Below are 84,878 nucleotides of genomic sequence, written 5' to 3' on the forward strand. Positions count from 1 at the left end.
TGCCCAGCGGGTTGACGCCGTGCTCGCGCTGGAGCTTCTGCATCTCCTGCGCCTGGCGCTGCCGGTCGTTCGCGTACTTCTTCTGGATCTTCTTCATCTCCGGCGCGAAGTCCTGCATCTTCTTCATCGACCGGACCTGGTTCACGAACGGCTTGAACATGATGCCGCGCACGGTGAACGTCAGGAAGATGATGCCGAGGATCCAGGAGACCGCCGAGGCTTCCCCGAAGATCAGCCCGAAGACCTTGTGCCAACACCAGAGGATGAAGGACACGGGGTAGTAGATGAAATCGAGCACTGCTGCTACTCCTCGATCGGTGTTTCAGGTCTGCGGTGGCGCCACGAGAACGTCTCGGGCACGGGATCGCGGCCGGGTGGCGTCCAGGGGCCGCAGCGCAGCAGGCGGCGCAGCGCGAGGTAGGAGCCGCGGCCGGCACCGTGCCGGGTGAGGGCTTCGACTGCGTACGCGCTGCAGCTCGGATAGAACCGGCAAGCCGGCGGGAGGAAGGGCGAGATCGCCTTGCGGTAGAGCTTGACGGGGAGCAGCAGGACCCAGGCGACGGGACCGGGCCGCGGGGGCTCGACGTCGTGGTCGTGGTCCTGCTCGGGGGTGGCTTGCATGCCGGTCACACCGCTGATCCGTGGTCGGGGGTCGCGTCCGCGGGACGCGTCGGGCGGGGGACATCCCCGGCCGGACGGCGCGACGACAGAAGCCCCAGCCGACGCAGCGCGGCGTCGAGATCGGCTCCGAGCTCGGCGCTGGACGCGGTCGACGACGGCGGCAATGCCCGTACGACCAACGCAGTGCCGGCGGGCAGTGTTCCGAGCCTTGCCGAAACGAGATGACGCAACCGCCGGGTGACGCGGTGGCGGACCACCGAGTTCCCGACGGCCTTGCTCACCACAAAACCCGCCCTGGCCGCCGACGGATCGGCGGCCCCGGACGGGTCCGTGGTGAGCGCGTGGACGACGAGGCGGCGCCTGCCTGCCCGGGACCCGCGACGGAGAACCACGCGGAAGTCCTCGCTCCGCCGCAGACGTGCGGCAGCCGGCAGCACGGCGCGCCTCGACCGCGGGCGATCAGGCGGAGAGCGCGGCGCGGCCCTTGCGACGGCGGGCCGCCAGGATGGCCCGGCCGGCGCGGGTGCGCATGCGCAGGCGGAACCCGTGGGTCTTCGCGCGGCGGCGGTTGTTCGGCTGGAAGGTGCGCTTACCCTTGCTCACTGCTTCTCCTGTGTCTCGCGTCGGGCGGAAAGAAAGTTCTCCCCGCCTGGCGTGTCGTGCGGGCGCACGGCAGTCTCTGGTGTCTCCTACCAACGTGTGGCCTCGTCACGGCGAGCGACGACAACGTGGGCACGCGAAACGCACCCGTCGCATACGGGAGACCTTACGAGGGTACGCACCCCGCTCGGGCGGCCGGTAACCACCCCCTCCGCCACGGTACGCGACCGGCTCGCCGGGCCGGTCACCGTCGACGCCGCGGCACCGAATGGCAACGCGCCGTACACCGTGAAATGCTTGCGGCCCAGGATGTCTTGTGGCCGCGAGCGGGGCTTGTTAGCGTGCCCCTCTCGGGTCACCGGTCGAGGTGCACGAGTATCCGGGTGGTGGAGTGCCCACCGGCGTACGACGAGCCCGCAGGTGGCGACGCCGCGGGTCGCCGTACATTAGTGCACAGCTGTGGACAACTATGTGGATATTCGCTGTGCCAGTGAGCGGGCAGGTTCTCCTGTGATCGCCGGGTGGAGTGACCGGGGCGTCCCGGGGCCGGCTCGGCCGTCCACGCCGACGAGGGGAGGGGAGCCAGACAGGTGTCGGAGCACCAGCACAATCTGGGTGTCATCTGGGAACAGGTGGTACGCGAACTGTCCGACGGGACCCTGTCCCCCCAGCAGCGCGCCTGGATGCGCGTGACCCGCCCGATCGGCCTGCTCGACGGCACCGCTCTCCTGGCGGCCCCCAGCGACTTCGCGAAGGAAGCGATCGAACGCGGGCTGCGCGGCGCGATCACCGACGCGCTCTCCCGGCGGCTCGGCCGCGCCATCTCGCTCGCGGTGAAGGTCGACAGCGCCGAAGCCGTCGCCCCGGCGGCCGCGCCCCGCTATGCGCCGTCACCCGGCCGGGTGGAAAACGGCGCGAGTCCCGAACCCGTCGCGCCGCTGCCGTCCAACGGCGCGCCGATGATGCCGCCGCCGCGTCCCGAGCCCGCCCCGCCCATGCCGCCGCCGATGCCACAGCACCAGGCCGTCGCGGCGAAGGCGGACGACGGCGACGACACCGACGAGGAAGTGGACGAAGAGGGCGAGGCGCTCGCCGCCGTCCACGAGATCTGGCCGACCTTCTCCGGCCAGCCGATCGCCGGCCAGCCGTACACCGCGCCCGCGCAGCCGCAGACGTCGAAGACGAAGCTGAACGAGAAGTACACCTTCGACACGTTCGTCATCGGCGCGTCCAACCGCTTCGCGCACGCGGCCGCGGTCGCCGTCGCCGAAGCACCGGCCCGCGCGTACAACCCGCTCTTCATCTGGGGCGAGTCCGGGCTCGGCAAGACGCACCTGCTGCACGCGGTCGGCCACTACGCGCAACGGCTGTTCCCCGGCATGCGCGTCCGGTACGTCTCGACCGAAGAGTTCACGAACGACTTCATCAACTCGCTGCGCGACGACCGCAAGGTCGCCTTCCAGCGCCGCTACCGCGACATCGACATCCTGCTCGTCGACGACATCCAGTTCCTGGAGGGCAAGGAAGGGACGCAGGAGGAGTTCTTCCACACCTTCAACACCCTCCACAACGCGAACAAGCAGATCGTCGTCAGCTCCGACCGCCCGCCGAAGCGCCTCGAAACGCTGGAGGACCGGCTGCGGACACGGTTCGAGTGGGGCCTGATCACCGACATCCAGCCGCCGGAGCTGGAGACGCGCATCGCGATCCTCCGGAAGAAGGCGGCGCAGGACCGGCTGGCGGTGCCGGGCGAGGTCCTCGAGTTCATTGCTTCGCGCGTCGAGGCGAACATCCGGGAACTCGAGGGCGCGCTGATCCGCGTCACGGCGTTCGCGTCGCTGAACCAGCAGCCGGTCGACGTCGGCCTCGCCGAGATCGTGCTGCGGGACCTGATCCCGGACTCGCACGCGCCGGAGATCACCGCGCCGACCATCATGGGCGTCACGGCGGAGTTCTTCGACGTGACGCTGGACGACCTGTGCGGCCCCGGCAAGACGAAGGCGCTCGCCACGGCCCGCCAGATCGCGATGTACCTCTGCCGGGAGCTGACCGACATGTCGCTGCCGAAGATCGGGCAGACGTTCGGCGGCCGCGACCACACGACCGTCATGCACGCGGACAAGAAGATCCGCAAGGAGATGGCCGAGCGCCGGCGCATCTACGACCAGGTGCAGGAGCTGACGTCGCGCATCAAGCAGCGCGCCCGCCAGTAGCACATCCCTTATTTCCCAACGACTTCGGGGCGTCCACATACACAGTGGACGCCCCGAAGTCGTTTTTGGACTGTGTACGCCCGCGAAGCAGCGAAGCACGCGAAGCCGCGTACGCGCGCTTCGCAAAGTCGCGAAAATTGTTTGTACACAAGGAAGTTTCCCCAGGGTGTGGGCGGATTGCCCACAGTGCCAACGAATCTCCCACCAGCGACGATGCCGGGACGGTCCACATCCCGTCCCCAGGCCGTCCACAGGAAATCCACACGGTTGTCCACGCGGCTTCCCCAGGTTGCCCACATCTTGTGCACAGGAGGGCCCGGTCACTCGGTAGGGCGATTCGGCCGCCGTCACGCACCCCCAGACCCTGGGGATCGATCACCCCACACCTGGGGACAACCATGGGGACAACTCGGCCGATCTGTGGACGAATCCGGGGGCGCCCGAAACCATCCACGGACGGCCCGATCCGTCCACAGGTCCGCCACCACGGTTCTCCACACGCCGCCGCGCCGTCCGACCTGCGCGAACGAGCTCCATCCACACAATCCACACCGCTTACTACTGCTACTGCCCTTGGATCTTTTGAAAGAGAGAACAAAACAAAAACAGGCGATGGACGAAGTTGGGGACAGCCGCGAGATCGTGTCGTCAAGTCGACAAAGTCAAGGGGAGGCCGAGGTGACGGCGGCGCCCGTGACGGCCTAACGTGGACGCCTGCACCTGGTCCGTGCTCCGGCCGCTCGCGCGGAGGGCGGACCGGCCGGAGGGGGCAGCCGGTCACTGCCCTGCCAGAGTCACTGGCCTGCCGGAAGAGGCCTGGCCCGAGTCCGCGCCGGGCTCGGTCGTCGAAAGGATGCGCGCATGAAGATCCGCGTCGAGCGTGACGGGCTCGCCGACGCCGTCGCGTGGGTGGCCAGAAGCCTCCCCTCCCGGCCGCCGGTGCCGGTACTGGGCGGCGTCCTCCTCGACGCCGGTTCGGACGGCGAAACCGACGCGCTGACGGTTTCGGGCTTCGACTACGAGGTCTCCGCCACGGTCGGGGTCCCGGCGACGATCGCCGACGGCGGCCGCCTGCTGGTGTCCGGGCGCCTGCTCGCCGACATCACCAAGGCGCTGCCCGCGCAGCCGGTCGAGATCTCCGTCGACGGCGCACGCGCCACCATCACGTGCGGCAGCGCGCGGTTCTCCCTGCCGACCATGCCGGTCGAGGACTACCCCCAGCTGCCGTCGCAGCCCGCCTTCGCGGGCGAGCTCGCCGGCGACGCGTTCGGCCAGGCCGTCACCCAGGTCGTCGTCGCCGCGGGCAAGGACGACACGCTGCCGATGCTGACCGGCATGCGGCTCGAGATCTCCGGCAGCTCGCTGACCCTGGTCGCGACCGACCGGTTCCGGCTCGCCATGCGCGAGTTCACCTGGCAGCCCGCCGAGGGGCTGGCCGACGCCGCGGTGCTCGTCCCGGCGCGCACCCTCGCCGAAGCCGCCAAGACGCTCGGCTCGAGCGGCGCCACGATCCGCCTCGCCCTCGCCAGCGGCGAAGGCCTGCTGGGCCTGTCCGGCTCCGGGCGCTACACGACGACCCGGCTGCTCGACGCGGAGTTCCCGCCCTACCGGCAGCTGCTGCCCGCGTCGCACACCTCACGCGCGGTCATCGACGTGTCCGCCCTCACCGAGTCCATCAAGCGCGTTTCGCTGGTGGCCGAGCGGGGGACTCAGGTACGACTGGAGTTCGGGGACAACACGCTGCGGTTGTCCGCGGGCGGCGACGACGAGGGCAGCGCCGAAGAAGAGCTGCAGGTGGAGTACGAAGGTGAGCCGGTGACCATCGCGTTCAACCCGGGTTACCTCGTCGACGGCCTCGGCGCGCTGCACAGCGACCGGGCCGAGCTGACGTTCACCACGCCGAACCGGCCCGCGCTCATCAAGCCCGCCGACGCCGAGGGCAACGTCGTCCCCGGCTACCTGTACCTCCTGATGCCGGTCCGCCTGCCGGGCTGACCAGGTTCGTTAGCACGTAAGGGGATCTCATGGTTCAGCTCGGTCTGATCGGCCTGGGCAAGATGGGCTTCAACATGCGTGAGCGGCTGCGTGCGGCCGGTCACGAGGTGGTCGGCTACGACCGCAACCCGGACGTCAGCGACACGACGTCGCTCGAGGACCTGGTGTCCAAACTGGATGCGCCGCGGATCGTGTGGATCATGGTGCCGGCCGGTGAGCCGACCCGGCAGACCGTGACCGAGCTGGGCAACCTGCTCTCCGCGGGCGACATGGTGATCGACGGCGGCAACTCGAAGTACACCGACGACAAGCTGAACGCCGAGCTGCTGGCGGCGAAGAGCATCGGCTACCTCGACTGCGGCGTGTCCGGTGGTGTGTGGGGCAAGGACAACGGCTACGGCCTGATGGTCGGCGGCGCGGCCGCCGACGTCGAGAAGGCGATGCCGATCTTCGACGCCCTGCGTCCCGAAGGTCCGCGCGAGGAGGGCTTCTCGCACGCGGGCGACGTCGGCGCGGGCCACTACGCGAAGATGATCCACAACGGCATCGAGTACGGCATGATGCAGGCCTTCGCCGAGGGCTTCGAGCTGCTCGAAGCCGCGAAGGTCGTCAAGGACGTGCCCGCGGTGATCAAGGGCTGGCAGCGCGGCACGGTCGTCCGGTCCTGGCTGCTGGACCTGCTGGTGCGTGCCCTCGACGAGGACCCGGAGCTGGACGACCTCGAAGGCTACGTCGAGGACTCCGGCGAAGGCCGCTGGACGCTGGAAGAGGCGATCAACAACGCGGTGCCGGCGCCGGTCATCTCGGCCGCGCTCTTCGCGCGCTTCGCCTCCCGGCAGGAGCACTCGGCCGCGATGCGCGCGGTCGCCGCGCTGCGCAACCAGTTCGGCGGGCACGCCGTGAAGAAGGTCGGCGGGTAAGGAGCAGCGGGTGTATCTGCGGCATCTGCAGGTCACCGACTTCCGCTCCTGGCCACAGGCCGATCTCGCGCTGGAACCGGGGCCGACCGTGCTGGTCGGCCAGAACGGTCGCGGCAAGACCAACCTGCTGGAGGCGATCGGGTACGTCGCGACGCTGGGCTCGCACCGCGTCGCGACGGACGCGCCGCTGATCCGGCACGGCTGCGAGCGCGCGCTGGTGCGGGTCGCGGTGGTCAACGACGACCGCGAGCTGACCGTCGAGCTGGAGATCACCGCGGGCCGGGCGAACCGCGCGCGGGTCAACCGCGGCGCGGTCGGGCGGCCGCGCGACGTGCTCGGGATCCTGCGCACGGTGCTGTTCTCCCCGGAGGACCTGGCGCTCGTGCGGGGTGACCCTGGCGAGCGGCGCCGGTTCCTCGACGAGCTGCTGGTGCTGCGCGCGCCGCGGTACGCGGGGGTCCGTGCCGACTACGAGAAGGTCCTGAAGCAGCGGAACGCCCTGCTCAAGACGGCGGGCAAGCGCCGGACCGGGCGGGAGGACCCGTACGCGCTGTCGACGCTGGAGGTCTGGGACGACCACCTCGCGGTGGCGGGCGCGGAGCTGCTGGCCGCGCGCCTGAACCTGGTCGCCGACCTCGCGCCGTACGCTGCTTCGGCGTACATGGGGGTCGCGCCGGACTCGCGGCCGGCGAAGATCGCCTACCGTTCGTCGCTGGGTGCGGCCCTGTCGGAGGCGTACGGCGTACCGGACGGGGAACGCGCGCAACCCGAGGTCCTCAAGGACGTCCTCCTGAAGGCGCTCGGCGAAGCCCGCAAGGCCGAGCTCGAGCGCGGGATCAGCCTGGTCGGCCCGCACCGGGACGAGCTGGAGCTGATCCTGGGCCAGGCGCCCGCCAAGGGGTACGCGAGCCACGGCGAGTCGTGGTCGTTCGCCCTCGCTCTCCGGCTCGGCAGCTACGAGCTGCTGCGTGCGGAGGCGGGCGAGCCGGTGCTGCTGCTCGACGACGTGTTCGCCGAGCTGGACCGCAAGCGCCGGGCCCGGCTGGCCGAGGTGGCCGCGAGTGCCGAACAGGTGCTGGTGACCGCCGCGGTCGACGAAGACGTGCCGTCGGAGCTGGCCGGACACCGGTTCGTGGTCGCGGATGGGACGATCACCCGTGGCTGAGCAGGGCGAACGGCGTCCGGCAAGATCGAGTCGGGCACCCCGTGTGATCGCCGACACAGCAGTTACCCACCGATCTGGGGACAAACCTGTGGACAGTGTGGATAAACCCGGACGGGCGTCATCGCCGCGCGTCACCAAAACCCCGGATCGGCCGCTTGACATCCCTCGGACCGGGGTTAACCCACGTGGGGAAGACACTCCGGGTACGCAGAGTGAAGACACCGCTGCTCCGAACGGGCCCACCGGGCGCGACCTCGCTCATGCCGCCCTCGAAGCCGCGAAGGCCAAGGCGAAGGAGCGGGGCGTCCCGCCCGGGCGGCGCCGCCCGACGGTCGGCGGCGGCGGGCAGAGCCCCCGGCGCCGCCGCTGGTCGGGGCCGGGTGCGGACCCGCGCGACCCGCAGCCACTCGGCAGGCTGGTCTCCCGGCTGATGTCCGATCGCGGCTGGAACGAGAACGTCACCAGTGCCCGCGTCTTCGCGCAGTGGCCGCGGCTGGTCGGCGAAGACGTCGCCGAGCACGCCCAGCCGGTCGCGCTCAAGGACGGCGAGCTGACCGTCCGCGCCAGCTCCACGGCGTGGGCCACCCAGCTCCGGTTGCTGCAGGGGAAGCTGCTGGCCAAGATCGCGGCGGGCGTCGGCAACGGCGTCGTCAAGCGGATGCGGATCCAGGGTCCGACCGCCCCGAGCTGGCGGAAGGGCCCCCGGCACGTGCCGGGACGCGGCCCGCGTGACACGTACGGCTGACCCGGGTTGCGCGATGCTCGGTTGAATGCCCCGAGAACGCACCCAGACCTCCCGAGATACGTCAAGACTCGGCTCGAACCGATTTCGTCCGTCTGTGACGCGTTCAGGGGTGTCCTTGCCGCATGCCAGCGGGCGCGGCCAAGTACACTGTGAGGGAGCGAGCGTCCGCTCGGGCGAGACGAGGAGAAACAACGCCGGTGACCGAGAACAAGAGCGAGTACAACGCGTCGTCGATCACGGTGCTCGAAGGCCTCGAAGCGGTCCGCAAGCGCCCCGGCATGTACATCGGTTCCACCGGTGAACGCGGGCTGCACCACCTCGTCCAGGAGGTCGTCGACAACTCCGTCGACGAGGCGATGGCGGGGTACGCCACCAAGGTCGAGGTTACCCTCCTCGCCGACGGCGGGGTGCGCGTCGTCGACGACGGCCGCGGCATCCCGGTCGACATGCACCCCAAGGAACAGAAGCCGACCCTCGAGGTCGTGCTCACCGTGCTGCACGCGGGCGGCAAGTTCGACAGCGACTCCTACGCGGTGTCCGGCGGCCTGCACGGCGTCGGCGTCTCCGTGGTGAACGCGCTGTCGACGAAGCTGCTCGCCGAGGTCAAGTACGGCGGCCGCAGCTGGCGCCAGGAGTACACCGACCAGGTGCCCGGCCCGCTCGAGGACCTCGGTCCCGCCTCGGAGACCGGCACCACGATCACCTTCTGGGCCGACCCGGCCATCTTCGAGACCACGACGTACAACTTCGAGACCATCTCGCGCCGGCTCCAGGAGATGGCGTTCCTCAACAAGGGACTGACGCTGTCCCTGCGCGACGAGCGCGTCGCCGACGAAGAGACCGAAGAGGACGCCGAGGGCAAGGTCGCGCGGGTCAAGGAGAAGACCTACTGCTACCCGGGCGGGCTCGAGGACTTCGTCAAGCACATCAACGGCAGCAAGGACCCGATCCACCCGAGTGTCATCTCCTTCGAGGCCAAGGGCACCGGCCTCGAGGTCGAGGTCGCGATGCAGTGGAACACCGGGTTCACGCCGTCGGTCTACACGTTCGCCAACACGATCAACACCCACGAGGGCGGCACCCACGAAGAGGGCTTCCGCGCCGCGCTGACCCGCGTCGTCAACGCGTACGCGCGCGACAAGAAGCTGCTCAAGGAGAAGGACGCCAACCTGACCGGTGACGACGTGCGCGAGGGGCTCGCCGCGATCGTCTCGATCAAGCTGTCCGAGCCGCAGTTCGAGGGCCAGACCAAGACCAAGCTGGGCAACAGCGAGGCCAAGACGTTCGTGCAGCAGACGTCGAACGAGTGGCTGGCGGACTGGTTCGAGCGCAACCCGGCCGAGGCGAAGACGATCATCAACAAGTCGATCTCCTCGGCGCAGGCCCGGATGGCCGCGCGCAAGGCGCGTGACCTGGTCCGCCGCAAGGGCGCGCTGGAGATCGGCGGCCTGCCCGGCAAGCTCAAGGACTGCCGGTCGACCAACCCGGCGGAGTGCGAGCTCTACATCGTCGAGGGTGACTCGGCCGGCGGCTCGGCCAAGGAGGGCCGGGACTCGATGTACCAGGCGATCCTGCCGATCCGCGGCAAGATCATCAACGTCGAGAAGGCCCGCATCGACCGCGTCCTCAAGAACACCGAGGTCCAGTCGCTGATCACCGCGCTGGGCACCGGCATCCACGACGAGTTCGACATCTCCAAGCTGCGCTACCACAAGATCGTGCTGATGGCCGACGCCGACGTCGACGGCCAGCACATCACCACGCTGCTGCTCACCCTGCTGTTCCGGTTCATGACGCCGCTGATCGAGCACGGCCACGTCTTCCTGTCGCGGCCGCCGCTGTACAAGATCAAGTGGCCGCGGTCCGAGCCGGAGTACGCCTACTCCGACCGCGAGCGCGACGCCGTCATCAAGGCGGGTGTCGAGGCAGGCAAGAAGCTGCCGAAGGACGACGCGATCCAGCGCTACAAGGGTCTCGGCGAGATGAACGCCGAGGAGCTGTGGGAGACCACGATGGACCCGGCGAACCGGCTGCTGGGCCGGGTCACGATGGACGACGCCGCACAGGCCGACGACCTGTTCTCGGTCCTGATGGGCGAGGACGTCGAGGCCCGCCGCTCGTTCATCACGCGCAACGCGAAGGACGTGCGCTTCCTGGACGTGTGAGCGTCCCCCGACCTTGTCCCGCCAGGACCCACCCGAGAAGGACCTCATGACGGAAACCCTGCCGCCGGCTCCGGAAAACGACCGGATCGAGCCGGTCGACATCCAGCAGGAGATGCAGCGCTCCTACATCGACTACGCGATGAGCGTGATCGTGTCGCGCGCGCTGCCGGACGTGCGTGACGGCCTCAAGCCGGTCGCCCGCCGCATCCTGTACTCGATGTTCGACTCCGGCTTCCGGCCGGACCGCGGGTACAACAAGTGCTCCCGCGTCGTCGGCGACGTCATGGGCAACTACCACCCGCACGGCGACTCGGCGATCTACGACGCACTGGTCCGGCTCGCCCAGCCGTGGTCGCTGCGCTACCCGCTGATCGACGGCCAGGGCAACTTCGGCTCGCCGGGCAACGACCCCGCGGCCGCCATGCGGTACACCGAGTCCCGGCTCGCACCGCTGGCCATGCAGATGCTGGCCGACATCGAAGAAGACACCGTCGACTTCTCCGACAACTACGACGGCCGCACGCAGGAGCCGGACGTCCTGCCGTCGCGGTTCCCGAACCTGCTGGTCAACGGTGGTTCCGGGATCGCGGTCGGGATGGCGACCAACATCCCGCCGCACAACCTGCGCGAGGTGTCCGAAGGCGTCGTCTGGGCGCTGGAGAACCCCGACGCGACCGACGACGAGCTGCTGGCCGCGCTGCTCGTGCGGATCAAGGGCCCGGACTTCCCGACCAAGGCGATGATCCTCGGCACGGCAGGCATCGAGGACGCCTACCGCACCGGCCGCGGCTCGATCCGGATGCGCGCGGTCGTCGAGGTCGAGGAGGACGCGAAGGGCCGCACGATCCTGGTCGTGTCCGAGCTGCCGTACCAGGTCAACCCGGACAACCTGGTCGAGAACATCGCGAACCTCGTCCGCGACGGCAAGCTCACCGGCATCGCCGACATCGCCGACGAGTCCAACAGCCGGTCCGGCATGCGGATCGTCATCACGATCAAGCGGGACGCGGTCGCGAAGGTCGTGCTGAACAACCTGTTCAAGCACACCCAGCTGCAGCAGAACTTCGGTGTCAACATGCTGGCGCTGGTCGACGGCGTGCCGCGCACGCTGCGGCTCGACCAGATGATCCGCCACTACGTGAAGCACCAGATGGACGTCATCGTCCGGCGGACCCGCTACCGGCTGAAGAAGAAGGAAGAGCGCGCCCACATCCTGCGTGGCCTGGTCAAGGCGCTCGACGCGCTCGACGAGGTCATCGCGCTGATCCGGCGGTCGCCGTCGGCCGACGAGGCCCGCCCGGCCCTGATGGACCTGCTCGAGATCGACGAGATCCAGGCCGTCGCGATCCTCGACATGCAGCTGCGGCGCCTCGCGGCCCTGGAGCGCCAGCGGATCATCGACGAGCTGGCCGAGATCGAGCTGGAGATCGCCGACCTCAAGGACATCCTGGAGAAGCCGGAGCGCCAGCGGATCATCATCCGCGACGAGCTGATGGCGATCGTCGACAAGTACGGCGACGACCGGCGCACGCAGATCGTCGGCTTCGGCGGCGACGTCAGCGACGAAGAGCTCATCGCGGTCGAGGACGTCGTCGTCACCATCACCCGCACGGGGTACGCCAAGCGGACGAAAACGGATCTGTACCGCTCGCAGAAGCGTGGCGGCAAGGGCGTCCAGGGCGCGACGCTCAAGCAGGACGACATCGTCCAGCACTTCTTCGTCTGCTCGACGCACGACTGGATCCTGTTCTTCACGAACAAGGGCCGGGTGTACCGGACGAAGGCGTACGAGCTGCCCGAGGCCAACCGCAACGCGCGCGGCCAGCACGTGGCGAACCTGATGGCGTTCCAGCCGGACGAGCAGATCGCCCAGGTCATCGAGATCAAGAACTACGAGGTCGCGCCGTACCTGGTGCTCGCCACCAAGCGCGGCCTGGTGAAGAAGACCAAGCTCACCGACTTCGACTCCAACCGCTCCGGCGGCCTCATCGCGATCAACCTGCGCGAGGGCGACGAGCTGGTCGGCGCGGTGCTGGCCGGCGCCGAGGACGACCTGCTGCTGGTGTCGGCCGAGGGCCAGTCCATCCGCTTCCACGCCACCGACGAGGCACTGCGGCCGATGGGCCGCCCCACCTCCGGCGTGATGGGCATGCGCTTCAACGACGGCGACGAGCTGCTCGGCATCAGCGTGGTCAAGGAGGGCAAGTTCCTGCTGGTCGCGACCGACGGCGGCTACGCGAAGCGCACGGCGATCGAGGACTACCCGGTCCAGGGCCGCGGCGGCAAGGGCGTGCTCACCATTCAGCACGACCGCAAACGTGGCAGGCTGGTGGGTGCGCTCATCGTCGACGCCGAGGACGAGCTGTACGCGATCACCTCGAGCGGCGGCGTGATCCGCACACCCGCGGGCGACGTCCGCAAGGCAGGACGGCAGACGAAGGGGGTCCGGCTGATGAATCTCGGCGAGGGCACCACTCTTCTCGCGGTCGCACGCAACGCGGACGAGCCCTCGGACGTCGCCAATGGTGACGCTCCCGAAGCACCCGCGGCGGGTGACGAAACGACGGCGCCGCCGGAGCAGTAAGTTCACCTACGGACGGCGACCCCACGGCAACGGGTAAGGACTGACTCTTCGTGACACCATCCGAGAATCCCGAGGCAGCGGGTTCGAACGGCACTTCGGCCAGCCCACCCTGGCAGCGGGTGGACAAGGACGGCGACGCCGAAGCAACGGTCAAGCTGGCCACGGAAGACGTGCCGGCCGCCGAGGCCGAGCGCCCGGTGGTGACGGGGAGCGCAGCCCCCCGCCTCTTCGGCGGCCCCGAAGGAGCCGAGCCGTCCGCGGCGGCGGTCCCCCCGGCCTCGACCCAGCGAGCCCGCCCGAGCGCCCTCCGCCGCCCGGGCCGCGGTCCCCGCCGGGCCTCGCTGCAGGTGAAGCGCTTCGACCCGTGGTCGGTGCTGAAGCTGTCCCTGGTCTTGGGCGTGGCGATGTTCTTCGTCTGGCTGGTGGCGGTCGGCGTGCTGTACACGGTCCTCGACGGAATGGGCGTCTGGGACAAACTGAACGGCACGTACTCGTCCCTGGTGGGCGGCGAAACGGCCAACGCCTCCTCGGAACCCCTGATCAGCGCAGGCCGCGTGTTCGGCATCGCGGCCATCCTCGGCGCGATCAACATCGTCCTGGTCTCGGCACTGGCCACGGTGAGCGCGTTCATCTACAACGTCTCGGCCGACCTGGCAGGAGGCCTGGAGGTGACCCTGTCGGAACGAGAGTGACCCGGTTGCAGGGCCCCTTCGGGGGTCCTGTAAAGTTCTCCTCGTTCAAGGGCCTATAGCTCAGGCGGTTAGAGCGCTTCGCTGATAACGAAGAGGTCCCAGGTTCAAGTCCTGGTAGGCCCACACAGGTCAAAGCCCGGTTCGCGTCTCGCGGACCGGGCTTTTGCCATTCGGTCGCGTCGGGTGCCCTAAATGTCCATCAAGACCGACGGCTGTTCCGCCCTCCCCGGCTTACGGTGAAAGGGACGAAGGGAGCCGACATGGGGTGGATCGTCCTGGGGATCGTGGTCGTCGCGTTGCTGGCCCTCGCGTTGGTCGTCGACCTGCGGGATCGTCGTCGGGGTGGCAAGCCGGTCGCTGGTGGTCTGCGGCAGGCCCGGCAGACCGATGTCGTGCAGCAGCCGCAGGTTGGGGATCAGGGCGTCGCCATGTACCTGCCGTGAGAGGCACGCAGCCCTGCCGGGAAGAGAATGTCCGGCAGGGCCATCGTCTACAACGACGGTGGACGCCGGAGGTATTTCGGGTCCGGTGTGACGTCGGTTACCGCTGAAGCCCTTGGTTCCACGTGGAACCACCGGCGGCCGACAGCCGTCGAGGGGCGTGCAGTAACATCACGGGGTAAGGGAAGCAAGCTGAGAAGGGGGCTTCGGTGAAGAAGCTGCTGGCACTCGCGGTCATCGCGGGCGGCGTCCTGTTCGTCGTGAAGCGCAACAAGGCTGCCAAGGCCGAGGCCGACCTCTGGCGTGAGGCGACCGCGCCGGTTCCTTCCAGCAACGGCACCACTCCCGCCAAGCCGGCGGGCGCGTCCCACAACTGATCTTCCACGGGCGGCGTACGCTGCCCGTGTCCGGGGCTGTAGCTCAATTGGTAGAGCACCGCCTTTGCAAGGCGGGGGTCAGGGGTTCGATTCCCCTCAGCTCCACGTACTGAACGGCCCGTACCCACGAAGGGTGCGGGCCGTTTCGTGTCCGGGCCGTGTCAGGTCGGTGTCAGCCGCTCTCGTGACAGTGGCGTCATGACAGAGCCGGCTATCACGGCTTCCGGGCTCCGGAAGACCTACCAGGACAAAGTGGTGCTCGACGGCATCGATTTCGATGTTCCCGCGGGCACCGTGTTCTCCCTGCTCGGCCCGAACGGGGCCGGCAAGACCACCACCGTCAACGTGCTCACCACGCTCACCCGCGCCGACGGCGGGACCGTGCGGGTTGCCGGGCACGATGTCGGCCGCGAGGCCAAGGCCGTGCGGGCTGCCATCGGGGTCACCGGGCAGTTCGCCGCCGTCGACGAACTGCTGACCGGGCAGGAAAACCTGCAGCTCATGGTCGATCTCGCCGGGGGCGGCAACCGCCTTGTCGGTGAGCTGCTCGACCGCTTCGATCTCACCGAGGCCGCGCGCAAGCCCGCGTCGACCTACTCCGGGGGGATGCGGCGGAAGCTCGACCTTGCCATGACGCTCGTCGGGCGTCCGCGGATCGTCTTCCTCGACGAGCCCACCACCGGGCTGGATCCGCGCAGCCGCCGGACGATGTGGGCGATCGTGCGGGACCTCGTCGCCGACGGCGTCACCATCTTCCTCACCACCCAGTACCTCGAAGAGGCCGACCAGCTCGCCGACCGCATCGCCGTGCTCGACCACGGGCACATCGTCGCCCAGGGCACGCCTGACGAGCTCAAGCGGCGGATTCCCGGCACCCACGTCCGGCTCCGCTTCACCACCGCCGCCGAACTCGGGGCCGCCGCGCGGATCCTGCCCGGCTCCACGCCGGACGAAGACGCCCTGACCCTGCGGGTGCCCGGGGACGGCGGGACGAAATCACTGCGGTCCCTGCTGGACCGGCTCGACGAGTACTCCGTCAACGCCGAAGAACTGTCCGTCCACACCCCCGACCTCGACGACGTTTTCCTCGCCCTCACGGAAGGGGCCGCGAAATGAACTCTCACTCGATCGTGATGCTGCGCCGCAACTTCAAGCACATCGCCCGGAATCCGACGTCGGTGTTCAACGCGGTCCTGATGCCGATCGTCGTCATGCTGATGTTCGTCTACATGTTCGGCGACGCCTTCAATGTCGGGGTCGACTACGTCGACTACGCGACGCCGGGGTTGATGCTGCTGGCCGTCTGCTACGGCCTCGGGGCCACCGCGACCGCGGTGAACTCCGACATGACCAAGGGCATCATCAACCGCTTCAAGGTCATGGACGTCTCGCGCGGCGCGGTGCTGACCGGGCACGTCATCGCCAGCGTGCTCACCAACCTCGTGGCCATCGCGGCCCTCCTCGGCGTCGCGTTTCTCCTGGGATTCCGCCCCGCCGCGGGATTTCTCGGCTGGCTCGGCGCTTTCGGTGTCGTCGTGCTGCTCGGTGTCGCGACCGGCTGGCTGACCGTCGCGCTGGGACTGGCGGCGAAATCGCCGGAAACGGCCGGGCTGGCTTCCGTGCCGCTGGTCATGCTGCCGTTCTTCAGCAGCGCGATCGTGCCCGCCGAAAAAATGGGACCCGGGCTGCGGCAGTTCGCCGAATACCAGCCCTTCACGCCGATCATCGAAACCCTGCGCGGATTGCTCGCCGGGTCGCCGGCCACCGGTGACGTCCTCGCCGCGCTCGCGTGGTCCCTCGGGATCGCCGTCGTCGGGTACGTCTGGGCGTCCTCGACGTTCAAGAAGCGAGCGTGACCGCGGCCAGCTCCGGCCAGTCCGCCGCCGCCCCCTCCCGCGTCGCCTCGGTGAACCGCGTGTCACCGAGGCGACGTCGTGCGGTCTCCTCGATCCTCAGCGCGTCGGGGTGGGACCGGTCCGGCAGTCCGCGGACGACGGCACTGGCCGCCAGCAGCCGGGCCGCCTGCTCGTCTTCTTCGCGGCGCAACGCCAGTTCGGCGACGCCGACGAGGGCCTCGGCGATCGCCGGTGCGTGTCCGGCTTCGGTCGCCGCCGCGAGGGCCGCCGCGCGGTGTTCGCGTGACTCGCCGAGGTCGTCCGCGAGCGCGCCCAACAGGCTCTGCGTGGTCGCGCGGATGATCGGCCGCTCGGCTTCCTCGCCCAGCACGGCCGCCAGGACGCCGAGCTGACGGCGGACCTCTTCGGCGGCACCCGACCACCGGGCGAGCTGGGCTTTCGAGAGGGCCAGCGTGGCCAGCGTGCCCGGCCACGTGACGCCGACCGCGTACCGCCCGGCCTCGGCGATCGCGGCCGTGCTCGCGTCCTTGTCGCCCAGCAGCCAGTACAGCTCCGCCTGGCGCGACCGCATCCGGATGACGTCGTCCGCCGCGCCGATCTCGGTGACGGCCGTGATCGCCTGCTCGTAGTGCTCGCACGCGACGGCGAGGTCGCCGCGCAGGGCGATCAGGTCGGCCAGCTCGGTGAGCGCGAACGAAATCCCGAAGCGCTCGCCGAGCGCCCGGAACTCGGCCAGTGCCGTCGCCAGGTACTCCTCGGCGTCGCGGCCCTGGCCGAACAGGACCCGCATCTTGCCGAGCTGGAGCCGGGCCAGCGCACGGACCCAGGGGTCGTCGTCCCCGAGTGCCGGTTCGAAGGCCGACAACGCCTCCGCCGGGGACTCCAGCAGCCGTTCCATCGCCTCGACGAGCGCGCGCCCGGGGTGCTCGACCCGGACGTTCCGGCTGAGCCGGTACGCCCGGTGGATCCACTCCGCCGACTGACGTTCGTCGCTCGGCCCGGAGTTCACGAACATCGAGATCACGGCGTACACCGTGGCCCGCACGTCGTCGGGTACCTCGCCGGGCAGGGCGGCGGCCGCGGTCATCAGCTCCATGCCCTCGGACTTGTGCCCGCCCAGCCACCAGTACCAGCCCGCGCCTGCCGCGAGCCGCATCGCCTCGGGCGCTTCCCCGGCCGCGAGCGCGCCGCGCATCGCCGCCGTGATGTTGTCGTGCTCGGCCGAAAGCGTGGCGAGCCAGTGCACCTGCTCGGCGCGGCGCAGCAGCGGCTCGGCCGTTTCGGCGAGTTCGGTGAAGTACGCCAGGTGCGCGCGACGCGTCGAGTCCGCTTCTCCCGCTTCGCCGAGGCGTTGCCGGGCGTACTCCCTGATCGTGCCGAGCATCCGGTACCGCGGCTCACCGTCGTCCGTGGTGACGACGAGGGATTTCTCGGTCAGCGCGGTCAGCAGGTCCAGCACGTCGCCGGTGCCACAGACCCGTTCGGCCGCTTCCAGGCCCGCCCCGCCGGAGAACACCGAGAGCCGGCGCAGCACGACGCGTTCGGCGTCGGACAGCAGCTCCCAGCTCCAGTCGATCACCGCGCGCAGCGTCCGGTGCCGCGGCAACGCCGTGCGGCTGCCGCCGGTGAGCAGGCGGAACCGGTCGTCGAGGCGGTCGGCCAGCTGGTCGGGGGACATCGTGCGCAGCCGGGCCGCGGCCAGCTCGATGGCCAGCGGCATCCCGTCCAGCGCCCGGCAGATCCGCGCCATCGTCGCCGACGTCGCGGCGTCGTGGGGGAGGTCCTTGCGCACCGCGCCGGCCCGGTCCCGCAGCAGCCGGACCGACGGCGAGGCCTCGATCTCCTCGGCATCCGCCCGCTCGGCGGGCAGCAGCAGCGGCGCGGCGGGCCACAGCGATTCGCCGGTGATGCCGAGGGGTTCCCGGCTCGTCGCGAGGATCCGCAGGCGGCGGCACTCGCCGAGCACCCGGTGGGCGAACGCCGCCGCGGACTCGATGACGTGCTCGCAGTTGTCCAGGATCAGCAGCGTTTCCCGGTCGCGGAGGGCGCCGATCACGCGGTCGATCGGGCCGCTGTCCGGGCCGTCGCCGAGCAGCCCGTCCCGCAGCCCGAGTGCGGCGAGCGTCGCCTGCGCGACGTCGTCGGCGGCACCGATGGGCGCCAGCTCGACCAGCCAGGCGCCGTCCGGGAAGCCGCCGAGCAGCGTGCGCGCGGTTTCCGTGGCCAGCCGGGTCTTGCCCGAGCCGCCCGGGCCGATCACCGTCGTCAGCCGCTGCGCGCGGACGAGGTCGGCGACCGCGGCGACGTCGGCGTCCTTGCCGACGAAGCTGGTCAGCTCGGCGCGCAGGTTGGTCGGGTGCTTCTCCTCGCGACGGCCCAGCTCGCCCCGCAGCAGCGCGACGTGCAGTTCGGCCAGCTCGGGGGACGGGTCGACGCCCAGCGTGTCGGCCAGCAGCTCCCGCGTGCGCTCGTAGACGAGCAGTGCTTCGGTGTCGCGCCCGGTCGCGACGAGCGCGCGCATCAGCGCGGCGACGAGCCGCTCGCGCAGCGGGTGCGCGGCCACCAGGTCGGTCAGCTCGGTGACCAGCTCGGCGGCCTGGCCGAAGCGGATCTCGGCGTCGAACCGGTCTTCCAGCGCGGCCAGGCGCAGACCCTCCAGCCGCGTGACGGCCGCGTCGAACGCCGCGCTTTCCGGCAGGTCGACGTCCTGCATGGCCGCACCGCGCCACAGCGCGAGTGCTTCGCGCAGCCGCCGCGGGTCGTCGTCCTGGCGGGCCTGGGCGACAAGGCGTTCGAACCGCACGGCGTCGACGTCGTCGGCGGCCACGTCCAGCCGGTAGCCGGTCGGCTGCCCGTCGACCGTCCCGGCCGGAAGTGCCTTGCGCAGCCGGGAAACCAGGCGCTGCAACGCGTTCGCCGCGTCGGCGGGCGGCTGCTCACCCCAGATCCAGTCGACGAGCGTCGTCTTGGGCACGACCCGGCCCGGGTCGAGCGCGAGGGCGACGAGCAACGCGCGCAGCCGTGCGCCCGGGACTTCGGCCACGACGCCGTCGTCCGCACGCACTTCGAAGGGCCCCAGTACGGCGATCTGCACCAGGCAGATCTTGCCACGGACGGCGGTGGCCGAGTCGTGTCAGCTCCGTGTCAGCCCACCCCGCGATCGTCGTCCCAGACCGCCACGAAAGGACCCGAGATGACCACCGAAATCCCGGCCGGACTCCCGATGGAACGCGACGCGGGCCCGTTCGACCCGCCGCGTGCGCTCACGCAGCTGCGCGACGCCCGCCCGGTCAGCCCGCTGCGCTTCCCCGACGGCCACGACGGCTGGCTCGTCACCGGCTACGAAGCGGTGCGGCAGATGATGGCCGACACCCGGTTCAGCTCGCGACTGGACCTCGACGTCGTCCACGTGCCGTACGAGACCGGCATGCCCGCCGCGACCGAGCCGTCCCCGCAGATCCCGGGCATGTTCATCGCCATGGACCCGCCGGAGCACGGCCGGCTGCGCAAGCGGCTCACCGGCGCCTTCACCGTCAAGCGCATGAAGCAGCTGGAGGAGCACATCGGCGACATCGTCGAGCGGCAGCTGGACCACCTGGCGCGGCTGGCCCCGCCGGTCGACCTGGTCCGGGAGTTCGCGCTCCCGGTGCCGTCGCTGGTGATCTGCGAACTGCTCGGCGTCCCGTACGCCGACCGCGACACGTTCCAGGCGAACGCCGCGCAGTTCATGGTCCGCGAGCAGACGCTCGAAGAGAAGATGGGGGCTTACATCGCGCTGAACACCTACCTGTCGGAGCTGGTCACGAACAAGCGTGCCGAGCCCGGCGACGACATCCTGTCCGACCTGGCCCGCCACGACGACCTCACCGTCGAGGAACTGACCGGCGCGGCGTTCCTGCTGCTGCTCGCCGGCCACGAGACGACGGCCAACATGCTGTCACTGGGCACCTTCGCGCTCCTGGAACACCCCGAGCAGCTCGCCGAGCTGCGCGCCGACCCGGAGCTGATGCCCGGCGCCGTCGAGGAGCTGCTGCGTTACCTCTCGGTCGCCGACATCTTCTTCCGCTACGCCACCGAAGACCTCGAACTCGGCGGCGAAACGATCCCCAAGGGCTCGACGGTCGTCGTCTCGCTGCTGGCCGCCAACCGCGACCCGGAGCGCTTCGAGAACCCCGACACCCTCGACCTCCGCCGCAACGCCCGCGGCCTGCTGTCCTTCGGCCACGGCGTCCACCAGTGCCTCGGCCAGCAGCTCGCCCGCATCGAGATGCGCGCCGGGTTCGCCGGGCTGCTGCGCCGGTTCCCCACGCTGGAGCTGGCGGTGCCTGCCGAGGAGGTGAAGCTGCGGACCGACATGAACATCTACGGCGTGCACGAGCTGCCGGTCACGTGGACCGCAGGAAGCTGATCACCGCGTCCCGGCCCGCGTGCCCGCGCTCGCGGTTCTGGATCGAGTGCGACTCGCCGGGCACGATCACCAGCTTGCCGCGCGGGGCCAGCGCCGCCTCCTGCTGCGCCCACTCCAGTGGCGTCGACAGGTCGCGGTCGCCGTTGAGCAGCAGCACCGGGACGTCCGGGAGCCGCGAAGCCGGGTTCGAGGGCGCGGGCTCGGCGGGCCAGTGCAGACACGTCTGGATGAATCCCTGCTGCGTCGCGACCTCCGTCGTGTACGGCCAGGTCGCCGAGGCGGGCAGGAAGCGGGCGGTCAGCGACAGCAGCGGCTGCCGCGCCGGGACCGGCGTCGATGCCGAGCCCCAGGGGAACCGCTGGTCCGCGCACAGCGTCGCCGCGTGGAGGCCGCTGCTGTACACCTCCGGGGCGACGTCTTCGGTCGTGTAGCCCTTGACCAGCCCGTCGAGCCACCCGGCCGAACCGCCGCGGGCCGCGTGCAGGGCGCCGATGACGTCGCCCGAGTCCGGATTGCGGTACGTCGGGTCCTCGAACTCGTAGTTCACGATCGTGTCGAAGATCTTCACCCCGTCGGCGGGGCTGCGGTGGCGGACCACCCAGGCGAGGTCCTCGGCCGGGTCGTAGCCGCACGCCGGGGCCACCTCGCAGGCTGCGCGCAGCATGCGGGCCTGGCCCTGCAGACCGGTCAGGTACAGGGAATCCGCCGCCGTCGCGTGGTGGGGCAGGACCGAGTCGAGGATGACCTTGCTGACGTTGTGCGGGTGCGCGATCGCGTACCGCGCCGCCGTGCGGGAGCCGTAGGAAACGCCGTCGACCACCATCTTCGGCACGCCCAGTGCCTGCCGGAGCCAGTCGAAGTCCGCGACGCTCTGGTCGGTCGAGTACAGCGGGGCCGTGTCACCGAGGATGCGGGCGCACTCGGCGACCGCGTCCGGGGTCGGCGTTGCGATGTCGGAGCTGCCCACCTGCGTCTGCAGGCCGGGGCAGCGCAGCGCGCCGGAGCCGGTGCCCCGCTGGTCGAGCATGACGAACCGGTAGTCCTTGGCCACTTCGGGCAGCCGCAGCCCGGCGATCCGCGAGATGGCCCGGACGCCGCCCTGGCCGGGGGCCGCCGGTGAGGAACAGCAGCACGCCCTTCGGGGCGGTCACGTTGTCCGCGGTGGCCACGGACAGGTCGAGCGTGCCCGGCAGCCGTCCGGAGTGGTCGAGCGGCACGGTCAGCGTCGAGCAGGTGAAGCCCGGCTGGCCCGGGCACGGGTGCGGATCCGTCAGCTCCGGTCGTCCCCCAGGACGCGCGTCGGCCGCGGCCACACCCCCGAGTGCGGCGGTCAGCGCCAGGACCAGCCCGGCGGTCAGCATCTTCGAGCGCATGGGTGCATCATGCGCACACCCGGCCGGACCGCGTATACCCCCGATCAGGGCCAGAGGCGTTCGCGGACCCAGCCGTCGCCGTCCTTGCGGTACCGCAGGCGGACGTGCCGCCGGTCGTGACTGGCCTGCCAGAACTCGACCGTGCCGGGGTCGACGAGGTAGCGCGTCCACGTTTCCGGTGCCGCGTCCGGGTTCTCCTCGACCCAGCGGTGGGCTTCCGCGGCGGCCGCGTCGAGGTCCGCCGGGTCGTGCAGCACCTGCGACTGGTGCCCGATGAACGCCTCGACGCGCGAGGCGGGCGGCCGGGCCAGGAAGTCCGCCGCGGACACCTCGGGCGCGGCGGGGGAGACCGGGCCGCGCAGCCGGACCTGGCGGCCACGCCCTGGCCAGAAGAACGTCAGCGCGGCGCGCGGGTCCTTGCGCAGCTGCAGGCCCTTCGGGCTCTCCGAGCTGGTCGCGACCGCCCAGCCGGCGGGACCGACGTCCTTGAGGATCACCACGCGGGCGTCGGGTGCGCCGTCGGCGTCCACTGTGGACAGTGTGACGGCGTGCGGGGCCAGCACGTGCTCACCCGCTTCGGTCAGCCACTCCACGAACAACGTCTGCGGGTCCGGGGGCGCGGTGTCCGGCGTGAACACCGGGAGTTCTTCGGGGAACGACGGCCAGCCACGCAACTCCACCATGTCAGTAACCGTACGGGCCCTGCTGCGGCTGCGGGCCGGGCGGTGGGTAGACCGGCGGCTGCGGGCCGGTGGGGCCGACGTACGGCGGAGGCGGCATCTGCGGCGCGGGCATCGGTGCCTGCTGCTGCCAGCCCGGCGGCGGCACCGGCTGGCCCGGCGGCAGCTGGGGTTGCTGGGGTTGTTGCTGCTGGGCCTGCTGCCACTGGACCTGCTGGTAGACCTCGGCGGGCTGCGGGAAGCAGTACGTCAGCTTGGCGTTGACCGATCCCTGCACCGCGGCGCCCCAGAGCTTGCCGCCGACGAACGCGTACATCTGCCCGGCCGAGAGGTCGACGGCGACCATCCGCGTCTCCCCGCCGAACTGGTTGCCCGACTTCGCCGACGCGACCTGTGCGGCGTCCGGGTACACCCGGTGGCCGATCAGCCCGGCGATGACGACCGAGGCCGCGGTCCAGCCCATCGTGCCGACCAGGTTCGCGCGGGCGTGCTGGGTGGCGCGTCCGGTGAAGTCGTACAGCGCGGCGGCGGTCACCTCGGGCACGGCCGCGGCGACGACGCAGTAGTTCATCGTCGAGAGCATCACCGACTCGGTGAACAGGCCGACCACGGCCGTCGCGGGCCCGATCTGGACCGAGTTCAGCCGTCCGCCTGCCCGCTGGATGCGCTCGGCCATCGCGCCGAGGTACTGCTCGGGGGTGAGCACGCCGGACCTCCCTCACCGTCGACCGGACTGTGCCGCTTGTGCACCGCGGTCATCCTCGCACGCCGTCGCCGGCCAGCGGTTTTCACACACGCCGCATGGTTGACTGTGCGCGCTATGCGACGACTCGTACTTCTCGCGCCCGCCGTGGCCCTGCTGGCCGGCTGCAGCGCCACCATCGTGTCCGGCACGGCGGCGCCCAGCCCGCCGTCCGCGTCCACCGGCACCGCGGGCGCCGAGCTGCCGCCGGATCCCCAGCCCGGCAGGACGGCGGACTGCCCGTACCTCGGCAGCGAAGTCGTGGCCGAGGCGAACGGCCAGCACGTCTCGAAGGTGCGCGTGTCCGCCGACGAGCCGCACCCCGCGTGCTTCTTCTATCGCCCGGACGGGAAGATCCAGCTCACCGTCCGGGTGTACGTCGGACGGCCCGAAATCGCGACGGCGCTGGTCAACAAGGCCGCGCCGATCGACTCGTCCAACCCGGCGAGTGATCCGGCAGGCTGGAAGGGCGGCTACCTGTCCTCCGACGACGGCGCCGTTTACGCGGTCTCGAAAGGGGCATCAGCGGTTGTGGTGACGACGAACCAGAAGCAGAGCGTCAAAGCACGCACAGTGGCCAAGAAGGCTATCGCTGCCCTGAAGCTCTAGGTAGCGGGCTCCACACGGGTGAGTGATGTTGATCTTGTATTACCCTGTGCGTCACGCGCAGGCTTCGTGGACTCGCGCACCGCAGCCACCGGGGATCCCCACCCGGGGCCGGGCACCAACTCTGCAACGACAAAGGACAAGATTCGTGGCTGACACCCTCAAGGAAATCCTGCTCGACTCCAGCCGTCGCCCGGCGGTCGTTTCCGACTTCGAAACCCTCGTGGACGCCGAGGTCTCCGACAAGGGCGGCGTCTCGGGTGCCGTCGTGAAGACCGGCTTCGCCGCGGTCAAGAAGATCAAGCCGGGCATCATCCCCGCCGCGATCGACACGCTGCTGGACGACTTCTCGAACGCCCTCGAGCCGTTCTACGCCGACTACCGCGCCAAGGGCGGCAACGACTTCGGTGCCTACCTGTCCGGCCGCGCCGACGAGGCCGCCGACGCGCTGCTGAGCGTCACCGACGCCCGCGCGGAGAAGAGCAGCCGCGACAGCATCAAGAAGGTCTACTCGAAGCTGCGCCCGAACGGCAAGAAGAACGTCGAGGAGGCGCTGCCCCGCCTCGGCCAGCTGATCGACAAGCACGCCGCCGCTGCCTGATCGATTTCGAGCACGACCGAAGAGGCCCCCGGTGCACCCGCCGGGGGCCTCTTCGCGTCGTCTTCAGTTCTTCTTTTCGGCCGGCGCCGGCGAGGGCGCCTTTCCGTTGGCCGAGGCCTCCGGCTTGGCCGGGGCGGGCGGGGTGGCCTTCGGCGGCGCCGGCGCGACCGGCGGCTCCTGCTTCGACCGCAGTGCGTAGGCGGCGCCCGCGCCGACCACGACCAGGCCGAGCAGCCACGGCCACTTGCGACGGCTGCGGGTGCCCTTGGCCGCCGACTTCGCCTCGGCCAGCGCGGCGTAGAAGTCCTTCTTCGCCGCCTTGAAGTCCTTCTTGCCGCGGCGCTTCGACTCGCCGGCCGCCTTCGCGGCCTTGATGGCGGCCTTCTTCGCCTTGCGACCCGGCTTGCGCAGCTCGGCCAGGCGGGCGAGCGCCTCTTCGCGAGCGGCCTTCGAGCTCTTCTTGAGCTCCTTGCGGGTCAGTTCCGTCTTCTTCGCGAGCTTCTTCTGCGCGCGCCGCCCCTGCTTGACACCCTCGGTGACGAGTTTGTCGGCGGTCTCGACGGCCTGGGCTGTCGCCCGGGACATGGGCTTCACCTCATCATTCGTTTTGACACTGCTCTGTTACCCGTAACCTATCGTGCCCCTTTTTTCGCGACCGCGCCGCAGATGGCACGATGGCGTGCGTGAAAGCTACGCTGCACACCAACCAGGGTGACATCCACCTGAACCTGTTCCCCGACCACGCGCCGAAGACGGTGGCGAACTTCGTCGGGCTGGCGGAGGGCACCAAGGAGTACACCCAGCCGAACGCGGCGGGCACGAACTCCGGCCCCTTCTACGACGGTTCGATCTTCCACCGGGTCATCGACGGCTTCATGATCCAGGGCGGGGACCCGACCGGCACCGGCCGCGGCGGCCCCGGCTACAAGTTCGGCGACGAATTCCACCCCGAGCTGCAGTTCAGCAAGCCCTACCTGCTGGCGATGGCCAACGCCGGGCCGGGCACGAACGGCTCGCAGTTCTTCATCACCGTCGCGCCGACCTCCCACCTGAACTTCCGGCACACGATCTTCGGCGAGGTCGCGGACCAGGACTCGCGCAACGTCGTCGACGCCATCGCGCGCACGGCGACCGGCCCGGCGGACCGCCCGCTGGCCGACGTCGTGATCGAGAAGGTCACCGTCGAGCACTGACGGCCCCGGCCGGCTGGGTTTCGGTAGGTTGGTGACATCGTGAACCAACCGCCGAACCCCGCCGCCCAGCCGCAAGCCGCGCTTCCCGGGTGCTGGTGGCACCCGAACCGCCCGACCGGGCTGAGCTGCTCCCGGTGCGGGCGTCCGGCGTGCCCGGACTGCCTCCGCGAAGCCCCCGTCGGCTTCCAGTGCACCGACTGCGTCCACTCGGGCGCCCAGCAGCAGCGGCGGCAGCACCGCGGGTACCAGGAGGCCGGGCTCGGCCAGCGCACGGTCTTCGGCGCGCGCCTGTCCCAGTCGGTGGTCGTCACCCAGGCCATCCTCGCGGTCAACGTCCTGGTCTTCCTCCTCACGGTCGTCCAGGCCGGCAGCCTCAACGACAACGAGCAGTCGACGCTGTTCCAGTACGGCGCCCTCTACGGCGACGCGACCATGGGCCACGGCGAGTGGTGGCGGGTCCTGACCAGCGGCTTCCTGCACTACGGGCCGATCCACGTCGCGGTCAACATGTTCTCGCTGTGGATGATGGGCCGGTCGCTGGAGCAGGTGTGCGGCCGCGGCCGCTACCTCGCGCTCTACTTCGTCTCGATGCTCGGCGCCTCGGCGTCGGTGCTGCTGTTCGCCGACCCCGGTGGCTACCCCGGCACGGCGGGCGCGTCCGGCGCGCTGTTCGGCCTGATGGGCGCCTACGCGGTCACCGTGCTGAAGCTGCGGCTCAACCCCACCGGCCTAATCATCACGCTGGCGCTGAACGCGTTCATCACCTTCGGCATCCCGGGCATCTCGATCTGGGCGCACGCCGGTGGCCTGGTGACCGGCGCGCTGGTCACCGTCGCGCTGCTCTACGCCCCGCAGGCGAACCAGGCGCGGTGGCAGGCGATCGGCATCGGGATCATCACCGTCGCGATCCTCGGCCTGATCGTCTACCGGGCCACCCAGTTCGCGCCGGAAATCTGCCAGTTCGTCCAGTTCCCGTTCGGCCGGTACTACTACTGCCGCTAGCTCCGCAGGGTGCTGAGCACGTCGAGGACGTCCCGCGGGTCTTCGCCGAGGTCCAGCCTTCCGAAGACGTACAGCTGGTCGTCGTGCTCGATCTCCAGCGTGACGCCGTCGCGGCCCAGCCGCCGGGTCGTGCGCAGTCGGGTGCGCGTCCGCGCCCACGGCAGCCGGTGCGTGCCGCTCAGTGTCCGGGCGACCAGTCCCTCGGCGTCGGCGGCCAGGCGGGGCCGGACGAGCGTGGCGTGGGCCGCGAACGCGCCGACGGCGACCGTCGCCATGGCGAAGAGCACCAGCCCGCCGCGGTCGCCGCGCAGGGCCCCGGCCACGGCACCGGCCAGCAGGACCGCGGTGACCGCCCACGCCGATACCACAACGGCCTGACGCGGCGCCCAGGAGGTGGGGTAGTTATCCACAGGGGTTATCCACACTGGGGATGAGTCACACCGGTGTAATTCGACGTCAAGCCGCTGAACGGAGTAATTGTCAGCGCCAGCGCATCGTCATGAGCAGGCCCGCGATCATCAGCGCGAACCCGCCGGCGAAGTTCCAGTTGCCCAGGTCGGCCATCCAGGAGATCTTGTCCCCGGCGATGTAGTTCACCAGCAGCCAGATCAGGCCCAGGAGCATGAGCCCGAACATGGGGATCTTCCAGGCGAGGCCGGTGGGACCGGCCGCCCGCACCTTCACCGGCGTGCGCCGGTCGGCAGGCGGGGTGTACGCCGTCTTCTTGCGGACCTTGGACTTGGGCATCGTGTGTTCCTCGCGGTGCTCTTCGGGCTCGTCTGGTGGCGATGTCCCGCTGAGGGTGCGCAACCAGCGCCACGTGCACACGTTAACGTAAACGACCGCAGGAAAGCAGCGGCCAGGAGTGGTCGGATTTCCCGGACCGTGACACCGGTGTCACCCAGGGTTCGACGCGGCTTGAGAGGAGCTTGCGTGGCTACGCGCGAAGGACCGGATGACGACCGGCGCAGACACCCAGGTCAGCGGCCCATGCCTCGCCGTCGTCCCGTCCCGCCCCCGCGCGGCCAGCTGCCGCCCCGGCAGCCCCAGCAGCCCCCGCGCGGCCCGCAGGGCCAGCCGCCCCGGCGTCCGCCGGGTCCGCCGCCCCGCCGCTACACCAGCCCGCCCCCGCCGCCGGGGGCCAACGAAGAGACGGTCGTGATCGCCCCGGTCGGCAAGGGCGGCACCGCGACCAAGGAGAAGCCCGCGCCCCCGCCGCTCGGCAAGGGCGGCGTCGCGATCCGGACCGCCGGCGAAATCCTCATCACGCTGGGCCTGGTCGTCCTGCTGTTCATGGTCTACGAGCTCTACGTGACCGACCTGTTCTCCGCGGGCAAGCAGTCCGAGGCCAGCGACCAGCTCGACGGCGAGTGGGCCCACGACCGGACGCTGCACCCGGAGCTGATCGACGGCAAGGCGTTCGCCCGCATCCACATCCCCAGCTTCGGCGTCGACTACAACTTCACGATCCAGGAGGGCACCGACGAGGCCGCCCTCGAAGTCGGCCCCGGCCACTACAAGGGCACGGCGCTGCCCGGCGAGCCCGGCAACTTCGCGGTGGCCGGCCACCGCGTCGGCAAGGGCGCGCCGTTCAACGACCTGGACAACCTGTCCTCCTGTGACCAGATCGTGATCGAGACCTCGACCGACTTCTACATCTACAAGGTCCTCCCGTACGACGACGAGATCGAGAACTGGGCGGGCGGCAAGGGCGCGGACCCCAAGTGCAAGGGCGTCCCCACGCTGCGCGACCCGAACGCCGAGGACGGCGGCGCGTACAGCGAGACGTTCGGCCGCAAGGTCGTCCTGCCCAGCCAGGGCACCGCGGTGAACCCGGTCCCGTACAAGGCGCCGGACGTGCTGCCGAAGGCCCAGCAGGCGTCGCTGCTCACGCTGACGACGTGCCACCCGCAGTTCTCCGCCAGGGAGCGGCTCATCATCACGTCGGTGCTCACCCAGCAGATACCGAAGAACCAGGTCAAGGACTACGGCGACCTGCTCTCGAAGATCGGGGAGGCCTGATGTACGCCTGGATCTGGCGGAAGCTGCCGGGCCCGTTCGCGGCCAAGCTGACCCTCGCGGTGGTGCTGGTCCTCGGCGTGGTGGCGCTGCTGATGTTCGTGGTGTTCCCGTGGCTGGAGCCGCGCCTGTGGTTCAACGAGGTCGCGGTCAACTGAGGTTCGGCGTCTTCCTGGTCAGCGGCCGCTTCTCCGGCCAGGCGGACGCCGACGTCCTGCGCCGGTCGGTCCGTGCCGCCGAGCTGGCCGAAGCGGCCGGCTTCGACGACGTCTGGTTCGCCGAGCACCACTTCATGCCCTACGGCGTTTGCCCGTCGGCGATCACCCTCGCCGCGCACGTGCTCGGGCGGACGTCGCGGATCGGGGTCGGGACCGCCGTGAGCGTCCTGTCCACCACGCATCCCGTCGCGCTGGCCGAGCAGTGGGCGATGCTCGACGCCGTCTCCGGGGGACGGCTGCGGATCGGTCTCGGGCGCGGCGGCCCGTGGCAGGACCTCGAGGTCTTCGGGACCGGGCTGGACCGCTACGAGACCGGCTTCGAGGAATCCCTCGACGTCTTCCTCCACGCCACGACCGGCCGGGTTGCCGCCGACGGGCGCCACTTCGCGTTCCGGGAAGTGCCCGTGGTGCCCGAGCCGGAACGGCGGCCGGACGTCGTCGTGGCGTGTGGCGGGCCGAAGTCCGACGCCGTGCGGCTGGCCGCCGATCGGGGCCTGCCGATGCTGCTCGGCCTGCACGCCGACGACGACGAGAAAGCCGCGACCGTCGCCGCCTACGGGCAGCCCGCGGACCACGTTTCGACTGTGCTCTGCCAGGTGGGCGACGCCGACGTCGTGCGGAAAGCCCTGCCCGGCTGGCTGAAGGACGGGCTCGGCGCGCACGTCACCGTCGACGGGCGGCCCGGGCCGTCGCGGGATCCGGGGGAGTACACCGAACGGCTCTGCGCCATCCACCCCGTCGGCGATGCCGCGCACTGCGTCCGGACGCTGGAAACGAGCCTCCGGCGCACCGGCGTCTCCCACGTGCTGATGCTCGTGGAAGCGTCGGGTACGCCGGAGGGCACGTTCGAAAACATCGCGCGGATCGGCACCGAGGTGCTGCCCGCGCTGCGGGCTAGCAGTCCCGCAGTTCCGGGCTCTGGTTGAGCAGCTGGCCGCGCGGCGAGACGAACGCGCGGTAGCGGTCACTGTCGATATCGGACTTCTTGAAGACGGCGACCCGGTGGCAGTTCTGGAAGGCCAGCTTGACGCCGAAGTGCCGTTCGAGGCCACCGCGGATCGCGTCCGACGCCAGCGCCCGCAGCAGCTGCCCGCGGGCGGCCTCGCTCGGCGGCGGCGTCTCGTTGTCGGCGAAGCCGTCCGCCGCGCCCTCGGCGTCGGCGATGACGCCGGTGATGACCTCCCACGCGTACGGCAGGGATTCCTTGACGCAGGTGACGAACTCGGCGTCGGTGACCTCCCCGCGCTCGGCCTTCTCCAGCAGCGCGGGTGACACGTCCAGGGACATCGAACCTCCAGTTTGAGCAGGGCCACCCTCTTGGCTACCCGCCGGGTGGTCGCGCCACAAGAGAAAACGATGATCATCACCACTTTGGCGGAAAGCCCGGTCACTCCCAGCGAAAAAGCCGTGCCGCCAGTGCCGTTCCGGTCACCGCGAAGGCGGCGAGCACCACCAGCTGCAGCGGCTGCACGCCGGTGCCGACCCAGGCGTCCTGCAGGGACTGCGACCCCGGCGGCACGTAGTCCCCGATCCGCCGGACGACCTCCGGCAGCAGCGGCCGCGGCAGGTAGACGCCGCCGAAGAACATCGCCGGGACGAACGCGACCATCGCGATCGCGCCCGCCGCCCTTGCCGTGCGGGCGACCGCCGCCGCGACCAGGCCCAGCGCGAACATCGAGACCGTGCCGAGCACGAGCGTCAGCGCGAACGACACCGGGTGCTTCGGCAGCGGGACGTCGTAGACGGCGTCGGCCAGTCCCAGCACCAACCCGATGCCCGCCAGCGCGACGACGACGTGGATCAGCAGCTGCGCGCCGAGGAGGTTCGCCGGGTGGACCGGTGTGGTGGCCAGCCGCCGCAGCACGCCCTGCTCGCGATAGGCCGCCACGGCGGCCGGGATCGACTGCAGCGCGAGCATCGCGAGGCTCATGACGATCAGCGATGGCACCCACGCGTCGATGAACCGGTACCCGCCGGTCACCTCGCTGGGTTTCGTCATGCCCGGGATGGCGCCGATCGCGAGCAGCAGCACGGCAGGCAGCAGGAGCCCGGCCACCGCCATGAACGGCGAGCGGAGGAAGAGTTTCGTTTCGGTGGCGGTGATCTTGGCGAAGGCGGTCATCGGGCACTCCTCGTGAGCGAGACGAACGCGTCGTCCAAAGTGGACGCATTGACTGACTGGCGGAGCCCGCCGGGGGTACCGGTGGCGACCACGCGCCCGGCGTCGAAGATCGCGACGCGGTCGCAGAGCCGCTCGGCCTCGTCCATGAAGTGGGTGACCAGCAGGACCGTGACGCCGGTGGCGCGGATGCCTTCCACGAGTTCCCACGTTTCGCGGCGGGCGTGCGGGTCGAGCCCGGTGGTCAGCTCGTCGAGGATCGCCAGCTCGGGCTGCCCCACGAGGGCCAGCGCGACCGAGACCCGCTGCTTCTGGCCGCCGGAAAGCTTTCCGAAGGAACGGCAGGCGTGCTCGCGCAGGCCGAGCCGGTCGAGCAGGACGTCGACGTCGGCCGGGTCCGGGTAGAAGGAGGCGAACAGTTCGAGCGCCTCGCGCACCCGCAGCTTCGCGGGCAGCCGGCTTTCCTGCAGCTGGACGCCGACGCGGCGGGTCAGCGCGGCGCGGTCGGCCACGGGATCCAGGCCCAGCACGGAAATCGTGCCGCCGTCGGCCCGGCGCAGGCCCTGGAGGCATTCGACGGTGGTGGTCTTCCCGGCGCCGTTCGTGCCGAGGATGCCGAAGATTTCGCCGCGCTCGACGGTGAACGAAACGCCGTGGACCGCGACCCGGGAGCCGTAGCTCTTGCGGAGATCGGTGACTTCGATGAGAGGCATGGCTTCGAAACTACGAACCGGCGGCCTTCCGCGTAATGACGGTGAAACCCCAGCTCAAGTAGGGTTTTGCTGACGCGGGGGTGGGTCTGGCCCCACCCCTATCGTGGGGCTTCGCGCACTGTGACGGCAGCTACCGGCCGGGGAGGATTGCCGGATGACGTACCTGCGTGCACTCGGCCGGGCGGCCGCGCTGGCCGCGTTCGCGGTGCTCAGCTGGGTCGACGTCCTGATCCAGCTGGTCGCGTTCGCGCTGCTGTGCACCGGGCTCGTCTTCTTCTTCGGCCCCGCGGTCGTCTGGGCCCGCGGCCGGTCGGCGACCATGCGCGTGCTGGCCGCGCGCTGGTGTGGCGTCGAGGTCGCGGCGCCGTACCGGCCCGAGCCGCCGGAGCCGGTGCGGGAGCGCGACGGCTGGTACCGCGACGGCAACCAGCTCTACAAGCGGGCGTTCTGGATCCGCTGGCAGCGCCGGCTCACCTGGGCGCTCGAGGACCCGGCGGCGGGCCGTGAATTCGCCTGGCAGCTGGTGAACCCGCTCGTCACGCTGCTGCTGCCGGTCGCCGTCCTCCTCGGCGGCCCGGTGGTGCTGCGCGGCTACGGCCGGTGGACGCGCTGGTGGCTCGGTCCCCGGCCGCCCGCCGAGCCGCGCCTGAAGTGGCTGCACCGGCACGTCGAAGCACTCGGGCACCAGGCCGGGCTGTTCGCGCTTTCCGTGGTGCTGCTGGTCTTCTCGATCCCGCAGCTGCTCCTCATGGCCGGCTTCCTGCCCTTGGCCGTCCCGGTCGTGCTGGCCACCCGGTCCGTCACGGACACGCTGCGCCGCGAAGCCGGGAACTGGACCGGAGTGCAGATCGCGCGGCCGTACCTGCCGCCGCCGGGATTGCCCGTGCCGCGCCCCGACGGGCTGTACCAGGTCGGCAAGCAGCTGTACGAAGAGCCGTTCTGGCCGGTCCAGCACGCGCGCACGCGCTGGGTGCTGCGGGACCGGGCGACCTGGCGCGACCTGGCAGGCGGTGGCCTGATCCCGCTCGTGTCGTTCGTCTGCCTGCTGCCGACGGCCGCGTTGATCAGCCGAGGCGTCGCCGGCCTCGCGGCGCTGTGGATCTGGCGGCCGTTCGTCTCGTCGCCGGTCGGGTGGTGGCCGCTGCCCGAGGTGTCGACGCACGGAGGTGCGCTCGCCCAGACGCCGGTCCTGCTGGCGATGATCGTCGCCGGCCTGGTCCCGGCGCCCTGGCTCGCCCGGCAGCAGGCGCGGTTCGCGCGGGTGTGGCTCGGGCCGACCGAGTCGTCCCGGCTCGCCCGGCGGGTCGAACGGCTCACCCAGACGCGGACCGACGTCACGGTTGCGCAGGCCGCGGAACTGCGGCGCATCGAACGCGACCTGCACGACGGCATCCAGTCGCGGCTGGTGGCGATGGGGATGAAGCTGGGCGCGGTGGAAGCGCTGGTGGACACCGACCCGGCGGCGGCGAAACGGCTCGCGGCGGAGCTGCGCGCGTCGTCGTCGGAGGCGCTCACCGAGCTGCGGGTGCTGATCCGCGGCATCCACCCGCCGGTGCTGTCCGAACGCGGGCTGCTGGACGCCGTCCGCGCGCTCGCGCTGGACAGCCCGCTGAAGACCCAGGTCACCGGCTCGCTGCCGGGACGCGTCGAGGAGCCGGTCGAGGCGTGCGTGTACTTCGCGGTGTCGGAACTGCTGGGCAACGCGGCCAAGCACGGCGCGAAACGCGCGGCGATCGACGTCGGGTTCGCGGACGACCTGCTGACCGTGGTGGTGACCGACGACGGCCCGGGCGGCGCGGACCCGGCGGCGGGCTCCGGGCTCCGCGGAATCGACCGCAGGCTCGGCGGTTTCGACGGTAGGTTGACGCTGACCAGCCCGACCGGCGGGCCGACGAAGGCGTCCCTGGAGATCCCGTGTCAGCTCGGCCGAGAACTGTCATCGCCGAAGACCAATACCTCCTCCGAGACGGCCTGACGCACTTGCTGGCCGCCCACGGCTTCGACGTCGTCGCGGCAGTCGCCAGCGGCCCGGAACTGGCGGCGGCACTGCGGGAGCACCGCCCCGACGTGTCCATTGTGGACGTCCGGATGCCGCCGACGAACACCGACGAGGGCCTGCAGGTCGCGCTGGCGGCCCGCCGCGAGACACCGGGGCTGCCGATCCTGGTGCTGTCCCAGCACGTCGAGCAGCTCTACGCGCGGGAACTCCTGGCCGACGGCACCGGCGCGATCGGCTACCTGCTCAAGGACAGGGTGTTCAACGCGGACCAGTTCGTCGACGCCGTCCGCCGGGTCGCCGCGGGCGGCACCGTGATGGACCCCGAGGTGATCGCGAAACTGGTGGCGGGCAACGCATCCGACCCGCTGGCGGCGCTGACCCCGCGCGAGCGCGAAGTGCTGTCCCTGATGGCGGAAGGCTGCTCCAACGCGGCGATCGCCACCCGCCTGCACTTCAGCGAGGGCGCGGTCGGCAAGCACACGGCGAACATCTTCGCGAAGCTCGGCATCACGGCTTCGGACGACACGAACCGCCGGGTGCTCGCGGTGCTGGCCTACCTCGGCGCCGAAGCCTAGCCGCGCGACACCCGCGTCATCTCCTCGCGCTCCACGACCTTGACGCGCTCGCGGCCCGCCGCCGCGCCCAGTGCCTTCTCGTGCGCGTCCAGCCGTCCCCAGCCTTCCCAGGTGGTGAACGGAATCCCGCGCGCGGCCAGGAAGTCCAGGATCGCGTCGGGGGAGTCGTACTTCGGGGCGGTCAGCGTGTCCGCGTCGGCCAGCAGGCTCGCGATCGTCTCCGCCGCGTCGCCCTTCGTGTGGCCGATCAGGCCGACCGGGCCGCGCTTGATCCAGCCGGTCACGTACACGCCCGGCACCTGGTTCTCGTCCAGGTCCAGCACCCGGCCCGCCTGGTTCGGCACGACACCCGCCACGTGGTCGAACGGCAGCTCCGGCAGGTGCGACGACAGGTAGCCGACCGCGCGGTACACCGCCTGGACGTCCCAGTCGTGGAACTCGCCGGTGCCGCGGACAGTCCCGTCGCCGGTCAGCTCGGTCCGCTCGGTGCGCAGGCCCGTCACGCGGCCGTCCTCGCCGAGGACCTCCGCGGGCGAGTGGAAGAAGTGCAGGTGCAGCCGGCGCGGCCGGGAACCCGGCTCTCGGATCGCCCACTCCTGCAGCGTCTTCACGACCATGTCGATCTGCTTCGACGCCCGCAGTGCCGCGATGCTGCCCTCGTCGAACTCGATGTCCTCCGGGTACACGATGACCTCGACGTTCGGCGAGTGGTCCAGCTCGCGCAGCTCCAGCGGCGTGAACTTCGCCTGCGCCGGGCCGCGGCGGCCGAACACGTGCACGTCGGTGACCGGGCTGGCCTTCAGACCCTGGTAGACGTTGTCCGGGATGTCCGTGGTCAGCAGCTCGTCGGCCGTCTTCGCGAGGATCCGCGCGACGTCCAGCGCGACGTTCCCGACGCCGAGGACCGCGACCGAGGACGCGGTCAGCGGCCAGGTGCGCGGCACGTCCGGGTGACCGTCGTACCAGGACACGAAGTCGGCGGCGCCGTAGCTGCCGTCGAGGTCGATGCCCGGGATGTCGAGCGCGCGGTCGGCCGACGCGCCGGTCGAGAAGATCACCGCGTCGTAGAACTCGCGCAGCTCGTCGAGCTTGATGTCGGTGCCGTAGCCGATGTTGCCCAGCAGCCGGATGTTCGGCTTCGAGAGCACCTTCTCCAGCGCCGTCACGATGCCCTTGATGCGCGGGTGGTCGGGCGCGACGCCGTAGCGGATCAGCCCGAACGGCGCGGGCATGCGCTCGAACAGGTCGATCTGCACGTCGGCGTCGGACTTGTCCAGGATGTCGGCGGCGTAGATCCCGGCGGGACCGGCACCGACCACGGCTACACGAAGAGAACGGCTCACCCGGTCCACGGTAAGTTAGGTTCACCTAACCTAAAATGTGATTTGGCGTACGGTCCATCAGGTGGGAGCCGGTAAGCTCGGCGCCATGCGCGTTCTCGTCGTCGACAACTACGACAGCTTCGTCTACAACCTGGTCCAGTACCTGGCCCAGCTCGGCGCCGACTGCACGGTCTGGCGCAACGACGTCGTGGACCTCGACCGCGTGGCCGAATTCGACGCCGTGCTCGTCTCTCCCGGTCCCGGCACGCCGGAACGCGCAGGTCAGAGCATGGACGTCATCCGCAAGTGCGCCGAGACGCGCACCCCGATGCTCGGCGTCTGCCTCGGCCACCAGGCGCTCGGCGTCGTCTACGGCGCGACCGTCGACCGCGCGCCCGAGCTGCTCCACGGCAAGACCAGCCAGGTGCGCCACACCGGCGCCGGCATCCTCAAGGACCTGCCCGCGGAGTTCACGGCCACCCGGTACCACTCGCTGACCGTGCTGCCGGACACGATTTCCGACGACGTCTTCGAGATCACCGGGCGCACCGAGTCCGGCATCGTGATGGGCATGCGCCACCGCGAGCTGCCGCTGGAAGGCGTCCAGTTCCACCCGGAGTCGGTGCTCACCGAGGGCGGCCACCGGATGCTCGCCACCTGGCTGGCGGCCGCGGGCCACCCCGTCGACCCGGCCCGCGTGGACGAGCTGGAGCGCGCGACCAAGGCACTGCAGAAGGCCGCTGTTGCGTGATCCGGCTCGCGGGGGTCGGCAAGCGGTACGGGCGTGGTGACTTCGTCCTGCGCGACGTCGACCTGACCGTCGAGCCAGGGCACGTCGTCGGCATCCTCGGCAGCAACGGTTCCGGCAAGTCCACGCTGCTGCGGATCATGGCAGGCCTCTCCTGCCCGACCACCGGTTCGGTGACCGGAACCCCGCGCATCGGCTACCTGCCGGACCGCTTCCCGGCGGGCCAGCGCATGGGTGCCCGCGCGTACCTGCGGCACATGGCCCGCATCCGCGGCCTCGGCGACCTCTCGGTGATCGACCCGCTGCTCGACCGGCTCGCCCTGGTCGGCGGCCCGACTGCGCCGCTGCGGACGCTGTCCAAGGGCAACGCGCAGAAGGTCGGGCTCGCGCAGGCGGTCATGGTCCGCCCCGACCTGCTGATCCTCGACGAGCCGTGGTCCGGCCTGGACGTCGCCACGCACGCGGTCCTCGCCGAGCTGGTGGCCGAGACCCGGGCCCGCGGCGCGAGCGTCGTGTTCACCGACCACCGCCCGCAGGTGGTCCACGACCACGCCGACGTCGTCCACCTCATGGACGGCGGCAGGCTCACCGCGGAAAGCACGGAACCGACCACCCGCATCGTGCTGCAGGGCACCGGTCCCGCCTGGACGGACGAACCCGGCGTGCGCCACGCCGTCGCCGAGGGCCGCCAGGTGGTGCTCACCGTCGAGGTCACCCACGTCGACGCGGTGCTGCTGCGGGCACTCAAGGACGGCTGGTCGGTCCGGGAGGTGGCGCCGTGCTCGCCCTGACGCGGTACTACCTGGCGCTGCTCGGCCATTCCCAGCGGTACCTGCCGGCGTTGCTGGCCTACCTCGCGCTCTGCGTGATCCTCTACGCCGACCCGAGCGCACCCCCGCTGCCGCTGTTCGGCGTGAGCGCCGGCGGGCTGCTGGTCGTGTCGTGCTGGCTGACGATCGCGCTGCTCGACATCGAGGACCCGGTCCAGCGCCTGGTGACGCTGAGCCACGCCCGCCGCCGGCCCCGCATGATCACGGCGGCGATCCTGACGGTGCTGGCCTGCGCACTGGTCCTGACGGTGATCACCGAGCTGTGGTCGGCCCTCAAGACGGGGCAGTTCCACCCGCCGGCGCTGGGCATCGGCCTGCTGGCCCACCTGGCATGCTCGCTGACGGGCATCGCGATCGCCCTGCCGTATTCCCGGCTCCTGGTACACCGCCATCGGCTGGACGGTCCTGGCGGCGGTGGTCACGCTCATCGTGGTCCTGCTGGCGAAGATCCCGCTGGTCCACCCCCTCCTGCACGCCCTGACCGACGAGGAGCCCGTGGCGGGCCCGCTGACGTTGGCGCTGGTGACGTCGGTGGCGGTGCTGGCGGCGAGCTTCCTCGCCGTCTCGGCCCTCGTACGCCGACGGTCCTGACTGCAAATTGCAGGATGCAGTTTCCCTCCGGGCTTCCGGTCGGACGGTGAACGCGACTAAGGTTCGGGTCCTCTCCGGTTCCGGGTGAAGGGAGAACGCGTGACGGCTGGGATCGTCGCGATCACCGTGCCGGACGCCGATGGCACGGAACTCGCCGACTGGCTGCGCGGCGAGGACGAACTCCGGGGCCGCGTCCAGGTCTTCGACGCCGTTGTCGTCGGGGTGTCGAGCAACTCCGCCGGTGTCTTCTGCCGCTCGCTCTTCGCGTGGCTGCGGCGGTGCCGCGAAGCCCGCGTCTCCCTGAAGGTCAAACGCTCCGGTGCCGCCGAGGAACTCGAACTCGACTGCGGGGCTAGTAGTGATGCCGAGCAGGTGCTCGGTGCCGTCCGGGGCTTCCTGGACAAAGCCTGACGAACGCGAAAAGGCCCGCACGGCGAACCGTGCGGGCCTTCTGCGTGAGACCTCTCAGCCCCCAGAGGGGGTTGTCGTCGGTCCCGTCGGGAACGGGAAGCCGCTGTTTTCCGAGACGCCCACGGTGATGGTCTGATCCTTGGAGATCTGCGTGCCCGGCGGCACGCTCTGCTTGGTGACCGTGCCCTCGGGCTGCTTGCTGTTCTTGTCAGCCTGCTGCTTCAGGGTGCCCGTCCAGCCCATGCTCGCCAGCTTGTCCTGTGCCTCGTCGACGGTCATTCCGACCAGGCTCGGCATCTGGATCTGGTTGGACGAGGTGTCCGGACCGGTCGACACCGTCAGCGTGATCAGGCTGCCCACCGCCACCGAGCCGCCGTTCGGTTGCTGGGTGATGATGCTGTCCTTCGGCACCGAATCCGATGCCTGGTCGACCCGCTTCGTCGTGAAGCCCAGGGCTTCCAGCGCCGTCTTCGCCTGCGAGTACGGCTTGCCGGTGTAGTCGGGGACCTGCTTCATCTGCTTCGACTTGGCCACCCTGATGTGCACGGTGCTGCCCTGGTCGACCGTCGAACCCGCGGGCGGGGTCTGCGACTGCACCAGACCGGCCTGGCTCGGGTCGTCGACCTCGACCTCCTCGACGCTCGTGTCGAGGACCAGCTTCGCGTCGGTCAGGGCCTGCTGGGCCTGGTCACGCGTCTTGCCCTTGAGGTCCGGCACGTTGGCCTTGCCCGGCGCGACACCGACGGTCAGGGTGATCTTCGTGTCCGTCGCGACCGAGACGCCGACCGCCGGGTCGATCTTGATGACCCGGTTGATGTCGTCCTGGGTGCACGACGGGTTGCCGTCGGTCGCCGGGACCGAGCAGGTCACCTGCTTCTGCTCGATCGTGCCGTTGAAGCCCTTGCTGTTCAACGTCTCCCGCGCCTGCGGCACCGTTTGGTGCAGCACGTCCGGGATCGCCACCGTGGTCGGGTCGTTGCTCTTGAAAGCGTTCGACAGCCACATGATCAGCAGCACGGAACCCAGCACGAAGATCGCGGCCAGGACAGCGAAAATCGTCCGGCGGCGGCGCTTGGCCTTCGGGTCCTCGTCGTCCGGCTCGCTGTACTCCTCGTAGCGCTGCGGCTGCCGCCGGTCGGCGTTCATCACCTGCGTGCGCTCGTCCTCGGACATCACCATCGGCGCCGCCGGGCGCTGGCCCGAAAGCGTGCGCACCAGGTCCGACCGCATCTCCGCCGCCGACTGGTAGCGGTTCGCCGGGCCCTTGGCCAGTGCCTTGAGCACCACCGCGTCCAGCTCCGGGGCCACCGCCGGGTTCACCGACGACGGCGGGTTCGGGTCCTCCCGGACGTGCTGGTAGGCGACCGCGACCGGGGAGTCCCCGGTGAACGGCGGCTCGCCGGTGATCAGCTCGTACAGCACGCACCCGGCGGCGTAGACGTCGGAGCGGGCGTCGACCGACTCGCCGCGGGCCTGCTCCGGCGACAGGTACTGGGCCGTGCCGATCACCGCGGCCGTCTGGGTCATCGAGGCCTGGCCGTCGTGCATCGCGCGCGCGATGCCGAAGTCCATCACCTTGACCGCGCCGTTCTTCGTGATCATCACGTTGGCCGGCTTGACGTCGCGGTGCACGATGCCGTGGCGGTGCGAGAAGTCCAGTGCCGCGCAGACGTCGGCCATGACCTCCATCGCCCGCTTCTGCGACATCGGGCCCTCGGTCTTGACGATGTCGCGCAGCGTCCGGCCTTCGACGTACTCCATGACGATGTACGGCAGCGGACCGAACTCGGTGTTCGCCTCGCCCGTGTCGTAGACCGCGACGATGGCCGGGTGGTTCAGCGCGGCGGCGTTCTGCGCCTCGCGGCGGAAGCGCTCCTGGAACTGCGGATCCCTGGCGAGGTCGGCACGGAGGATCTTGATCGCGACTTCCCGGCCGAGACGCACGTCGTGGCCGTGATGGACCTCGGACATGCCTCCGTAGCCGAGCGTTTCGCCCAGCTCGTACCGGTTGGAGAGCAGTCTGGGTGTGCTCATCTCTGGATGCCGTTCCATTCCGTCCAAGGTGTGGTCATGATGCCTTGCCGGCCATCGTCGGTCGTGCCGGGACTGTTCGCCGCGTCGGTCGGCTGCTCCCCGGGCGGCTGTCTGCCCGGGACCACCTGGCCGGTCGGCTGGCCACCCTGCGTGGGCGGGCCGGAGCTGCCGATCATCTTCGCCACCAGCACGATGCCCGCCACCAGGACAACGAGCAGGATCGCCGCGAGAAGCGCCCACCAGCCCCACTGCGACTTCTTCCGGTGGGCCGGGACCATGGCGGGCCGCACCGCGGGCCGGGACGGCGGGCCGATGGCCACCATCGGGTTCACCGCGGGGGACGGCGGGCCGGGCGGCATCGGCTGCTGGGGCGGGGCCAGCTGCGGCTGGACCGGCTGCTGCGGCACCTGCACCTGCGGCTGCTGGCCGGTCGCGTACGCGGCGTTGACCACCCCGGACGGCGCCGGGAGCGGCAGCCCGGCGCGGACCGCGGCGACGGCGGCCGCAAACTCGCCGCCGTTGTTGTAGCGCTGCCGCGGGTCCTTGACCAGCGTCGCCTCGATCACCGCGCGCGCCGCGGGCGGCACGTCCGGCGGCAGCGGTGGCGGGAGGTCGCGGATGTGCATCATCGCGACCGTCACGGCGTTCTCGGACAGGAACGGCCGGTGCCCGGCGAGGCATTCGTACCCGCACACCGCCAGCGAGTAGACGTCGGACGCCGGTTCCGCCGGGTGCCCGAGCGCCTGCTCCGGCGCGATGTAGTGCGCGGTGCCCATGACCATGCCGGACCGGGTGACCGGGGCCGCGTCGGCGGCCTTCGCGACCCCGAAGTCGGTGATCTTCACCTGGCCCGCCGACGTCACCAGGATGTTGCCCGGCTTGACGTCGCGGTGGACCAGGCCCTGTTCGTGCGCGGCCTGCAGCGCGTTGCCCGCCTGCTCGAGCATGTCGAGCGTGAACTCCGCCGACAGCCGCCCGTGCTTGGCCAGCAGCCCGGCCAGCGGGTCGCCGTCGACGAGTTCCATCACCAGGTACGCGATCGACAGGTCGCCGTCGAAGACGGTTTCGCCGTAGTCGTGGACGGCGGCGATGCCCGGATGGTTGAGCGACGCCGTCATCCGCGCTTCGGTGCGGAAGCGGTGGAGGAACTCGGCGTCGCCGGAGAGCTCGGCCTTGAGGATCTTGACGGCCACGGTCCGGTCCAGCCGGGTGTCGCTGGCCTGCCAGACCTCGCCCATCCCGCCGACGGCGATCCGGTTCGTCAGCTTGTACCGCTCGGCCAGCAGCTGACCCGAGGACAGCATGGGCTAACCACCCCCGAGCTTGGCGTTGATCGCCGCGCGGCCGATCTCGGCGGCGACCGTGCCGCCGGTGGCCGCGAGCCCGCGGTTGCCGCCGTCCTCGACGATGACGGCGACCGCGATCTGCGGGTCGTCGGCCGGGGCGAAGGCGGTGTACCAGGCGTGCGGGAAGGTGTTCTTGGAGTCCGTGCCGTGCTCGGCGGTGCCGGTCTTCGACGCGATCTTGATGTCGGCGCGCTTGCCGCCGCCCTTGGTGAAGCCTTCGGAAGCGATCATCATGTCCTTGAGGATCGCGGCGTTCGACGACGACAGCGCCGGGGTGCCGGTGAGTTCGGTGGGGCTGTAGTCCTCGATGGTCGACAGGTCCGGCGCCAGCACCGACTGCACCAGCTGCGGCTTCATCGCCATCCCGCCGTTGGCCACGGTGGCCGCGAGCAGGCAGTCCTGCAGCGGCGTCAGGCGGACGTCGCGCTGGCCGATGCCGCTCTGGTAGAGCGCGTCCGGCGAGTCGAGCGCGCCGACCGTCGACGTGGCGACCTTCATCGGCACGGTCAGGTTGGCCTGCCCGATGCCGAAGTTCGCCGCCGTCTTCTTGAGCTTGTCCGCGCCGAGCTGGCCGGCGAACTGCGCGAACGGCACGTTGCAGGAGTGCGCGAGCGCGTCCTTGAACGTGTTGCCGGGGCAGGCCGCGCCGGCGTAGTTCTCCAGCGTCTTGCTGCTGCCGGGAACCTTCGTGTTCGGGGCGGTGTCGACCTGGGTGTCCGGGCCCTTGCCGTCCTCGAGCACGGCCGCCGCGGTGACCAGCTTGAACGTCGAGCCGGGCGGGTAGGTCTCCGAGATCGCCCGGTTCAGCATGGGCTTCTTGTCGTTCTTGATGTTCGCGTTCCAGGCGTCGGTCTGCGCCTTCGACGTGTGCGCGGCCAGCTGGTTCGGGTCGTACGACGGGGTCGACACCATCGCCAGGATCCGGCCGGTCTTCGGCTCCATCGCGACGACCGCGCCGGTGTAGTTCTTCTGCGTCATCAGGTCGTACGCGGCCTTCTGCACGGCCGGGTCGATGGTCAGCCGGACGTTGCCGCCGCTCGGGTCGCGGCCGGTGACCATGTCCGACAGCCGCCGCACGAACAGCCGCGGGTCCGAGCCGTTGAGGACGTCGTCTTCGACCTTCTCCAGGCCGCCTGCCCCGTAGTTGATCGAGTAGAACCCGGTGACCGGCGCGTACAGCGGGCCGTCGGCGTAGGTCCGGATGTACTTGTACTTGTCGTTCGACGGGTTGACGCTGGCCAGCACCTCGCCGCCGGGCGCGACGATCTTGCCGCGCTGGCGCGCGAACTCGTCGTAGAGCACGCGCGCGTTGCGCGAGTCGGTGCGGTAGTCGTCGGCCTTGACCACCTGGATGTAGGTGGCGTTCGCCAGCAGCAGGACGACCATGACGAGCATCGCCATGCCGACCTTGCGCAGCGGGGTGTTCATGCCTGCGCGCCCCCGTTCGACGGCGGGCGCTGCACGAGCACGGTGTGCGCTTCCGCGATCGGCGCCTGCGGCTGCTGCTGCGGCTTCGGGCGGGTGGCGGGCTTGCGGGCCGCGTCGGAGATCCGGAGCAGCAGCGCGACCAGGATGTAGTTCGCGAGCAGCGACGAACCACCCTTGGACAGGAACGGGGCGGTGATACCGGTCTCCGGGATGAGTTTCGTGACCCCGCCGACGACGACGAAGATCTGCATGACCATGGTGAACGCGAGCCCGCCGCCCAGCAGCTTGCCGAACGTGTCGCGCACCGCGAGCGCGCTGCGCATGCCGCGCATCGCGACCAGCAGGTACAGCATCAGGACCGCGGCCAGCCCGATGAAGCCGAGCTCTTCGCCGATCGACGCGGTGATGAAGTCGGTGTTGGCCTCGGGCACCATGTCCGGCCGCCCGGCGCCGAGCCCGGTGCCGCCGACCCCGCCGGTGCCGAGCCCGAACAGGCCCTGCGCGAGCTGGTAGCCGCCGCCCGCCTGGTCGTAGGTGGCCAGCGGGTCCAGCCAGTTCGCCACGCGCTGCTGGACATGCTTGAAGAGGTTGTAGGCGATGATGCAGCCGACCGCGAAGAAGCTCAGGCCCAGCACGACCCAGATGACCCGCTCGGTCGCGACGTACAGCATCACCAGGATGACGCTGAAGAACAGCAGCGACGTGCCGAGGTCCTTCTCGAACACCAGGATGCCGATGCAGGCGAACGCGGCGATGAGGATCGGGCCGAGGTCACGGGCCCGCGGCAGCTCGACGCCGACCAGCTTCTTGCCCGCCACCATGAACAGGTCCCGCTTCGACACCAGGAACGAAGCGAAGAAGATCATCAGCAGGATCTTCGCGAACTCGCCCGGCTGGATCGAGAAGAACGGCAGCTTCAGCCACACCTTGGCGCCGTTGACCTCCGACAGGCTCGACGGCAGCAGCGCGGGCAGCGCCAGCGCGACGATCCCGACCAGGCCCGCGGTGTAGCCGTAGCGGGTCAGCGTGCGGTGGTCGTTCACCACGATCAGCACCACGACGAAGAACACCAGCGAGATCACCGTGAACATGACCTGCGCGGTGACCGCGGGCGTGTAGTCCCGGCCGTTCTGCGCGGCGCGCTCGGCCAGTGCCAGGTCGATCCGGTGGATCATCACCAGCCCGATGCCGTTCAGCAGCGCGACACAGGGGAGCAGCACGGGATCGGCGTAGGGCGCCCACTTGCGGACCGCCAGGTGCGCGCCGGTCAGCACGCCGAGGTAGGCCAGGCCGAGCCAGAGGATCGACGCGGTGAGCTCCTGCTCCTGGTTCGCCTCCACCAGCACCAGCGCGACGGTGACGATGAACGTGGCGAAGCCCAGCAGCACCAGCTCGGTGTTGCGGCGGGTCGGGACCTCGCGCGGCGGGTTCGTCTGGAACTGCGCGGCGAGCGGATCGGCCGGACGCGCGACGGGCTGGCTCATCAGTTACCGCCTCCCGTCGTCGGTGCCGTCGAACTCGGCGTCGAGCAGTCCCTCCCCGCTGGCTGGTTCGCCGACGACGGGGCAGTCGAGCCGGCCGGAGCCGACGGGGTCGTCGTCGGCGTGGCCGAGTTCGCCGGGTTCGGCTGGCCACCCGACGGCGCGCAGTTGTTCAGGCGCTTGTGCAGCTGCAGGAAGTCGTCGATGTACTTCCGGGCGTCGTCCAGGCTGTCCTTCTTGACGCCGTTCTGCACCGCCAGCCGCGCGTCCTCCTGGAGCTGGGTGACGCGCAGCTTGTCCGTGCACACCTGGTTCGGCGGGCAGGAACCCTGCTCGTAGGTGTGCAGGTCGATGCCGAGGATGCTGCCGGGGACGCCGCGGTAGATCACGACCTCCTGGTCCGCGCCCTCGCCGACATAGTACTGACTCAGCACGAAGTAGCGGGTGGCGATGGCGGCCGCGGCGAGCACCACGAGCACGACCAGCGCCCCGGCCAGCCAGCGGAACCGTTTCCGGCGCTTGGCCTTCGGGTCTTCGGTCGGCTGCGGCAGCTCCGGGCGCGGCGGCGGAGGCGGCTGCGTCAGCGCCCTGGCCCGCGCCGCGGGCGAGTCGCCCTGGTGCCGTTCGTCGCTGCCGTCCCCGGCGGCGCCGCCCACGATGGGCGCGTCCTCGCCGAAGTCGACGTCGACCACGTCGGCGATGATCACCGTGACGTTGTCGGTGCCGCCGCCCTTGAGCGCCAGCTCGATCATCCGGTCCGCGCACTGCTGCGGGTCCGGGATCTGCACCGCCTCGGCCAGCGTCTCGTCGCTGACCATGCCGGACAGGCCGTCGGAGCAGATCAGGTACCGGTCGCCGGCGCGGGCCTCGCGCACGGTCAGGCTCGGCTCGACCTCGTGGCCCGTCAGCGCCTTCAGCAGCAGCGACCGCTGCGGGTGCACCGCCGCCTCTTCCGGCGTGATCCGGCCCTGCTCCAGCAGCTCGTTGACGAAGCTGTCGTCCCGCGTGATCTGCGCGAACTGGCCGCCGCGCAGCAGGTACGCCCGCGAGTCGCCGACGTGCACCAGCCCCAGCCGGTTGCCGGCGAACAGGACGGCGGTCAGCGTCGTGCCCATGCCGTCCAGGTCCGGGTCCTGCGAGACCAGCTCGGCGATCGCGGCGTTGCCGTTCGCCACCGCCTCGCGCAGCTGGGCGAGCAGGTCGTCGCCGGGCTCGTCGTCGTCGAGCGGGGCGAGCGAAGCGATGACGACCTTGCTGGCCACTTCACCCGCCGCGTGCCCACCCATGCCGTCGGCGAGCGCGAGCAGGCGAGGGCCGGCGTACACGGAGTCCTGGTTGCTCGAACGCACCAGGCCCCGGTCGCTGCGGGCTGCGTAGCGGAGGACGAGAGTCATGGGCGAAGCTCGATCACCGTCTTGCCGATCCGGATGGGAACTCCGAGCGGGACCCGGAGCGGTGCAGTGACCTTAGCCCGGTCGAGGTAGGTCCCGTTCGTCGAGCCCAGATCTTCCACGTACCAGTCCTCGCCACGCTGCGAAATCCGGGCGTGCCGGGTCGACGCGTAGTCGTCGTCGAGGACCAGCGTCGAGTCGTCGGCACGGCCGATCAGGATCGGCCTGCCGTCCAGCGCGATCCGCGTCCCCGCCAGCGCGCCGTGGGTCACCAGCAGCTGCTGCGGCGACTTGCTGTTGCGCGGCTTCTTCTCCTTCTTCCGCCCGAAGGCCGGCACCTGGACGCGCATGCCCGACGCCGCGTAGAGGTCCGAGCGGACCACCCGGAGCGCGGCGAACACGAAGAGCCAGAGCAGCACGAGGAAGCCCACCCTGGTGAGTTGTACGACCAGCTCTGGCACTTGGTGTGTCCGCTCCCGACTCTTCCGCGCAGCCGCGACGCGGGTACGCCGCAGTCCCCCCGCACGTCAATTCTGCGGGAACAGTATTCCGTGTCCCGAGTCAGCCCTGTGTACGGAACACCAGGGACGAATGCCCCACCCGGATGACGTCGCCGTCGGCGAGCTGCCAGGTCTGGACCGGAGTGCCGTTCACGGTGGTGCCGTTGGTCGAGCCGATGTCGGCGAGCGTCGCGCTCTGGCCGTCCCAGGTGATCTCCAGGTGGCGGCGCGAGACACCGGTGTCCGGCAGGCGGAAGTCCGCGTCCTGGCCACGGCCCACGACGTTCCCGCCCTGCTTCAGCGAGTACGTCCGGTTCGAGCCGTCGTCCAGCTGCAGGCTCGCCGAAAGCTGGCGGCCCGGCGCGGGCGGGGCGTACCCACCCTGCTGCCCGTACGGGTCACCGGCAGGCTGGCCGTACGCCTGCTGCCCGTACTGGTCGTACCCGCCACCCTGCTGCGGCTGGCCGTACTGGTCGTACCCGGGCTGCTGGTAGCCGCCCTGGTCGTACCCACCACCCTGCGGCTGGCCGTAACCCTGGTCGTACCCGCCCTGAGGCTGCGCGTACCCACCCTGGTCGTACCCGCCGCCCTGCGGCTGGCCATAGCCCTGGTCGTAGCCGCCGCCCTGGGGCTGCGCGTACCCGCCCTGGTCGTAGCCACCCTGCTGCTGGCCGTACTGGTCGTACCCACCGCCCTGCTGCGGCTGCCCGTACTGGTCGTAACCGCCCTGCTGGCCGTAACCCTGGTCGTACCCGGGCTGCTGGCCACCCTGCTGTCCGTAGCCGTACTGGCCCTGCTGGCCGTACGGGTCACCCTGGTCGTATTGGCCGTAGCCGGGGGGCTGGCTCATTGCTGGGTCTCCTGCGTTGCTGGGTCGTGCCGACCGCGGTGAACCGGCGCCTGAGGGGCGGGCGTCGGGATCGACGGACGAACGGGTCTTGAACTGTCCAGTATGCAGCGCCTCGTTGCGCTCGAGTGATACGACGACGTCACCATAGGTGTCCAGGCCCTGCGCGGCGAGGTGTTCGGCCACCGCCTTGGCCAGCACCTGGGTGACGCGCTGCTCGTCACCGGCCATGCGCTCGTGATCAGCCGCCCCCAGGGACACGATGTAGTGATTCGGGGCGAGCTGCCGACCGCCTGCCAGCTCACGAACGTTCTCCTCACTCTCCCGCTCCAGGGCGATCGCCACTTCCTGCGTGACGACGTTGCCACCGAACATGCGCGCAAAGGTGTTCCCCACCAGGTTCTCGAGGCGTCTGTCGAAACGCTCGGCGCGGCCCACCGGGGAAAACCTCCTCACACGTGTGCTTCCGCACCGATCCTATCCGGGTGAGCCAGCCTCTACACGGCCCCCGGTGAAACCCGCCGGAACGACCTGATAGTCTTCTCCTCGCTGCCGCAAGGAAGCACTCGGGCGAGTGGCGGAATGGCAGACGCGCACGGTTCAGGTCCGTGTGTCCGAAAGGACGTGAGGGTTCAACTCCCTCCTCGCCCACGCTGTTCAGGGCCGGTCGCTGACGCGACCGGCCCTTTCCCGTTGGCCCTGTATTACCCGGGGGGCCGAGCCCCCCGGACCCCCCACGGTGCGTTCGCTCCCGACCCAGCGTGGTCACCTCTGGGTCCCGTCCCGCGGGTTGGTGGCGTGGTGGGGTTGGTGGGGAATGTCACCCGTTCGGCTCTGCGTGGTGTTCGCTCTTGGCTCGGCTGGGGTTTAACAAGCTGGGGTCAGGGCGATCGACAGGCGCATCTGGAGCGCTGCCGCGATGCGCTCGAGGACCGGGAGCGTGGGGATCGTTCCGCCGGCTTCGAACCTGGCCATTGCCGACTGGGTCATTCCCGCTCGCTCCGCCAGTTCGGTCTGGGTCCAGCCTCGCTTCTCACGCAGCGTTCGGACTTCGGCTCCCAGCTCGAACGCCAGCCGGGCTGCTTCGTAAGCATGGTGGGCGCGGTCGACCTTGAGTTCCTCGCGCAGTTCGCTCCACGACGTGCGCTCGCTCATGACTCCTCCTCGTCCACCGTGTGCCGCTCGTCCTGGCAGCGGCGCAGAGCCCGAGCGGCTCGCTCCACCTCGGCGGTTTCGCGCATTTTTGTCTTGTGCCACACCGTCATCAGGACGATCCGTCTTCCCGGCGCGCGATCCAGTAGCTGATGCGCGTGGCCTGCTCGCCGAGCCAGAAACGGAGTTCGCGCAGCTTCCCGTCCAGCTGTCTCGTGTACGGCTCGCCGAGCAGGGGGCCACGCTCGGCCAAGAGGTCTATGTAGAAGGCGACGTGGTTGATCGCGTTCTCGTCCAGACCTCTCAGCCAGCCGCAGACCTCCGGCTCGAGCTCGATGGTACCCCAATCCATAGCGGCGATGCTATAGCCGTCGCTTACGGAAGGTGACTTTGGGGCTCCATTTGACTACCGAAAGTATCTCTAGGCGGCCCGGCTCTCGATCCAGTTCGCCAGCACGTCCACCCGCGACGTTGTCTCTATTCCTGCGTGGGGGCAGCCTGGGCCCGTTGCCTCCACTGCCACCAGGTGGTCTTCCGTGAAGTACGGGGCTCCTGAGTCGTAGGTGCACGCACTTGTCGTGATCTCCGGGGCCGCTCCTCGGACTCCCAGGGTTGTTGGCTCCACCTTCGCCACCGTCACCGTTCCCTGCTGGAGGTGGGTTGCCGGGGTCGGGTTTGCTGACGTCAGGCTTCCCCAGCCCGCCAGGGTCAGCTGCTGGCCGATCTTCGGGGGCGTGGTCGCCGGGGCAAGGGGTGTCACTGTGGTCACTGGGGTGTCCAGGCGGAGGAGGGCTATGTCGTTCTCCTTGGCCTGGAGGACCTCGGTGGCTTTGCGGGCGATGCCCGACTCTGTTGCTTCGTCCACCAGGCCCAGCGTCACCGTTGTCGGGTAGGGGACCTTGCCTGATACCCGGTTGCGGTGGGCGTCGTGGAAGCAGTGGCCTGTGGTCAGGATCCAGGCCGGGGCTATCAGGGCTCCGGTGCAGAAGCTGCTGTACGTCGAACCGTCCGGGCGGGGGATCTTCGTCATTGCCAGCTTGGCGACGAAGCCGAAGTGGCCCGGTGGGACGTCTGTTCCGTGGGCGACCGCCGAGGCGGCCGGGGCCGTTGTGATTGTGATCAGGGCGGCGGCGAGCAGGGCGCGCAGTCGCATTCTTCCCCTTCGTCGAGTTGTGGTCGGCGTTCGACGTTAGGGGCCTGGCCGCGCGGGGGGTATTCCCTGGCCGGGCGTCACCCGGGTGATGCCCGGCCAGGTTTTCGGTCTAGTTCACGCCGACCAGGTCGACCACGAAGACGAGCGTTTCGCCCGGCTTGATCACGCCGCCCGCGCCGCGGTCGCCGTAGGCCAGGTGCGGGGGGATCACCAGCTTGCGGCGGCCGCCGATCTTCATGCCCGCGACGCCCCGGTCCCAGCCCGAAATGACCTGGCCGGCGCCGAGGCCGAAGCGCAGCGGCTCGCCCCGGTTCCAGGACGCGTCGAACTCTTCGCCGGTCGAGTGCGCGACACCCACGTAATGCACCGTGACGGCCTTGCCGGGCGTGGCCTCCGCGCCGTCACCGACCGTGATGTCGGTGATTTCGAGGTCGGCGGGCGGTGGGCCGTCCGGGCGTTCGATGAGGGGCTTTTCCAAGGTCATGGGCCTCACCGTACCCACGCGTGAAGGGCTGCGCCGAACGGACTACGCCCAAGGATTGAAAAACGCGAAAACTCTTCACACTTCGCCTACTGCTGGGTAGCGTGCGCTTCGTCACTCTTCTGGACTGAGGGGAGCCCGGCATGCGACGTCGCATCCGCGCCCTGACCTGCACGGCACTGGGAGCCCTCGTGGCCGGGCTCACCCAGGTCGCCGTCACCGCCCCGGCCGCCGAAGCGGCCCTGTCGCCCGACGACTACTGCGGCGGGCAGTGCAGCGACATCCTGCCGCCCGGCGAGAACGGCAGCGCCACCCTCGCGGAGATCCTCGCGCACAAGGCGTTCGGGACCCGGCCGGCGCACGCCTCCGACCAGCTCGGGAAGTACTCGTCGCTGGCCAACGGCTATCCCACGCTGACCACCAGTGCCATCAACCAGTACTTCAACGACTCGTCGTTCGGTGTCCCGGCCGACCAGGTCGCGAGCACGACGAAGCCGCGTGCCGACGTGACGATCGTGCGGGACAAGGCACTCGGCGTCCCGCACATCACCGGCACCACCCGCTCGGGCACCGAGTTCGGCGCCGGGTACGCCGCCGCGCAGGACCGGCTGTGGCTGATGGACGTCCTGCGGCACGCCGCGCGCGGGCAGGTCACCTCGTTCGCCGGGGGCGCGGAAGCCAACCGCGAACTCGAGCAGCAGTTCTTCGCGAACGCGCCCTACACCGAAGCCGAGCTGCAGCAACAGATCGACCGCACCGCCGCCAGCGGCCCCCGCGGCGCGCAGGGCCTCGCCGACGCGCAGGCCTACGTCGACGGCATCAACAAGTACATCAGCGACTCCTACAACGGCCGGTACTTCCCGGGCGAGTACGTGCTGACCGGGCACGTCGACTCGATCACCAACGCCGGCACCATCGAGCCGTTCAAGCTGACCGACCTGGTCGCGCTCGCCTCGCTGGTCGGCGCCGAGTTCGGCGCGGGTGGCGGCGGCGAGGTGCAGAACGCCATCGCGAAGCTCGCGCTGCAGGAGAAGTACGGCGTCGTGCAGGGCGAGAAGGTGTGGCAGAGCCTGCGCTCGGAGGACGACCCCGAGACGGTCAAGACCCTGCACGACGGCCAGACCTTCCCCTACGGCAAGACGCCGGCCAACGCGGTCGGTCGCGCCATGCCGGACAAGGGCTCGGTCACCCCGCAGCAGCTGGTGTTCGACAAGACCGGCTCGGCCTCGACCGCGTCGCCGTCCACTGTGGACGTCGCCGCGCCCGCCGCGCTGGAGCCCGCCCGCGGGATGTTCGAAAACGGCGTGCTGCCCGGCAACATGCTGAGCGAGAAGCACGGCATGTCCAACGCCCTGCTCGTCTCCGGCGCGAAGACCGCCAGCGGCCACCCGGTCGCCGTGTTCGGCCCGCAGACCGGGTACTTCGCGCCGCAGCTGCTGCTGTTGCAGGAGCTGCAGGGCCCGGGCATCAGCGCCCGCGGCGCCGCCTTCGCCGGGCTGAGCATGTACGTGCTCCTCGGCCGCGGCCAGGACTACTCGTGGAGCGCGACGACGTCCGCGCAGGACATCATCGACACCTATGCGCTGCAGCTGTGCGACCCGAACGGCGGCACGCCGACGAAGGACTCGAACTACTACACCTACCAGGGCAAGTGCGTCCCGATGGACACCGTGGAGGTCAAGAACGCCTGGAAGCCGACCGTGGCCGACGGCACCGCGGCGGGCTCGTACACGCTGCGCAGCTACCGGACCAAGTACGGGCCGGTGCAGAGCCGGGCGACCGTCGGCGGCAAGCCGGTGGCGTACGCGGCGCTGCGGTCGTCCTACTTCCACGAGGTCGACTCGCTGATCGGGTTCCAGGAGCTCAACGACCCAACCTTCGTCAAGTCCGCCGCGGACTTCCAGAAGGCCGCCGCCGACATCAACTACACGTTCAACTGGTTCTACGCCGACTCGAAGGACATCGCCTACTTCAACTCCGGCGCCAACCCGGTCCGGCAGTCCGATGTGGACCCGAACATGCCGGTGTGGGGCGACCAGGGCCACGACTGGGTCGGCTGGAACCCGGCCGGCAACGTCGCGAACTACACGCCGGCGTCGCAGCACCCGCAGTCGGTCAACCAGGACTACTACGTCAGCTGGAACAACGCGCAGGCCAACGGCTACGCCGCCGCGGGCGCGGACAAGTCCGCCGTGCACCGCGCCGACCTGCTCGACGCCCGCGTGAAGAAGCTGATCTCCAGCGGCACCAAGGTCACCCGGGTCAACCTGACCCAGGCGATGGCGGACGCGGCACTGGCCGACCTGCGGGCCGAGCGTGTGCTGCCGCTGCTGCTGCAGGTGCTCGACAAGGCGCCGGCCACCGGCGCGGCGGCGGACGCCGAGGCGAAGCTCAAGACGTGGCTCTCGCACGGGCAGCTGCGCAAGGAGACCTCGCCCGGCAGCAAGACCTACGCCGACGCCGACGCGATCCGCATCTTCGACGCGTGGTGGCCGCTGCTCGTGCAGGCCGAGTTCAAGCCGGGTCTCGGCGACGCCGCCTACACCGCGATGACGAACGTGCTGGGCATCAACGAAAGCCCGTCCGGCTGGCAGAACGGCACCGGGCAGCACACCGGCCAGCCGCACAAGGGCTCGTCGTTCCAGTACGGCTGGTGGGGCTACGTCAGCAAGGACATCCGGCAGGTGCTCGGCCAGCCGGTGGCCGGTCCGCTGGCCCAGACGTTCTGCGGCGGCGGCGACGTCACCGCGTGCCGCCAGGCGCTGCTCGACTCGCTGACCACCGCCGCCGGCCAGGCCGCGAACACCGTCTATCCCGGTGACGCGAACTGCTCGGCCGGTGACCAGTGGTGTGCCGACTCGATCGTGCACAGTCCGCTGGGCGGCATCACGCAGGACAAGATCAGCTGGCAGAACCGCCCGACGTTCCAGCAGGTCGTCGAGTACGCCGCGCACCGCGGCGACTCCGTCGCCAACCTGTCGGCGGGGAAGACGGTCAGCGCCACCAGCGCCGAGACCGGCTTCTACTCCTCGCCCGCGGCCAACGCGATCGACGGCAACGCCTCGACCCGCTGGGCCAGCGACTGGAGCGACGACCAGGCGATCACCGTCGACCTCGGTGCGGTGCAGCAGGTCTCGCGGGTGATCCTGAACTGGGAGGCGGCGTACGGGAAGGGCTACAAGATCCAGCTCTCCCCGGACGGCGTGCACTGGACGGACGCGGCGGTGGTCACCGACGGCGACGGCGGCCAGGACAACGTCGCGTTCGCCACGACGTCCGCCCGGTTCGTGAAGCTGCAGGGCGTCCAGCGCGGCACGAAGTACGGCTACTCGCTGTACGAGTTCGAGGTCTACGCGCACTGAACCCGCCGGGGCACTCGCGGACGCGTGAGTGCCCCGGCCCCTTACCGTGGGCGGATGGACGACTGGACACCCCGCACCAAGGCCATCGCCGCCGGGCGGCCGCACGGTCCCGGTGAGCCGCTGAACACCCCGCTCGTCGCCGCCAGCACCTTCCAGGCCGGCGGCGATTTCACGTACGCCCGCAGCGAAGGCACGCCGACCTGGGTGGCGCTCGAAGAAGCCGTCGGGGCGCTCGAAGGCGGGCACGCCACGGCGTTCGCCTCCGGGGTCGCCACGCTTTCGGCCGTCCTGGACCTGCTGCCGGTCGGCTCGCGGGTCGTCGTGCCGACGTTCAGCTACGCCGTGACGCGCGGGGTGCTCGCCCACGCGCAGAAGCTCGGCAAGCTCGCCGTCACCGAGCTGGCGCCGGCCGACACCGAGGCCTGGGTCGCCGAGGCCGCGACGTCCGACCTGGTCTGGCTGGAGTCGCCGACCAACCCGACCCTCGACGTGATGGACATCGCCACCATCGCCGCCGCCGCGCGCGGCCGGGTCGTCGTCGACAACACCTTCGCGACGCCGTTGCAGCAGCGGCCGCTCGAACTGGGGGCCGACGTCGTCGTGCACTCGGCGACCAAGCTCATCGGCGGGCACAGCGACCTGCTGCTGGGCATCACCGTCGCGAAGGACCCGGCCGTCGCGGCCGAGCTGCGGGGCGCGCGGACGCGGGTGGGATCGACGCCGGGTGCGCTCGAAGCGTGGCTCGCGCTGCGCGGCCTGCGCACCATGCCGGTGCGGCTGGCCGAGCAGTCCCGCACCGCCGCGCTGCTGGCCGAGCGGCTCGCCGGGCACCCCGCGGTGCGGCAGGTGCGCTACCCCGGCTTCGGGATGATGATCTCCTTCGACCTGGCCGACGCCGAGACCGCGGACCGGTTCTGCGCCTCGGTCCGGCTGATCCGCGCGGCGACCAGCCTCGGCGGGGTGGAGAGCCTGGTCGAGCGGCGGGCGTGGCTGGCGGGCGAGGAGCGCGTCCCGCCCGGGCTGATCCGGTTCAGCGTCGGCCTGGAAGACCCTGACGACCTGTGGCGCGACCTGATGTTCGCCCTCCCGGAGTAACGCGGACGGGTGAAACCTCGATAGTCGCGGCATCGCAGGTCAACATCGTGGGAGTGCACTGTGGGCAGAGCGCTGAGCCGGGTCGCCGGGGTCGTTTTCGCGGGTGCGCTCGCCACACTGGCCGCCGCGCCTGCCGCGTCCGCGCAGGACGAAACCAGCACCACGCCCACCGAGACGTCCACTTCGGAACCGACGTCGAGCAGCTCGGCGACGACGACCACGACGTCGGACACCCCGACCACGGTGCCGTCGTCCACCTCGCCGATCACCACCGCCGTCCCGACCCCGTCCGAGGTCAAGACGACCGAGCAGCACGTCGCGCCGAAGGCCGAGCCGGAGCTGCCGGAAGCCCAGGAACCGCCGAAGGACGACAGCTACCAGGACAACGTCGGCCACGGCTACATCGGCCTCGGTGGCGAGGGCGTGCTGGTCATCGCGTGCGCGGGCAAGGCGCCCGGGAACGTCGCGACCCAGTACCTGAGCGTCACCGGCGGGCCGGACCAGGACGAGGCCGACGGCCGCTACTGGAACTACACGGTGCGCGTCGTCGACGCCCCGCCCGGCACGACCACCGCGAAGTTCAGCTGGACCTGCGGCAAGCAGGAAGGCGAAGGCATCGTGGAGTTCGAGCAGGAAGAGCCGCCGACCAGCAGCAGCACCAGCACCACCACCGCGGCCCCGTCGAGCACCGCGCCGATCACCACGGCGACCTCGGCCGCGGGCCGCGCGCCCGGCAACGCCGCCCCGAAGGCCCAGGTCAAGGTCGCGCCGCGCGGCGGGGTCGAGACCGGCTTCGGCGGCACGGCCGGATGACCGTCCGGCGGGCAGGCGCGGCCGTCGTCGCGCTCGCCCTCGTCCTGGCCGGGTGCGGCACGGCGGCGGAACCGCCGCCGGCCGCCGCGCCCGTGCCGTCCTCGGTGCCGGTGACCGTGCCGTTCAAGGGACTGCGCCCGACGTCGGTGAAGATCCCGAAGATCGGCGCGGAGTCCAGCCTGCTCGCGGTGGCGGTCAAGCCCGACGGCTCGATCTCGGTCCCGTCGGTGCACACGCCGATGCAGGCGGCCTGGTACAAGCTGTCCCCGGTGCCCGGTGACGTCGGCCCGGCGATCGTGCTCGGCCACGTCGACGGCGACAAGAAGCCGGGCATCTTCTTCAAGCTCAAGGACCTCGCGCCCGGCGACGAGGTGGACGTCGACCGCAGCGACGGGAAGAAGCTGAAGTTCGTCGTCGACCGCGTCACGCAGGTCCCGAAGGACACGTTCCCGCGCGACGCCGTCTACGGCAACAGCGACCGCCCCGAGCTGCGGCTGATCACCTGCGGTGGTGCGTTCGACCACGCCGAGCACAGCTACAAGGACAACATCGTCGTCTACGCGAAGCTAGCCGACGCCTGAGCCGGGATACGGAAACTCCGGCTTCAGCGTGGTTTCCGGGCACACCCACCGCCGCATGCCCGCGTCGCACACGGCGTAACCCCAGTTGATCAGCCGGTCCTGCAGCTGCTCCGGCAGGCGTGTGAGCCGCGTCCTCGTCACGGCCAGCGCGCGGGTCTGCTCGATCGGCGCGGGCAGGGCGTCGGGGACCTCGAAGTGCTCGATGTTGCTGTAGGTCGCCCAGTACGTGCCCGCGAACTGCTTGTCCTCGTAGGCTTTCAGCAGCGAACCGGTGCGCAGCTCGCGGACCTGGTTGTCCATCACGGTCAGCACGCGCAGCAGCTGCATCGGCCAGTTGCGCTTCGGCTTGTCCTCGTGCTGCATCTTCTTGCCCGCGTCGCTGACCAGCACGACCGCGCGCTGGTTCTCGATCGGGTCGAGGCCGAGGTTGTCGTACACCCCCGCGTCGCTGAGCACGATCTTGCGGCCCGGCTGGTGCGGGTCGGGGATCACCACCGGGGACAGCATGGGCGGGAACGCCGAGGACGCGGCCACGGCGGTGGCCAGCGGGATCCGGCCGTGCGGGCCCTGCTGGCGGAAGAACCACCACAGCGAGCCGTCCTGCAGGTTGGTCGCGGTGAAGACGAACTGCGGCCCGGCCGGGTCGAGGTCGGCCAGGCAGCAGTCGCCGAAGAGGTGCTTGGCGTAGCGGCGCGCGAGTTCCTCGCCCGCGCTGCGCCAGGGCATGACCATCGCCTTGAGCGTCACCGGGATGTCGAGGCTGGTGCGAGCGAGCCGGCGGATCGGCTGCACGACCTCCTTGCCGAAGTTCTCCGCGACGCCGTCGTCGCCGAACCACAGCCGCGGCCACGCGTGCGCGAGGATGCCCGCGGCGATCGATCCGCCGGAAACGCTGGAGACGGTGGTCAGCTTCGGCAGCCAGCCGAGTTCGTTGAGCCGCCAGAGCGCACCGGCGTGGAAGAGCATCGCGCGGTAGCCGCCGCCGGACAGCGCGAGCCCGGCGCCGTCGCGTTTCGTCGCATCCACGCGGCGAGTTTACGGCCGCAGCAGTGGTGCCAGGAGCGGTCTCTGCTCGGCGGGAACGTATTCGGCGTAGTTGTCGTACAACGCCTGTTTCGCCAGGTGTGCCGCGCCGGCGCCGTCGGCCGAGCGGATCGCGTCGAGCACCTCGGCGTGGTGGGCCAGCCAGGTGCGCATCAGCGACGTCCGGTTGCTCGCGCGCTCCAGCTTGTCCTCGATGAGTTCCAGCACGACCCCGCGCACGACCTCTTCGCTGATCACCAGCAGGGGATTGCGCGAGATCCGCGCGATGACTTCGTGGAAGGCGACATCGGCGCGGCTGAACTCGGCATACCCGCGTGAGACGCCTTCGCGCATCGACTCCAGTGCCGCGTCGAGGCCGGTCAGGTCGTCATCGGTGCGCAGCTCGGCCGCGAGCAGATGGGCCGAGCCGTCGAGGATCATCCGGAACTGCAGCAGCTCGGCGAGCCCGACGTGGTTGGCCCGCGCGAGCCGGTGCATGGACCGGTGCAACGCCGCCGGTGACGCGGCCAGCACTTCGGGGCCACGCGGATCGCCGGGCCGCGACCGGATCATCTCGGCCGCCTGCAGCACGCGCAGGGCTTCGCGGATGGTCGACCGGCCGACGCCGAACTGCGTCATCAGCTCGCGTTCGCTGGGCAGGCGTTCGCCCGGCTTGAGCTCGCCGCTGATCACGGCCTGCTCGATCTGCTCGACGACCCGCTCGTACGCGCGGACCGGAGCCACCGGTTCGAACCGCATCCCTTGACCTCGCCGTCCGCGTAATGTCAGGCTACTGGTCAGACCAGTGTACTAACTTCTTTTCGGGGGTCCGGGTGGCGGAGCCCCCGGCCCGGGGCGAAGCCCCGGTTGTTACAGCGCGGGAGGCGGAATGAAAGCCCGGATCACCGCGTGCACAGCGGCTCTGCTGCTCGTGGTGTCCGGCTGCTCGGCGGGCTCGTCGGCGAGCGTTTCCGCTGGTCCGGACACGCTTTCGGTCGGCTTCACGGCCGAGCCGGCGAACTTCGACTTCACCCGCACGGACGGTGCCGCGATCCCGCAGGCGCTCCTCTACAACGTCTACGAAGGCCTGGTGCGGCTCGACGCACAGGGCCGCGTGGTGCCGCTGCTGGCGCAGTCGTGGACGGTCAGTCCCGACCGGCGCACCTACGACTTCCGGCTGCGCCAGGGCGTGAAGTTCAGTAACGGCGCGCCGTTCACCGCCGAAGACGTCAAGTTCTCGCTCATGCGCGTGAAGACCAACTGGACCATCTCGCTCAAGTCCACAATGGACGTCGTCGACCACGTCGACGTCGTGGCGCCGGATCATGCGCGGGTCGTGCTTTCCAAGCCGTCCAACGGCTGGCTGTTCAGCCTCACCAGCAGGCTGGGCGCGATGTTCAGCCCGACCGGCGTGGCCGACCTGGCGAACAAGCCGGTCGGCACCGGGCCGTACGTCGTGGCGGCGCGCAAGCGCGGCGATTCGGTGGTGCTCAAGGCGAATCCCGCGTACTGGGGCCGGAAACCGGCGTACTCGACGGTGGTCCTCAAGTACATCAAGGACCCGACCGCGTTGAACAACGCGTTGTTCAGCAACGGCATCGACGTCATCTCGGCGGTCACCGCGCCCGACTCGGTCCCGCAGTTCCAGGCCGACGACCGGTTCCAGGTCGTCCAGGGCACGACGAACTCCGAGGTCACCCTGGCCATGAACAACAAGCGCGCGCCGCTGAACGACGTCCGCGTGCGCCAGGCCCTGACCTACGCGATCGACCGGAAGGCGCTGCTCGACACCGCGTGGGCGGGCCGCGGGACGCTGATCGGCAGCATGGTCCCGCCGACCGATCCCTGGTACGAGGACCTGGCGAACGCCTATCCGTTCGACCCGGCGAAGGCCAAGGCGCTGCTGAGCGAGGCCCACGCGGCGAACCTGAACCTGCGGCTGCGGATCCCGAACCTGCCGTACGCGGTGTCGGCCGCGCAGGTCGTCCAGTCGCAGCTGGCCGACGTCGGCGTCCGCACCACGATCGAGCCGCTGGACTTCCCGGCGGTGTGGCTGAAGCAGGTGTTCACCGACCACGACTACGACCTGTCGATCATCCAGCACGTCGAGGCCCGCGACATCACGACGTTCGGCAAGCCCAAGTACTACTGGGGCTACGACAGCAAGCGCGTCCAGCAGCTGCTGGCCGAAGCCGACAGCGGGACGCCGGAGCAACAGGTCGCGGCCATGAAGCAGGTGGCACGGCAGCTCAGCGCCGACGCGGCCGCGGACTGGCTGTTCCTGTTCCCCAACGTCATCGTCGCGAAGACCAAGGTCGGCGGGTTCGTGCCGAACCAGGTCAGCGAGTCCTTCGACCTGACCGGGCTGGCGCCGCGATGACCGCCCGCGTGCTGCGCCGGGTGGCGATCTTCGTGGTCAGCGTGCTGGCCGCGTCGATCGTGGTGTTCCTGTTCATGGCCGTGCTGCCGGGCGATCCGGCGCAGGTTGCGCTCGGCGTCAACGCGACGCCGGAGCTGCTCGCCAAGACGCGGGCAGAGTTCGGCATCGACCGCCCGCTGGTCACGCAGTACTTCGACTGGATCGGCGGGGTGCTGCACGGCGACTTCGGCCGCTCGTACGTGACGCGGGAGGCGATCGGCCCGCAGCTGCTCGACCGGCTCGGCGTGACGCTGTGGCTGGTCGGCGCCGGAATGCTGGTGGCGCTGGTGATCGCCGTGCCGGCCGGGACGTTCGCCGCGGTGAAGCACCGCAAGGCCGTCGGCGCGGGTGTGTCCGGGCTGTCGCAGATCGGTGTCGCGATTCCCGCGTTCCTCGCCGGGATCATCCTGGTGCAGATCTTCGCGGTGCAGCTGCGCTGGCTGCCGTCCGGTGGGTGGACGCCGCCGGACCAGGACTTCGGCGAGTTCGCCCGCGGGCTCGTGCTGCCGGCGTTGTCGCTGGGACTGGTGCAGGGCGCGGTGCTCACGCGCTATGTCCGGTCGGCGGTGCTCGACACGCTCGGCCAGGACTACCTGCGCACCGCGCGGTCGAAGGGCCTGCGGCCGGGGCAGGCGCTGGTGCGCCACGGCCTGCGCAACGCGTCCGTCCCGGTGGTCACCGTGCTCGGCCTGCAGCTGGCGACGCTGCTGATCGGCGCGGTCGTCGTCGAGCGCGTGTTCGTGCTGCCGGGACTGGGCTCGATGCTGCTGGACGCCGTGTCGGCGCGTGATCTGCTGACCGTGCAGGGCATCGTGCTGGTCCTGGTGGCCGGGGTGCTGCTGGTCAACTTCGTCGTCGACGTCCTCTACACCGTGCTCGACCCGCGATTGCGAGGTTCGTGATGCGCAATCTCGTGCTGGGCTCGGTGCTCGTCGGCCTGGTCGTGGTGGCCGCGCTGCTGTCGTTCGCGTGGACGCCGTTCGACCCGGTGAAGGTCGACGCGACCCACCGGCTGCTCGGCTTCGGCGCCTCGCACTGGTTCGGCACCGACAAGTTCGGCCGCGACCTGCTCAGCCAGATCATGGTCGGCGCGCGCACGACGTTGTACGTCGGGGTGGTCGCGGTCGGCATCGCCGCGGTGATCGGCACGCCGCTGGGTGTGCTCGCCGGGATGGCGCCGCGGTGGCTGGGCGAGTTCGTCATGCGCGTCAACGACCTCGTGCTCGCGTTCCCCGCGCTGCTGCTGGCGATCATGTTCGGCGCGGTGTTCGGGGCGGACACGCTGACCGCGATGGTCGCCATCGGCATCGCCACCATCCCGTCGTTCGCGCGGATCGCGCGGTCCGGGACGCTGCAGGTGATGAGCACGGAGTTCGTGCTCGCCGCCAGGGCAGGCGGCCGGTCGCGGCTCACCATCGCCGTGCGGCACGTGCTGCCGAACATCTCCGGCCTGCTGATCGTGCAGGCGTCGGTGTCGTTCGCGATCGCCGTGCTCGCCGAGGCCGCCCTGTCGTTCCTCGGCTTCGGGACGCGGCCGCCGACGCCGTCGTGGGGCCGGATGCTGCAGGAGTCCCAGGAACTGCTGACCGTGAACCCGCGGCTGGCGCTGGTCCCCGGCATCGCGATCGCGGTCGCCGTGCTCGGGTTCAACCTCCTCGGCGACGGCCTGCGCGACCGCCTCGACCCCCGATTGGCGGCCCGCGTATGACGCTCTCGGTGCGTGGCCTCAGCGTGAATTCCCTGGTGCGTGACGTCTCGTTCGAGATCGGCGCCGGCGAGCGCGTCGGCCTGATCGGCGAGTCCGGCTCCGGGAAGTCGCTGACGGCCTTGGCGATCATGGGCCTGCTGCCGGAGGAACTCCGCGCGTCCGGCTCGGTTTCCCTGCACGGCCGCGAGTTGCTCGGACTGTCCGAAAAGGACCTTTCGCGGCTGCGCGGCGACGAGCTGGCCATGGTGTTCCAGGAGCCGATGACGGCACTGAACCCGGCGATGCGGATCGGCCGCCAGGTCACCGAGCCCGGCCGCATCCACGGCCGCCGGCACCGCGCCGAGGACCTCCTGGCCGCGGTGGGTCTGCCGGGCACGGCCCGCGCGTACCCGCACCAGCTGTCCGGCGGTCAGCGGCAGCGCGTCGTCCTCGCGATGGCCCTGGCCAACGAACCGTCCCTGCTGATCTGCGACGAGCCGACGACCGCACTCGACGTCACCGTGCAGGCCCAGATCCTTTCGCTGATCAAGACGTCGCTGCCTGCCGAGAGCGCGTTGCTGTTCATCACCCATGACCTCGCAGTGGTGGCTTCGGTGTGCGAGCGCGTCCTGGTGATGCTGGACGGCGAGATCGTCGAAGCGGGCTCGACGCGCGAAGTGCTGACGCAGCCGAAGCACGAGTACACGCGGAAGCTGCTGGCCGCGTCGGATCTGGAGGCCCGGCGATGAGCATCATCGAAGTCCGCGACCTCGAACGCCGGTACGCCCGCCGGGACGTCCACGCACTGCGCGGGGTCAGCTTCGACGTCGAAGCCGGGCAGCGCTTCGGCATCGTCGGCGAGTCCGGTTCCGGGAAGTCGACGCTGGTCCGGCTGCTGGCCGCGCTCGACAGGCCCACCGCGGGCACGGTGTCGTTCCAGGGCCGCCGGATCGACCACCTGCCCGAACGCAAGCTCGGTTTTCTCCGCTCGGAACTGCAGATCGTCTTCCAGGACCCGATGGGTTCGCTCGACCCGCGGATGCGCGTGCGGGACATCATTTCCGAGCCGCTGGGCCGCCGCGAGCCCGACCGCGTGGCCGAGCTGCTCGCCGCCGTCGGCCTGCCCGTCGACGCCGCCCAGCGCTACCCGCACCAGTTCTCCGGCGGCCAGCGGCAGCGGATCTCGATCGCCCGCGCGCTGGCGCCGAACCCGAGCGTGCTGATCGCCGACGAGCCGGTCAGCGCACTGGACGTGTCCGTGCGCGGCCAGATCCTCGACCTGCTCGGCTCGCTGGTGGAGCAGTTCGCGCTGACGCTGGTCTTCGTGTCGCACGACCTCGGTGTCGTCCGGCACGTGTGCGACCGGGTCGCGGTGATGCGCCGCGGCGAGATCGTCGAGCTGGGTGACGTCGCGCAGGTCTACGACGAGCCGCGGCACGAGTACACGCGGGAGTTGCTGGCCGCCGCGCCGAACCTGCGCGCGGAGCTGGCCCGGCTGAGCGGAGGTGACGATGGCTGAGTACCCGGACGGCCTGCCGGTCGGCGCGGGCTGGGTGTCCACTGTGGATACCGAAGAAATCGTTTTCCCCTACGACGGCAGCGTCATCGGCCGTGCCCCGGTGGGGACGCCGGAGCTGGCGACACACGCTGTGGACGAAGCTGTCGCCGTTGCGCGCGAAGTGGCTTCGCTGCCTTCGCGAACCCGTCGTGCGGTGCTGAACGACGTCGCCGGCCTGCTGCGCGAGCGGCGCGAGGAGTTCGAGAACCTGCTCGTGCTGGAGACCGGCAAGCCACTGGTCGACTGCCGCGTCGAGGTCGCGCGCACGATCGTCACCTGGGAAGCCGCCGCCGAAGAGGTCTCCCGGCTGCACGGGGAGACCGTCCCGCTGGATCTCCTGCCCTCCGGCGACGGGCTGGTCGGGTTCTGGAAACGCAAGCCGATCGGCGTCGTCGTCGGCATCGCGGGCTTCAACTACCCGCTGCTGCTCGCGTCGCACAAGATCGCGCCCGCGATCGCCGCGGGCTGCCCGGTGATCGTCAAGCCCGCGCCCCAGACACCCCTGGCGACGCTCTGGCTCGTGCACCTCGTGCGTTCGGTGGCGCCCGTCGCGTCGATGGTCCAGCTGGTCACCGGCGACGCGGCGGTGGGCGCGGCGCTGACGACGGACCGCCGGATCGGCGCGGTGTCCTTCACCGGCTCGGCCGCGGTCGGCCACCGCATCGCCCGCGACGCGGCCCCGACGAAGACGTTGCTGGAACTGGGCTCCAACGCGGCACTGGTCGTCGCCGAAGACGCCGATCTCGATGCCGCCGTGGACGCCGTGCTGCGCGGCGGGTTCTACGCCTCCGGCCAGGCCTGCATCTCGGTGCAGCGGGTCCTGGTCGTTTCTTCGGTCGCCGCGGAGTTCACCGAACGGCTCGTGGCGCGGCTGGACGAGGTCGTCGTCGGCGATCCCCGGGACGAGAAGACGCGGGTGTCGGCGCTGATCGATCCCGGTTCCACCGCACGGGTTTCGGACTGGGTCGCCAAGGCCGTCGCCGCGGGCGCCCGGCAGGCAGGCGGCGGTGTGTACGGCACAGTGCTGCGGCCGACAGTCCTCCTCGACGTCCCGGACGGCGTCGCAGCCTGGGACGAGGAGATCTTCGGCCCGGTCGTCTGCCTGCGCACGGTGTCCGATGTGGACGAAGCGTTCGCCGCGGTGAACGCGTCCCGCTACGGCCTCCACGCGAGCGTCTACAGCCGGTCGCTGAACACGGCGTTCCGCGCGCTGGACGAACTGGAGGTCGGCGGCGTCGTGGTCAACGAGGTCCCCGGCTTCCGCTCGGACACCATGCCCTACGGCGGCGTGAAGGACTCCGGCATCGGCCGCGAAGGGCCGCGCTTCGCCGTCGAAGAACTGACCGTGACGAGGATGGCGGTGCTGCGCCCGTGAACTACTCGACGTTGTTCCGCCTGGACGGCCGTCGGGCCGTGGTGCTCGGCGCGGGCGGCATCGGCCGCGAAGCCGCGCGGGCGCTGGCCGCGCACGGCGCCGACGTCGTGTGTGCCGACCGGGACGTCGAAGCCGCGCGCGAGGCGGGCGTGGGGGAGGCGTACGAGATCGACCTCCTGGACTCCGCCGCCGTCGAGCGCGCCGCGACCGAGCTGGGTGACGTCGACGTCGTCGTGCTCACCGCCGCGATGAACGTGCGCAAGCGGCTGGTCGACTACACGCGCGAGGAGTTCGACCGGGTCCTCGCGCTCAACCTCGGCGCGACCTTCGACGTCGTGCGCACGTTCGGCGCCCGGATGGCCGGGCGCGGGCGTGGCAGCATCATCGGGTTCTCGTCGATCCGCGGCACGACCGTCGAGCCCGGCCAGGGCCCGTACGCGGCCACGAAAGCCGGTCTGGTCCAGCTGTTCCGGACGGCCGCGGCGGAGTTCGGCCCGGCCGGGGTGCGGGTCAACGCCATCGCGCCGGGTGTCGTCGAGACGCCGCTGACCGCGCAGATCAAGGCCAACCCGCAGTGGTACGACGCGTACGCGACGAAGGGCGCGTTGGGGCGCTGGGCGCGTCCGGAGGAGCTGGCCGGCGCCGTCGTGTACCTCGCTTCGGATGCTTCGTCGTTCGTGACCGGCTCCGTGCTGGCGGTCGACGGTGGCTGGACCGCCGTCGACGGCCGCTTCGAACCACCCGCTTCGTGAGGAGGGCTCATGACCGAGCTGCCCGACCTGACCGCCGTCGAACTCGTGGCGCAGTACCGCGCGAAGACGCTCTCGCCGGTCGAGGTCACCGAAGCCGTTCTCACGCGCATCGAGGCGCGAGAGCCTGAGCTGCGCGCGTTGTACGCGTACGACCCTTCGGCCGCCCGCGAAGACGCGAAGGCGTCCGAAGCGCGTTGGGCGTCCGGCGAACCGCTGGGTCCGATCGACGGCGTTCCGCTGACGCTCAAGGAGAACATCGCCACGCGCGGCACGCCGGTGCCGCTGGGCACGGCGGCGACGGCACTGGTCCCGGCCGCCGAGGACGCGCCCGCGGCCGCCCGCGTCCGCGAGTCCGGTGGCGTCCTGCTGGCCAAGACGACCATGCCGGACTACGGGATGCTGACCTCCGGGCTGTCGAGCTTCCACGCCACGGCCCGGAACCCGTGGCTGACGTCCGCGACGCCGGGCGGGTCGAGCGCGGGCGCGGGCGCGGCGGCCGCCGCGGGCTACGGCCCGCTGCACGTCGGCACCGACATCGGCGGCTCGATCCGGCTGCCCGCGGGCTGGTGCGGCCTGGTCGGGCTGAAGCCGAGCTTCGGCAGGGTCCCGGTCGACCCGCCGTTCCTCGGCCGCGTCGCCGGCCCGATGACCCGCACGGTCGCGGACACGGCGTTGCTGATGAGCGTGCTGTCGCGGCCGGATTCACGCGATCACCTGTGCCTGCCGCCGTCGGACCTCGACTGGTCGTCGCTGGATCTTTCCCTGGACGGCCTGCGCGTCGGCCTGCACCTCGACTCCGGCCCCGGGCTTCCGGTGGACCCGGAAACCCTCGACGCGGTCACGGCCGCGGCCCGGACGTTCGAGGCCGCGGGCGCGGTCGTCGAGCCGGTCGGGCCGTTCCTGACCCGCGAGATGCTCGACGGCCTCGACGTCTTCTGGCGCACGCGTGCCTGGTCGGACCTGCTCGCGGTCCCGCAGGAGCGGCGCGCGAAGGTCCTGCCGTACATCGCGGAGTGGGCGGCAGGCGGCGCGGAAGTGTCCGGAGTGGACGTTTACCGCGGCTTCGCGCAGATCGACGCGACCAGCGTCGCGGCGCTGCGGGCGACGTCCGCCTTCGACGTCGTCCTGTCGCCGACGTGCCCGGTCGCGGCCCCGCCTGCCGAGTGGGCGTCCCCGACGAACGACCCGGCGCGGCCGTTCGAGCACATCGCGTTCACCGTCCCGTACAACATGTCCGGCCAGCCCGCGGTGTCGCTGAACTGCGGGTACACCGGCGACGGACGGCCGATCGGCCTCCAGATCGCGGGCCGCCGCTTCGACGACCTCGGCGTCCTGCGCGCCGCGGCGGCGTACGAACGGCTCCGGCCGCCGCAGCGGCCCTGGCCGATCGGGTAGGGAAGAAGTTCCGGCCCTTCGGCGAAGTGGGGGTGAAGCTGTCGCCGACGGGAAGGAACCCCATGACAGAGGCAGCCCCATGACGGCGGCCCCGGTGCTCGGCAGCGAGCAGTTCACCGAGGTGCACGACCGCTACTTCGCGGACATCCACCGGTACGTCGCAGGCCGCCTCGGCACCCAGGCGGCGGAGGACGTCGCGGCCGAGACGTTCCTGGTCGCCTTCGACCGCCGCCGGACGTTCGACGCCACCCGCGGCGACCTGCGGGCCTGGCTGTTCGGCATCGCGACGAACCTGGTGTCCCGCCACCGCCGCAAGGAAGCCCGCCACTACCGCGCCCTCGCGCGGCTGGAGGCGTCCCCGGCCGTGGAAGGCCACGAGAACCGGGTCGTCTCGGCGGTCATGACCGGCCGGATCGCCAAGGCCCTCTCCCGGCTGTCCACCGGCGAGCGCGACGTCCTGCTGCTCGTGGCGCTCGGCGAACTCGGCTACGCGGAAGTGGCCGAAGCACTCGGCATCTCCCCGGGCACGGTCGGCTCCCGGCTGACGCGTGCCCGCCAGAAGCTCACCCCCGTTCTCGCCAAGGAGTCCGTCGATGAATGACCTGCAGACCCTGCGCGCGGCCCTGCTGCCCGCCGAGCCCAGCCAGGAGGTCGTGGACCGCAGCCGTCACCGCCTGCTGAACCGGATGCTCGCCACACCCCGCCGCCGCATCCGCCCGTTCGCCCTCGGCGCGGGCCTCGTGGCCGCGGCAGCCGCGGCCGCCGTCGTGGTGGCGACCCTGCCCGGCGCTCCGGCGCCGGCGCCTCAGCCCCAGGCGGTGGCCCCGGTCGTCACCGGACAGCAGGTGCTGCTGGCGGCGGCCACCGTCGCGGAACGCACCCCGGACGGCACCGGCAAGTACTGGCACATCCGCACCGGCTCGGGCAAGGACGCCTACGAATACTGGACGAGCGCCGACGGTCACCTGTGGTTCCGCGGGGCGAAGTCCGGCGGCCGGGTCATGTCACTGGGGTACTTCCCGCTGCGGCTGGCGGCCATCGAGGTGACGTTCGAGCAGATCCGCACGCTGCCCACCGACCCGGCGGCGTTGCGCGACTGGCTCGCGAACGCGATCGCCCACAGCGGCGCCCGGACGAGCGCGGGCCCGTTCACCGCGGCGGACCGGGAGCGGGAGCTGCTGCTGTCGATGGTTTCCCTGGTGTCGACCCTGCCGGCACCCCCGGCGGTCCGGGCGGCGGCATTCCGCTCGATCGCGGCCTACCCGGGAGTCAAGGACCTGGGCCCGGTCCCCGGCGGCCGCGGGTTCCTCCTTCCGGAGGACTACCGCCTGGTCGTCGACCCTGCCACGGGCCGCATCAGCCACACCTCGATGTACGTGACCGCGGACGGCGCGGTCATGCAGGTCCCCGGCCCGCAGGGCGCCGAGGTCAGTGCCGAGTGGACGGACTCGCTGCCGCAGTGAACCGCCGGCGGGCTGGAGGACTCCTTCAGCCCGCCACGGCCTCCGCCAGCGCCAGCACCCGCCGCGCGTTCTCGACGTGCAGGTTCTCGATCATCCGCCCGTCCACAGTGACCACACCCCTGCCGGACGCCTGCGCCTCTTCGAACGCCTCGATGATCCGCCGCGACCGGTCGATCTCCTCCTCCGACGGTGCGAAGATCCGGTTGCACGGCTCGACCTGGGCCGGGTGGATCAACGTCTTCCCGTCGAACCCGTACTGCCGTCCCTGCTCGCACTCCGCTTCGAACCCCTCGAGGTCCTTCACGTCGTTGTAGACGCCGTCGAGGATCACCTTTCCGGTCGCCCGGGCCGCCAGCAGGCACAGCGAAAGCCCGCCCAGCAGCGGCCCGCGGCCAGGGACGAACTCCGCGTGCAGCTCCTTGGCCAGGTCGTTCGTGCCCATCACCAGCACCGTCAGCCGCTCCGAGGCTGCCGCGATCTCCTCCGCGTGCAGCATGGCCACCGGCGTCTCGACCATGGCCCAGATCTTCGTGTGGTCCGGGGCGCCGCCCAGCTCCAGCGCACGTTCGATGTTGTGTACCTCGGCCGCCGAGTTCACCTTCGGCACGACCACCGCGGCCGGTCCGGCGGCCGCCGCCGCGCGCAGGTCGGCGTCGTGCCACTGGGTGTCCAGGCCGTTGACCCGGATCGTCACCTCGCGGGAACCGTACGAACCGACCGCGGCGCACACCCGCTCGCGGGCCGCCTCCTTCGCGTCCGGGGCGACGGCGTCCTCGAGGTCGAGGATCAGCGCGTCCGCCGGGATCGTCTTGGCCTTCTCCAGCGCGCGCTCGTTCGCGCCGGGCATGTACAGCACCGAACGCCGGGGCGTGGTCATCCGAGAGCCTCCTTGGTGGCCGCGTCGTAGGCGGCCGCGAGTTCGGGGTCGTCCGCCGCGAGGGCGTCGGCCAGTTCGGCGACCACGCGGCACTGCTTCACCGACGCGTCGTCCTGCATCTTGCCGTCGATCATCACCGCGCCCGTGCCGTCGCCCATCTCGGCGATCACCCGGCGCGCCCAGGCCACATCGGACGGCGACGGCGAGAACACCTTCTTCGCGATGTCGATCTGCACCGGGTGCAGGCTCCACGCGCCGACGCAGCCGAGCAGGAACGCGTTGCGGAACTGGTCCTCGCACGCCACGACGTCGCGGATGTCCCCGAACGGCCCGTAGTACGGCAGGATCCCGTGCATCGCGCACGCGTCGACCATCCGCGCCACCGTGTAGTGCCAGAGGTCCTGCTGGTACGTCGTCCGGCCCGCGGTCAGGTCCTCGCCGACCGGGTCGGTGCGCACCAGGTACCCCGGATGCCCGCCGCCGACGCGCGTGGTCTTCATCCGGCGGCTCGCGGCCAGGTCGGCCGGGCCCAGGGAAATGCCCTGCATGCGGGGGCTCGCGCCGGCGATCTCCTCCACATTGGCCACTCCGCTGGCCGTCTCGAGGATGGCGTGCACCAGCAACGGCTTCGTCAGGCCCGCGCGGGCTTCCAGCTGGGCCAGCAGCCGGTCGACGTAGTGGATGTCCTGCGCGCCCTCGACCTTCGGCACCATGATCACGTCGAGCTTGTCGCCGATCTCGGTGACCAGCGTGATCAGGTCGTCCAGCACCCACGGCGAGTCCAGGCTGTTGACCCGGGTCCACAGCTGCGTCTTCCCGAAGTCGTTCGCCTTGGCGATCGCGACCAGCCCGGCGCGCGCGGCCTCCTTGCGGTCGGCGCGGACGGCGTCCTCGAGGTTCCCGAGCAGGACGTCGACCTTCTTCGCCAGGTCCGGCACCTTCGCCGCCATCTTCTCGTTGCCGGGGTCGAAGAAGTGGATCATCCGGGACGGCGTCACCGGGATCTCCCGCACGGGAGCGGGCGCGCCCAGGGCGAGCGGGGCGAAGAAGTCCTTCGGGGAGCGCATCGGTCCTCCACGGCGGCGACTAAGTGACTGGTGGGTAACTTTAGTCCCGGGCGCCCGTGTCCGCTGCGGCGTAGCTCACCGCCATGTGGGTGACGGCGGACATCCGCAGCTCAGCGCCCCGCGTCCACTGTGGAACGCCACCCGGTTGGGCCGAACGGCCCAGCCGGACCGGGTTTGCCGCGGACGTCCCCGGGTAGTCGGTCGTGGGCGCACCGTAATGCCACTCACCTCGCTCTCACTCGGTTGGCCGCACCGTTCGACCGAAGTCCGATGACCGCCCACCGACCGGTCATCGACCGCTGGGCGCCGCCGATCGCAGCCACTCGCACTACCCGGCGACGCCGCGCCGCCGCGCTGTTAGACAGGTCCTGTGCCGGTTTTCCCCGGTCACGGTGCAGTGCAGGTTTGAAGGAGGCGGACTCGTGGCGGCTACACCCCAGAACACCGAGCGCTCGACGGTCGCCGGTGGCGCGAAGCGCAGCCGGTCGATGCCGAGCCGCGTGGTGCCGCCGATCGAGCTCCCCGCGAGCGTCGACGAGCTCGCCCGCGCCGCCGCCGCCCAGCTCGGCTGGAGCGGCGTCGTCCTGCCCGAGACCACGATCCTCGGCCGCAAGGTCTGCGTGGTCGCCAAGCTCCGCACCGACGTGCACGCCGAGCGCATCGCGATGGGTGCCGGCCCGGTGGCCGACCGCGCCACCGTCGACACCTGGACCTGGCCGGAGCTGGCCGGAACCGCCCCCGCCCCGGCCGCCGAGATCGTCGGCGTCCTGGCCGTCGCGCGCCACTGGCGCACCGCGATGGCCTCCGCGGTTCCGTTCGCCCGCTACGGCGAGGCCGCGATGGTGCTCCCGTCGCCGACCGTCCTCACCGAGGACTACGTCGGCAACTGCCTGCCGCGCGCCCGCGCGTACGGCCTCGCCGTCGTGACCGCCGACCCGAACGCGGTCGTCGACCTCGACCTCGAGGGCCGCACCGAGCGCGTCGTGCTCGCCGAGGACCCGGTCTCCCGCCTGGTCAACGAGCTGGTCTACGACCACCTCCTCCGCACCGCAGAGGCGCCCGCTTCCCACTAGTGTCGGCTCCATGCGAGTCGTCATTGCAGGTGGACACGGTCAGATCGCGCTGCGGCTGGAGCGGCTGCTCGCCGCGCGCGGTGACGAAGCGGTCGGCATCGTCCGGAACCCCGCCCACGTGGCGGACCTCGAAGCCGCCGGCGCCGAGGCCGTGGTGCTCGACCTGGAGAACTCCGATGTGGACGCCGTCGCCGAGGTCCTGAAAGGCGCCGACGCCGCGGTGTTCTCCGCCGGCGCGGGCCCGGGCAGCGGTCCCGCCCGCAAGGACACTGTGGACCGTGGCGCCGCGGCGCTGTTCGCCGAAGCGGCCGAGCGCGCCGGGGTCCGCCGTCACATCCAGGTCGGGTCGATCGGTGCGGGCAATCCGGAGAACCCCGACGTCACCGAGGAATTCCGGCACTACCTGCGTGCCAAGCGGGCGGCCGAGGACGACCTCAAGGCCCGCGACCTCGACTGGACGATCCTGCGGCCGGGGCAGCTCACCGACGACCCCGGCACCGGACGCGTCCTGCTGGCCGAGAAGGCCGACCGCGGCCCGATCCCGCGCGACGACGTCGCCGCCGTGCTCGTCCGGCTGCTGGAGACGCCCGCTTCGGTGCACCGCACCCTGACCCTGGTCTCGGGCGAGGCCACCCTCGACGAGGCGATCTCGGCACTGTGAACGACACATCGAGAGAGATCGCCGTCTTCAGCGGCAGCGCGCACCCCGAGCTGGCCGAAGAGATTTGCCAGCACCTCGGCGTGCCGCTGCGGCCGGTCGAAATCCAGCGGTTCGCCAACGACTGCCTCGAGGTTCAGCTGCAGGCCAACTGCCGCGAACGCGACGTCTTCATCATCCAGCCGCTGGTCAAGCCGGTGCAGGAGCACCTGGTCGAGCTGCTGCTGATGCTCGACGCGGCCCGCGGCGCCTCGGCGTCCCGCATCACCGCCGTGATGCCGCACTACTCGTACGCGCGCTCGGACAAGAAGGACGCGCCGCGCATCTCCATCGGCGGCCGCCTGGTCGCCGACCTGCTGGTGACCGCGGGCGCGAGCCGCGTGCTGGCGATGACCCTGCACTCGCCGCAGGTCCACGGCTTCTTCAGCGTCCCGGTCGACCACCTGCACGCACTGCAGGAGCTGGCCAAGCACTTCCGGCAATACGACCTGTCGCGCGCCACCGTCGTTTCGCCGGACCTGGGCAACGCGAAGGAGGCGTCGCACTTCGCGCGGCTGCTCGGTGTCCAGGTCGCGGCCGGCGCGAAGGAACGCTTCCCCGACGACCGCGTCCAGATCACGTCGGTGATCGGCGAGATCACCGGCCGCGACGTCATCGTGCTCGACGACGAGATCGCCAAGGGCAGTACGGTGCTGGAACTGCTGGACCGGCTGGCCGAGCTGAAGCCGCGCTCGATCCGCGTCGCGTGTACGCACGGGCTGTTCGCGGCGAAGGCCATCGAGCGCATCGGCGGCCGTCCCGAGGTGCTGGAGATCGTCTGCACCAACACGGTCCCGGTGCCGGAGGAAGAGCGCACCGAGAAGCTGAAGATCCTGTCGATCGCGCCGGCCATGGCCGAGGCGATCCGCCGGATCCACAACGGCGAATCGGTGTCGGCGCTGTTCTAGGCCGGGCCGAGCACCCGGTCCAGGTAGGTGTTGGTGAACACGCCGTTCGGGTCGGTTTCCTTGCGCACGCGCAGGAAGTCGTCGAAGTGCGGGTACCGCGAGCGGAGGACGCCGGCGTCGAGGTCGTGCATCTTGCCCCAGTGCGGGCGGCCGCCGACGGCGCCGGCGATCTTCTCGAATGCGCTGAAGTACTCGCGGTAGGGCATGCCGACGAACTGGTGGATGGCGATGTAGGCGGAGTCGCGGCCCTGCGCGGTCGACAGCCAGATGTCGTCGCCGGCGGCAACCCGCACCTCGACCGGGAACATCACCGGGTCCTTCAGCTTCGGCACCAGCGCGCGCAGCTCGGCGAGGACGTCCAGCACGGATTCGCGCGGAACGGCGTACTCGGTCTCGGTGAACCGGACGTCCCGCGCGGTGACGAAGACGCGGTGCGAACGGTCGCTGTACTCGCGCGCGCTCAGGACGTTCGAGGCGAAGCTGCCGAGCGAAGGCACCAGCTTCGGCATCAGCCGCCCGGTCCGGCAGAGGCCGCCGAAGGCGACGTTCTCCATGATCCGGTAGTCGACGAACTCGCGCAGCTTGCTCAGCGGCCGGGCGGTGTCACCCCGGTTGTTGCGCTTGACCAGCGCGTTCTTGCCGTACGGGAACCAGTAGAACTCGAAGTGGTCGTTGCTGTCGGCGAAGTCGTGGAAGCCTTCGAGCACCTGCTCCAGCGGCTCCGGCCGCTCCTGCGCGCGCAGGAAGAACGCCGGCTCGCAGCGCAGGGTCACGGTGGTGATGACGCCGAGCGCGCCGAGCCCGACGCGGGCGGCGGCGAAGAGGTCCGGGCGTTCCCCGGCCGAGCAGGTGACGATCGAGCCGTCGGCGAGGACGAGTTCCAGCGCGGCGATCTGGGTGGCGAGGCCGCCGAGCTTGGCGCCGGTGCCGTGGGTGCCGGTGGAAATCGCGCCGGCGATGGTCTGTGCGTCGATGTCGCCGAGGTTGGTCATGGCCAGGCCCAGCGCGTCGAGGGCGGCGTTGAGCTCCCGGATCGTCGTGCCGGAGCGGACGGTGACGAGCCCGGTTTCGAGGTCGGCGCGCTCGATGCCGGTCCAGTGCCGCAGGTCGAGGGCATCTGAGTCGGCAGCGGCGATCGCGGTGAAGGAGTGCCCGCTGCCCCAGGGGCGCACGGTCCGGCCGGCCGCGGCGACACCTTCGACGGCGGCCGCGATCTCCGCGGTGCTGCGCGGCTGGTGAACGTGCTGCGGTGAGGCGGACGCCGTGCCCGCCCAGTTGGTCCACCGGGTCATGCGCGCACACCCTTCGTCGTCGAGTGTCCGAAACAGTAAGTGAATAGTATTCGCGTTTCAAGCCTTCGTGTCGTACTTTAGACCTCGTGACCAGTGCGACGGTGTACGACTTGGCGACCAAGGACCTCGATCCGCCCTTGGCCGTCGTCGACTTGGCGGCCTTCGACGCGAACGCCGAAGACCTCCGGCGCCGCGCGGCGGGCAAGCCGATCCGCGTGGTCAGCAAGTCGGTGCGCTGCCGCGCGTTGCTGGAGCGCGTGCTGGCGATGCCGGGCTTCGAAGGCCTGATGTGCTACTCGCTGGCCGAAGCGATCTGGCACGTCGAGCACGGCACGACGGACGACATCGTCGTCGCGTACCCGACGGCCGACCACGAGGCCCTCCGCCGCCTGGCCGCATCGGAGCGCGCCCGCGCGGCGATCACGATCATGGTCGACTCCCCGGAACACCTGGACCTGGTCGACGCGGCCCTCGGCCACGGCCACCCGGAGATCCGGGTGTGCCTGGAACTGGACGCATCCTGGCGCCCGGCCCCCGGAATCCACGTCGGAACGCGTCGCTCACCGCTGTTCACCCCGAAGCAGGCAGCCGCGTTCGCCCGCGAAGTCGTGGCGCGAGCCGGCTTCCGCCTGGTGGGCGTGATGGCGTACGAAGGCCAGATCGCGGGCCTCGGCGACGCGGCAGGCCGGAGGCTGAAGCAGCTGGTGGTTGGTTGGATGCAACGCCGTTCGGCAGCCGAGCTGGCCCGCCGCCGCGGCGCGGCGGTCCGCGCAATCCAGGCGCTGACGCCATTGGAGTTCGTCAACGGCGGCGGCACGGGCAGCATCGAGTCGACGGGCGCGGACGCGGTGGTGACGGAGATAGCGGCAGGCTCGGGTTTGATCGGTCCCACGCTCTTCGACGGCTACAGCAGGTTCAAGCCCCGCCCGGCAGCCCTGTTCGCCCTCCCGGTGGTCCGCCGCCCAACCCGGGCGATCGCCACGCTCTTTTCGGGCGGCTACATCGCATCCGGCCCGACGGGCCCATCCCGCCAGCCGTCCCCGTACCTCCCGGCGGGCCTCAAGTTCCTCGGAGTGGAGGGAGCGGGCGAAGTCCAGACCCCGGTAACGGGCCGGGCGGCCCGAACGCTGAAGCTCGGCGACCGGGTGTGGCTCCGCCACGCGAAGGCGGGCGAGCTGGCCGAGCGGTTCACGCACTACCACCTGGTGCTGGGCGACCGGGTGGAACGCACGGTCCCGACGTACCGGGGAGAGCACCAGAACTTCGGCTGAGCTCACCGTCCCCGAGCTTCGAACTCCGCTTGGCGGCGCGCGAGATAGGCGGGCCAGTCGGCCCGCGCCGCGATGACGTCGTCGATGGAGAGCTTGACGACCGCGCACCCGCTGAGCGAGCAGGCCCGCGGAGAGCTGGCGTCGATCAGCGAGATGCCCCCGATCTCGTCGCCATCGTCGACGTAGGTGCAGAGGACGGGATGGAACGAGCAGTCCTCGTAGATATCCCCCGGACGGATTTCCGCAGGCAGTCCGGCCACCGCACGCCTTTCGCCGACCGATCGTCACCACACCGCAGGAGAACAGCCATCCCGGGCCCGAGCTGAACGCCCTGGTGGATGAACCCCCGAAGGCGCCTGTCGCGGCCGCACATCGCCATCCGCAGCCCCCACCCTATCCCGGGAAAGTCGCTGTGCCGCGGGGGTGACCGGACGTCATGAACGAGTCGTTCACCTCGTCTGACGACAGGAAAGAGTCGTTCACCTCGTGGAGGCGCAGGCTCACCCGGGTCCGGTCTTCGGGACTGCCGGCTCACGCTGAGCCGAAGGGCACCTTGCTTACCTCTGATGCAGTGAAGGCGCCCTTCACCGCATCAGATACACCGAAGGGCACCTTCAGCGCGACGGCACAGCGGGACGGTGCCGGGCCCCCGCCACTCCCAGGGGGGCGTCCCCAGGCCCAGTCTACCGGCGCCCCCCGACAAACCCCGCCGAACCGAGCAGGTTGTCCACAACTGTGCATACCTGTGGACAACTTCTGTGGACAGGCGGACAACGAGTGTCGTGCGTCGGACGGGGTCGACGAAGGGCGACATGAACGACTCATTCACTACATCCGGCTGAGGAGCCCGGCTGAAAGGGACTTTCCTCGCATCAGGTGAGCCGAAAGGCCCGTTCGCTGCACCAGATGCGACGAAAGCGCCCGGCCCCGATGGGTCCAGTCGATACAGACCCTAGGACCGCTCCCCGAACCGAGCCGCCAGGTACCCCTTCACCACATACTTCGCCTCGGCGACGATCTTCTCGTCCCCGCTCGGCTCCCGCCGGAACGCCAGCTTCAGCAGAGCGTCCGCCACCTCGTTGGCGATCGTGATCGCGAACCGCAGGTCCTCCACCGGCCGGTCGACCCGAGCCGCCAGGAGGTCGGTCAGGGAATCGACGATCACCGTGTTGTTGTCGCGGGTTTCGTCGAGGAGCTGGCGGTCGATGATGTCGCCGAAGTGGACCTTCGAAAAGCCCGGGACCGTTCGGTGCATCTCGAGGTAGATGTCGAGGATCGAGTCGACGAGGTCCCACCAGTGCTCCGACTCGAGTTCCTTGAGCCGCTCGTTCACCGCTGCGACGAAGCGTTCCAGGTTGCGGGCCGTAAGCGCTTGCACGACCGCGCGCTTGTCGGGGAAGAACTGGTACAGCGAGCCGACCGCCACCCCCGCTCGTTTGGCGATCAACGTCGTTGTCAAAGCGTCGTAACCGAGTTCGTCGATCAGGGCCGCGCTTGCGTCGAGCATCTGCTCGACCCGCTTCGCGCTGCGCTGCTGAACCGGTTGGCGACGCAGGGGGGTGGCTTCTGCCGGCACCTTCGCGGCCTGGATGTCGGACACGGCGCTCCTCCTCGTCTGATCTGGGACTTTATCGTGCCGACGGGCTTCCCCACGGACGAGTGAAGACCTAGTATATGAGAACTTTTCATGTTCACCCGTACGGGTGGCCTGACGAAGGGGTCAGCAGCCGGTGCAGAACCCGATCTTCCCGTCCGACTTCCTCTGGGGTGTTTCGACCTCGGCGTTCCAGATCGAAGGCGCCACCCGCGAAGGTGGCCGCGGACCGTCCATCTGGGACACGTTCACCGCGACCGAAGGCAAGATCGCGCGCGGTGAACAAGCCAACGTAGCCGCCGACCACTACCACCGCTACCCCGAAGACGTCGCGCTGATGGCCGAGCTCGGGGTCGGTGCCTACCGGATGTCCATCGCCTGGCCCCGCATCCAGCCCGACGGCAAGGGCGCGCCAAACCCCGAGGGCCTCGGCTTCTACGACAAGCTGATCGACGCCGTCTGCGCCGCGGGCATCGCCCCCGCCGTCACGCTCTACCACTGGGACACCCCGCAGGCGATCGAGGACGAGGGCGGCTGGCTCTCCCGCGAGACCGCCGACCGCTTCGCCGAATACGCCCGGATCATCGGAGACCGCTTCGCCGATCGGGTGAAACTGTGGATTCCGCTCAACGAGCCGATGGTCATGTCCATCTTCGGGTACGGGATCGGCGAGTACGCGCCCGGCAAGATGCTCCTGCTCGACGCCGTTCCCACCGCGCACCACCAGAATCTCGCGCACGGCCTCGCCGTCCAGGCTCTCCGCGCGGCCGGCGCGACGAACATCGGCACGGCCAACAACCACTCGCCGATCTGGCCCGCGGACGACGACTCGGAAGCCGCCGCGGTCTGGCTCGACGCGCTGCTCAACCGGCTCTACGCCGACCCGATGCTGCTCGGCACCTACCCCGAGCAGCTGCACGAGCACCTCCCCGCCGGCTTCGCCGAGGACCTGCCGACGATCGCGCAGCCGCTGGACTTCTACGGCATCAACTACTACGAGCCGCAAGGCGTCGCGAAACCCGGTCCGGGCAACCCGCTGCCCTTCGAGCTTCACCCGATCGAGGGTTATCCGATGACGACCAACGACTCGCCGATCGTCCCGCACGCCCTGCGTGAGCTGCTGCTGGACTTCCACCGCCGCTACCGCGAGAAGCTGCCGCCCATCCAGATCACCGAGAACGGCTGCAGCTTCGACGACGAAGTCGCCGAAGACGGCGGTGTGCACGACCCGGAACGCATCGACTTCCTGCACAGTCACCTCGTCGCGCTGCGCGAGGCGATGGACGCCGGCGTCGACGTCCGTGGCTACTTCTGCTGGTCCCTGCTGGACAATTTCGAGTGGTCCAAGGGCTACGCGCCGCGCTTCGGCCTGGTGCACGTCGACTACGAGACCCTGCGGCGGACGCCGAAGGACTCGTTCCACTGGTACCGGAAGCTGGTGCGGAATGAGTGAAACGACCCAGGCGCTCCCCGAAGCGCTCGCCGAGCCCGTCGTGCGGGTGCGGCCCGGCTGGATGAGCCTGCTGTTCTTCGCGAACATCGCGCTGTGGCTGGGGATCTACGCGCCGATCCAGGTCCTGCTGCCGAAGCAGGCCGAGCTGCTCGACCAGGTGAACAAGGAGTTCGTGCTCAGCCTGGTGATGGGTGTCGGCGCGGCCGTGGCGCTGGTCGTCAACCCGGCGGTCGGGCTGCTGTCGGACCGGACGTGCTCGCGGTTCGGCCGCCGCCACCCGTGGACGGTGATCGGCGCGGCCGTCGCCGCCGCCGGGCTGCTGGTGCTGGCGTTCGCCCCCGGCGTCGCGGTGATGGTCACCGGCTGGTGCCTGGTGCAGGCCGGGCTCAACGGGATGCTGGCGACCCTGATGTCCGCGATCGCCGACCGCGTGCCGGTCGGGCAGCGTGCGCACGTCGGCGGGCTGGTCGGGATCGCGCAGATGCTCGGCACGGTGCTGGGCGCGGTCGTGGTGGTCGTCGTGCTCGGCATTGCCGGACTGCCGCTCGCCTACGCCGTCTGCGCGGGGATCGTCGTGATCGGCGCCGCGTTCTTCGTGCTCCGGACCCCGGACGCGCGCCTGCCGGTCGAGTTCCGCCCGTCGTCGAAGGCAGGCGAGGTCGTCCGCAACCTCTGGGTCTCGCCGCGGCGGCACCCGGACTTCGCGTGGGCGTGGTCGTGCCACTTCATGATCAACCTCGGCAACGCGTTCGGGACGCTGTACCTGTGGTTCTTCCTCAAGGACGCGGTGCACTACGCCGACCCGGACGCCGGGCTGCTCATCATGATGGCGCTCTACGGCGTCGCGCTCGTCGCCGGCGCGGTGCTCGCGGGGAACTTCTCCGACAAGTCGGGACGGCGCAAGCCGTACGTCCTGGCGGCGTCCGCGGTGATGGCGGTGGCCGCGCTGCTGCTGGTGTTCTGGCCGAGCTGGCCGGTCGCGCTGACGGCGTCCCCGCTGCTCGGTGTCGGCTTCGGCGCGTACATGGCGGTCGCGCTGGCGATGCTGACGCAGGTGCTGCCGACGGCGCAGGACCGCGCGAAGGACCTGGGTGTCATCAACATCGCGAATTCGCTGCCGCAGGTGGTGGCCCCGCTGGTGACGCCGCTGGTGCTGGCTTACCTGGGCGGTTACTCGGGCCTGTTCGCGGCTTCGGCGGTCGCGACGCTGCTGGCCGCGGTGCTCGTGCTGCGCGTGAAGGCGGTCCGCTGACGAGCGGAGACGTGGAACCGCGGGCCGGTGCCGGTCGGGGGAGGGGAGTGCAACGGCACCGGCCCGCGGAATTCGGGGGCCGCTTGGAAGCGGGTTGCGGCAGGACCAGACCCATGATCCATGGCCGTCTTCGGTGATCAATCTAGCGGGGGATTACCGCCTGGGCTAGGGCTAACGCGGAAATTTTTCGATTAATCGCGGTGGGGACCGGGTGCTGGCCGAGGACTGGTTCGCACTGCTCGGGGGTGCGGGCGAAACAGTCCCCGGCCGACGGCGAGGTCCGGCACGGGTCCGATGGGGCGATCGGAGCGGGGCCGTGCTCGCCGGTCTGGGGGGATCAGGCCGTGACCGGGCGGCGCGGGTTCACCAGCGCGTGGCGGCCGGTGGTCTCCGCCGCCGTCGGGGCGGCCGGGTGGACCTGGACCGGGCTCTTGCGCCGACCGTGCAGGCGGCTCGCCGGGGCCTGCTGCTGCGGGGCCAGCCCGCCTGCCACCAGGTGCTCGTGCGCAACCTGCCAGACCGAGCACGGCGCCTTGCAGCGGTGCCACCGGGTCGAGCAGGTCGGGCAGTCGCCGCGCTCGTCGGGCTCGTGCATCTTGAGCATCGCGCGCCACGCTTCGGTCAGGCGCGGCAGTTCGGACCGCGCGACCGAGACCAATGACTGGGCGTCGGCGCGGTTCGCCAGGTCGGTCAGCATGTCGAGGCGCTCCCAGACCGCGTTGCGGAGCACCTGTCCGAGAACCTGATCCATGTCAGCTCACCGTCACCTTTCCGCCATCTTGGCGGCTTCGTTGAGCGCGGCGCGCAGCTGGCCGAGCTGGCCGGACGTCAGCCGCGCGGTCTCGCCGGGAGGCGAGACCAGTACCACCTGGTTGTCTTCGACGAACACCGTCACCGCACGTTCCCGGCTGATCAGGTCGCCGCACTGCACCCGCCACACCAGCTGGCCGCCTTCGTAGTGGCGGACGCTCGCGGTGCGGGGGTCCACCGCCGGGGCCGGGGCGACGGGGCGGACGGCGGAGACGGGAGAGACCGTCGCGACCGACGGCCGCACGGCGCGGGTGGCCGTGCCGGCATGTCCTCCTGCGAACGAGTCCACGAACTCCACGCCCTTCTCCGCTCTGTCGAAAGTCCTCGAAGATGCCTTCTGCAACATCGTCTTGTCACCACGCTGCGGTTTTCGTAGCTCTCCGTGATCGCTGCCGGTGTCCGGGCGGTGACGGAGATCTGACAACTACAGTGAGGTGAAACCCGGTGCGATAGAAGGTCGAAATGGCGTCATAGCGGTGACCGGACTCGGTTCCACGGTAAGCGGTCAACGGACTTCGCCCGGACCGATCAGGGCGCCAGTCCGGCTGTTCCCACGGTTTCCCAGGTTTGCCTACGCTGTTTCACAGACGCCCGACCGGACAGTGGAGGGGGCGCGATGGACGCCAGTAACGGTGGCAGTGCCGAAGCCCGGCAGAGCCACGCAGTGCCCGCCGACGCCTGGGAACAGGCGGAGATGAGAGCTGCGCTCGCCACCCGCGAGATCAGTGCCGTCTACCGCCTCCTGCGCAAGCACGGTGTCTCGCAGCGCCAGATCGCCGCGATGACCGGCCAGTCCCAGTCCGAGGTGTCGGAGATCCTCAAGGGTCGCCAGGTCATGGCCTACGACGTGCTCACGAGGATCGCCGACGGCCTGGGCGTCCCCCGTGGATACATGGGCCTCGCCTACGACGAGGCCACGCAGATACGGGTCGTCGGCTCCGCCGACGGCCAGCAGGCTGAGGAGGACGAGTCCGTGAAGCGACGGAGGTTCCTCGCGCATGCCGCCCAGGTCACGATGGGGGCGGCGGTGTTCGGTCCGGAATCGGGCACCTGGTCGGCGGGACCGGCGCGGACGCCGGCACCGGGGCGCATCGGCATGACCGACGTGCGCCAGGTGGAGGCCGCCACGCGCGCGCTCCGGGCGCTGGACTACCAGTACGGCGGCGGGTTCTGCCGCGACGCCGTGGTCGCGCAGCTGTCCTGGGGACAGCAGATGCTCGAGGCGCAGGGCACCGACCTCGTCAAGAACCGCCTGTACGTGGCGCTCGCCGACCTCCACTCGCTGGCAGGCTGGACCTCCTTCGACACCGGGCTGATGGACTCCGCCCGCGGCCACTTCGCGAACGCGCTGGACCTGGCCAAGCAGGGCGAGAACCACCCGCTGGTGGCCAACGTGCTCTACCGCATGGGCCGCGTCTACCTGCACCAGGACGCCCCGAACGACGCGCTGAAGCTGTTCCAGCTTGGCCAGATCGCCGCCCAGGAAAGCGGTTCCGAGCTGGCCGTCTCCGTGCTGTGCGCCAACGAGGCCTGGGCCTACGCGATGATGGGCAACGAGGAGCAGGCGGTGAAGCTGCTCGGCCGGAGCAAGGACGAGTTCGAGCGCGCCAACCTGGCCGAAGCCGAGTCGTGGGTGAAGTTCTTCACCGAGACCGACGTCTACGCCATGGTCGGGACCGTCCACACCGTCCTCGCGCAGAAGAACGCCGAGCACACCAAGTACGCCATCCCGGCGCTGACCAGGGCCGTCGAGTCCTACGACGACGACATGGCCCGGTCGAAGGCGTTCATGCTGAGCGCGCTCGCCACCAACCACCTGCTCGACGGCGACCTCGACCACGGCGCCAAGGTCGGCGGCAAGGCCATCGACTGCGCCGAGGGCATCAAGTCCGAGCGGGTCAAGGACCGCATGCGGCCGCTGCAGGAAGAAGCCGAGCGCCGCCGCAACAACGCCGACGCCCGTGACCTCGCCGATCGCCTCCACGCTTTCTACGCCGCCTGACGCCGGGAGCGGCAGGGGCGCCGGAGCCGTCTTGGCCGGCCGGTTCACGTCCGCGAAACTGCGGGGCGTGCTGGCCGAGACTTGCGCGCTTCTCGGCCTGGATCCGACGGGTGCGCGGTTGCTGCGGTTCACGAACAACGCGGTGTATGCGCTGGTCACCGCGCCTTTCGTGATCCGGATCGTCGGCTCGACGCGGCTGCGGCACCGGGTCGGGACGGTCGTGCGCGTGGCCCGGCACTTCGAACGGCACGGCGTCCCCGCCATCCGGCTGCTCGACGGCGTCGAGCAGCCGCTGGAAGTCGGCGGGCACCTGGTGACCGTGTGGCACCAGGTGCCGAGCATCGGCCGCCCGGCGACGGCCGCCGACCTGGCCCGCCTCCTGCGTCAGGTGCACGCCCTGCCTCCGCCGGACGGCCTCGCCGAGTGGGCGCCGTTCGCCGCGGTGCGGGCCAGGGTGTCCGACGCCGAGGAGCTGAGCGACGCCGACCGGGCGTTCCTCCTCGACCGCTGCGCCGAACTCGAAGCCGCCCTGGCCGAGCTGGAGTTTCCGCTGGCCAGGGGCCTGGTGCACGGTGACGCCTACCCCGGCAACGTCATCCCGGGCCCGGACGGGCCGGTGCTCTGCGACTTCGACTCCTCGTGCGTCGGCCCGCCGGAATGGGACCTGACACCGCTGGCCGTCGGCCGTGAGCGGTTCGGCGACCCGCCGGTGGCGTACCGGACGTTCGCCGCCGCCTACGGCTTCGACGTGACGTCTTGGCCCGGTTTCGCCGTGCTCCGCGGTATCCGCGAGCTGAAGCTGACGACCAGCGTGCTGCCCATCCTGCGCAGCAGGCCGCAGGTGCGGCCCGAGCTGTTCCGGCGCCTGGAGGACCTCCGGACCGGCCGGACGGACGCGCGCTGGACGCGTTACCGCTGAGCCCGATCTGTCACTTCGTGTGATCGGCACCACAGTCTGCACGTGCATTCGCCGACTGCAAATGACCGTTCGTCGCTTCCGAAAGGGCACCCGCTCTGGGTAGAAAGTTCGGTCGGACGTATCGCCCCCAATGGATCACGGGTCATCCCAATGCGCAATTTGCAGCTACCCACCGTGTCCGACCTGCGAGGATGAGGTTCAGGACGCGACGACCGGCGCCCGCGTCAGCACGACGGCGAACCCGAAAGCCAGTCCCATCACCGTCAGCTCGAGCGTCGCCCACGCGGCGAGCGCCGTCCGCTGGTGCCGGACGATCCGCGGCATCAGCCGCCAGCGCACGTGGGCGCCGAGCAGCGCGATGAGCCCGGTGCACACCGTCTTCAGGACGAACAGCTGCCCGTACGGCGTCGTGAAGATCCCCGCCCAGAAGCCGAGGGTGGGATTGAGCGAGATCTCGATCAGGCCGTTGAACAGCCCGGTCGCGGCCGACATGACCAGGCAGAGCGTGGCGAGCTTGGAGAACCGGGGCAGCGCGTGCGCCAGCAGCGTCCGGTTCGCCACCAGGAGCACGGCCATCGCGCCGAGGCCGCCGGTCCAGGCGACGGCGCTCATGACGTGCAGCTCCATCGAGATCATCGTGTAGTCGTGGTAGTTCCAGTTCGACGCGTGCCCGGTGACCGGCAGCGGCAGCAGCGCGAACAGGCCGAGCCCGACGCGGACCTCGGCGGGCACCTTCTCGCCGAAGCGCAGTGCCAGCGCGCCGAGCCCGGCGTGCCCGAGGGCGAGCACGGCCACGATGACGAGTGCCTTGCCCGCCCCGACGTCGGCGATGTACCGGCCGATGTCCGACGGCGCGAGCGTCGACGATCCCGGCTTGTACTCCGCGGTCTGCAGGATCAGCGCGACGACCGCGGCGGTGGCCCACACGAGCGCGGCGGCGACGGCGGCCGGGCGGGCCAGCCGCATCACCGGCTCGGTGAGCTTCGGCCGGTCGTAGCCGACGAGCACCGACAGCAGCGCGAGCCCGATGGTCGTGACCGCGGCGAGGTCGAGCAGGACCCGCACGACCGGGATGCCCGCCGAGACCACCGCGCTGGGTTCCACCACGCCGGGGACCGGGGCGGTGGTCATGAGCGCGACGCCGATCAGGGCGCCGAGCAGGCCCGCCGTCACGACGCACAGCAGCGTCGCGTAGCGGGGGTGGACGGTGGTCTCGGCCTGGGTCATCCGTTCTTCTCTTCGATCTTGCCGCCCGAGCGCAGGGCGACGGTCAGCCCGATGGCCAGCAGCACGACGGCGCCGGCGATCCAGACCCAGATCGGCACGCCGGTCGAGGACGACGGCTGCGGTGCCGCCTGCGCCGAGCCGCCCGGCGAGCGGGCCGCGTCGACGGCGGCAGGCGTGCCGGTGCCCGCCGTGGTCAGGGTGAAGGACAGCTCACCGGTGACGGGATGGCCGTCCGCGGACAGCACCCGGTACCCGATTGTGTACTTCCCGGCCGGGCCGAGCGGCCGCAGCGGCGCGCTGATGACGTTGTTCACGACGCTGATCGGTCCCTCGGCCCACTGGCCGCCACCGGGTCCGGTCACCGCGATCTGGTTGACGTCCGCGCCCTGCACGTACTGGTCGAAGGTCAGGCTGATCTTCGCCGGGCCGGTGGCGACGGACGAGCCGTTCGCCGGGTCCGAGGAGATCAGCACGTTGTGCGCCAGCGCCGGGGGGGGCGGGGCGCCCCCCGCCCCCCCCGGGGGGGGGCCCGCCGCGCTCACCCCCCCCACATGGGGGTTTCCGCCCCCATGAGCCG

Annotated in this window: 84 protein-coding genes, 3 tRNA genes and 1 pseudogene (1 of these 88 only partly in view); 51 read left to right on the top strand and 37 right to left on the bottom strand. The window is 70.5% G+C overall.

Annotated elements, in window-relative coordinates:
• The 4 genes in view from yidC to rpmH are tightly spaced (at most 22 nt apart) and all read right to left on the bottom strand, a layout consistent with a single transcriptional unit that may run on beyond the window.
• On the bottom strand, positions 1 to 298 hold the beginning of the coding sequence (gene yidC, locus ABJI51_RS19535) for a membrane protein insertase YidC (RefSeq protein ID WP_348952486.1). 776 nt of this gene lie to the left of the window's left edge; 298 of the gene's 1,074 nt are visible here — the first part of the coding sequence; the start codon lies at positions 296 to 298; the stop codon falls past the left edge of the window.
• Positions 299 to 303: 5 nt separating this feature from the next.
• The gene (gene yidD / locus ABJI51_RS19540) at positions 304 to 621 is read right to left on the bottom strand and encodes a membrane protein insertion efficiency factor YidD (RefSeq protein WP_348953034.1); all 318 of its coding nucleotides are present in this window, start codon (positions 619 to 621) and stop codon (positions 304 to 306) included.
• A 5-nt stretch (positions 622 to 626) separates the two neighbouring features.
• On the bottom strand, positions 627 to 1,058 hold the full coding sequence (gene rnpA / locus ABJI51_RS19545; RefSeq protein ID WP_348952487.1) for a ribonuclease P protein component: 432 nt from the start codon (positions 1,056 to 1,058) through the stop codon (positions 627 to 629).
• A gap of 22 nt (positions 1,059 to 1,080) precedes the next feature.
• A complete protein-coding gene (gene rpmH / locus ABJI51_RS19550; RefSeq protein WP_043787046.1) occupies positions 1,081 to 1,224 on the bottom strand; it encodes a 50S ribosomal protein L34 in 144 nt (47 codons plus the stop codon).
• Positions 1,225 to 1,811: 587 nt separating this feature from the next.
• Between rpmH and dnaA the strand changes: the two genes are divergently transcribed.
• From dnaA to ABJI51_RS19620, 14 genes are all read left to right on the top strand, one after another.
• A complete protein-coding gene (gene dnaA / locus ABJI51_RS19555) occupies positions 1,812 to 3,434 on the top strand; it encodes a chromosomal replication initiator protein DnaA (RefSeq protein WP_348952488.1) in 1,623 nt (540 codons plus the stop codon).
• Between the two features lie 861 nt (positions 3,435 to 4,295).
• The gene (dnaN, locus tag ABJI51_RS19560) at positions 4,296 to 5,429 is read left to right on the top strand and encodes a DNA polymerase III subunit beta (RefSeq protein ID WP_348952489.1); all 1,134 of its coding nucleotides are present in this window, start codon (positions 4,296 to 4,298) and stop codon (positions 5,427 to 5,429) included.
• A gap of 29 nt (positions 5,430 to 5,458) precedes the next feature.
• Entirely contained in the window at positions 5,459 to 6,349 is an 891-nt protein-coding gene (gene gnd / locus ABJI51_RS19565) for a phosphogluconate dehydrogenase (NAD(+)-dependent, decarboxylating) (protein ID WP_348952490.1), read from the top strand.
• Positions 6,350 to 6,359: 10 nt separating this feature from the next.
• Positions 6,360 to 7,514 (top strand): DNA replication/repair protein RecF, encoded by a 1,155-nt coding sequence (gene recF / locus ABJI51_RS19570; protein WP_348952491.1) that lies wholly within the window; start codon positions 6,360 to 6,362, stop codon positions 7,512 to 7,514.
• A 160-nt stretch (positions 7,515 to 7,674) separates the two neighbouring features.
• Positions 7,675 to 8,259, top strand: a complete 585-nt coding sequence (locus ABJI51_RS19575) for a DciA family protein (RefSeq protein ID WP_348953035.1) — start codon at positions 7,675 to 7,677, stop codon at positions 8,257 to 8,259.
• Between the two features lie 197 nt (positions 8,260 to 8,456).
• On the top strand, positions 8,457 to 10,424 hold the full coding sequence (gene gyrB, locus ABJI51_RS19580) for a DNA topoisomerase (ATP-hydrolyzing) subunit B (protein ID WP_348952492.1): 1,968 nt from the start codon (positions 8,457 to 8,459) through the stop codon (positions 10,422 to 10,424).
• Between the two features lie 46 nt (positions 10,425 to 10,470).
• A complete protein-coding gene (gene gyrA / locus ABJI51_RS19585; protein WP_348952493.1) occupies positions 10,471 to 13,008 on the top strand; it encodes a DNA gyrase subunit A in 2,538 nt (845 codons plus the stop codon).
• A 50-nt stretch (positions 13,009 to 13,058) separates the two neighbouring features.
• Positions 13,059 to 13,700 (top strand): DUF3566 domain-containing protein, encoded by a 642-nt coding sequence (locus ABJI51_RS19590; protein ID WP_348952494.1) that lies wholly within the window; start codon positions 13,059 to 13,061, stop codon positions 13,698 to 13,700.
• A 49-nt stretch (positions 13,701 to 13,749) separates the two neighbouring features.
• Positions 13,750 to 13,823: transfer RNA gene (locus tag ABJI51_RS19595), tRNA-Ile, on the top strand.
• A 137-nt stretch (positions 13,824 to 13,960) separates the two neighbouring features.
• Positions 13,961 to 14,143: a hypothetical protein gene (locus ABJI51_RS19600; protein ID WP_348952495.1), complete on the top strand. Its 183-nt coding sequence runs from the start codon at positions 13,961 to 13,963 to the stop codon at positions 14,141 to 14,143.
• A gap of 206 nt (positions 14,144 to 14,349) precedes the next feature.
• Positions 14,350 to 14,517 (top strand): DLW-39 family protein, encoded by a 168-nt coding sequence (locus ABJI51_RS19605; RefSeq protein WP_020642567.1) that lies wholly within the window; start codon positions 14,350 to 14,352, stop codon positions 14,515 to 14,517.
• Positions 14,518 to 14,549: 32 nt separating this feature from the next.
• Positions 14,550 to 14,622: transfer RNA gene (locus tag ABJI51_RS19610), tRNA-Ala, on the top strand.
• A gap of 93 nt (positions 14,623 to 14,715) precedes the next feature.
• The gene (locus ABJI51_RS19615; RefSeq protein ID WP_348952496.1) at positions 14,716 to 15,633 is read left to right on the top strand and encodes an ATP-binding cassette domain-containing protein; all 918 of its coding nucleotides are present in this window, start codon (positions 14,716 to 14,718) and stop codon (positions 15,631 to 15,633) included.
• Positions 15,630 to 16,373, top strand: coding sequence for an ABC transporter permease (locus ABJI51_RS19620; protein WP_348952497.1), 744 nt, complete (start codon positions 15,630 to 15,632; stop codon positions 16,371 to 16,373). Before ABJI51_RS19615 ends, ABJI51_RS19620 begins: the two co-directional genes overlap by 4 nt.
• On the opposite strand, the gene ABJI51_RS19625 is transcribed toward ABJI51_RS19620, so the two are convergent.
• On the bottom strand, positions 16,357 to 19,467 hold the full coding sequence (locus tag ABJI51_RS19625; RefSeq protein ID WP_348952498.1) for an AfsR/SARP family transcriptional regulator: 3,111 nt from the start codon (positions 19,465 to 19,467) through the stop codon (positions 16,357 to 16,359). The two genes, ABJI51_RS19620 and ABJI51_RS19625, sit on opposite strands and share 17 nt — an antisense overlap.
• Positions 19,468 to 19,566: 99 nt before the next feature.
• On the opposite strand from ABJI51_RS19625, the gene ABJI51_RS19630 reads away from it, so the two are divergent.
• Entirely contained in the window at positions 19,567 to 20,781 is a 1,215-nt protein-coding gene (locus tag ABJI51_RS19630) for a cytochrome P450 (protein ID WP_348952499.1), read from the top strand.
• On the opposite strand, the gene ABJI51_RS19635 is transcribed toward ABJI51_RS19630, so the two are convergent.
• The 3 genes from ABJI51_RS19635 to ABJI51_RS19645 all read right to left on the bottom strand — a co-directional run bounded on the left by ABJI51_RS19635 (position 20,759) and on the right by ABJI51_RS19645 (position 23,540).
• A complete protein-coding gene (locus tag ABJI51_RS19635) occupies positions 20,759 to 21,832 on the bottom strand; it encodes an alpha/beta fold hydrolase (protein ID WP_348952500.1) in 1,074 nt (357 codons plus the stop codon). The genes ABJI51_RS19630 and ABJI51_RS19635 overlap by 23 nt on opposite strands.
• A 366-nt stretch (positions 21,833 to 22,198) precedes the next feature.
• Positions 22,199 to 22,837: a pyridoxine/pyridoxamine 5'-phosphate oxidase gene (locus ABJI51_RS19640; RefSeq protein WP_348952501.1), complete on the bottom strand. Its 639-nt coding sequence runs from the start codon at positions 22,835 to 22,837 to the stop codon at positions 22,199 to 22,201.
• 1 nt (position 22,838) lies between these two features.
• Complete coding sequence (locus ABJI51_RS19645) at positions 22,839 to 23,540, bottom strand: hypothetical protein (RefSeq protein ID WP_348952502.1); 702 nt, start codon at positions 23,538 to 23,540, stop codon at positions 22,839 to 22,841.
• Between the two features lie 114 nt (positions 23,541 to 23,654).
• Between ABJI51_RS19645 and ABJI51_RS19650 the strand changes: the two genes are divergently transcribed.
• Positions 23,655 to 24,185 carry a DUF2020 domain-containing protein gene (locus ABJI51_RS19650; protein ID WP_348952503.1) on the top strand — a complete coding sequence of 177 codons (531 nt, stop codon included), beginning with the start codon at positions 23,655 to 23,657 and terminating at the stop codon, positions 24,183 to 24,185.
• A gap of 145 nt (positions 24,186 to 24,330) precedes the next feature.
• Positions 24,331 to 24,783 carry a DUF6918 family protein gene (locus ABJI51_RS19655; protein ID WP_348952504.1) on the top strand — a complete coding sequence of 151 codons (453 nt, stop codon included), beginning with the start codon at positions 24,331 to 24,333 and terminating at the stop codon, positions 24,781 to 24,783.
• A gap of 63 nt (positions 24,784 to 24,846) precedes the next feature.
• Here ABJI51_RS19655 and ABJI51_RS19660 read toward each other — a convergent pair whose 3' ends face one another.
• Positions 24,847 to 25,368, bottom strand: a complete 522-nt coding sequence (locus ABJI51_RS19660) for a hypothetical protein (protein WP_348952505.1) — start codon at positions 25,366 to 25,368, stop codon at positions 24,847 to 24,849.
• An 89-nt stretch (positions 25,369 to 25,457) separates the two neighbouring features.
• Here ABJI51_RS19660 and ABJI51_RS19665 point away from each other — a divergent pair, with 89 nt between their 5' ends.
• Complete coding sequence (locus ABJI51_RS19665) at positions 25,458 to 25,976, top strand: peptidylprolyl isomerase (protein WP_348952506.1); 519 nt, start codon at positions 25,458 to 25,460, stop codon at positions 25,974 to 25,976.
• 39 nt (positions 25,977 to 26,015) lie between these two features.
• Positions 26,016 to 26,978, top strand: a complete 963-nt coding sequence (locus tag ABJI51_RS19670; RefSeq protein ID WP_348952507.1) for a rhomboid family intramembrane serine protease — start codon at positions 26,016 to 26,018, stop codon at positions 26,976 to 26,978.
• On the opposite strand, the gene ABJI51_RS19675 is transcribed toward ABJI51_RS19670, so the two are convergent.
• Together ABJI51_RS19675 and crgA are read right to left on the bottom strand one after the other, a co-directional pair.
• Positions 26,975 to 27,388, bottom strand: a complete 414-nt coding sequence (locus ABJI51_RS19675; RefSeq protein ID WP_431605642.1) for a PH domain-containing protein — start codon at positions 27,386 to 27,388, stop codon at positions 26,975 to 26,977. The genes ABJI51_RS19670 and ABJI51_RS19675 overlap by 4 nt on opposite strands.
• A gap of 70 nt (positions 27,389 to 27,458) precedes the next feature.
• Entirely contained in the window at positions 27,459 to 27,725 is a 267-nt protein-coding gene (gene crgA, locus ABJI51_RS19680) for a cell division protein CrgA (protein ID WP_348952508.1), read from the bottom strand.
• A gap of 243 nt (positions 27,726 to 27,968) precedes the next feature.
• On the opposite strand from crgA, the gene ABJI51_RS19685 reads away from it, so the two are divergent.
• The 3 genes from ABJI51_RS19685 to ABJI51_RS19695 are packed head-to-tail and all read left to right on the top strand — an operon-like array spanning position 27,969 to position 30,141.
• Complete coding sequence (locus ABJI51_RS19685; protein WP_348952509.1) at positions 27,969 to 29,000, top strand: class E sortase; 1,032 nt, start codon at positions 27,969 to 27,971, stop codon at positions 28,998 to 29,000.
• A complete protein-coding gene (locus ABJI51_RS19690; RefSeq protein WP_348952510.1) occupies positions 29,000 to 29,155 on the top strand; it encodes a hypothetical protein in 156 nt (51 codons plus the stop codon). Before ABJI51_RS19685 ends, ABJI51_RS19690 begins: the two co-directional genes overlap by 1 nt.
• Positions 29,128 to 30,141 carry an LLM class flavin-dependent oxidoreductase gene (locus ABJI51_RS19695; protein ID WP_348952511.1) on the top strand — a complete coding sequence of 338 codons (1,014 nt, stop codon included), beginning with the start codon at positions 29,128 to 29,130 and terminating at the stop codon, positions 30,139 to 30,141. Before ABJI51_RS19690 ends, ABJI51_RS19695 begins: the two co-directional genes overlap by 28 nt.
• Here the strand turns inward: ABJI51_RS19695 and ABJI51_RS19700 are convergent.
• The 3 genes from ABJI51_RS19700 to ABJI51_RS19710 all read right to left on the bottom strand — a co-directional run bounded on the left by ABJI51_RS19700 (position 30,110) and on the right by ABJI51_RS19710 (position 32,047).
• Positions 30,110 to 30,502: an SCO5389 family protein gene (locus ABJI51_RS19700; protein WP_348952512.1), complete on the bottom strand. Its 393-nt coding sequence runs from the start codon at positions 30,500 to 30,502 to the stop codon at positions 30,110 to 30,112. The two genes, ABJI51_RS19695 and ABJI51_RS19700, sit on opposite strands and share 32 nt — an antisense overlap.
• 100 nt (positions 30,503 to 30,602) lie before the next feature.
• Positions 30,603 to 31,337: an ABC transporter permease gene (locus tag ABJI51_RS19705; protein ID WP_348952513.1), complete on the bottom strand. Its 735-nt coding sequence runs from the start codon at positions 31,335 to 31,337 to the stop codon at positions 30,603 to 30,605.
• Positions 31,334 to 32,047 carry an ABC transporter ATP-binding protein gene (locus ABJI51_RS19710; protein WP_348952514.1) on the bottom strand — a complete coding sequence of 238 codons (714 nt, stop codon included), beginning with the start codon at positions 32,045 to 32,047 and terminating at the stop codon, positions 31,334 to 31,336. The genes ABJI51_RS19705 and ABJI51_RS19710 overlap by 4 nt, the downstream gene beginning before the upstream one ends.
• Before the next feature lie 154 nt (positions 32,048 to 32,201).
• Here ABJI51_RS19710 and ABJI51_RS19715 point away from each other — a divergent pair, with 154 nt between their 5' ends.
• Together ABJI51_RS19715 and ABJI51_RS19720 are read left to right on the top strand one after the other, a co-directional pair.
• Positions 32,202 to 34,022 carry a sensor histidine kinase gene (locus ABJI51_RS19715; protein ID WP_348952515.1) on the top strand — a complete coding sequence of 607 codons (1,821 nt, stop codon included), beginning with the start codon at positions 32,202 to 32,204 and terminating at the stop codon, positions 34,020 to 34,022.
• Positions 33,962 to 34,621, top strand: a complete 660-nt coding sequence (locus ABJI51_RS19720) for a response regulator (RefSeq protein ID WP_348952516.1) — start codon at positions 33,962 to 33,964, stop codon at positions 34,619 to 34,621. Before ABJI51_RS19715 ends, ABJI51_RS19720 begins: the two co-directional genes overlap by 61 nt.
• On the opposite strand, the gene ABJI51_RS19725 is transcribed toward ABJI51_RS19720, so the two are convergent.
• Positions 34,618 to 35,964 (bottom strand): FAD-dependent oxidoreductase, encoded by a 1,347-nt coding sequence (locus ABJI51_RS19725; RefSeq protein ID WP_348952517.1) that lies wholly within the window; start codon positions 35,962 to 35,964, stop codon positions 34,618 to 34,620. The two genes, ABJI51_RS19720 and ABJI51_RS19725, sit on opposite strands and share 4 nt — an antisense overlap.
• A gap of 85 nt (positions 35,965 to 36,049) precedes the next feature.
• Here ABJI51_RS19725 and ABJI51_RS19730 point away from each other — a divergent pair, with 85 nt between their 5' ends.
• The 4 genes and pseudogenes from ABJI51_RS19730 to ABJI51_RS19745 all read left to right on the top strand — a co-directional run bounded on the left by ABJI51_RS19730 (position 36,050) and on the right by ABJI51_RS19745 (position 38,523).
• Positions 36,050 to 36,694, top strand: a complete 645-nt coding sequence (locus ABJI51_RS19730; RefSeq protein ID WP_348953038.1) for an aminodeoxychorismate/anthranilate synthase component II — start codon at positions 36,050 to 36,052, stop codon at positions 36,692 to 36,694.
• Positions 36,691 to 37,482: an ABC transporter ATP-binding protein gene (locus ABJI51_RS19735; protein ID WP_348952518.1), complete on the top strand. Its 792-nt coding sequence runs from the start codon at positions 36,691 to 36,693 to the stop codon at positions 37,480 to 37,482. The genes ABJI51_RS19730 and ABJI51_RS19735 overlap by 4 nt, the downstream gene beginning before the upstream one ends.
• A pseudogene (locus tag ABJI51_RS19740) lies at positions 37,470 to 38,112 on the top strand (hypothetical protein). Before ABJI51_RS19735 ends, ABJI51_RS19740 begins: the two are co-directional and overlap by 13 nt.
• A 99-nt stretch (positions 38,113 to 38,211) precedes the next feature.
• A complete protein-coding gene (locus tag ABJI51_RS19745; RefSeq protein WP_348952519.1) occupies positions 38,212 to 38,523 on the top strand; it encodes an effector-associated constant component EACC1 in 312 nt (103 codons plus the stop codon).
• 54 nt (positions 38,524 to 38,577) lie between these two features.
• On the opposite strand, the gene pknB is transcribed toward ABJI51_RS19745, so the two are convergent.
• From pknB to ABJI51_RS19780, 7 genes are all read right to left on the bottom strand, one after another.
• Positions 38,578 to 40,557 (bottom strand): Stk1 family PASTA domain-containing Ser/Thr kinase, encoded by a 1,980-nt coding sequence (gene pknB, locus ABJI51_RS19750; RefSeq protein ID WP_348952520.1) that lies wholly within the window; start codon positions 40,555 to 40,557, stop codon positions 38,578 to 38,580.
• Positions 40,554 to 41,861, bottom strand: coding sequence for a serine/threonine-protein kinase (locus ABJI51_RS19755; protein ID WP_348952521.1), 1,308 nt, complete (start codon positions 41,859 to 41,861; stop codon positions 40,554 to 40,556). The genes pknB and ABJI51_RS19755 overlap by 4 nt, the downstream gene beginning before the upstream one ends.
• 3 nt (positions 41,862 to 41,864) lie before the next feature.
• Positions 41,865 to 43,331, bottom strand: coding sequence for a peptidoglycan D,D-transpeptidase FtsI family protein (locus tag ABJI51_RS19760; RefSeq protein ID WP_348952522.1), 1,467 nt, complete (start codon positions 43,329 to 43,331; stop codon positions 41,865 to 41,867).
• On the bottom strand, positions 43,328 to 44,815 hold the full coding sequence (locus tag ABJI51_RS19765) for an FtsW/RodA/SpoVE family cell cycle protein (protein WP_348952523.1): 1,488 nt from the start codon (positions 44,813 to 44,815) through the stop codon (positions 43,328 to 43,330). The genes ABJI51_RS19760 and ABJI51_RS19765 overlap by 4 nt, the downstream gene beginning before the upstream one ends.
• On the bottom strand, positions 44,815 to 46,206 hold the full coding sequence (locus tag ABJI51_RS19770) for a PP2C family protein-serine/threonine phosphatase (RefSeq protein ID WP_348952524.1): 1,392 nt from the start codon (positions 46,204 to 46,206) through the stop codon (positions 44,815 to 44,817). Before ABJI51_RS19770 ends, ABJI51_RS19765 begins: the two co-directional genes overlap by 1 nt.
• Positions 46,203 to 46,664, bottom strand: coding sequence for an FHA domain-containing protein FhaB/FipA (locus tag ABJI51_RS19775; protein WP_348952525.1), 462 nt, complete (start codon positions 46,662 to 46,664; stop codon positions 46,203 to 46,205). Before ABJI51_RS19775 ends, ABJI51_RS19770 begins: the two co-directional genes overlap by 4 nt.
• A 100-nt stretch (positions 46,665 to 46,764) precedes the next feature.
• Positions 46,765 to 47,988, bottom strand: a complete 1,224-nt coding sequence (locus tag ABJI51_RS19780) for an FHA domain-containing protein (protein WP_348952526.1) — start codon at positions 47,986 to 47,988, stop codon at positions 46,765 to 46,767.
• Positions 47,989 to 48,118: 130 nt separating this feature from the next.
• Between ABJI51_RS19780 and ABJI51_RS19785 the strand changes: the two genes are divergently transcribed.
• Positions 48,119 to 48,201: transfer RNA gene (locus tag ABJI51_RS19785), tRNA-Leu, on the top strand.
• Positions 48,202 to 48,417: 216 nt separating this feature from the next.
• Here the strand turns inward: ABJI51_RS19785 and ABJI51_RS19790 are convergent.
• The 4 genes from ABJI51_RS19790 to ABJI51_RS19805 all read right to left on the bottom strand — a co-directional run bounded on the left by ABJI51_RS19790 (position 48,418) and on the right by ABJI51_RS19805 (position 50,339).
• On the bottom strand, positions 48,418 to 48,705 hold the full coding sequence (locus ABJI51_RS19790) for a helix-turn-helix domain-containing protein (protein ID WP_348952527.1): 288 nt from the start codon (positions 48,703 to 48,705) through the stop codon (positions 48,418 to 48,420).
• A 109-nt stretch (positions 48,706 to 48,814) separates the two neighbouring features.
• Positions 48,815 to 49,054: a type II toxin-antitoxin system RelE/ParE family toxin gene (locus ABJI51_RS19795; protein WP_348952528.1), complete on the bottom strand. Its 240-nt coding sequence runs from the start codon at positions 49,052 to 49,054 to the stop codon at positions 48,815 to 48,817.
• 69 nt (positions 49,055 to 49,123) lie between these two features.
• Positions 49,124 to 49,855 carry a S1 family peptidase gene (locus tag ABJI51_RS19800; protein WP_348952529.1) on the bottom strand — a complete coding sequence of 244 codons (732 nt, stop codon included), beginning with the start codon at positions 49,853 to 49,855 and terminating at the stop codon, positions 49,124 to 49,126.
• A 109-nt stretch (positions 49,856 to 49,964) separates the two neighbouring features.
• On the bottom strand, positions 49,965 to 50,339 hold the full coding sequence (locus ABJI51_RS19805) for an FKBP-type peptidyl-prolyl cis-trans isomerase (RefSeq protein ID WP_348952530.1): 375 nt from the start codon (positions 50,337 to 50,339) through the stop codon (positions 49,965 to 49,967).
• A gap of 140 nt (positions 50,340 to 50,479) precedes the next feature.
• Between ABJI51_RS19805 and ABJI51_RS19810 the strand changes: the two genes are divergently transcribed.
• From ABJI51_RS19810 to ABJI51_RS19825, 4 genes are read left to right on the top strand one after another with little or no spacing between them, the layout of a single operon-like run.
• Positions 50,480 to 53,698 carry a penicillin acylase family protein gene (locus ABJI51_RS19810; RefSeq protein ID WP_348952531.1) on the top strand — a complete coding sequence of 1,073 codons (3,219 nt, stop codon included), beginning with the start codon at positions 50,480 to 50,482 and terminating at the stop codon, positions 53,696 to 53,698.
• 54 nt (positions 53,699 to 53,752) lie between these two features.
• Positions 53,753 to 54,793 (top strand): trans-sulfuration enzyme family protein, encoded by a 1,041-nt coding sequence (locus ABJI51_RS19815; RefSeq protein ID WP_348952532.1) that lies wholly within the window; start codon positions 53,753 to 53,755, stop codon positions 54,791 to 54,793.
• A gap of 60 nt (positions 54,794 to 54,853) precedes the next feature.
• A complete protein-coding gene (locus ABJI51_RS19820) occupies positions 54,854 to 55,606 on the top strand; it encodes a hypothetical protein (RefSeq protein ID WP_348952533.1) in 753 nt (250 codons plus the stop codon).
• Positions 55,603 to 56,187, top strand: coding sequence for a class F sortase (locus tag ABJI51_RS19825; RefSeq protein WP_348952534.1), 585 nt, complete (start codon positions 55,603 to 55,605; stop codon positions 56,185 to 56,187). Before ABJI51_RS19820 ends, ABJI51_RS19825 begins: the two co-directional genes overlap by 4 nt.
• Here the strand turns inward: ABJI51_RS19825 and ABJI51_RS19830 are convergent.
• Positions 56,173 to 57,213, bottom strand: coding sequence for a patatin-like phospholipase family protein (locus ABJI51_RS19830; protein WP_348952535.1), 1,041 nt, complete (start codon positions 57,211 to 57,213; stop codon positions 56,173 to 56,175). The two genes, ABJI51_RS19825 and ABJI51_RS19830, sit on opposite strands and share 15 nt — an antisense overlap.
• A 9-nt stretch (positions 57,214 to 57,222) precedes the next feature.
• Complete coding sequence (locus tag ABJI51_RS19835; RefSeq protein ID WP_348952536.1) at positions 57,223 to 57,969, bottom strand: FadR/GntR family transcriptional regulator; 747 nt, start codon at positions 57,967 to 57,969, stop codon at positions 57,223 to 57,225.
• A 130-nt stretch (positions 57,970 to 58,099) separates the two neighbouring features.
• Here ABJI51_RS19835 and ABJI51_RS19840 point away from each other — a divergent pair, with 130 nt between their 5' ends.
• The 10 genes from ABJI51_RS19840 (at position 58,100) to ABJI51_RS19885 (ending at position 67,859) form a co-directional block, all read left to right on the top strand.
• The gene (locus ABJI51_RS19840; protein WP_348952537.1) at positions 58,100 to 59,590 is read left to right on the top strand and encodes an ABC transporter substrate-binding protein; all 1,491 of its coding nucleotides are present in this window, start codon (positions 58,100 to 58,102) and stop codon (positions 59,588 to 59,590) included.
• Positions 59,587 to 60,531 (top strand): ABC transporter permease, encoded by a 945-nt coding sequence (locus ABJI51_RS19845; RefSeq protein WP_348952538.1) that lies wholly within the window; start codon positions 59,587 to 59,589, stop codon positions 60,529 to 60,531. The genes ABJI51_RS19840 and ABJI51_RS19845 overlap by 4 nt, the downstream gene beginning before the upstream one ends.
• On the top strand, positions 60,531 to 61,337 hold the full coding sequence (locus ABJI51_RS19850; RefSeq protein ID WP_348952539.1) for an ABC transporter permease: 807 nt from the start codon (positions 60,531 to 60,533) through the stop codon (positions 61,335 to 61,337). The genes ABJI51_RS19845 and ABJI51_RS19850 overlap by 1 nt, the downstream gene beginning before the upstream one ends.
• Positions 61,334 to 62,065 (top strand): ABC transporter ATP-binding protein, encoded by a 732-nt coding sequence (locus tag ABJI51_RS19855; RefSeq protein ID WP_348952540.1) that lies wholly within the window; start codon positions 61,334 to 61,336, stop codon positions 62,063 to 62,065. Before ABJI51_RS19850 ends, ABJI51_RS19855 begins: the two co-directional genes overlap by 4 nt.
• Entirely contained in the window at positions 62,062 to 62,835 is a 774-nt protein-coding gene (locus ABJI51_RS19860; RefSeq protein ID WP_348952541.1) for an ATP-binding cassette domain-containing protein, read from the top strand. Before ABJI51_RS19855 ends, ABJI51_RS19860 begins: the two co-directional genes overlap by 4 nt.
• Entirely contained in the window at positions 62,828 to 64,249 is a 1,422-nt protein-coding gene (locus ABJI51_RS19865) for an aldehyde dehydrogenase family protein (protein ID WP_348952542.1), read from the top strand. The genes ABJI51_RS19860 and ABJI51_RS19865 overlap by 8 nt, the downstream gene beginning before the upstream one ends.
• Complete coding sequence (locus tag ABJI51_RS19870) at positions 64,246 to 65,001, top strand: SDR family NAD(P)-dependent oxidoreductase (protein WP_348952543.1); 756 nt, start codon at positions 64,246 to 64,248, stop codon at positions 64,999 to 65,001. The genes ABJI51_RS19865 and ABJI51_RS19870 overlap by 4 nt, the downstream gene beginning before the upstream one ends.
• A gap of 9 nt (positions 65,002 to 65,010) precedes the next feature.
• Complete coding sequence (locus ABJI51_RS19875; RefSeq protein ID WP_348952544.1) at positions 65,011 to 66,396, top strand: amidase; 1,386 nt, start codon at positions 65,011 to 65,013, stop codon at positions 66,394 to 66,396.
• A 79-nt stretch (positions 66,397 to 66,475) separates the two neighbouring features.
• The gene (locus ABJI51_RS19880) at positions 66,476 to 66,997 is read left to right on the top strand and encodes an RNA polymerase sigma factor (protein WP_348952545.1); all 522 of its coding nucleotides are present in this window, start codon (positions 66,476 to 66,478) and stop codon (positions 66,995 to 66,997) included.
• Positions 66,990 to 67,859, top strand: a complete 870-nt coding sequence (locus ABJI51_RS19885) for a CU044_5270 family protein (protein ID WP_348952546.1) — start codon at positions 66,990 to 66,992, stop codon at positions 67,857 to 67,859. The genes ABJI51_RS19880 and ABJI51_RS19885 overlap by 8 nt, the downstream gene beginning before the upstream one ends.
• A 25-nt stretch (positions 67,860 to 67,884) precedes the next feature.
• On the opposite strand, the gene ABJI51_RS19890 is transcribed toward ABJI51_RS19885, so the two are convergent.
• Both ABJI51_RS19890 and ABJI51_RS19895 read right to left on the bottom strand, forming a co-directional pair.
• Complete coding sequence (locus ABJI51_RS19890; protein ID WP_348952547.1) at positions 67,885 to 68,736, bottom strand: HpcH/HpaI aldolase/citrate lyase family protein; 852 nt, start codon at positions 68,734 to 68,736, stop codon at positions 67,885 to 67,887.
• Positions 68,733 to 69,803, bottom strand: a complete 1,071-nt coding sequence (locus tag ABJI51_RS19895; protein WP_348952548.1) for an HpcH/HpaI aldolase/citrate lyase family protein — start codon at positions 69,801 to 69,803, stop codon at positions 68,733 to 68,735. Before ABJI51_RS19895 ends, ABJI51_RS19890 begins: the two co-directional genes overlap by 4 nt.
• 422 nt (positions 69,804 to 70,225) lie before the next feature.
• Here ABJI51_RS19895 and ABJI51_RS19900 point away from each other — a divergent pair, with 422 nt between their 5' ends.
• The 3 genes from ABJI51_RS19900 to ABJI51_RS19910 are packed head-to-tail and all read left to right on the top strand — an operon-like array spanning position 70,226 to position 72,481.
• Entirely contained in the window at positions 70,226 to 70,876 is a 651-nt protein-coding gene (locus ABJI51_RS19900; RefSeq protein ID WP_348952549.1) for a hypothetical protein, read from the top strand.
• Between the two features lie 10 nt (positions 70,877 to 70,886).
• Positions 70,887 to 71,537 (top strand): SDR family oxidoreductase, encoded by a 651-nt coding sequence (locus tag ABJI51_RS19905; protein WP_348952550.1) that lies wholly within the window; start codon positions 70,887 to 70,889, stop codon positions 71,535 to 71,537.
• The gene (locus ABJI51_RS19910) at positions 71,534 to 72,481 is read left to right on the top strand and encodes a ribose-phosphate diphosphokinase (protein ID WP_348952551.1); all 948 of its coding nucleotides are present in this window, start codon (positions 71,534 to 71,536) and stop codon (positions 72,479 to 72,481) included. The genes ABJI51_RS19905 and ABJI51_RS19910 overlap by 4 nt, the downstream gene beginning before the upstream one ends.
• On the opposite strand, the gene ABJI51_RS19915 is transcribed toward ABJI51_RS19910, so the two are convergent.
• The gene (locus tag ABJI51_RS19915; protein WP_348952552.1) at positions 72,478 to 73,773 is read right to left on the bottom strand and encodes a D-arabinono-1,4-lactone oxidase; all 1,296 of its coding nucleotides are present in this window, start codon (positions 73,771 to 73,773) and stop codon (positions 72,478 to 72,480) included. The genes ABJI51_RS19910 and ABJI51_RS19915 overlap by 4 nt on opposite strands.
• 86 nt (positions 73,774 to 73,859) lie before the next feature.
• On the opposite strand from ABJI51_RS19915, the gene ABJI51_RS19920 reads away from it, so the two are divergent.
• On the top strand, positions 73,860 to 75,044 hold the full coding sequence (locus ABJI51_RS19920) for an amino acid deaminase/aldolase (protein WP_348952553.1): 1,185 nt from the start codon (positions 73,860 to 73,862) through the stop codon (positions 75,042 to 75,044).
• A gap of 2 nt (positions 75,045 to 75,046) precedes the next feature.
• On the opposite strand, the gene ABJI51_RS19925 is transcribed toward ABJI51_RS19920, so the two are convergent.
• Both ABJI51_RS19925 and ABJI51_RS19930 read right to left on the bottom strand, forming a co-directional pair.
• A complete protein-coding gene (locus tag ABJI51_RS19925; protein ID WP_348952554.1) occupies positions 75,047 to 75,304 on the bottom strand; it encodes a hypothetical protein in 258 nt (85 codons plus the stop codon).
• A gap of 692 nt (positions 75,305 to 75,996) precedes the next feature.
• Positions 75,997 to 76,644 (bottom strand): TetR/AcrR family transcriptional regulator, encoded by a 648-nt coding sequence (locus ABJI51_RS19930; RefSeq protein WP_348952555.1) that lies wholly within the window; start codon positions 76,642 to 76,644, stop codon positions 75,997 to 75,999.
• Between the two features lie 130 nt (positions 76,645 to 76,774).
• Between ABJI51_RS19930 and ABJI51_RS19935 the strand changes: the two genes are divergently transcribed.
• On the top strand, positions 76,775 to 78,091 hold the full coding sequence (locus ABJI51_RS19935; protein ID WP_348952556.1) for a GH1 family beta-glucosidase: 1,317 nt from the start codon (positions 76,775 to 76,777) through the stop codon (positions 78,089 to 78,091).
• Positions 78,084 to 79,343: an MFS transporter gene (locus ABJI51_RS19940; protein ID WP_348952557.1), complete on the top strand. Its 1,260-nt coding sequence runs from the start codon at positions 78,084 to 78,086 to the stop codon at positions 79,341 to 79,343. Before ABJI51_RS19935 ends, ABJI51_RS19940 begins: the two co-directional genes overlap by 8 nt.
• Positions 79,344 to 79,680: 337 nt before the next feature.
• On the opposite strand, the gene ABJI51_RS19945 is transcribed toward ABJI51_RS19940, so the two are convergent.
• Both ABJI51_RS19945 and ABJI51_RS19950 read right to left on the bottom strand, forming a co-directional pair.
• The gene (locus ABJI51_RS19945) at positions 79,681 to 80,094 is read right to left on the bottom strand and encodes a hypothetical protein (protein ID WP_348952558.1); all 414 of its coding nucleotides are present in this window, start codon (positions 80,092 to 80,094) and stop codon (positions 79,681 to 79,683) included.
• 12 nt (positions 80,095 to 80,106) lie between these two features.
• Complete coding sequence (locus ABJI51_RS19950; RefSeq protein WP_348952559.1) at positions 80,107 to 80,451, bottom strand: hypothetical protein; 345 nt, start codon at positions 80,449 to 80,451, stop codon at positions 80,107 to 80,109.
• A 318-nt stretch (positions 80,452 to 80,769) separates the two neighbouring features.
• Here ABJI51_RS19950 and ABJI51_RS19955 point away from each other — a divergent pair, with 318 nt between their 5' ends.
• Both ABJI51_RS19955 and ABJI51_RS19960 read left to right on the top strand, forming a co-directional pair.
• Positions 80,770 to 82,155 (top strand): NsdA family TPR-like regulatory protein, encoded by a 1,386-nt coding sequence (locus ABJI51_RS19955; protein WP_348952560.1) that lies wholly within the window; start codon positions 80,770 to 80,772, stop codon positions 82,153 to 82,155.
• Positions 82,156 to 82,186: 31 nt separating this feature from the next.
• Positions 82,187 to 83,074 carry a phosphotransferase gene (locus tag ABJI51_RS19960; protein ID WP_348952561.1) on the top strand — a complete coding sequence of 296 codons (888 nt, stop codon included), beginning with the start codon at positions 82,187 to 82,189 and terminating at the stop codon, positions 83,072 to 83,074.
• 198 nt (positions 83,075 to 83,272) lie between these two features.
• Here the strand turns inward: ABJI51_RS19960 and ABJI51_RS19965 are convergent, their stop codons facing one another.
• Complete coding sequence (locus ABJI51_RS19965) at positions 83,273 to 84,301, bottom strand: copper resistance D family protein (RefSeq protein ID WP_348952562.1); 1,029 nt, start codon at positions 84,299 to 84,301, stop codon at positions 83,273 to 83,275.
• Entirely contained in the window at positions 84,298 to 84,852 is a 555-nt protein-coding gene (locus ABJI51_RS19970) for a copper resistance CopC family protein (protein ID WP_348952563.1), read from the bottom strand. Before ABJI51_RS19970 ends, ABJI51_RS19965 begins: the two co-directional genes overlap by 4 nt.
• Positions 84,853 to 84,878 lie beyond the last annotated feature (26 nt).

The sequence above is a fragment of the Amycolatopsis melonis genome (assembly GCF_040064235.1).
Lineage (GTDB): Bacteria > Actinomycetota > Actinomycetes > Mycobacteriales > Pseudonocardiaceae > Amycolatopsis > Amycolatopsis melonis.

What these genes read in the sequence shown, in the direction of transcription:
- yidD (WP_348953034.1), bottom strand. Translation starts at nt 621, where the DNA reads ATGCAAGCCACCCCCGAGCAGGACCACGACCACGACGTCGAGCCCCCG.
- dnaN (WP_348952489.1), top strand. Translation starts at nt 4,296, where the DNA reads ATGAAGATCCGCGTCGAGCGTGACGGGCTCGCCGACGCCGTCGCGTGG.
- gnd (WP_348952490.1), top strand. Translation starts at nt 5,459, where the DNA reads ATGGTTCAGCTCGGTCTGATCGGCCTGGGCAAGATGGGCTTCAACATG.
- gyrA (WP_348952493.1), top strand. Translation starts at nt 10,471, where the DNA reads ATGACGGAAACCCTGCCGCCGGCTCCGGAAAACGACCGGATCGAGCCG.
- ABJI51_RS19600 (WP_348952495.1), top strand. Translation starts at nt 13,961, where the DNA reads ATGGGGTGGATCGTCCTGGGGATCGTGGTCGTCGCGTTGCTGGCCCTC.
- ABJI51_RS19615 (WP_348952496.1), top strand. Translation starts at nt 14,716, where the DNA reads ATGACAGAGCCGGCTATCACGGCTTCCGGGCTCCGGAAGACCTACCAG.
- ABJI51_RS19620 (WP_348952497.1), top strand. Translation starts at nt 15,630, where the DNA reads ATGAACTCTCACTCGATCGTGATGCTGCGCCGCAACTTCAAGCACATC.
- ABJI51_RS19630 (WP_348952499.1), top strand. Translation starts at nt 19,567, where the DNA reads ATGACCACCGAAATCCCGGCCGGACTCCCGATGGAACGCGACGCGGGC.
- ABJI51_RS19640 (WP_348952501.1), bottom strand. Translation starts at nt 22,837, where the DNA reads ATGGTGGAGTTGCGTGGCTGGCCGTCGTTCCCCGAAGAACTCCCGGTG.
- ABJI51_RS19650 (WP_348952503.1), top strand. Translation starts at nt 23,655, where the DNA reads ATGCGACGACTCGTACTTCTCGCGCCCGCCGTGGCCCTGCTGGCCGGC.
- ABJI51_RS19660 (WP_348952505.1), bottom strand. Translation starts at nt 25,368, where the DNA reads ATGTCCCGGGCGACAGCCCAGGCCGTCGAGACCGCCGACAAACTCGTC.
- ABJI51_RS19665 (WP_348952506.1), top strand. Translation starts at nt 25,458, where the DNA reads ATGGCGTGCGTGAAAGCTACGCTGCACACCAACCAGGGTGACATCCAC.
- crgA (WP_348952508.1), bottom strand. Translation starts at nt 27,725, where the DNA reads ATGCCCAAGTCCAAGGTCCGCAAGAAGACGGCGTACACCCCGCCTGCC.
- ABJI51_RS19685 (WP_348952509.1), top strand. Translation starts at nt 27,969, where the DNA reads ATGCCTCGCCGTCGTCCCGTCCCGCCCCCGCGCGGCCAGCTGCCGCCC.
- ABJI51_RS19690 (WP_348952510.1), top strand. Translation starts at nt 29,000, where the DNA reads ATGTACGCCTGGATCTGGCGGAAGCTGCCGGGCCCGTTCGCGGCCAAG.
- ABJI51_RS19700 (WP_348952512.1), bottom strand. Translation starts at nt 30,502, where the DNA reads ATGTCCCTGGACGTGTCACCCGCGCTGCTGGAGAAGGCCGAGCGCGGG.
- ABJI51_RS19705 (WP_348952513.1), bottom strand. Translation starts at nt 31,337, where the DNA reads ATGACCGCCTTCGCCAAGATCACCGCCACCGAAACGAAACTCTTCCTC.
- ABJI51_RS19710 (WP_348952514.1), bottom strand. Translation starts at nt 32,047, where the DNA reads ATGCCTCTCATCGAAGTCACCGATCTCCGCAAGAGCTACGGCTCCCGG.
- ABJI51_RS19715 (WP_348952515.1), top strand. Translation starts at nt 32,202, where the DNA reads ATGACGTACCTGCGTGCACTCGGCCGGGCGGCCGCGCTGGCCGCGTTC.
- ABJI51_RS19730 (WP_348953038.1), top strand. Translation starts at nt 36,050, where the DNA reads ATGCGCGTTCTCGTCGTCGACAACTACGACAGCTTCGTCTACAACCTG.
- pknB (WP_348952520.1), bottom strand. Translation starts at nt 40,557, where the DNA reads ATGAGCACACCCAGACTGCTCTCCAACCGGTACGAGCTGGGCGAAACG.
- ABJI51_RS19755 (WP_348952521.1), bottom strand. Translation starts at nt 41,861, where the DNA reads ATGCTGTCCTCGGGTCAGCTGCTGGCCGAGCGGTACAAGCTGACGAAC.
- ABJI51_RS19760 (WP_348952522.1), bottom strand. Translation starts at nt 43,331, where the DNA reads ATGAACACCCCGCTGCGCAAGGTCGGCATGGCGATGCTCGTCATGGTC.
- ABJI51_RS19765 (WP_348952523.1), bottom strand. Translation starts at nt 44,815, where the DNA reads ATGAGCCAGCCCGTCGCGCGTCCGGCCGATCCGCTCGCCGCGCAGTTC.
- ABJI51_RS19770 (WP_348952524.1), bottom strand. Translation starts at nt 46,206, where the DNA reads ATGACTCTCGTCCTCCGCTACGCAGCCCGCAGCGACCGGGGCCTGGTG.
- ABJI51_RS19790 (WP_348952527.1), bottom strand. Translation starts at nt 48,705, where the DNA reads ATGAGCGAGCGCACGTCGTGGAGCGAACTGCGCGAGGAACTCAAGGTC.
- ABJI51_RS19795 (WP_348952528.1), bottom strand. Translation starts at nt 49,054, where the DNA reads ATGGATTGGGGTACCATCGAGCTCGAGCCGGAGGTCTGCGGCTGGCTG.
- ABJI51_RS19800 (WP_348952529.1), bottom strand. Translation starts at nt 49,855, where the DNA reads ATGCGACTGCGCGCCCTGCTCGCCGCCGCCCTGATCACAATCACAACG.
- ABJI51_RS19805 (WP_348952530.1), bottom strand. Translation starts at nt 50,339, where the DNA reads ATGACCTTGGAAAAGCCCCTCATCGAACGCCCGGACGGCCCACCGCCC.
- ABJI51_RS19810 (WP_348952531.1), top strand. Translation starts at nt 50,480, where the DNA reads ATGCGACGTCGCATCCGCGCCCTGACCTGCACGGCACTGGGAGCCCTC.
- ABJI51_RS19815 (WP_348952532.1), top strand. Translation starts at nt 53,753, where the DNA reads ATGGACGACTGGACACCCCGCACCAAGGCCATCGCCGCCGGGCGGCCG.
- ABJI51_RS19825 (WP_348952534.1), top strand. Translation starts at nt 55,603, where the DNA reads ATGACCGTCCGGCGGGCAGGCGCGGCCGTCGTCGCGCTCGCCCTCGTC.
- ABJI51_RS19835 (WP_348952536.1), bottom strand. Translation starts at nt 57,969, where the DNA reads ATGCGGTTCGAACCGGTGGCTCCGGTCCGCGCGTACGAGCGGGTCGTC.
- ABJI51_RS19840 (WP_348952537.1), top strand. Translation starts at nt 58,100, where the DNA reads ATGAAAGCCCGGATCACCGCGTGCACAGCGGCTCTGCTGCTCGTGGTG.
- ABJI51_RS19845 (WP_348952538.1), top strand. Translation starts at nt 59,587, where the DNA reads ATGACCGCCCGCGTGCTGCGCCGGGTGGCGATCTTCGTGGTCAGCGTG.
- ABJI51_RS19850 (WP_348952539.1), top strand. Translation starts at nt 60,531, where the DNA reads ATGCGCAATCTCGTGCTGGGCTCGGTGCTCGTCGGCCTGGTCGTGGTG.
- ABJI51_RS19855 (WP_348952540.1), top strand. Translation starts at nt 61,334, where the DNA reads ATGACGCTCTCGGTGCGTGGCCTCAGCGTGAATTCCCTGGTGCGTGAC.
- ABJI51_RS19860 (WP_348952541.1), top strand. Translation starts at nt 62,062, where the DNA reads ATGAGCATCATCGAAGTCCGCGACCTCGAACGCCGGTACGCCCGCCGG.
- ABJI51_RS19865 (WP_348952542.1), top strand. Translation starts at nt 62,828, where the DNA reads ATGGCTGAGTACCCGGACGGCCTGCCGGTCGGCGCGGGCTGGGTGTCC.
- ABJI51_RS19875 (WP_348952544.1), top strand. Translation starts at nt 65,011, where the DNA reads ATGACCGAGCTGCCCGACCTGACCGCCGTCGAACTCGTGGCGCAGTAC.
- ABJI51_RS19880 (WP_348952545.1), top strand. Translation starts at nt 66,476, where the DNA reads ATGACGGCGGCCCCGGTGCTCGGCAGCGAGCAGTTCACCGAGGTGCAC.
- ABJI51_RS19885 (WP_348952546.1), top strand. Translation starts at nt 66,990, where the DNA reads ATGAATGACCTGCAGACCCTGCGCGCGGCCCTGCTGCCCGCCGAGCCC.
- ABJI51_RS19890 (WP_348952547.1), bottom strand. Translation starts at nt 68,736, where the DNA reads ATGACCACGCCCCGGCGTTCGGTGCTGTACATGCCCGGCGCGAACGAG.
- ABJI51_RS19895 (WP_348952548.1), bottom strand. Translation starts at nt 69,803, where the DNA reads ATGCGCTCCCCGAAGGACTTCTTCGCCCCGCTCGCCCTGGGCGCGCCC.
- ABJI51_RS19905 (WP_348952550.1), top strand. Translation starts at nt 70,887, where the DNA reads ATGCGAGTCGTCATTGCAGGTGGACACGGTCAGATCGCGCTGCGGCTG.
- ABJI51_RS19915 (WP_348952552.1), bottom strand. Translation starts at nt 73,773, where the DNA reads ATGACCCGGTGGACCAACTGGGCGGGCACGGCGTCCGCCTCACCGCAG.
- ABJI51_RS19940 (WP_348952557.1), top strand. Translation starts at nt 78,084, where the DNA reads ATGAGTGAAACGACCCAGGCGCTCCCCGAAGCGCTCGCCGAGCCCGTC.
- ABJI51_RS19945 (WP_348952558.1), bottom strand. Translation starts at nt 80,094, where the DNA reads ATGGATCAGGTTCTCGGACAGGTGCTCCGCAACGCGGTCTGGGAGCGC.
- ABJI51_RS19955 (WP_348952560.1), top strand. Translation starts at nt 80,770, where the DNA reads ATGGACGCCAGTAACGGTGGCAGTGCCGAAGCCCGGCAGAGCCACGCA.
- ABJI51_RS19965 (WP_348952562.1), bottom strand. Translation starts at nt 84,301, where the DNA reads ATGACCCAGGCCGAGACCACCGTCCACCCCCGCTACGCGACGCTGCTG.